Origin of the sequence: Tropicibacter alexandrii (genome assembly GCF_003667315.2) — a bacterium.
Lineage (GTDB): Bacteria > Pseudomonadota > Alphaproteobacteria > Rhodobacterales > Rhodobacteraceae > Tropicibacter > Tropicibacter alexandrii.
In genome coordinates, this window is the sequence record NZ_RCTZ02000003.1 from 218292 (window position 1) to 326283 (window position 107992).

The 107992-nt window shown below is 65.0% G+C and carries 122 protein-coding genes, 1 tRNA gene, 1 pseudogene and 1 riboswitch (2 of these 125 only partly in view); of the genes and pseudogenes, 65 read left to right on the forward strand and 59 right to left on the reverse strand.

The features are described from left to right. The 4 genes from D8Z78_RS05475 to D8Z78_RS05490 form a co-directional block, all read right to left on the reverse strand. Positions 1-279, reverse strand: the 5' portion of a protein-coding gene (locus D8Z78_RS05475; protein WP_121631745.1) for a phosphate/phosphite/phosphonate ABC transporter substrate-binding protein. 462 nt of this gene lie to the left of the window's left edge; only the first 279 of its 741 coding nucleotides appear in the window; it begins with the start codon at positions 277-279; its stop codon lies beyond the left edge, outside the window. After that, the gene (locus D8Z78_RS05480) at positions 276-716 is read right to left on the reverse strand and encodes a tellurite resistance TerB family protein (protein WP_121631746.1); all 441 of its coding nucleotides are present in this window, start codon (positions 714-716) and stop codon (positions 276-278) included. Before D8Z78_RS05480 ends, D8Z78_RS05475 begins: the two co-directional genes overlap by 4 nt. Before the next feature lie 39 nt (positions 717-755). Beyond that, positions 756-1199, reverse strand: coding sequence for a tellurite resistance TerB family protein (locus tag D8Z78_RS05485; RefSeq protein WP_121631747.1), 444 nt, complete (start codon positions 1197-1199; stop codon positions 756-758). Between the two features lie 63 nt (positions 1200-1262). Beyond that, positions 1263-2045 carry a 23S rRNA (adenine(2030)-N(6))-methyltransferase RlmJ gene (locus D8Z78_RS05490; RefSeq protein WP_121631748.1) on the reverse strand — a complete coding sequence of 261 codons (783 nt, stop codon included), beginning with the start codon at positions 2043-2045 and terminating at the stop codon, positions 1263-1265. Between the two features lie 118 nt (positions 2046-2163). Here D8Z78_RS05490 and D8Z78_RS05495 point away from each other — a divergent pair, with 118 nt between their 5' ends. Then, a complete protein-coding gene (locus D8Z78_RS05495; protein ID WP_121631749.1) occupies positions 2164-2631 on the forward strand; it encodes a hypothetical protein in 468 nt (155 codons plus the stop codon). A 145-nt stretch (positions 2632-2776) separates the two neighbouring features. Here D8Z78_RS05495 and D8Z78_RS05500 read toward each other — a convergent pair whose 3' ends face one another. The 4 genes from D8Z78_RS05500 to D8Z78_RS05515 form a co-directional block, all read right to left on the reverse strand. Beyond that, complete coding sequence (locus D8Z78_RS05500) at positions 2777-3583, reverse strand: hypothetical protein (RefSeq protein WP_206169636.1); 807 nt, start codon at positions 3581-3583, stop codon at positions 2777-2779. A 122-nt stretch (positions 3584-3705) separates the two neighbouring features. After that, positions 3706-5349: a CTP synthase gene (locus tag D8Z78_RS05505; protein WP_121631752.1), complete on the reverse strand. Its 1644-nt coding sequence runs from the start codon at positions 5347-5349 to the stop codon at positions 3706-3708. A gap of 194 nt (positions 5350-5543) precedes the next feature. Further along, positions 5544-5909, reverse strand: a complete 366-nt coding sequence (gene secG / locus D8Z78_RS05510; RefSeq protein WP_121631753.1) for a preprotein translocase subunit SecG — start codon at positions 5907-5909, stop codon at positions 5544-5546. A 179-nt stretch (positions 5910-6088) separates the two neighbouring features. Continuing rightward, positions 6089-6484, reverse strand: coding sequence for a DUF6524 family protein (locus D8Z78_RS05515; protein ID WP_121631754.1), 396 nt, complete (start codon positions 6482-6484; stop codon positions 6089-6091). A gap of 213 nt (positions 6485-6697) precedes the next feature. On the opposite strand from D8Z78_RS05515, the gene D8Z78_RS05520 reads away from it, so the two are divergent. Further along, entirely contained in the window at positions 6698-7993 is a 1296-nt protein-coding gene (locus D8Z78_RS05520) for an adenylosuccinate synthase (RefSeq protein WP_121631755.1), read from the forward strand. Positions 7994-8039: 46 nt separating this feature from the next. Continuing rightward, positions 8040-8273 carry a DUF2842 domain-containing protein gene (locus D8Z78_RS05525; protein WP_121631756.1) on the forward strand — a complete coding sequence of 78 codons (234 nt, stop codon included), beginning with the start codon at positions 8040-8042 and terminating at the stop codon, positions 8271-8273. Between the two features lie 47 nt (positions 8274-8320). On the opposite strand, the gene D8Z78_RS05530 is transcribed toward D8Z78_RS05525, so the two are convergent. Next, positions 8321-10732 (reverse strand): hypothetical protein, encoded by a 2412-nt coding sequence (locus tag D8Z78_RS05530; protein WP_121631757.1) that lies wholly within the window; start codon positions 10730-10732, stop codon positions 8321-8323. 138 nt (positions 10733-10870) lie between these two features. On the opposite strand from D8Z78_RS05530, the gene D8Z78_RS05535 reads away from it, so the two are divergent. After that, complete coding sequence (locus tag D8Z78_RS05535) at positions 10871-11557, forward strand: thiamine diphosphokinase (protein WP_121631758.1); 687 nt, start codon at positions 10871-10873, stop codon at positions 11555-11557. Here the strand turns inward: D8Z78_RS05535 and D8Z78_RS05540 are convergent. The 10 genes from D8Z78_RS05540 to ctaD form a co-directional block, all read right to left on the reverse strand. Then, entirely contained in the window at positions 11478-12404 is a 927-nt protein-coding gene (locus tag D8Z78_RS05540) for a DMT family transporter (protein ID WP_121631759.1), read from the reverse strand. The genes D8Z78_RS05535 and D8Z78_RS05540 overlap by 80 nt on opposite strands. A gap of 89 nt (positions 12405-12493) precedes the next feature. Next, on the reverse strand, positions 12494-13411 hold the full coding sequence (locus tag D8Z78_RS05545) for a DMT family transporter (RefSeq protein ID WP_240671998.1): 918 nt from the start codon (positions 13409-13411) through the stop codon (positions 12494-12496). A gap of 123 nt (positions 13412-13534) precedes the next feature. Beyond that, positions 13535-14464: an AEC family transporter gene (locus tag D8Z78_RS05550; RefSeq protein ID WP_121631760.1), complete on the reverse strand. Its 930-nt coding sequence runs from the start codon at positions 14462-14464 to the stop codon at positions 13535-13537. Positions 14465-14560: 96 nt separating this feature from the next. After that, positions 14561-15361 (reverse strand): MBL fold metallo-hydrolase, encoded by an 801-nt coding sequence (locus tag D8Z78_RS05555; protein WP_121631761.1) that lies wholly within the window; start codon positions 15359-15361, stop codon positions 14561-14563. Beyond that, positions 15354-16151, reverse strand: coding sequence for a TatD family hydrolase (locus D8Z78_RS05560; RefSeq protein WP_121631762.1), 798 nt, complete (start codon positions 16149-16151; stop codon positions 15354-15356). The genes D8Z78_RS05555 and D8Z78_RS05560 overlap by 8 nt, the downstream gene beginning before the upstream one ends. A 183-nt stretch (positions 16152-16334) precedes the next feature. Beyond that, positions 16335-17252 carry a hypothetical protein gene (locus D8Z78_RS05565; protein WP_121631763.1) on the reverse strand — a complete coding sequence of 306 codons (918 nt, stop codon included), beginning with the start codon at positions 17250-17252 and terminating at the stop codon, positions 16335-16337. Between the two features lies 1 nt (position 17253). After that, positions 17254-17760 carry a DUF2244 domain-containing protein gene (locus D8Z78_RS05570; RefSeq protein ID WP_121631764.1) on the reverse strand — a complete coding sequence of 169 codons (507 nt, stop codon included), beginning with the start codon at positions 17758-17760 and terminating at the stop codon, positions 17254-17256. A gap of 93 nt (positions 17761-17853) precedes the next feature. Beyond that, positions 17854-18990: a calcium-binding protein gene (locus D8Z78_RS05575; protein ID WP_121631765.1), complete on the reverse strand. Its 1137-nt coding sequence runs from the start codon at positions 18988-18990 to the stop codon at positions 17854-17856. A gap of 121 nt (positions 18991-19111) precedes the next feature. Continuing rightward, positions 19112-20260 carry a calcium-binding protein gene (locus D8Z78_RS05580; RefSeq protein ID WP_121631766.1) on the reverse strand — a complete coding sequence of 383 codons (1149 nt, stop codon included), beginning with the start codon at positions 20258-20260 and terminating at the stop codon, positions 19112-19114. Between the two features lie 168 nt (positions 20261-20428). Further along, entirely contained in the window at positions 20429-22102 is a 1674-nt protein-coding gene (gene ctaD / locus D8Z78_RS05585) for a cytochrome c oxidase subunit I (protein WP_121631767.1), read from the reverse strand. 300 nt (positions 22103-22402) lie between these two features. Between ctaD and D8Z78_RS05590 the strand changes: the two genes are divergently transcribed. Further along, positions 22403-22612: a hypothetical protein gene (locus D8Z78_RS05590; protein WP_121631768.1), complete on the forward strand. Its 210-nt coding sequence runs from the start codon at positions 22403-22405 to the stop codon at positions 22610-22612. Between the two features lie 83 nt (positions 22613-22695). Here the strand turns inward: D8Z78_RS05590 and lipB are convergent, their stop codons facing one another. Together lipB and D8Z78_RS05600 are read right to left on the reverse strand one after the other, a co-directional pair. Then, a complete protein-coding gene (lipB, locus tag D8Z78_RS05595) occupies positions 22696-23364 on the reverse strand; it encodes a lipoyl(octanoyl) transferase LipB (RefSeq protein ID WP_121631769.1) in 669 nt (222 codons plus the stop codon). 3 nt (positions 23365-23367) lie between these two features. Continuing rightward, positions 23368-24150, reverse strand: coding sequence for a LytTR family DNA-binding domain-containing protein (locus D8Z78_RS05600; RefSeq protein ID WP_164932890.1), 783 nt, complete (start codon positions 24148-24150; stop codon positions 23368-23370). A 99-nt stretch (positions 24151-24249) separates the two neighbouring features. On the opposite strand from D8Z78_RS05600, the gene D8Z78_RS05605 reads away from it, so the two are divergent. From D8Z78_RS05605 to D8Z78_RS05620, 4 genes are all read left to right on the forward strand, one after another. Then, complete coding sequence (locus D8Z78_RS05605; RefSeq protein ID WP_164932891.1) at positions 24250-24741, forward strand: DUF2306 domain-containing protein; 492 nt, start codon at positions 24250-24252, stop codon at positions 24739-24741. A gap of 207 nt (positions 24742-24948) precedes the next feature. Further along, positions 24949-26598: a peptidoglycan-binding domain-containing protein gene (locus tag D8Z78_RS05610; RefSeq protein ID WP_240672000.1), complete on the forward strand. Its 1650-nt coding sequence runs from the start codon at positions 24949-24951 to the stop codon at positions 26596-26598. 138 nt (positions 26599-26736) lie between these two features. After that, a tRNA-Leu gene (locus D8Z78_RS05615) sits at positions 26737-26823 on the forward strand. 152 nt (positions 26824-26975) lie between these two features. Then, complete coding sequence (locus tag D8Z78_RS05620) at positions 26976-27536, forward strand: XRE family transcriptional regulator (protein WP_128910609.1); 561 nt, start codon at positions 26976-26978, stop codon at positions 27534-27536. Positions 27537-27569: 33 nt separating this feature from the next. Here D8Z78_RS05620 and D8Z78_RS05625 read toward each other — a convergent pair whose 3' ends face one another. Beyond that, positions 27570-28943: an L-serine ammonia-lyase gene (locus D8Z78_RS05625; RefSeq protein WP_128910610.1), complete on the reverse strand. Its 1374-nt coding sequence runs from the start codon at positions 28941-28943 to the stop codon at positions 27570-27572. Positions 28944-29030: 87 nt separating this feature from the next. After that, positions 29031-29729: a glutathione S-transferase family protein gene (locus tag D8Z78_RS05630; RefSeq protein WP_128910611.1), complete on the reverse strand. Its 699-nt coding sequence runs from the start codon at positions 29727-29729 to the stop codon at positions 29031-29033. 139 nt (positions 29730-29868) lie between these two features. On the opposite strand from D8Z78_RS05630, the gene D8Z78_RS05635 reads away from it, so the two are divergent. Both D8Z78_RS05635 and D8Z78_RS05640 read left to right on the forward strand, forming a co-directional pair. Next, positions 29869-30735, forward strand: coding sequence for an alpha/beta fold hydrolase (locus D8Z78_RS05635; protein ID WP_128910612.1), 867 nt, complete (start codon positions 29869-29871; stop codon positions 30733-30735). Positions 30736-30895: 160 nt separating this feature from the next. Then, positions 30896-31540: a L,D-transpeptidase gene (locus D8Z78_RS05640; protein WP_128910613.1), complete on the forward strand. Its 645-nt coding sequence runs from the start codon at positions 30896-30898 to the stop codon at positions 31538-31540. A gap of 7 nt (positions 31541-31547) precedes the next feature. Here the strand turns inward: D8Z78_RS05640 and D8Z78_RS05645 are convergent, their stop codons facing one another. Next, positions 31548-31778 (reverse strand): hypothetical protein, encoded by a 231-nt coding sequence (locus D8Z78_RS05645; RefSeq protein WP_240672012.1) that lies wholly within the window; start codon positions 31776-31778, stop codon positions 31548-31550. 355 nt (positions 31779-32133) lie between these two features. Here D8Z78_RS05645 and D8Z78_RS25305 point away from each other — a divergent pair, with 355 nt between their 5' ends. From D8Z78_RS25305 to D8Z78_RS05670, 5 genes are all read left to right on the forward strand, one after another. Next, positions 32134-36153: a M10 family metallopeptidase C-terminal domain-containing protein gene (locus tag D8Z78_RS25305; protein WP_128910615.1), complete on the forward strand. Its 4020-nt coding sequence runs from the start codon at positions 32134-32136 to the stop codon at positions 36151-36153. Positions 36154-36435: 282 nt separating this feature from the next. After that, positions 36436-38337, forward strand: coding sequence for a methyl-accepting chemotaxis protein (locus D8Z78_RS05655; RefSeq protein ID WP_128910616.1), 1902 nt, complete (start codon positions 36436-36438; stop codon positions 38335-38337). A gap of 2 nt (positions 38338-38339) precedes the next feature. Then, positions 38340-39209: a CheR family methyltransferase gene (locus tag D8Z78_RS05660; protein WP_240672001.1), complete on the forward strand. Its 870-nt coding sequence runs from the start codon at positions 38340-38342 to the stop codon at positions 39207-39209. Further along, complete coding sequence (locus D8Z78_RS05665) at positions 39206-39685, forward strand: chemotaxis protein CheD (RefSeq protein ID WP_128910617.1); 480 nt, start codon at positions 39206-39208, stop codon at positions 39683-39685. Before D8Z78_RS05660 ends, D8Z78_RS05665 begins: the two co-directional genes overlap by 4 nt. Before the next feature lie 8 nt (positions 39686-39693). Beyond that, positions 39694-41277, forward strand: a complete 1584-nt coding sequence (locus D8Z78_RS05670) for a chemotaxis protein CheW (protein WP_164932892.1) — start codon at positions 39694-39696, stop codon at positions 41275-41277. 57 nt (positions 41278-41334) lie between these two features. Here D8Z78_RS05670 and D8Z78_RS05675 read toward each other — a convergent pair whose 3' ends face one another. From D8Z78_RS05675 to D8Z78_RS05730, 12 genes are all read right to left on the reverse strand, one after another. Next, positions 41335-41769: a c-type cytochrome gene (locus D8Z78_RS05675; protein WP_128910619.1), complete on the reverse strand. Its 435-nt coding sequence runs from the start codon at positions 41767-41769 to the stop codon at positions 41335-41337. 29 nt (positions 41770-41798) lie between these two features. After that, positions 41799-43178 carry a multicopper oxidase family protein gene (locus D8Z78_RS05680; protein WP_128910620.1) on the reverse strand — a complete coding sequence of 460 codons (1380 nt, stop codon included), beginning with the start codon at positions 43176-43178 and terminating at the stop codon, positions 41799-41801. Between the two features lie 359 nt (positions 43179-43537). Then, on the reverse strand, positions 43538-44503 hold the full coding sequence (gene cobA / locus D8Z78_RS05685; protein ID WP_128910621.1) for a uroporphyrinogen-III C-methyltransferase: 966 nt from the start codon (positions 44501-44503) through the stop codon (positions 43538-43540). Between the two features lie 14 nt (positions 44504-44517). Beyond that, positions 44518-45453 (reverse strand): glycosyl transferase family protein, encoded by a 936-nt coding sequence (locus tag D8Z78_RS05690; RefSeq protein WP_128910622.1) that lies wholly within the window; start codon positions 45451-45453, stop codon positions 44518-44520. Beyond that, positions 45450-48080 (reverse strand): nitrate reductase, encoded by a 2631-nt coding sequence (locus D8Z78_RS05695; RefSeq protein WP_128910732.1) that lies wholly within the window; start codon positions 48078-48080, stop codon positions 45450-45452. The genes D8Z78_RS05690 and D8Z78_RS05695 overlap by 4 nt, the downstream gene beginning before the upstream one ends. Then, positions 48080-48409, reverse strand: a complete 330-nt coding sequence (gene nirD, locus D8Z78_RS05700; RefSeq protein ID WP_128910623.1) for a nitrite reductase small subunit NirD — start codon at positions 48407-48409, stop codon at positions 48080-48082. Before nirD ends, D8Z78_RS05695 begins: the two co-directional genes overlap by 1 nt. 124 nt (positions 48410-48533) lie before the next feature. Beyond that, positions 48534-50963 carry a nitrite reductase large subunit NirB gene (nirB, locus tag D8Z78_RS05705; RefSeq protein ID WP_128910624.1) on the reverse strand — a complete coding sequence of 810 codons (2430 nt, stop codon included), beginning with the start codon at positions 50961-50963 and terminating at the stop codon, positions 48534-48536. Between the two features lie 5 nt (positions 50964-50968). Then, the gene (locus D8Z78_RS05710) at positions 50969-52675 is read right to left on the reverse strand and encodes an ABC transporter ATP-binding protein (protein WP_128910625.1); all 1707 of its coding nucleotides are present in this window, start codon (positions 52673-52675) and stop codon (positions 50969-50971) included. Positions 52676-52719: 44 nt separating this feature from the next. After that, complete coding sequence (locus tag D8Z78_RS05715) at positions 52720-53805, reverse strand: ABC transporter permease (RefSeq protein ID WP_128910626.1); 1086 nt, start codon at positions 53803-53805, stop codon at positions 52720-52722. Positions 53806-53907: 102 nt separating this feature from the next. Next, positions 53908-55269, reverse strand: coding sequence for a CmpA/NrtA family ABC transporter substrate-binding protein (locus D8Z78_RS05720; RefSeq protein ID WP_128910627.1), 1362 nt, complete (start codon positions 55267-55269; stop codon positions 53908-53910). 253 nt (positions 55270-55522) lie between these two features. Beyond that, positions 55523-56695: a CmpA/NrtA family ABC transporter substrate-binding protein gene (locus tag D8Z78_RS05725; protein ID WP_128910628.1), complete on the reverse strand. Its 1173-nt coding sequence runs from the start codon at positions 56693-56695 to the stop codon at positions 55523-55525. After that, entirely contained in the window at positions 56692-57276 is a 585-nt protein-coding gene (locus tag D8Z78_RS05730; RefSeq protein ID WP_128910629.1) for an ANTAR domain-containing response regulator, read from the reverse strand. The genes D8Z78_RS05725 and D8Z78_RS05730 overlap by 4 nt, the downstream gene beginning before the upstream one ends. A 242-nt stretch (positions 57277-57518) precedes the next feature. On the opposite strand from D8Z78_RS05730, the gene D8Z78_RS05735 reads away from it, so the two are divergent. Both D8Z78_RS05735 and msrB read left to right on the forward strand, forming a co-directional pair. Next, positions 57519-58043, forward strand: a complete 525-nt coding sequence (locus tag D8Z78_RS05735) for a fasciclin domain-containing protein (RefSeq protein WP_240672002.1) — start codon at positions 57519-57521, stop codon at positions 58041-58043. A 107-nt stretch (positions 58044-58150) separates the two neighbouring features. Next, the gene (msrB, locus tag D8Z78_RS05740; protein ID WP_128910631.1) at positions 58151-58597 is read left to right on the forward strand and encodes a peptide-methionine (R)-S-oxide reductase MsrB; all 447 of its coding nucleotides are present in this window, start codon (positions 58151-58153) and stop codon (positions 58595-58597) included. 222 nt (positions 58598-58819) lie between these two features. On the opposite strand, the gene D8Z78_RS05745 is transcribed toward msrB, so the two are convergent. The 3 genes from D8Z78_RS05745 to D8Z78_RS05755 all read right to left on the reverse strand — a co-directional run bounded on the left by D8Z78_RS05745 (position 58820) and on the right by D8Z78_RS05755 (position 62076). Continuing rightward, positions 58820-59446 carry a DnaJ domain-containing protein gene (locus tag D8Z78_RS05745; protein ID WP_128910632.1) on the reverse strand — a complete coding sequence of 209 codons (627 nt, stop codon included), beginning with the start codon at positions 59444-59446 and terminating at the stop codon, positions 58820-58822. Between the two features lie 416 nt (positions 59447-59862). Continuing rightward, on the reverse strand, positions 59863-61044 hold the full coding sequence (locus D8Z78_RS05750; RefSeq protein WP_128910633.1) for a calcium-binding protein: 1182 nt from the start codon (positions 61042-61044) through the stop codon (positions 59863-59865). A gap of 123 nt (positions 61045-61167) precedes the next feature. Next, positions 61168-62076 (reverse strand): DMT family transporter, encoded by a 909-nt coding sequence (locus D8Z78_RS05755; RefSeq protein WP_128910634.1) that lies wholly within the window; start codon positions 62074-62076, stop codon positions 61168-61170. Between the two features lie 116 nt (positions 62077-62192). Between D8Z78_RS05755 and D8Z78_RS24520 the strand changes: the two genes are divergently transcribed. Next, complete coding sequence (locus D8Z78_RS24520; RefSeq protein WP_164932893.1) at positions 62193-62363, forward strand: hypothetical protein; 171 nt, start codon at positions 62193-62195, stop codon at positions 62361-62363. A gap of 114 nt (positions 62364-62477) precedes the next feature. Here the strand turns inward: D8Z78_RS24520 and D8Z78_RS05760 are convergent, their stop codons facing one another. Beyond that, a complete protein-coding gene (locus tag D8Z78_RS05760) occupies positions 62478-62840 on the reverse strand; it encodes a hypothetical protein (protein ID WP_128910635.1) in 363 nt (120 codons plus the stop codon). Positions 62841-63027: 187 nt separating this feature from the next. Here D8Z78_RS05760 and D8Z78_RS05765 point away from each other — a divergent pair, with 187 nt between their 5' ends. Beyond that, positions 63028-63570 (forward strand): hypothetical protein, encoded by a 543-nt coding sequence (locus D8Z78_RS05765; RefSeq protein ID WP_128910636.1) that lies wholly within the window; start codon positions 63028-63030, stop codon positions 63568-63570. A gap of 27 nt (positions 63571-63597) precedes the next feature. Continuing rightward, positions 63598-64890, forward strand: coding sequence for a hypothetical protein (locus D8Z78_RS05770; protein ID WP_128910637.1), 1293 nt, complete (start codon positions 63598-63600; stop codon positions 64888-64890). A gap of 64 nt (positions 64891-64954) precedes the next feature. Here the strand turns inward: D8Z78_RS05770 and ilvC are convergent, their stop codons facing one another. Continuing rightward, positions 64955-65977 carry a ketol-acid reductoisomerase gene (gene ilvC / locus D8Z78_RS05775; protein ID WP_128910638.1) on the reverse strand — a complete coding sequence of 341 codons (1023 nt, stop codon included), beginning with the start codon at positions 65975-65977 and terminating at the stop codon, positions 64955-64957. A gap of 152 nt (positions 65978-66129) precedes the next feature. Here ilvC and D8Z78_RS05780 point away from each other — a divergent pair, with 152 nt between their 5' ends. Together D8Z78_RS05780 and D8Z78_RS05785 are read left to right on the forward strand one after the other, a co-directional pair. Beyond that, on the forward strand, positions 66130-66585 hold the full coding sequence (locus D8Z78_RS05780; RefSeq protein WP_128910639.1) for an Lrp/AsnC family transcriptional regulator: 456 nt from the start codon (positions 66130-66132) through the stop codon (positions 66583-66585). Beyond that, positions 66582-67040 carry an Lrp/AsnC family transcriptional regulator gene (locus D8Z78_RS05785; RefSeq protein WP_128910640.1) on the forward strand — a complete coding sequence of 153 codons (459 nt, stop codon included), beginning with the start codon at positions 66582-66584 and terminating at the stop codon, positions 67038-67040. The genes D8Z78_RS05780 and D8Z78_RS05785 overlap by 4 nt, the downstream gene beginning before the upstream one ends. Here the strand turns inward: D8Z78_RS05785 and D8Z78_RS05790 are convergent. Further along, positions 67037-68140, reverse strand: a complete 1104-nt coding sequence (locus tag D8Z78_RS05790) for a Hint domain-containing protein (protein ID WP_128910641.1) — start codon at positions 68138-68140, stop codon at positions 67037-67039. The genes D8Z78_RS05785 and D8Z78_RS05790 overlap by 4 nt on opposite strands. Positions 68141-68361: 221 nt before the next feature. Between D8Z78_RS05790 and D8Z78_RS05795 the strand changes: the two genes are divergently transcribed. Further along, on the forward strand, positions 68362-69489 hold the full coding sequence (locus tag D8Z78_RS05795; RefSeq protein ID WP_128910642.1) for an aminotransferase class V-fold PLP-dependent enzyme: 1128 nt from the start codon (positions 68362-68364) through the stop codon (positions 69487-69489). 108 nt (positions 69490-69597) lie between these two features. Here the strand turns inward: D8Z78_RS05795 and D8Z78_RS05800 are convergent, their stop codons facing one another. The 3 genes from D8Z78_RS05800 to D8Z78_RS05810 all read right to left on the reverse strand — a co-directional run bounded on the left by D8Z78_RS05800 (position 69598) and on the right by D8Z78_RS05810 (position 71817). Then, a complete protein-coding gene (locus tag D8Z78_RS05800) occupies positions 69598-70791 on the reverse strand; it encodes a UbiH/UbiF family hydroxylase (RefSeq protein WP_128910643.1) in 1194 nt (397 codons plus the stop codon). A gap of 54 nt (positions 70792-70845) precedes the next feature. Continuing rightward, positions 70846-71067, reverse strand: a complete 222-nt coding sequence (locus D8Z78_RS05805; RefSeq protein WP_128910644.1) for a hypothetical protein — start codon at positions 71065-71067, stop codon at positions 70846-70848. Positions 71068-71169: 102 nt separating this feature from the next. Then, positions 71170-71817 carry a pyrimidine 5'-nucleotidase gene (locus D8Z78_RS05810; RefSeq protein WP_128910645.1) on the reverse strand — a complete coding sequence of 216 codons (648 nt, stop codon included), beginning with the start codon at positions 71815-71817 and terminating at the stop codon, positions 71170-71172. A 105-nt stretch (positions 71818-71922) separates the two neighbouring features. Between D8Z78_RS05810 and D8Z78_RS05815 the strand changes: the two genes are divergently transcribed. Next, entirely contained in the window at positions 71923-72567 is a 645-nt protein-coding gene (locus D8Z78_RS05815) for a GntR family transcriptional regulator (protein WP_128910646.1), read from the forward strand. Here the strand turns inward: D8Z78_RS05815 and D8Z78_RS05820 are convergent. Together D8Z78_RS05820 and carA are read right to left on the reverse strand one after the other, a co-directional pair. After that, entirely contained in the window at positions 72564-74447 is a 1884-nt protein-coding gene (locus D8Z78_RS05820; RefSeq protein ID WP_240672003.1) for a glycosyltransferase, read from the reverse strand. The genes D8Z78_RS05815 and D8Z78_RS05820 overlap by 4 nt on opposite strands. Before the next feature lie 234 nt (positions 74448-74681). Beyond that, positions 74682-75833, reverse strand: coding sequence for a glutamine-hydrolyzing carbamoyl-phosphate synthase small subunit (gene carA, locus D8Z78_RS05825; RefSeq protein ID WP_128910647.1), 1152 nt, complete (start codon positions 75831-75833; stop codon positions 74682-74684). A 185-nt stretch (positions 75834-76018) separates the two neighbouring features. Between carA and D8Z78_RS05830 the strand changes: the two genes are divergently transcribed. Continuing rightward, entirely contained in the window at positions 76019-76480 is a 462-nt protein-coding gene (locus D8Z78_RS05830; RefSeq protein ID WP_128910648.1) for a GatB/YqeY domain-containing protein, read from the forward strand. A gap of 63 nt (positions 76481-76543) precedes the next feature. Here D8Z78_RS05830 and D8Z78_RS05835 read toward each other — a convergent pair whose 3' ends face one another. From D8Z78_RS05835 to D8Z78_RS25350, 10 genes and pseudogenes are all read right to left on the reverse strand, one after another. Further along, the gene (locus D8Z78_RS05835; protein WP_128910649.1) at positions 76544-77596 is read right to left on the reverse strand and encodes an energy transducer TonB family protein; all 1053 of its coding nucleotides are present in this window, start codon (positions 77594-77596) and stop codon (positions 76544-76546) included. Further along, complete coding sequence (locus tag D8Z78_RS05840) at positions 77593-77979, reverse strand: ExbD/TolR family protein (protein ID WP_240672004.1); 387 nt, start codon at positions 77977-77979, stop codon at positions 77593-77595. Before D8Z78_RS05840 ends, D8Z78_RS05835 begins: the two co-directional genes overlap by 4 nt. A gap of 4 nt (positions 77980-77983) precedes the next feature. Then, positions 77984-78361 (reverse strand): ExbD/TolR family protein, encoded by a 378-nt coding sequence (locus D8Z78_RS05845; RefSeq protein ID WP_128910650.1) that lies wholly within the window; start codon positions 78359-78361, stop codon positions 77984-77986. A gap of 91 nt (positions 78362-78452) precedes the next feature. After that, complete coding sequence (locus D8Z78_RS05850) at positions 78453-79088, reverse strand: MotA/TolQ/ExbB proton channel family protein (protein WP_128910651.1); 636 nt, start codon at positions 79086-79088, stop codon at positions 78453-78455. Next, on the reverse strand, positions 79082-79861 hold the full coding sequence (locus tag D8Z78_RS05855) for a cobalamin-binding protein (RefSeq protein WP_128910652.1): 780 nt from the start codon (positions 79859-79861) through the stop codon (positions 79082-79084). The genes D8Z78_RS05850 and D8Z78_RS05855 overlap by 7 nt, the downstream gene beginning before the upstream one ends. Continuing rightward, positions 79858-80607 (reverse strand): ABC transporter ATP-binding protein, encoded by a 750-nt coding sequence (locus D8Z78_RS05860; protein WP_128910653.1) that lies wholly within the window; start codon positions 80605-80607, stop codon positions 79858-79860. The genes D8Z78_RS05855 and D8Z78_RS05860 overlap by 4 nt, the downstream gene beginning before the upstream one ends. Further along, positions 80604-81578, reverse strand: coding sequence for a FecCD family ABC transporter permease (locus D8Z78_RS05865; protein ID WP_128910654.1), 975 nt, complete (start codon positions 81576-81578; stop codon positions 80604-80606). Before D8Z78_RS05865 ends, D8Z78_RS05860 begins: the two co-directional genes overlap by 4 nt. Before the next feature lie 121 nt (positions 81579-81699). Beyond that, on the reverse strand, positions 81700-82557 hold the full coding sequence (locus tag D8Z78_RS05870; RefSeq protein WP_128910655.1) for an ABC transporter substrate-binding protein: 858 nt from the start codon (positions 82555-82557) through the stop codon (positions 81700-81702). After that, entirely contained in the window at positions 82544-83815 is a 1272-nt protein-coding gene (locus tag D8Z78_RS05875) for a TonB-dependent receptor plug domain-containing protein (RefSeq protein WP_420824304.1), read from the reverse strand. The genes D8Z78_RS05870 and D8Z78_RS05875 overlap by 14 nt, the downstream gene beginning before the upstream one ends. 138 nt (positions 83816-83953) lie before the next feature. Continuing rightward, positions 83954-84382, reverse strand: a pseudogene (locus tag D8Z78_RS25350) (TonB-dependent receptor plug domain-containing protein); the annotation flags it as partial. 146 nt (positions 84383-84528) lie between these two features. Beyond that, positions 84529-84718: riboswitch (cobalamin riboswitch) on the reverse strand. A gap of 185 nt (positions 84719-84903) precedes the next feature. Here D8Z78_RS25350 and D8Z78_RS05880 point away from each other — a divergent pair. From D8Z78_RS05880 to D8Z78_RS05890, 3 genes are all read left to right on the forward strand, one after another. After that, positions 84904-85371, forward strand: a complete 468-nt coding sequence (locus tag D8Z78_RS05880) for a DUF1643 domain-containing protein (protein WP_206169637.1) — start codon at positions 84904-84906, stop codon at positions 85369-85371. A gap of 465 nt (positions 85372-85836) precedes the next feature. After that, positions 85837-86142, forward strand: a complete 306-nt coding sequence (locus D8Z78_RS05885) for a hypothetical protein (RefSeq protein WP_128910658.1) — start codon at positions 85837-85839, stop codon at positions 86140-86142. Continuing rightward, the gene (locus D8Z78_RS05890; RefSeq protein ID WP_206169638.1) at positions 86139-86639 is read left to right on the forward strand and encodes a DUF1643 domain-containing protein; all 501 of its coding nucleotides are present in this window, start codon (positions 86139-86141) and stop codon (positions 86637-86639) included. Before D8Z78_RS05885 ends, D8Z78_RS05890 begins: the two co-directional genes overlap by 4 nt. On the opposite strand, the gene D8Z78_RS05895 is transcribed toward D8Z78_RS05890, so the two are convergent. Both D8Z78_RS05895 and D8Z78_RS05900 read right to left on the reverse strand, forming a co-directional pair. Beyond that, a complete protein-coding gene (locus tag D8Z78_RS05895) occupies positions 86604-87122 on the reverse strand; it encodes a phage minor head protein (protein WP_206169639.1) in 519 nt (172 codons plus the stop codon). The two genes, D8Z78_RS05890 and D8Z78_RS05895, sit on opposite strands and share 36 nt — an antisense overlap. A 27-nt stretch (positions 87123-87149) precedes the next feature. Then, entirely contained in the window at positions 87150-87818 is a 669-nt protein-coding gene (locus D8Z78_RS05900; protein ID WP_128910660.1) for a hypothetical protein, read from the reverse strand. A gap of 465 nt (positions 87819-88283) precedes the next feature. Here D8Z78_RS05900 and D8Z78_RS05910 point away from each other — a divergent pair, with 465 nt between their 5' ends. The 36 genes from D8Z78_RS05910 to D8Z78_RS06070 form a co-directional block, all read left to right on the forward strand. Beyond that, entirely contained in the window at positions 88284-88721 is a 438-nt protein-coding gene (locus D8Z78_RS05910; RefSeq protein ID WP_128910661.1) for a hypothetical protein, read from the forward strand. Beyond that, complete coding sequence (locus D8Z78_RS24830) at positions 88721-89059, forward strand: hypothetical protein (protein WP_206169640.1); 339 nt, start codon at positions 88721-88723, stop codon at positions 89057-89059. Before D8Z78_RS05910 ends, D8Z78_RS24830 begins: the two co-directional genes overlap by 1 nt. Positions 89060-89133: 74 nt before the next feature. Beyond that, positions 89134-89304: a hypothetical protein gene (locus D8Z78_RS24525; protein WP_164932894.1), complete on the forward strand. Its 171-nt coding sequence runs from the start codon at positions 89134-89136 to the stop codon at positions 89302-89304. Further along, positions 89304-89492: a hypothetical protein gene (locus D8Z78_RS05915; protein ID WP_128910662.1), complete on the forward strand. Its 189-nt coding sequence runs from the start codon at positions 89304-89306 to the stop codon at positions 89490-89492. Before D8Z78_RS24525 ends, D8Z78_RS05915 begins: the two co-directional genes overlap by 1 nt. After that, a complete protein-coding gene (locus tag D8Z78_RS05920) occupies positions 89492-89773 on the forward strand; it encodes a hypothetical protein (protein WP_128910663.1) in 282 nt (93 codons plus the stop codon). Before D8Z78_RS05915 ends, D8Z78_RS05920 begins: the two co-directional genes overlap by 1 nt. Before the next feature lie 11 nt (positions 89774-89784). Continuing rightward, the gene (locus tag D8Z78_RS05925; protein WP_128910664.1) at positions 89785-90084 is read left to right on the forward strand and encodes a hypothetical protein; all 300 of its coding nucleotides are present in this window, start codon (positions 89785-89787) and stop codon (positions 90082-90084) included. Further along, positions 90077-90367: a hypothetical protein gene (locus D8Z78_RS05930; protein ID WP_128910665.1), complete on the forward strand. Its 291-nt coding sequence runs from the start codon at positions 90077-90079 to the stop codon at positions 90365-90367. Before D8Z78_RS05925 ends, D8Z78_RS05930 begins: the two co-directional genes overlap by 8 nt. A gap of 1 nt (position 90368) precedes the next feature. After that, positions 90369-90602 carry a hypothetical protein gene (locus D8Z78_RS05935; protein WP_128910666.1) on the forward strand — a complete coding sequence of 78 codons (234 nt, stop codon included), beginning with the start codon at positions 90369-90371 and terminating at the stop codon, positions 90600-90602. Next, the gene (locus D8Z78_RS05940; protein ID WP_128910667.1) at positions 90595-91470 is read left to right on the forward strand and encodes a ParB N-terminal domain-containing protein; all 876 of its coding nucleotides are present in this window, start codon (positions 90595-90597) and stop codon (positions 91468-91470) included. Before D8Z78_RS05935 ends, D8Z78_RS05940 begins: the two co-directional genes overlap by 8 nt. Next, positions 91463-92017: a hypothetical protein gene (locus tag D8Z78_RS05945; RefSeq protein WP_128910668.1), complete on the forward strand. Its 555-nt coding sequence runs from the start codon at positions 91463-91465 to the stop codon at positions 92015-92017. Before D8Z78_RS05940 ends, D8Z78_RS05945 begins: the two co-directional genes overlap by 8 nt. Beyond that, positions 92014-94116: a transposase domain-containing protein gene (locus D8Z78_RS05950; RefSeq protein WP_128910669.1), complete on the forward strand. Its 2103-nt coding sequence runs from the start codon at positions 92014-92016 to the stop codon at positions 94114-94116. The genes D8Z78_RS05945 and D8Z78_RS05950 overlap by 4 nt, the downstream gene beginning before the upstream one ends. Before the next feature lie 10 nt (positions 94117-94126). Continuing rightward, positions 94127-94873, forward strand: a complete 747-nt coding sequence (locus D8Z78_RS05955) for an AAA family ATPase (RefSeq protein WP_128910670.1) — start codon at positions 94127-94129, stop codon at positions 94871-94873. Further along, the gene (locus tag D8Z78_RS05960; protein WP_128910671.1) at positions 94870-95418 is read left to right on the forward strand and encodes a hypothetical protein; all 549 of its coding nucleotides are present in this window, start codon (positions 94870-94872) and stop codon (positions 95416-95418) included. The genes D8Z78_RS05955 and D8Z78_RS05960 overlap by 4 nt, the downstream gene beginning before the upstream one ends. Then, positions 95418-95810 carry a hypothetical protein gene (locus D8Z78_RS05965; RefSeq protein WP_128910672.1) on the forward strand — a complete coding sequence of 131 codons (393 nt, stop codon included), beginning with the start codon at positions 95418-95420 and terminating at the stop codon, positions 95808-95810. The genes D8Z78_RS05960 and D8Z78_RS05965 overlap by 1 nt, the downstream gene beginning before the upstream one ends. Beyond that, a complete protein-coding gene (locus D8Z78_RS05970) occupies positions 95803-96450 on the forward strand; it encodes a DUF3164 family protein (protein ID WP_128910673.1) in 648 nt (215 codons plus the stop codon). The genes D8Z78_RS05965 and D8Z78_RS05970 overlap by 8 nt, the downstream gene beginning before the upstream one ends. Positions 96451-96454: 4 nt before the next feature. Next, positions 96455-96637, forward strand: a complete 183-nt coding sequence (locus tag D8Z78_RS05975) for a hypothetical protein (RefSeq protein WP_128910674.1) — start codon at positions 96455-96457, stop codon at positions 96635-96637. Continuing rightward, positions 96634-97086, forward strand: a complete 453-nt coding sequence (locus D8Z78_RS05980; RefSeq protein ID WP_128910675.1) for a gp16 family protein — start codon at positions 96634-96636, stop codon at positions 97084-97086. The genes D8Z78_RS05975 and D8Z78_RS05980 overlap by 4 nt, the downstream gene beginning before the upstream one ends. Beyond that, a complete protein-coding gene (locus tag D8Z78_RS05985; RefSeq protein ID WP_128910676.1) occupies positions 97083-97346 on the forward strand; it encodes a hypothetical protein in 264 nt (87 codons plus the stop codon). Before D8Z78_RS05980 ends, D8Z78_RS05985 begins: the two co-directional genes overlap by 4 nt. Then, a complete protein-coding gene (locus D8Z78_RS05990) occupies positions 97343-97717 on the forward strand; it encodes a helix-turn-helix domain-containing protein (protein ID WP_128910677.1) in 375 nt (124 codons plus the stop codon). Before D8Z78_RS05985 ends, D8Z78_RS05990 begins: the two co-directional genes overlap by 4 nt. Before the next feature lie 39 nt (positions 97718-97756). Then, on the forward strand, positions 97757-98635 hold the full coding sequence (locus D8Z78_RS05995; RefSeq protein WP_240672007.1) for a DUF5131 family protein: 879 nt from the start codon (positions 97757-97759) through the stop codon (positions 98633-98635). Positions 98636-98664: 29 nt separating this feature from the next. Next, positions 98665-99798, forward strand: coding sequence for a three-Cys-motif partner protein TcmP (gene tcmP, locus D8Z78_RS06000; RefSeq protein ID WP_164932895.1), 1134 nt, complete (start codon positions 98665-98667; stop codon positions 99796-99798). A gap of 82 nt (positions 99799-99880) precedes the next feature. Continuing rightward, entirely contained in the window at positions 99881-100495 is a 615-nt protein-coding gene (locus D8Z78_RS06005) for a holin-associated N-acetylmuramidase (RefSeq protein ID WP_128910679.1), read from the forward strand. After that, a complete protein-coding gene (locus tag D8Z78_RS06010) occupies positions 100486-101049 on the forward strand; it encodes a 3TM-type holin (RefSeq protein ID WP_128910680.1) in 564 nt (187 codons plus the stop codon). The genes D8Z78_RS06005 and D8Z78_RS06010 overlap by 10 nt, the downstream gene beginning before the upstream one ends. 3 nt (positions 101050-101052) lie before the next feature. Next, the gene (locus tag D8Z78_RS06015) at positions 101053-101364 is read left to right on the forward strand and encodes a hypothetical protein (RefSeq protein ID WP_128910681.1); all 312 of its coding nucleotides are present in this window, start codon (positions 101053-101055) and stop codon (positions 101362-101364) included. After that, a complete protein-coding gene (locus D8Z78_RS06020) occupies positions 101361-101726 on the forward strand; it encodes a DUF2730 family protein (protein WP_128910682.1) in 366 nt (121 codons plus the stop codon). The genes D8Z78_RS06015 and D8Z78_RS06020 overlap by 4 nt, the downstream gene beginning before the upstream one ends. A 4-nt stretch (positions 101727-101730) precedes the next feature. Continuing rightward, positions 101731-102027 carry a VpaChn25_0724 family phage protein gene (locus D8Z78_RS06025; RefSeq protein WP_128910683.1) on the forward strand — a complete coding sequence of 99 codons (297 nt, stop codon included), beginning with the start codon at positions 101731-101733 and terminating at the stop codon, positions 102025-102027. 4 nt (positions 102028-102031) lie between these two features. Then, entirely contained in the window at positions 102032-102598 is a 567-nt protein-coding gene (locus D8Z78_RS06030) for a phage protein Gp27 family protein (RefSeq protein ID WP_128910684.1), read from the forward strand. Next, the gene (locus tag D8Z78_RS06035; protein WP_164932896.1) at positions 102595-102819 is read left to right on the forward strand and encodes a hypothetical protein; all 225 of its coding nucleotides are present in this window, start codon (positions 102595-102597) and stop codon (positions 102817-102819) included. Before D8Z78_RS06030 ends, D8Z78_RS06035 begins: the two co-directional genes overlap by 4 nt. Next, positions 102816-103262, forward strand: a complete 447-nt coding sequence (locus D8Z78_RS06040; RefSeq protein ID WP_128910686.1) for a ubiquitination-like system serine protease family protein — start codon at positions 102816-102818, stop codon at positions 103260-103262. Before D8Z78_RS06035 ends, D8Z78_RS06040 begins: the two co-directional genes overlap by 4 nt. Next, positions 103262-103408: a hypothetical protein gene (locus D8Z78_RS24530; protein ID WP_164932897.1), complete on the forward strand. Its 147-nt coding sequence runs from the start codon at positions 103262-103264 to the stop codon at positions 103406-103408. Before D8Z78_RS06040 ends, D8Z78_RS24530 begins: the two co-directional genes overlap by 1 nt. Next, positions 103408-103683: a hypothetical protein gene (locus tag D8Z78_RS06045; protein ID WP_128910687.1), complete on the forward strand. Its 276-nt coding sequence runs from the start codon at positions 103408-103410 to the stop codon at positions 103681-103683. The genes D8Z78_RS24530 and D8Z78_RS06045 overlap by 1 nt, the downstream gene beginning before the upstream one ends. Beyond that, positions 103680-105314, forward strand: a complete 1635-nt coding sequence (locus D8Z78_RS06050) for a hypothetical protein (RefSeq protein WP_240672008.1) — start codon at positions 103680-103682, stop codon at positions 105312-105314. The genes D8Z78_RS06045 and D8Z78_RS06050 overlap by 4 nt, the downstream gene beginning before the upstream one ends. A gap of 10 nt (positions 105315-105324) precedes the next feature. After that, positions 105325-106950, forward strand: a complete 1626-nt coding sequence (locus D8Z78_RS06055; protein ID WP_128910688.1) for a DUF935 domain-containing protein — start codon at positions 105325-105327, stop codon at positions 106948-106950. Next, complete coding sequence (locus D8Z78_RS06060) at positions 106943-107194, forward strand: hypothetical protein (RefSeq protein WP_128910689.1); 252 nt, start codon at positions 106943-106945, stop codon at positions 107192-107194. The genes D8Z78_RS06055 and D8Z78_RS06060 overlap by 8 nt, the downstream gene beginning before the upstream one ends. After that, on the forward strand, positions 107194-107982 hold the full coding sequence (locus tag D8Z78_RS06065; protein WP_128910690.1) for a phage head morphogenesis protein: 789 nt from the start codon (positions 107194-107196) through the stop codon (positions 107980-107982). Before D8Z78_RS06060 ends, D8Z78_RS06065 begins: the two co-directional genes overlap by 1 nt. After that, positions 107979-107992, forward strand: the 5' portion of a protein-coding gene (locus tag D8Z78_RS06070; RefSeq protein ID WP_128910691.1) for a phage virion morphogenesis protein. It continues 478 nt past the right edge of the window; the window shows 14 of its 492 coding nt (coding positions 1-14); it begins with the start codon at positions 107979-107981; the stop codon falls past the right edge of the window. Before D8Z78_RS06065 ends, D8Z78_RS06070 begins: the two co-directional genes overlap by 4 nt.

The following is a 107992-nucleotide window of genomic DNA, read 5'->3' on the forward strand; positions in this document are numbered from 1 at the left end:
ACGCGCCACCAAGACGCTGTTGTAATAGCCCGGCGGACAGCCGGGCAGGCGGTAATCCGGGCTGCCCAGCAGGTGAACCTTGCCATGCAGCCGCATCCGGTAGGGCAGGTTGCAGGTCTGCGCCAGCACAAGATCCGGTGACAGCCAAAGATCCCAAGTGTCGATATCGCGCGTCAAGGCAACGGGGCCAAAGCCCAACTCGTCGCGGATCAGCGCCCAGAACGCCTCATTCGCCTCGGTGGTGCCGGGGCGGTCATACATCGGCAGACCGGCGATCATGACGCCTTTTCGACCCGCTGACGGGCCAGCGCGCTGTCCCGGTCGCTGATGCCGAGCAGGTTCGAGACAAGGCGCAGCAGCGCATCTTCGGACGCGTCGCGCACCCCGTCTGCCAGCACGACCTGCCACAGCGCCTCGATCACGCCGATCCGGTCCTCGTAGGCCACCGCGTCCTTGATGGCGCGGGTAAAGCGGACCGTATCGGGGGCCTCGGCTTCCAGCGCCTCGGCCTCGCCGCGCAGTTTCGACGCCTCGAAGGGCAACAGGCCAAAGCGCGTCGCGGCGATGCGGTCGATGCGCTGCCGCTCTTCGTCGTCGTAGGATTCGTCGGATCGGGCGACCCGCACCAGTAACGCGGTCAGCGCAAGCCGGGCGTCTTCGTCGGGCAGGGGGGCGGGTTGCGGCGCGGTCAGGCGCTTGAGGAAATCAGCAAACATGACTGGGATATAGCCAGCCGCGTATCGCGCGGCAATGGGTCAGGGGATCACGGCGGCGGCACGGGCCGCCTCGTTGTCGGCGCGGGCGACGCCCAACATGTCCTCGACCAGCCGGACCAGTTCGGCCTCGCGTTCGACCACCAGACCATCGGAATGCGCGACCTCCCACAGGGCCTGCGTCTTTTCCAGACGGTGGGTGTAGTCGACCGAATCGCGGATCAGCGCCGCCATATGCGCGTCATCCTCGATGCCATGGGCCAGCTTTTCGCAGACCGCCCGCATCTTGGCGGCCTCGATCGGGTTCAGGCCGTAAGCCTTGGCAAGGATACGATCGATCGACTCGATTTCCTCGAAGAGATAAGCGTTGTCCGCCTGCGCCACCCGCACCAGCAGCGCCCCCAGCGCATAGCGCGCATCCAGCGGCGGCAGGGGTGCTTCGGGTGCGCTCTTGCGGTGAAAGAACTGTGTCAGACGTTCGAACATGCGGGCCCTCGTTTTTCGGGAAACCTAACATGGGTCCGCGCCCCCGCCACGGGGAAAATCGCGTTACCGTTGCAAGGTTTGAAACAGGTTGGTCAGCCGCGCGGCCTCATCCGATAGGCCCCAAGGCGGGTTCACGATGAACATGCCGGAGCCCACCATCCGATGCCCCTCGCGCGCCGGGGGGAAGCTGACCTCGTGGCGCAGCGCCTCCGGGTGCTGGGCTTCGAGCGCGCGCAGCATGGGTGCGTGGGGCGCGTCGGTCAGGATCGGATACCACAGCGCGATGATGCCGACATTCCATTTCCTCGCAAGCGTCGCGGTGAATTTCGGAACGGTCGCGTAGTCGGTTTTGACCTCCCAACTGGGGTCGATCAGGATCATCCCCCGGCGGGGATCGGGCGGGCAGAGGCTTTGCGCGCATGCAAAGCCATCTTGTTGATACGTCTTGGTGTTCGGCGCTTTGACGGTGCTGCGCAGGGCGGCGTATTCCTGCGGATGCAGCTCTGCGAGGTGCAGCGTATCGCAGGGGCGCAAAAGCGTTTGCGCGATGATCGGTGAGCCGGGATAGGCGGCGGGGCCGTGCTGGTTCTGGATGGCGTGCAGCGCTTTGGTGTAGGGATGATCCGCCGCAAAAGCCTGCGCCAGCCTGCTGATCCCCTGCTGCGCCTCGCCGGTCTTGGTCGCCTCGGGCGCGGTCAAGTCATACAGGCCCCGGCCCGAATGGGTTTCGAGATACGAGACCGGCTTGTCCTTGCGCGTCAGGTAATCGAGCGCGCTGGCGAGCAGCGCGTGTTTGTGGACATCGGCCAGATTTCCGGCGTGGTAGGCGTGTTGATAAGAGAGCATCGCAGGGCCGCTTGTCTTGGTGTTTGTGCCTTACTAGGCCAGTTGCGCAACGGGTGCGAGGGTCTTGCAGGGCGCGTGGCATGTCGTAAGGTCTGGTCCGATTGCACGGAGAGGTTTGATGAAGGCATTGGCCGAGCACGAGGCCCGCGACAAGGAGTTGCTGGAATACCTGCGGGTTTACGTGATGATCTGGCAAAAGATCGACTTCATCTGGGGGATGTTCATCACCTCCTACATTCCGCTGTTCGGGTTCCTGCATTTCTATCCGGGGGAAATGGGCTTTGCCTTTGCGGCACTGTTTGCGCTGGCCATCGCGGCCTTTACCTATGTGAACGCGCAGGCGCTGCGGCAGCATTACGACATCGCCGTGACCATGAGCCGGGAATTCCGGCGGTACAACAAGGGGTTCCCGGATCTGAACGGCGCATTGCTGCGCACGGCACATGACGGGCGGGCGCGGATGGTGCTGTTTACCCACTGGTTCGCGTTTTCGGGGTTCTTGTACCTGATGGGCGAGCGGGTCGGCCATTCGGTCTGTTCCGAAGCAAGCGGCTGGGTGTGTTTGTGGCTGGCTGTGATGGGGTGAAACCCGGTTCGCGCTACGCGCGATGAACCGTCCGGGGGACGGTTCAAGGGTTTCACGCGCTCAGCGCCGGGGGCGGTTGGTCTGGGCGGATTGGGTATGAGGTCCCGGGTCAAGCCCGGGACGAGAGGCGCGGGAAATGAATTTGTCAATAATCAATAAAGCGCTCGTTTAAGTATCCGAATTGTCCCTTGCAACTTCCGGCCAACGGTGTAACCCCCACTAATCTAGTGCCTAGGTAGTCTACGGCCAAGTCCGAAGTTTCTAACGGCACGCTCCCGCGAATTTGGCATATCCTTGGTTTGGAGCAATCGATGTTGTTCAGGTCGACCCCCCGAAAAGCATCTTTGGCTTGCGCTCCGGTCAATCCTACCCAGGTAGCGATGACCTCTGGAGTAATCGAGCCACCTGTCAAAAGACTGCCAAGCTGAAGCTGCATTTGAATGTCAGGCCGTTCACAAATTATTCCAAGTGTGATCTCTGTTTGCTCAGGTGTAAGGTAAATCTCACCGTAGTTGCCATTCCGCGCGTTAAAGCGTGCGTCGACCAGAGTGCTCTTCAAGGCATCAGCAAGCTTGAGAATGCACTCACGACCTTTTTCAAGAAATTTCAGCCGCTCGTTGTCGGGCAGCGTTTCTAAGAGATCGGGGCTTACCTCAACAGAGCTTCCCCCGAAATTATCCAGTAGTTGTCCCGCCCCTTCTTTTCTAAGCTCTCGATCATACTTGTCTATCTTGCCGTACAAACAAGCGGCAATGTAATCTCGGCGCTCTTCTGAACTTAGTTCAAGTTTTTCCGCTAAAGCGCTCCCTGCTCCAACGGTAAAGCAAGCCATGCACAGCAAAAAGCATAAATTTTTCATGTACTTTAATCCTTGAACACATCCGACGATAGGAACCCAAAGAACGCCCCAATCAGTCCGATAACAAAATCCTTCGAGATCGGATAATACCATTGCCGAAAATTAGGGCCTACAAGCTCAGCAAGAGCACCGATCACAATTACCAGTATAAGAGCCGCTGAATAGAAATAAAGTCCGTAGCGCTTATTCATACAGGCTTCCTCTGCTTCTACAGTTCACACCAACCGCGACACCTCTTTCGCCGCTCTCACAAAATCCCTGAACAAGGGATGCGGGTCAAAGGGTTTTGACTTCAGTTCGGGGTGGAATTGTACGCCGATGAACCACGGGTGGTCGGGCCATTCGACGATCTCGGGCAGTTTGCCGTCGGGGGACATGCCAGAGAAGCACAGGCCAGCCTCTTCGAGGCGGTCCTTGTAGGTGATGTCGACCTCGTAGCGGTGGCGGTGGCGTTCGTCGATGGCGGTGGTGCCGTAGATCTCGGCGACCTTGGAGCCTTCGGTCAGGACCGCGTCATAGGCGCCAAGGCGCATGGTGCCGCCCTTGTCGTCACCGACCGAGCGGTTGACTTTCTCGTTGCCCTGCACCCATTCCTTGAGGTGGTAAACCACGGGCTCGAAACGCTTTTCACCCTTTTCATGGTCGAATTCCTCGGAGCCCGCGCGGGTCACGCCGGCGACGTTGCGGGCGGCTTCGATCACCGCCATTTGCATGCCGAGGCAGATGCCCAGATAGGGGATCTTGTTCTCGCGGGCGTATTGCGCGGCCTTGATCTTGCCTTCCGTGCCGCGTTCGCCAAAGCCGCCGGGCACGAGGATCGCGTCATAGGGTTCGAGATGGGGGGCGGCGTCCTCGCGGTCGAACAGCTCGGCATCGACCCATTCGATCTTGACCTTCACCCGGTTGGCCATGCCGCCATGGGTCAGGGCCTCGGCGATGGATTTGTAGGCGTCTTCGAGCTGGGTGTATTTGCCGACGATGGCCACGGTGACCTCGCCCTCGGGGTTGTGGACGCGGTCGGTGACGTCCTCCCACTTGTCGAGATTGGGCTTGGGCGCGGGATGGATGCCGAAGGCGTCGAGCACGGCCTGATCCAGACCCTCGCGGTGATAGGCGATGGGCGCCTCGTAGATCGAGCGCAGATCTTGCGCGGCGATCACGGCATCGGGGCGGACGTTGCAGAAGAGGCCCAGCTTCTCGCGTTCCTTCTGGGGAATCGGCCCCTCGGAGCGGCAGACGAGGATGTCGGGGGCGAGGCCGATGGAGCGGAGTTCCTTGACGGAGTGCTGGGTCGGCTTGGTCTTGAGCTCGCCGCTGGCCTTGATGAAGGGCAGAAGCGTCAGGTGCATAAAGATGCACTGGCCGCGGGGCTTGTCCTGCGAGAACTGGCGGATCGCCTCGAAGAACGGCAGGCCCTCGATATCGCCGACCGTGCCGCCGATCTCGCACAGCATGAAATCGACCTCATCCTCGCCGATCGAGATGAAGTCCTTGATTTCATTGGTGACGTGGGGGATCACTTGGATGGTCTTGCCAAGGTAGTCGCCGCGTCGTTCCTTTTCGAGGACGTTGGTGTAGACGCGGCCCGACGAGATGGAATCGCTCTTGCGCGCGGGCACACCGGTGAAGCGTTCGTAATGGCCGAGGTCGAGATCGGTTTCCGCGCCATCGTCGGTGACGAAGACCTCGCCATGCTCAAAGGGCGACATGGTGCCGGGGTCGACGTTCAGATAGGGGTCGAGTTTGCGCAGGCGGACGGAGTAGCCGCGCGCTTGCAGCAGGGCGCCGAGGGCGGCGGAGGCCAGCCCCTTGCCAAGACTGGAGACCACACCGCCGGTGATGAAGATGAAGCGAGCCATATGGGCAACCCCGTGATTTTGCCTGTCGTTTCGGTCCCGTCAGGCAGGCTGACTTGGGCCAATGAAATGCTCTCCCGCCGCCTTGCGGGCGGCAGCATCACGGGATTTGAGCCATAGAGGATTCGTCTGGATTTGTCCAGTGCGCCGCAAGATGCTGTTGCGGGGGATGGCCTTGGGGGCCATCCGTTGTGGTCTTAGTCTGCGCGCGGCACCAGTGGTGCGTCCGCGTCGCCCGAGGGCGGCGGCAGCAGGGAGTCGGTGTCGATGTCGGCGGGGGCGGTTTCTTCGGCTGCCGCCGGCGCGTCGCCGAGGCGGTCAAGGATCGACGAGCCGGAGGCGTTTTGTGCAGCGATCACGGTGAGCGTGATCGAGGTTATGATGAAACCGATGGCGAGAAGCCATGTGACTTTGCCCAAGGCCGTGGCCGCCGAGCGCGCACTCATCGCGCCGCCTCCGCCGCCGCCCATACCGAGGCCGCCGCCTTCGGAGCGTTGCAGCAGGACGACGCCGATCAGGCCAAGGGCCAGGAGGAGGTGGATGATGAGGATGACGTTTTCCATGGGACCTGCGTGCGCTTGTCGTTTCGGCGGGTATGTAAGGGAAGGGGGGCCGGGGTGCAAGCGATTGTCGGGCTGGCGGGTGGCTCTGTTCCGGCTGCGCCGAAAAGCGCCCACCCGCCAGCCCATCGGTGCGGTGTGTGAGAGCGGGTAGGATGGGTGATCACCCATCCTACTTTCGGTCACTCCTCGACATCGTCCATGTCGACCTGTCCGGACAGGCGCTTGCGGATGATCGACCAGCTCAGGCCGATGCCCAGCACCAGCGACCCGGCGAGGATCGCCAGCCACGTGGCAAAGCCGGGATCGGCGAGGCTGATCAGTCCGAAATCCGTCGCCACCCAGATCAGCGCGCCGAAGAGCGCGAGGATCAGGATCATTCCGAACGCCCCGATCGAGCGCAGCGTGGCGCGCAGGTAGATGATGTAGCCAACCAACAGCAGCAGGCCGAAGAGCACGGTCAGTGACAGGTTGGTTTCCCAATTGGCCAGCGCCCAGCGTGTGAAGTTCCATCGCGTCGGGTTGTAGGTCGCGGCGAGCAGCAGAAAGGCAAAGAGCCAGCGCAGGAAGAAGGACATGGGGCGGGCGCTCCTGTCTGGGGTGAGCCGTGCCCCGGGCCTGACCCGGGGCCTCCCAGATGTCCCACCGGCGAGGCGCCGGGTCAAGCCCGGCGCGGGGTTGCGGCGTTACGCCCCTGCGCGCTCGACCGTCTCAGTGATTTTCCGGTTTCGCTGGCGCGTGGGGTTCATTATACGGGCGCGGGTTTGGGATCACCGAAAGGACTCACCGAGATGGCGAATGTTGTGGTCGTGGGCGCCCAGTGGGGCGACGAGGGCAAGGGCAAGATCGTGGACTGGCTGTCGAGCCGGGCCGACGTGATCTGCCGCTTTCAGGGCGGGCACAATGCGGGCCATACGCTGGTCGTGGACGGCAAGGTCTACAAGCTGCACGCGTTGCCGTCCGGTGTTGTGCGCAAAGGCAAACTGTCGGTGATCGGCAATGGCGTGGTGCTGGACCCTTGGCATCTGATCAAGGAAATCGAGACGGTGCGCGCGCAGGGGGTCGAGATTTCGCCCGAGACGCTGATGATCGCCGAGAACACGCCGCTGATCCTGCCCATCCATGGCGAGCTGGACCGGGCGCGCGAGGAGGCAGCCTCGAAAGGGACCAAGATCGGGACCACCGGGCGCGGGATCGGGCCGGCCTACGAGGACAAGGTCGGTCGTCGCGCGATCCGCGTGGCGGATCTGGCGGATGACGCAACGCTGGAGGCGCGGGTGGACCGGGCGCTTCAGCATCACGACCCGCTGCGCAAGGGGCTTGGGATCGAGCCTGTGGACCGGGCGGCGCTGGTGGCGCAGCTGAAGGACATCGCGGCGCAGATCCTGCCCTATGCCGGGCCGGTCTGGAAAGTGCTGAACGAAAAGCGCCGCGCGGGCGACCGCATCCTGTTCGAGGGCGCACAAGGCGCGCTGCTGGACATCGATTTCGGCACCTATCCCTTTGTCACCTCGTCGAACGTGATCGCCGGTCAGGCCGCCACCGGCACCGGCATCGGGCCGGGCGCGATCGATTTCGTTCTGGGCATCGTCAAGGCCTACACGACCCGCGTGGGCGAGGGGCCTTTCCCGTCGGAGCTGTTCGACGCGGATGGTGACCGTCTCGGCGAGCGGGGGCATGAATTCGGCACGACCACCGGGCGAAAGCGCCGCTGTGGCTGGTTCGACGCGGTGCTGGTGCGCCAAACCTGCGCGACGTCGGGCGTGAACGGGATTTCGTTGACCAAGCTGGACGTGCTCGACGGGTTCGAAACGCTGAAGATCTGCGTGGGCTACGAGCTGGACGGCAAGACGCTGGACTACCTCCCCTTCGCCTCGGAAGAGCAGGCGCGCTGCAAGCCGATCTACGAAGAGATGGAAGGCTGGTCGGAATCGACCGAAGGTGCGCGCAGCTGGGCGGACCTGCCGGGGGCGGCGGTGAAATACGTGCGCCGGGTCGAGGAGTTGATCGGGTGCCCGGTCGCGCTACTGTCCACCTCGCCGGAACGCGACGACACGATCCTCGTGACCGATCCGTTCGCGGACTGACCATCTTCGGGATCGGGTCGACCCCATCCCGCCCAAGGAGGCGCGCATGGCACTGAGTTACAAGGCACGACGCCGCTGGTCTCTGGTGATCCTGCTGATCGGGTTGCCGCTCTACATCGCGGCGGCGCTCTACGTGGTCAGCCTGTTCGAGCGGCCGTCGATCCTTGCGGAACTGGGCGTCTATGTCGGGCTGGGCATCCTGTGGGCGCTGCCGTTCAAGTTCGTGTTCCGCGGGGTCGGGCAAGCCGATCCGGAAGCCGGGGCGCCTGACGAAAAGTAGGATGGGTCCAGACCCATCCTACCCCATGAAACCCGGTTTCGATCGTGTCACCCGGCCGCGCGGTCCGGCTTGAAGGCGATCCGCTCGGAGGCGGTGAACCGCCCGCCGCTGGTCTTCTCGATCTTGCCCTCGCGCAAGAGCTGGCCGAAACTCCGCAGACGGTCCTCGCGCGAGCTTTCGCTTTGCTCGGCCTGCCGCACCGTGGTCATCAGCTGCGGGCGCGAGAACTGTTCGCGGCCCTCGACGAAGGACATGTAGGCCGCAGCCGCTTCCAGCAATTCGGGCAGGTCGACCGCCCCGACAGATGCGGCGTAATCCGCGAAGCCACCTTCTGCCGCGGGCTCCTCGAGGGCGGCCTCGGCACGGGCGGCGGCGTCGCGGCGGATGCGGCGCGGGCGGACCGGGCTCACCTGCGCTGGGGCTGCCTCGGGCTGACGGTCACCGACGCGCTGCTCGGCCACCAGCTTGAGGGGCGCGGGGCGCGTGGCCGGTTCGGCCGGGCGCTCGGACCGGGTGACGGGCGCGGTCTGCGGGCGGCGCGGACGCACCACGTTGGCCAAATCCTCGCGATAGGGTTGTGCCTCGCGGTCGGCATCGGCCTTGCGACCCAGAAGCTTGTCGGCGCGGGTCGCGGCCACGGCGGCGCGCAGATGCGCGATCGCGGTGCGGCGGCGGCTGCCCTCGGGCTCGTCCAGTTCCTTGTTCGTCTCGTCGAGGATTCGCGAGGTGTCACCATCCTCGACCGTCGATTCGGTGAGCATGGCGCGGGCCGGGCTGGCCATCTTGACGGCTTTGCGGGCACTGTCGCGCACCAGCGCCTCCAGCGAGGCATCCTCGTCGTCATCGTCCTCGTCCAACTCATCCGAATGGCGCGAGGAGGGCACGCGGTCGGCGGCACGCGCGGCGATGGTGTCCACGTCCTCCTCCCAGGCGTGGGCGGCGGGGCGGTTCACGGGGTTGTCGAGACGGAACGGCGCGGGCGCGTCTTCCTCGTCATCCTCATCAAGCTCGTCCTCGAAGTCGTCGAAGTCCTCTGCCGCCGGGGCAGCCGCCTCTTCGTCGTCGAGGAAATCGTCCTCGTCGTCCTCGTCCCAACCCTGATCCAGCTCGGCGGTCACCGCAGCCAGTTCGCGGGCGAGTTCGTCCTCCTCCTGCGGCGAGAGCGAGCTTTCGCCAGGGACCGGGGCCGCGTCATCCTCGATTTCCTCAAGCTGGCCGGATTTCACGGCCTCTTCGAAGACCGTGCGCTTGACCTTGACCACGCGGGCGCGGATGGCCGGTTTCGGCGCGGCAGGCGGCGGGGGCGGGGGCGTCTGGATGGCACCCTCGGCGGCATCGTCCTCGTCTTCGTCGAGGAAGCTTTCCTCGGCCTCGGGCGCCGTGTCGTCATGGCCGAATTGATCGTCCTCGGCATCGTCATCCCATGCGGCGAACACCTCGCTGCCCCCGGCGAGCTGGCCGGCTGCGGTGTCCTCGTCGGCGAAAACGTCGTCCTCCTCGTCCTCCTCGGCGTCGTCATAGGCAAAGGCGGCGTCCATGTCGGGCAATTCAAGCGCGGCCTCGGGCGCGGTGTCGCGCGCCTCTTGGTCGGCCATCAGGCTGGCGAGCGTGTCTGCGAACAGGTTGTCATCGGCCCCGGTCGGCGCGACCGTGGCAAGACCGTCTTCGAGATCGTCTTCAAGCGCGTCTTCGGCCTCGACCGCTGCCTCGGGCTCGAAATCGTCGGCGGTCTGGTCCTCGTATTCGCTCAGCAGCGCCGCGAGCGCGTCGTCGTCGACACCGTCGCCGCTGTCCTCTCCGGTCGTCTCGGGCAGGTCGAAATCGGTCTCTTCGGGCTCGTTCAAGCTGGTCTGACCAGCGACCACAGCGCGAATCCGGTCAAGCTTGGCCGCCACGTCCGAGGGCGCGGCTGCGGCAGCCAGCGGCTGATCGGCAAGCGCACCGATGTCGAAATCTTCGATATCGGTATCGTCCATGTCATGCGCGGCAAGGCTAGGCGCGTCCGTATCGTCATCACTGGCTTCGGGGGCGGTCAGCGCCTCGGGCGCGTCGGGCAGATCGGTGTCGGCGGTGATCGGACGCTCCGTCAGGACGGCGGTCGCCTCGATCGTGTCATCGTCGGGCAGGCTGTCCTGCGCGGGCGCAGGCGCAGCAGCGCGCGACGGGCCTGCCCCGAGCGCCGAGGCCAGCGCCCCGGACGAGGTGGCCCCCGCCGCCATCGCCTGTCCAAGGCTCAGCGTGCCGCTGCCCATCTCGGGCGAGAGCCGTTCGCGCATCATCTCGGTGGCGAGGTCGGCATCGAATTGCGGTGGCTCCGCGCCAAAGAACCGGTCCTCTCCGACGACACCGCGGAAGAAATGGGTGGTTTCCTTGACGACGGCAAGCGGATCCTCGAACCCTTCGGCCGTACAGGAAAACGTCCCGTAGGAGACGGTCAGAATCTTGCTGGAACTCACCATAGCCTGCTCACTTTCATACGTTCTGCAACAGTGTGTTTACCATGAGGACCGAGACGTAAGTTTATCGAATCTGTGCCGAAGACCGTATCATTTCGTGTCCGGATTGTGATCTGTTTCGCAAAGGGCCATTAATCGGCCATGAAAAATCAAATTGTAGATAGTTCGGCCCCGGTTCTGTTGGTCGGTGGCGGCGAATGTCCGCGCGCGGCGTTGATTGACGCGCTGGCGGTGACAAAGACGGTCGTGGCGGCGGATGGCGGCGCGGCGCACTGCCTTGAACTGGGGCGGGTGCCCGACGCGGTGATCGGCGACATGGATTCGCTCGACCCGGATCTGGCGGCGCGTTTGCCGGAGGGAGTTCTGCATCGCATCACCGAACAAGATAGCACGGATTTCGACAAATGTCTGCGCATGGTCCAAGCACCGCTGGTGCTGGGGCACGGCTTTCTGGGGGCGCGGCTGGACCATCAACTGGCGGCGATGACCGTGCTGGTCAGGCGCGCGGACCGGTTGTGTGTTCTGGTCGGGGCCGAGGATGTGGTCTGCGTGGCGCCGCCACGGCTGGCGCTGGATCTGCCCTTGGGCGCGCGCGTGTCGCTTTTCCCGATGGCGCCGGTCACGGGGCGCAGCACCGGGCTGCGCTGGCCGATCGACGGGATCGGCTTTGCGCCGGGCGGACGGGTCGGGACCTCGAACGAGGTTTCGGGGCCGGTTACGCTGGAGATGGACGGCCCATCCATGCTGCTCATCCTGCCGGTGGCGTGCCTGAATGCGTTGCTTGCGGGGCTGGCGGAGGCCCCCCGCTGGCCTGCTCGCGCCATATGACGTAGAGCCCCGCGCCCATGGTCACGGCGATGCCGAGTGTGGCGAGCGGGCCGGGCAGGTCAGAGAAGATCAGCCAGCCGACAAAGGTGGCGACGGGGATTTCGAGGTATTGCATGGGTGCAAGCGTCGCCGAGGGCGCGTATTTCAGCGCCCATGTCATCAGCAGATGGGCAAAGGTGCCCGCCAGACCCATCAGCGCGATCAGCCCCCAGCCGGTGGTCGTGGGCGCGCGCCAGTCGAGCTGCGCATGTGGGATCAGCGCCATGGCCGGGATCAGGACCACCAGCGCCATCAGGGCGGACGTGGCCTGCATGGCGATGGGATCGGCGGCGCACATCATGCGGGTGACCAGCATGAACAGCGCAAAGACCAGCGCCACGCCGAAGGGCAGCAGCGCAGGCCAGCCGACATCCTGAAAGGCGGGCTGGACGACCATGAGCGTGCCTGCAAAACCCACGGCGCAGGCGGTGAGACGGCGGGGGCCGACCTCTTCGTTTAGGACGAGTTTGCCGAGCAGCAGCGCGATGAAGGGCATCACGTAGGCGATGGCGATGGCATCGGCGAGCGGCAGGTACAAGAGCGAGGTAAAGACCAGCGCGATGCCCGCGATGTGCAGCAGCGTGCGCGCGACGACCAGCAGGGTGGTGCGGCGATCCATGCGCCAACTGCGCCCGGTGGCCAGCGTCAGCGGGACGAGGATGGCGGCTTGGATGGCAAAGCGCAGGGTCAGCAATTGGCCGGTGGCCATTTCGGGGCCCAGCAGCTTGGCCAGCGCGTCGGCAAAGGGGGCCAACACGCAAAAACCAAGCATGAGCGCGATGCCAAGGAGGGGACGATCGGGTTGCATTTGGTCAGGCTACGGCGCTGGCGGGCGCGCGTCCAGAGGGGGCACAGGGCTTGCGCTGTGTCGCGCGTGCGGTTGGTGTCCCGATCGGGTCAGACCGGTGGCAGGGGCTTGCGCGCGCGCCGCTCTTGCTGGTGCTCGCGCGCAAACACATACAGCCCCGCGCCGACGATGATCGCGATGCCCAGCCACGCCAGCGGTTCGGGGAAATCGTCGAAGACGAAATACCCGATCACCGTCGCGCCGACGATTTCGAGATATTGCAGCGGTGCCACCGTCGCGGCGGGGGCAAAGCGCAGCGCAAAGGTCAGGAACAGGTGCGAGACGGTCGCAATGATGCCCACCCCTGCCAGCGTCCAGACCGCCTTGCCCTCGGGCCAGACCGGGTCCCACAGCACCGCGCCGCTGCCCTCCATCAGCACCAGCGGCGGCACGATCAGCAGGCAGGCGGCCAAGGCCGTGTGGCCTTGGAGCGGGATCGGGGCGAGGCGCTGCGACATGGCGCGCGTCATCAGCATGTAGATCGCAAACAGGAAGGCGGTGCCCAGCGGCAGAAGGCTGACCGGCCCGAGATCGACGAAGCTGGGGCGGATCACGAGCATCGCCCCGCCGAACCCCACGAGGCAGGCGGTCAGACGCCGCCAGCCGATCGCTTCCTTGAGGACGAGGGCGCCCATCAAGGTCAGGATGAACGGCTCGACGAAGAAGATCGAGATCGCGTCGGCAATCGGCATGTATCGCAGCGCCGTGAAAAAGCACCCCGTCGCCGCCAGCAGCGCCGCCGCCCGGCCTAGATGCAAGCCCGCATCGCGCGCGCTCATGCGCAGGCTGTAGCCCATGACCAGCGCAACCGGCAGCAGCACGATGACCTGTACCGCAAAGCGCGCGGCAAGGATCTGCGTGACCGGCACGTCGGTCGGGGTGGCCTTGGCCATCGCGTCCATCATCGGCGCAAAGATGCAGAAGGCCAGCATGAAGAGGATGCCGAGGGTCGGTTTGCTGTTGTCCATGCTGGGCCTCGATGACTTGGGGTAGGGTCGGGTTAACCCCGCCCTACACTCGGATGCAAGGGGCAGGCGGGCTGCGCCGGATGCGACGGGCGGTGTCGCGTCCGGGCCAACCGACCGGGGGCGTCACGGCAGGGCGGTGAGCCAGAGCCAGACGGTGAGGATCGACAGCGAGGTCGACAACAGGATCGAGGTCGCGGCGACGCGCTTGGCCCGGCCATACATATTGGCAAACACATAGGCGTTGATCCCCGGCGCCATCGCCGCCGTCAGCACAGCCGAGCGGAACGCCTCGGTCGAGATGCCGGTGAGCTTGCCCATGGTCCATGCGATGGCCGGGTGCAGCAGCAGCGTCACCGCGCAGACAAAGGCGATCACCCGGCCGTCGCCCTCGGGACGGTAGCGGAAGAGCACGCCGCCCATGGCAAACAGCGCCGCCGGAAGGGTGGTGCGCGCCAGCATCGCCACCGCGTCCGAGGCTGGTTTCGGCAGCGGCAGGCCCGACAGGTTGACCAGCGCGCCCAGCACGATGCCGATCACCAGCGCATTGCGGAACATCGCCCGCAAGACCTTGAACGGCAGATGGCGGGCGGGCGTGCCCTTGGCGCGGACGATTTCCATCGCCGTGATGCCGATGCCGTAGCAGATCGGCGAATGCAGGGCGATGATCAGGTAATTGGCCTGAAGGGCGTCAACGCCATAGGCGCGCTCGGTGATCGAGAGGCCAAGCAGCAGGGAATTGGCAAACAGGCAGGTAAACCCGATGGCGACGGAATCTTCCCAGTCGCGGTGAAAGACGTGATGCGCGGTTAGCAAACCGACGACGAAACAGGTGATCGACCCGGTATAGAAACTGACCAGAACCCACGGATCGAAGTGCGCCTCGAGATGCAGGGTCGAGATCGCGAGAAACAGCAGGGCCGGTGCCGCGACGGTCTGGGTGAAGGCCATCACCCCGTCGATGGCGGCCTCGGACATCCAGCCGCGCCACGCCACGCCGTAGCCTGCGGCGATGACCAGAAAGACTGGCAGGATGACGTCGATCAGGGCCTGCATGGGGGCGTGCTACACCTTGTCGGGCCGCAGCGCCCGAGGCTGGCCTCGGAGCCTCCGGCGGGGGTATTGGGGCCAAGAAGAAACAAGGGCGCGGTGCTAGACCTCATAGCGGATGACCATGCCGTCATAGGCGGGCGTGACATGCGGCGCGGTCTCGGCCTCGACCGTGTCGTAGTCGAGGTCGATATGCATGTTGGTCAGGACGGCGCGTTTCGGGTCGGCGCGCGCGATCCAGTCCAGTGCGAGGGCCAAGTGGGCATGGGTCGGATGCGGGTCGCGGCGCAGCGCATCCAGCACCCAGCAGTCGAGGTTTTCCAGCATGGGCCACGCGGCGTCGTTCATCTTGGCCACGTCGGGCAGGTAGGCGAGATCGCCGATCCGGAAGCCTAGCGCATCGATGCTGCCGTGATTGACCTTGAACGGGGTGAAGGTGATGTCGCCCCCGGCGCCCGAAACGCTGAACGGCGCGTCGGCAATGCTGTGCAGGTTCAGGATCGGCGGGTAGGGCGAGCCTTCGGGCTGCACGAAGGCATAGCCAAAGCGCGCGATCAGGTCGTTCTGGGTGTCGCCATCGGCCCAGACATCGATCCGCGACCGCATGTTGAAGACCACCTGCCGCAGGTCGTCCAGCCCATGTGTATGGTCCGCATGGGCATGGGTCCAGACTACCCCGTCGAGCCGCCCGACACCGGCCGAGATCAGCTGTTCGCGCAGGTCGGGGCCGGTATCGATCAGCACCGTGGTGGTCCCGGCCTCGGTCTCGCGCTCGACCAGCATCGAGCAGCGACGGCGGCGGTTCTTGGGGTTCGACGGGTCGCAATCGCCCCAATGGCCGCCGATGCGGGGGACACCGCCGGAGGACCCGCAGCCGAGAATGGTGAAGCGCAGCTCAGCCATGCGCGGACCACGCGGCGGCCTTGGCAAAGAGCCGGTCGAAATTCGCTTCGGTCGCGGCGGCGAACGCCTCATAGCTGACGCCGAACACCTCAGCCCCCACCTTGGCCGTGTTCACCACATAGGCCGGTTCGTTGCGCCGCCCGCGATGCGGCGGCGGGGCTAGATACGGGCTGTCGGTCTCGACCAAAATGCGGTCCAAGGGCGCGCTGGCAAAAATCTCGCGCAGCTCGGTCGAGCGGGGAAAGGCGGCGATGCCCGACATCGACAGGTAGAACCCCAGATCCAGCGCGGCCCGCCCCAGCGCGGCGCTGGAGGAAAAGCAATGCATGACGCAGTCATAGGGTTTTTCCCGGTAGCCGTCGGTCAACATCCGGGCCATGTCGTCATCCGCATCTCGCGCATGGATGATCAGCGGCAGGCCGGTCTCCTGCGCCGCCGCGATATGTACGCGCAAGGATTGCTTCTGCACCTCCGCCGTCTCGGCGGTGTAGTGGTAATCCAGACCGGTCTCGCCGATTCCCACCATCTTGGGGTGCTGCGCCACCTCGACCAGATGATCGACATCGACCACCGGCTGCTGATGCGCGCTCATCGGGTGAACGCCATAGGCGTAGAACACCGGATCATGCGCCTCTGCGATGGCCCGAACCTGAGGCTCGTTCCCGGGCTTCGTGCAGATCGTGACCATGCGCGCCACGCCGGCCTCGACCGCGCGGGCGATCACATCCGGGCGCTCGTCGTCGAAATCGGCAAAATCCAGATGGCAATGGCTGTCGGTGATCAGGGTCATGTCGGCTCCTTTGCCGGTGGTATCTCGCAGCCGACCGGCAGGGTCAAGCGCACAGCGTCAAGGCATCTTCTGGCCAAAAATCCCGCGGGGTGAGCGCGGCCCGCGCGAGGGGCGGAGCCCCTATATCGGGGGTCTGGGGTATGACCCCCAGAGGAAAGAGGGCGGCGCAGCCGCGCCGGCAGGTCACGCGCCGCCGGGATCGGGGAAACCGGCGGCCAGTTCGGCCAGCACGGCGGGGTCGTCGATGCGAAACCGCTCGACGAAGCGGGTCTTGTAGCCAACCCGACCGCGCCGCGCGCCGAAATTCTCGCCATGGTTCAACACGTACAGCACGGACGGCCGCGACAGTGGCGCCAGCGCCTGACCGGACAGCGCCGCGAGATACGGAAACATCCGGTGCTCGTGCTGCAACATGTGGTACAGGAACTCGGCGCTTTGCGGCAGTTCCGGGTCATGGGCCAGCGCCGCGCAGGAGCCGCAGAGCTTCCAGAAGGGTTTGCGCAGCGGCTGCGACAGCGTCGGCCGGTCCGCAAGCGCGATGCGCCCCGTCGCATCGTCCATGACGTAGCCCGATTCGACGAGATACCCGCCCGGGGCCTGCCGCCGCAGCATCTCGGACACGACCCCCTGCCGCAGCAAATCATCGGCATCGAAGCTCATGACATAGCCCGGTGGCAGCGGCAGCCGCGCCAGCCGGTTCACCAGCGCGCCCAGCTTGCGCCACTTGTCATTGCCCGGCGTCGGATCGTCGAAGGGCAGCCACGAAATCCGCTCATCCTCCGGCAGGGGCGGGCGCTCTTGGCAGCAGATCATCGCATGCCAATGCGGATCGTCCTGCGCGATCATGCAGTGCAGCGTCGCGTTCAGCCGTTCGGTCACGGCGGTCCAGTCGGTGACATGCGCGGGAGAGACCAGCGGGATGAGAAAGGAAACCTGCTTGCGTCGCGGCGTCACCTTACCGGATAGCGCCTCGCGCAGGGCCAGCGCCGCGCGTTCGGAGGTGACCGGCCCGAGACGGTCGATCACGCCCGGCCGTTCGAGACGCGCCGCAAGGCGCAGCGCCGCGCGGTGCGGCTTGGAGGTGGCGGGCTCCTGTGCCATCTCAGCCCCCGTCCGGCGCCGCGGCGCGGGCCAGACGGCTTTGCAATTCGCCATGCAGTGCCTTGCGCTCGTCCTCCGAGAGGAATGCGCCGATCTCGACTTCGCGCCCGTTGCCCTTGAGCGTCACGTAATAGGGCACGGGGCCGCCCTTGAGGTGCAGCTGCGGCGCAACCCAATAGGTATGGGCCTGCCATTCCTGCGTGTCGCCCTTGGGATTGGTGCGACACAGGTGGGTGTCGGCGGCGGTGATGGTCAGCACTTCGAGGATCTCGCGGTCACGGGCATTGCGTCTGAGGCCGTACCAGAGACCCGCGAGGGCGACCAGCAGGAAGGGCAGCAGCCCCCAGAACAGCCGGGTGCCGATCAGCCCATACAGCGGGATCGTCGCGAATAGGTAAAAGCCCAGGATCATCACCGCAAAGCCATGAGGTGACAGCGAGTTATGCGGCCAGGCGCGCAGTTCCTGGCGGGGGGTGGGGTGATGAGTCTCGGTCCATGTGTATGGCATGCCGGGGAAAATATCGCGCCCGCCGAAAAAGGACAGTGGGAAAGCGTCGGATTTTCGACACTTGCCGGGACGCTGGGGCCCGGGCGGCCATGGTCAGAGAATGAAGTCGTCGGCAGAGACGCCTTGCGCGCAGCACAACAGCAACTCGCCATCGGGGATGCGGTCGCCATCCGTGTCGATCCGGATCAGCGTGTTGCCGCTGCCCAGTTCCCTTGCCTGGACCTCCATCCCGGCACCGCTGAAATGTGTGGCGCCGATGAAGGTGAAGGTGCCAGTATAGCCGGACAAGTCGACCCGGTCGATGCCGGTTTCGAAATCGCGGATCACGTCGCGGTCGGCGCCGGTGCCGAGATTGCCGGAAAAGAAGCGGAACGTGTCCGCGTCGCCATCGGCGGCGTTGCGATCGCCGCCATACATCACGTCGCGCCCGTCGCCGCCATAGAGGATGTCGGTGCCATCGCCGCCCACCAGCAGATCGTCACCCGAGCCGCCGAACATCAGGTCGGTGCCGTCGCCGCCATCCATGTAATCGTTGCCGTCGCGGCCGTTCATGGCATCGTCGCCATGACCACCCATCAAGGTGTCGTTGCCGCCCCAGCTATACAGAATGTCGTCGCCACCAAAGCCGTACATGCGGGTATCGACATCCGAGGTCACGGTCAGCTCGTCCCGGGCGCCGGGCCGGCCCAGCAGGGTCACGCCGGACAGATGCCCGCTTCCGTTGACCTCGATCCCCTCGATCGAGGTGAAGCTGATCGAGCCGTTGGCATGCGCGATGCTGCTGTCGCGCCACAGGTTGAAGACGAAGCGGCCACCGGGGGTCTCGGCCGACAGGTCGATCTCGATCCTGTCGTCGCCGTCGCCGCCATGCACGACGTCGAACCCGTCGCCGACGATGAAGGTGTCGCGGCCAGCGCCACCATAGGCAGTGTCGTTGCCGCTACGCGCCCCGCCATCGGACAGTTCGACGCCCATGAAGAACGTGTCGCGCCCGTCATTGCCGAACAGCAGGTCATTGCCGGTATTGCCGAACAGGTAGTCATTGTTGACGCTGCCGTTCAGCGTATCGTGTCCGCCGCCGCCATGCAGTTCCATCGGCATGAAGCCGAACGGGTCATAGCCCACGCCGGACGCGTTCAGGCTGTCATCGCCGTCATGGCCATGCAGCGTATCCTCGTGCGTGGAGGCGGTCAGGGTCTCGGCAATGTTGGTTCCGAAGATCAAGGGCATTCCGGGCCTCGCTCTGTCTGTGGCCCGGTCAGTCGTAAGACAAAGTTATGAACAAGGTCTTTATCACGATTGAAATCCTGTAACCGCCTCGAACCGGGGGCAAAAACAAGGCCCGGAACCGTCACAGCGCGAAATCGGCGGCGGTCAGCATGTGCGCGCCCATCAGCAGAATCTCCCCATCCGGGATCTGGTCGCCGTCGGTGTCGATGCGGATCAGGGTGTTGCCGCTGCCCAGCTGACCGGCCTGAATCTCCATCCCGGCGCCGGTGAAGCGGGTTGCGCCGATGAAGGTAAAGGTGCCGGAGAAGCCGGACAGATCGAGACGATCGATCCCGCTTTCGAAATCGCGGATCACGTCGCGGCTTGCCCCGGTTCCCACATCGCTGCTGTAGAAGCGGAATTCGTCCGCCTCGCCATCGGGCGTAGCGATCTCGCCGCCATACATCACGTCCCGGCCCGCGCCGCCCCGCAAGGTATCCACACCGGCCCCGCCGATCAGCAGATCGTCGCCACCATCGCCAAGCATGAAGTCGGCCCCCGCGCCGCCATTCAGAACGTCGTTTCCGTCCCGTGCTGCCAATGCGTCATCACCGGTCCCGCCAAACAGGGTGTCGTTTCCGGTCCAACTGTAGAGGAAGTCATTGCCGCCAAACCCGTACATGGCGGTGTCGACATCCGTGACGGTGTAGAAATAGTCGGAAACCTCGGCGGGCACGCCCAGCAGTGTCACCGATGCCAGATGCGCCGCGCCCTGAATCTCGATCCCCTCGATGCCGTCAAAAGCGACCGTTCCATTGGTGTGAACAAGGCTGCCGTCGCGCCAGAGGTCGAAGGTGAAGGTGCTTGCACCCGCCTCGGCGGTCAGGTCGATTTCGAGGATGTCGTCGCCGTCGCCGCCGGAAATGACATCATCCCCATCCCCCGCGACAAAGGTATCGTCACCCGCGCCGCCATAGGCGGTGTCATTGCCGCTGGGCGCGCCGCCATCGGAGCCGTCGATGCCAAGGTCGATCGTGTCCCTGCCATCATTGCCACGGATCAGGTCGTTTCCGGTATTGCCGATCAATTGGTCGTCGTTGACGCTGCCATCAAGGGTGTCGTTGCCGGCCCCGCCGCTCATCTCCAGTGGCATGAGCATGAAATCGAAGGGATCGTTGGCGGGCAATCCGGTCGCGGTCAGGCTGTCATCGCCGTCCAGCCCGAACAGGCGGTCCTCTGCATCGGTCGCAGTCAGGGTATCGGCGTTGTTGGTGCCTGTAATGGTGGGCATGGGAATCCTCGTGTCGTCAACGGTTCCCGCTGGTCTAACGCCTTGGATTTAATGGGCCGCTCAGGAAACATGCTCAATTCGAGCCACCTGGCTCAAACTGCATGCACCCGCCCAAGCAAAAGGCCCCGCACATGGCGGGGCCTTTCGGTATTTCAGGATACAGGTGCCTTAGTGGGCGGGCTGCTTGTCCCAGTCCTCACGCTTCGGCAGCTGCTCGAAGGTGTGCTCCGGCGGCGGCGAAGGCAGGGTCCATTCCAGCGTGTCCGCATATTCGTTCCACGGGTTCTTGCGGGTCTCGCGGGCACCGGCGAAGACGGTGTAGATCACGATGCCGAAGAACAGCAGGAACGATGCGAAGGACAGCATGGCGCCCCAGGACGACACGTAGTTCCAGGTTGCGAAGGCTTCCGGGTAGTCGATGTAACGACGCGGCATGCCCTGACGACCCAAGAAGTGCTGCGGGAAGAAGGTGATGTTCACACCGATGAAGAACATCCAGAAGTGCAGCTTGCCCAGCGTCTCGGAATACATGCGGCCGGTCATCTTGGGCAGGTAGAAGTAGACCCCTGCAAAGATGGTGAAGGCCGCGCCCATCGACATGGTGTAGTGGAAGTGCGCCACGACGTAGTAGGTGTCATGGTACGCCCGGTCGATGGCTGCCTGGCTCAGCACGATGCCGGTCACGCCGCCAACGGTGAACAGGAAGACGAAGCCCATGGCGAAAAGCATCGGCGTCTTGAACTCGATCGAGCCGCCCCACATGGTCGCGATCCACGAGAAGATCTTGACCCCGGTGGGCACCGCGATGACCATCGTCGCCAGCATGAAGTAACTCTGCTGGGTCAGCGACATGCCGACGGTGTACATGTGGTGCGCCCACACGACAAAGCCCAGAGCACCAATCGCGATCAGCGCCCAGACCATCGGCAGGTAGCCGAAGACCGGCTTGCGCGAGAAGGTGGCGATGACGTGGCTGGCGATACCAAAGCCCGGCAGGACCACGATATACACCTCGGGGTGACCGAAGAACCACAGGATGTGCTGGTACAGGATCGGGTCACCGCCGCCCGACGGATCGAAGAACGTCGTGCCGAAGTTACGGTCGGTCAGCAGCATGGTGATGGCACCGGCCAGAACCGGCAGCGACAGCAGGATCAGCCATGCGGTGATGAAGATCGACCATGCGAACAGCGGCACCTTGAACAGGGTCATGCCGGGGGCACGCATGTTCAGGAAGGTGGTGATGATGTTGATCGCACCAAGGATCGACGAGGCACCGGATACGTGCACGGCGAAGATCGCGAGGTCCATCGAGTAACCGCCTTCGGTCGTCGACAGCGGCGGGTACAGGACCCAGCCCACACCGGACCCCAGCTGACCGTTGCCGCCCGGCGAGAAGACCGAGGCGATGGCCAGCGACGTACCTGCGACATACAGCCAGAAGGACAGGTTGTTCATCCGCGGGAACGCCATGTCCGGCGCGCCGATCTGCAGCGGCATGAAGTAGTTGCCGAAGCCGCCGAACAGGGCCGGGATGACGACGAAGAACATCATCAGGATGCCGTGGCCGGTGATCAGCACGTTCCACAGATGGCCGTTGGGCGTACAGTTTGCGACCTCGGTCGCGAACAGGCGCGCGCCCTCGGCGCACATGTATTGAACGCCGGGCTCCATGAGCTCCAAACGCATGTAAACGGTGAACATGACCGAAACGAGACCGACGAGAGCCGAGACGATCAGGTACAGAATCCCGATGTCCTTGTGGTTCGTCGACATGAACCAACGGGTAAAGAACCCGCGGTTGTCTTCGTGCTCGTGGCCATGAATGGCGGCGTCTGCCATTTCAATGCCTCCTGCTGAGTGTCCTTTATGCTCACGCCAAGGGGAATCCCCAGACGCGCGCGTTGATCCTTTGGCGTTTTAGAATGTGAGACCTGATGCGGCAATGGAGGAATTTGACGCAGATCAAACACTTTTGTCGCACCCGGCGCGCGGGCCTTGGAAGCGTGCGGGGTCCGGAATACCCGACCCGGCGAGCGCGGCGGGGTCGGGCATACCTGACTGGAGGGAACTTTTGTTGCGTTCTAGGGTTTTGGCAATGCTGCACAGGACGAAACAAGACACATCCCGGGGGGACCCAACATGGCATATTTTGACAACAGCTACGAGACCCGAACCACCCTGCGCGACCGCGTGGCGCGCCTGTTCGAGACACCGCATGACCGTAAGGTGCGCGCCCGCGCCGCCCGGATCGAGGCACTGCGCGCGCTGTCAGATGCAGAACTGGCGGCCCGTGGCATCGCGCGCGACAACATCGTCATGCATGTCTTTTCACAGCGCCCGGCGCGCTGACGGCCCGGTCCGGGGACGCTTACCAAAGTATGTCACATCGCATTGCAAGGGGCCCGCGCGGCCCCTTTGGCGTTTCCGGTGGGTCAGGAGGCTTCGGGTAGGGGGGCTTGGCCCATGACCCGGTCGAACTGGCGGCGCAGCGCCACGTCGACATCCTCCATCGTCACAGGCAGGCCCAGATCGACCAGCGAGGTGACGCCGTATTCGGTGATCCCGCAGGGCACGATGCCTGCGAAATGGCTCAGATCCGGTTCGACATTGATCGAGATGCCGTGAAAGCTGACCCATTTGCGCAGCCGGATGCCGATGGCGGCGATCTTGTCCTCGGCGGTCAGGCCGCTCGGGGTCAGGGGCCGGTCGGGGCGTTCGATCCAGACGCCGACGCGGCCCTCGCGGATGTGACCGGTCAGGCCGAATTCGCCTAGCGTGGCGATCACCCATTCCTCAAGCATCTGAACAAAGCGGCGCACATCCTTGCCGCGCGTGTTGAGGTCGAGCATGACATAGACGACGCGCTGGCCGGGGCCGTGATAGGTATACTGGCCGCCGCGCTTCGTCGTGTAGACGGGAAAGCGGTCGGGCTCCTTCAGGTCCTCGATCCGGGCCGAGGTCCCGGCGGTGTAAAGCGGCGGGTGCTCCAGCAGCCAGACACATTCTTCGGCCTCGCCACGGGCGATGGCCTCGGCGCGGGCCTCCATAAATGTCAGGGCCTCCTCATAGGGGGTCAGGCCGTCGCTGATCTTCCATTCCATGGCTTACCGGGGCAGAAGCCCCGCCTCCTTGATCTTGGGCAGGTTGGCGCGGCTGACCGGAATCTCGGCGCCATGAGTCAGGGTGAGGATGGCGCGATCGCCCTCTCGGCGGGCCTGTGTGACCTGATCGAAGGCCACCCAATGGGAACGATGCACCTGAGCGCCAGGGATCGCGCCGACCTCGCGGATCGCATCCGACAGGCGCATGAGCAACAGTTCCTCACCGCGCGTGGTGCGCACGCGGGTATAGTGATCCTCGACCGACAAGGCCACCAGTGCGCCGCGCTTGTCCAGCGGCAGACGGGCCAGTAGGGCGGGGGCTTCGGGCGCAGGGGCGGCGGGCGCAGGCGGGACCGAGGCTGCGTGCCTTTGGGCAAAGGCGATCACCGTGGTCACGATGATCGAGATCGCAAACAAGGTCCCCAGAAAGACCGGCAGTTCCGACAGGTCGGGCCACCAGCCAAAGCTCACGAGATTGATCCCCAGAACGACCAGCGACACGGCCAGCCCGGTCGCGATCCCCATCGCGCCAATCCGCAGCGCCGGGCTTTGCCCGCCGAGCCATCCGCGCATCAGTTCCGATGACAGGCTCGCCGCGCCATAGGTCGCAAACGCTGTGACCAGCCAGTAGGCGATGCGCGGCACGATGGGCAGCAGGTCGACGGTGCCGAAGGGTCCGGCGATTCCCAATGCCGCCCCTGCGCCAGCGAGCGCAAGACCGGTGACCGGGTGGCGCATATGCCGCCGCCATTCACGAAGCGCCGATTGCGGATCACCGTCACTCACGCGCAACTCCCTTATTTTCACGCATGTCGCATGGCACGGGCCGGGGTGTCTTGTCCAGAACCGGGTCAGACATTCACACCCCAGACCGGGAGACACGACATGACCTCGACCCCTTTCCTGACCGCATCCCTGCTCGTGCAACTGCATGCCTTTGGCGCGATGATCGCCCTGATCCTCGGGCCGGTGCTGATTGCGCGACGCCGCCGCGACCGCCTGCACAAGGTGCTTGGCTATGTCTGGGTTTTGGCCATGGGCGGCGCGGCGCTGTCGTCATTCGGCATCACCGATTTCGCGATGATCGGCCCGTTCAGCCCGATCCACCTGTTGTCCGTGCTGGCGCTCTGGTCGATCTGGACCGGCATGAGCCGCATCTGGAAAGGCGATGTGGCCGGGCATCGCGACGCGATGCGCAGCCTCTACTGGCGCGGGCTGCTGGTTGCGGCGGCGTTCAACTTCCTGCCGGGGCGGGTCATCAACCGGACGTTCTTCGACGAGACGCGCGAGCTGGGCTATGTGCCGTTGGCGCTGATCCTGACGTTGATCCTGTGGGATGTGTGGCGCCAGCGCCGGGGGCAGATGCGACCGGCCTGAGGACCGGCGCGCCGGGCGGACCCATCAAGGCGACCGCTGCGCAGCCCGCAGTGTCGGCGGTGATCTGCCGACGAAAGGCGCTCTGACAACCAATGGTGGCGCGTTTACCACGTTGATACCGTCGCTTGTGCCGAATCGTTTCGCATGCTTGTATTTTCCATAATTCACCTTGTCGGAGTGCGATTTATGAAAAAACACATATTAATGATGGCTTTGATGACCGCCGTTGCCGCACCGCCCGCGCCCGTGCTGGCCAATGACCTCGTGCAAGGCATCGTGGGCGGAATGATCGGCGCCGCGATTGTCAATGGTTCCAAGCAAAAGCCCAAGCGCAGTGCCAGCCCGCAACGCAGCTACTCGGCCAACAGCGCGCAGCGCACGGCCAATCGCGAGACCCAGACCGCGCTGAACTATTTCGGCTTCAATGCCGGGGGGGCGGATGGCGTGCTCGGGGCGAAATCGCGCGCCGCGATTTCCGCGTATCAGGCGCATCTGGGCTATCCCGCAACCGGGCAGCTGACCCAGTTCGAGCGGGATTTCCTCGTCGGGTCCTACCACCGCGCCCAATCCGGCGGCCCCGCCACGGCGGCCCTGATCGCGCAGAACCCGCAAGGGGTGCGCGGCCTGTTGATCACCTATCGCGATGAACAGATGAACGGCACGGGCGGCGGCGGCGCAATCGCTGGGCATTACGGGCTACCCGCGGTCGTGGCGGCCTCGGTCAACGAGATCGCGAAATCCTCGGACCCCTCGGCCGAGCAACTGGTCAGCCGGGCTGGCTTTGTCCAGCTCTCGGACATGAACGGCGATGGGCAGACCGACTATATCCTCGACACCTCGGTGACGGGTTCGGCCTTCTGGTGCTCGGCACAGTCCTGCGCGGTTCGGGTCTTCGTCTCGACACCGACCGGGTACGAGCGCAACGATTTCCAGGCGTTCAATGTGACCCCGGCGATGTTCGAGTGCCAGCGCGGCCTGTGCAACAAGGTGAATGACGGCGCGCCTGTGATGGCGGCGGCCCCGGTGCCAGCCGCGCCGCAGCCTGTCCCGCAGGCGCCCGGTGCGCAGATGGCAGCAGCGCCGGTGCCCTCGGCAATGCCGGCGGTCAAGGCGCCGGCTCAGATGGCCGCAGCCGCGCCGCAGGTGCCGCAATTCTTCGGCAATGCCGCGCCCGCGCCGTCGCTGGCCTCGCAATGCAACATGATCAACCTGATGACCTCGACCAACGGTTACACCACCGTGGCCAACATGCAGGACCCTTCGCGGGTGCTGGCCGAGCAGCTCTGCTTTACGCGGGGCTATGCCATCGCGCGCGGAGACCAGTTGATGGAGGGCATGGCCGGCGTGCCGGTGGCGCAGGTCGATCAGCAATGCGCTGGCTTCGGTGACTTGCTGAAGACCCATGTCAGTGCCGCTGCGCTGCAACCGCGGGCGCAGGTCCTGCAACAGGTGGGCGGCTTTGCGCTGGGGCTGGGCATGGCGCCGCAGCAGCTGGAGCAGACGGCGCTGGTCTGCCTTGCTTCGGGCTATCGCACCGATGACATGAACACGGCGGTCGGGTCCGCGCTGCTGCTGGTGGCGCTGGGCAAGGCACCCTATGCGGAGCTGCTGGGTCACCATCTGAGCCAAGGCTTCGGGATGCCCGAACGCGCCGATCTGGCGCTGGACTGGTACGGCGTGGCGACAGAGGCGCTGGCCTCGGGAACCGAGCCGGTCTTTGCTCCGGCGCAGGCGGATCGCCCGGCGCTGTTGCAGGCGGCTGTGTCGGCCCTGCCCGGGGGCGGTGGCGCTGCGTTGGCCGCGCCGGTTCCGGCGGCGCAGGTCGACGGTGTGCCGGTGTTCAACTTTTCGGATTGAGGCCTGTGGACCTTGGGTAGGATGGGTTTGAACCCGTCCTACCCGGGGCAACCACAAGAAAGCGGTTATCGGCGTGATTTTCCTCTTGGCAAGGCGGGTCCCCTTCGATAATGAGCGCCTCACCAAGTCACAGACTGTGCGGTCGTGGCGGAATTGGTAGACGCGCAGCGTTGAGGTCGCTGTGGGGTAACTCCCGTGAAGGTTCGAGTCCTTTCGACCGCACCACCCCCTCTGAGGGATACGACAACCGGGCCATTGGCCCGGTTTTGTCGTTTCCGGGCCGTGGGAATTCCCGCGCAGGGCCTTGAATCTGTTTGCCTTCCGGGGGCAAAGCCGCTTACTCTCGGATCAGAGAAAGATTTCCCGGGGGGGATGTCATGAAGAGCGACCTGACGGTCCGGCTGGCCAAACGGCTGGCGGGGCTGCGCGCTGCCAAGGGCTGGACTCTGGATCAGTTGGCCGGGGCCAGCGGGGTAAGCCGTGCCGCACTGTCACGTCTGGAAAACGCCGAGGTGTCACCGTCGGCGGATGTGCTGGACAAGCTGGCGCATGCGCACAACATGTCGCTGTCGCGCCTGTTGGCGCTGGTCGAGGATGGCATCGTCGCCCATATCCGGCGCGACGATCAGGCGACGTGGCGCGACGGCGAGGGCGGCTTGTCCCGGCGGGTGGTCTCGCCCGGTGCGGGCGCGCTGGCGGGCGAGGTCTTGGAATGCAAGCTGACGCCCGGCAGCGATGTGTTCGAAGATGCCGGTCAGGTCGACGGGCTGGAGCATCACCTCGTGATGATCTCGGGCTTTATGCGGGTTGAACTGGAAACCGAGGGCCATTCGCTGGGCCCGGGCGACGTGCTGCGCTTTCGCAGGCATGGCCAGTTGCGCTTCCTGACCGCAAAGGGGCAGGGGTCGAAGTTCTTTCTGTTCACCGTGATGGCCTGAGCGAAGCCGGGGCAGAGCCCCGGCCCGACCGTGTCAGCAGTTCGGCACGTTCACCGCGAGGCCGCCCAGAGACGTTTCCTTGTAGTGTTCGTGCATGTCGCGCCCGGTCTGGCGCATGGTTTCGATCGCCGCATCGAGCGGCACGAAATGCGTGCCGTCGCCGCGCAGGGCCAGAGAGGCCGCCGAGACGGCCTTGATCGCGCCCAGACCGTTGCGCTCGATGCAGGGGACCTGCACCAGCCCCTTGACCGGGTCGCAGGTCATCCCGAGGTGGTGTTCCAGCGCGATCTCGGCGGCGTTCTCGATCTGCTCGGGGGTGCCGCCCATCACGGCGCACAGACCGGCCGCCGCCATGGCCGCCGCGCTGCCGACCTCGGCCTGGCAGCCCGCCTCGGCGCCCGAGATCGACGCGTTGTATTTCACCAGCCCGCCGATGGCGGCGGCGGTCAGCAGAAAGTCCGGAATGCGCGCGCGCGTGGCACCCGGTACATGATCCAGCCAGTAGCGGATGACCGCGGGCACCACGCCCGCCGCGCCATTCGTGGGCGCGGTCACGACCTGCCCACCGGCGGCGTTTTCCTCGTTCACGGCCATGGCATAGACGCTCATCCAGTCGTTGATCGTGTGCGGGGCCTGCTGGTTCATGCCGCGCTCGGCCTGCAACTGGTCGTGGATGTTCTTGGCGCGGCGCTTGACCGACAGACCGCCGGGCAGGATGCCGTCGGTGGTCAGGCCGCGCTCGATGCAGCCTTCCATCACGTCCCACAGCCGGGCGACACCCTTGTCGAGATTGGCCGCACCGCCGCGTGACACCTCGTTGGCGCGCTTCATCTCGGCGATGGACAGGCCCGAGGCCTTGGCCATGTCCAACATCTCGGCAGCGGATTTGAACGGGTAGGGGACGGCGGGGCCATCATCGGTGTCCTTGCCAGCGGCCAGTTCCCCTTCGGTCAGGACGAAGCCACCGCCGACGGAATAGTAGACCTCTTGCAGGATCACGTCGCCCTGCGCGTCGGTCGCCATCAGGATCATGCCATTGGCATGGCCGGGCAGCGCGCGCTCGAAATCGAAGCGCAGGTCGGTTGTCGGATCAAAAGCAAGCGGGGGCAGGCCCTCGGGCGTGACCTGCTTGCTCTCGGCGATGGCGGCCAGCGTGGTCTCTGCTGCCTCGGCGTCGTAGGTGTCGGGGCGAAAGCCCGCCAGACCCAGCACCGTGGCCCGGTCGGTGGCGTGGCCGACGCCGGTGAAGGCAAGCGAGCCATGCAAGGATGCCCGCAGCCCGTGCGCCTTAAAAGGCGCGGCGCGCAAGGCATCGAGGAAACGCGCCCCGGCGACCATCGGCCCCATCGTGTGGGACGATGACGGGCCGACGCCCACCTTGAACATGTCGAAGACGGATAAGAACATGATGGCTCCTTCGAAGCTTTGCCCGTCGCATACGCCTTTTGCGCGCGCTTGCCCGTTTCAAAAGCGACCGCCGCCGCGAGGGTTGCGTCAGGTGGCGCTGCCTTCGGGGGGATTGGCGTGGATCGGGGCGGTAAAGGGCGCGGGGCCCAAGCCTTCGGCGCGTTGCGCGGCATGGGTGGCGGGGCGCTGTTCCAGCGCGTGGACCATGCGCGCCAGACGGGGGTATCGGGCGAGGTCGAACCAGCCGGTCTGCCCGTCGGGATAAAGCGCGCACCAGCGCAACAGCGGCGCGAGGTAGAGGTCGAGCAGGCAGGGCGTGTCACCGATGAAGAAGGGCGCCTCAGCGCCGTAGGCCGCATCGATCAGGCCAAGATCGCCGGTCAGGCGTGTCTGGACCGTGGTGCGCAGCGCGGCCTGTGCCTGAGTGTCGGGGCCTGCATATTTCTCGGGATAGAAGGTCATCCGCAAGCCAGTGTGCAGCGTGTTCGACGTAAAGAACAGCCATGTCAGAAAGGCGCCGCGCCGCGCGTCGCCGGGGGCGGGCGCAAGGCCGGGGGCCTGTTCGGACAGCCACAGCAGGATCGCCCCGGTCTCGAAGATCGGGCCTTGGGGCGTTTCCAGCACCGGGATCAGCCCGGCGGGGTTCAGGGCGCGATAGGCCGGGCCGTCCTGCGCGCGGGTCTTTCGGTCGACCAGAACGGTGCGATAGGGCAGGTTCGCCTCTTCGAGGGCAAGCCGCACGATCAGCGAGGCATTGTCGGGCGCGTAGTGCAAGGTCAGGGTCATGTCGTGTCCCGGTGTGGTGATCCGCGCCTATCGGTATCAGGTTGCGGCCCGGTGCCAAGCGGTGATCAGAGCGCCGCCGCTTTCCTTTGGGGACGGTGCCGGGTATTCGGTCAGGTAGGGATGACGGAGGGATCGCGGAATGACGGCAACGGAACAGGTCTGGGAGATCGACGGGCTGCGGCTGGCCGGGCTGGCTTGGGGGCCGGCGGATGGCACGCCGGTTCTGGCGCTGCATGGCTGGATGGACCATGCCGACAGCTTTGCCGTGCTCGCCCCGCTGCTGGAAGGCTGCCGCGTCGTGGCGCTGGACCTGAGCGGGCAGGGGCAAAGCGCGCATCGCGCGGCGCATGCGACCTACAACATCTGGGATGACCTGCCGCAGATCGCAGGCGTGCTGGACCAGTTGGGCTGGGCCGATTGCGTGCTGCTGGGGCATTCGCGCGGGGCCAATATCTCGGCGCTGTTCGCGGCTGCCTTGCCGGAACGGGTGCGGGCGATGGTGTCGCTTGATGCGCTGGTGCCTGCGCCGAATGAAAAGACGGCGGTCGAGACCCTGCGCGCGTTCCTGCTGGACACGCGGAGCCAGACCACCCGTCCGCCCCGCGCCTTCGACAGCGTTGCGGCCTATGTCGAGCGCCGCCGCGCGCAGGGCAATTCGCAACCGGTGTCCGAGGCGCTGGCCCGGCGCGCGCTGACCAAAGGCCCGGATGGCTATGTCATGCATGCCGACCGCCGCCTGTTCGCCAGTTCCGCGATGAAGCTGGATGCGGCGGATATCGAGGCGGTCCTGCGCGCCATCTCCTGCCCGGTCCTGAACATCTGGGCCAGCGACGGGCTGAAGGTCAGCCGCCCGGCCTTTGCGCTGGGCGAGCTCGGTGCGCGGCTGATCGCCCGGTACGAGACGCTGGATTTGGAGGGCGACCATCACTTTCACCTCGACCCGGAGGTGGCGGGTGTGATGGCGGGCCACATCCTGGACTTTCTCGACCGGCACGGGCTGCGCTGAGCAGCCCGCGGCGCGGCGCAGGTGCCGCAGCGTGACCAAAATAGCGCGGTTGCCGCAGAATGCGTTTGAACCTTTGACCGTTTTGGCCGTTTCATGAAGGAAAGGCGCGGCTTTGCGCCCTTTGTCAATGTCTGCCCGTATCATGTCTGAAAGGTCCAAGATGCTCACGAGACGCACCATGATTGCCGGTCTCTCGGCCCTGGCGGCGCCCGCGCTGGTCAGCCCCGCCCTTGCTGCCCCCGGCAGCTGGGAGGCGTGGGATGCGCAGGTCACGCCCGAGAACTTCACACTGGAAAATTCGAACCCGTGGGGGCTGCATCCCCGCCTGTTGCCGCGCCAGGTCTCGGCCAATCCCGGGCTGAAGGCCGGGGACATCCATGTCGATGCGGTGGCGCGCTACCTGTACCACATTCAGGATGACGGCAGCGCGATGCGCTACGGCGTGGCCATTGGCCGCGACGGGCTGTACACGCCGGGCGTCTACACCATCAAGCGCAAGGCCAAGTGGCCGAGCTGGACGCCCACCGCGACCATGATCCGGCGCGAGCCCGACAAGTATACGCGTTGGGCCGGTGGCATGCCTCCGGGGCCGGAAAACGCGCTGGGGTCGCGGGCGCTGTATCTCTACAAGGGCGGGCGCGACACCTATCTGCGCATCCACGGCACGCCTGCGCCGCGCTCCATCGGCACGCGCGCCAGTTCTGGCTGCGTGCGCATGGTGATGGCGCATATCAACGCGCTCTACGACGAGGTCGATACGGGCGTGACCGCCTATCTGTATCCGACGGATGGCAGCAGGCTGTAAGGCCTGCTCAGCTTTGGGGGCGGGTGCAGATCGGGTTCCCGCCCGGGGTGCGCAGGGGCAGTTCGGTGGTTTCGACCGGGCCTTCATGCGTGTACCAGTAGCAGCCATCCGACATGCGGATGCGCGCCGTGCTCAGGTCCTGGTTGGGCGCGGCGATCGACGAGACGGACTCGGGCACCGCGACGGGCGTGCCGGCCTCGGTCGCGCCGGGCATGGGCTCGCAGGCGGCCAGCCCCATCAAGCACAGGGCACCGGTGAGAAATGTAATGGGTCTGGTCATGCGAACCTGCCTTGATCTGACATTGTTTCCCGCAAGTTGGCATTGTGCCGCGCCCGCCGCAAGCCCACCGCGACGCAGGCCGCCCGATACGGGCGTTCGGGTCACACAGGGCCAGCGCGGCGCGGGCGACCATCGGCCAAATCACCAAAATGAAGACAGTTTTCCAGTGACACCCAGACCGGGATGCGCTTGGCTATAGGCACGTTTCGAATCCTTAGCCATTCCCCGGCGCCGACGATCTGCAAGTCTCGTCCGGGTCGCGCCTCGCCTGACTTGGCGATGGGAAGGGCTGCTCGCGTGAGAGGTGCAGGTCATGCCAACCCATCCCGACAGCCAGACCCCGGACCCGCACGCACCAGACGATGCGGCCTCTGACGCAGCGACAGGCGGCGGGATCGACACCTTTGCCACGGTGTCGGCAGGCACCGATTACACGCTGGACCCGTCGAGCCCGGAATCGGGCGAGGTCGGAACGATTGCGGACAATGGCCTGCCGATCTGGTCCGCCTACGAGACGGCGGCGCATCTTGTCCGACCCGGCGGCACTTGGGCCGATCACGCCTATGACCAGAGCGGCGGGATCACCATCAGCTACAGCTTCGACGCGGCCTATTTCACAGCCGAGGGCGAGGCGCTGGATGCGGCCAACCAGCAGGCCGTGCGCGACGTGCTCGCCTATCTCGAATCGCTGGTCAATATCAGCTTCGTCGAGGTCACGAGCGCCGATCTCGCCCCCGGCGAGGCCCCCGACATCACCTATCAGTTCGAGATCGGCACCACCAATGGCGGCGGCTGGGCGAATTACCCTTCGGCGGGGGGCGGGATCGTCAATCTCGGCCATACCAGCTGGGCGCCCGTTGCGGCGCCGGGCAATTACGCGTGGAACCTGATCCTGCACGAAACCGGCCACGCGCTGGGCATCGCGCATCCCGGCGACTATAACGGCACGCCCAACAATGGCTATGCGGGCGAGGCCGATCACTGGAACGACAGCGGCCAGTTCACGCTGATGTCCTATTGGGACGCGTCCAATACCGGCGGGGTGATCGGTCAGGAAAGTACCATGCTGCTGCATGACATCCTCGCGCTCCAGATCGAGTACGGGGCCAACCTGACGACCCATGCCGGTGACACGGTCTATGGCTTCAACACCACGGCGGGGGCGCAATACGACCTCGGCATGACCGAGGCGCTGGCCTTTGCGATCTGGGACGGTGCGGGCATCGACACGCTGGACATGTCCGGTTCGAGCGGCGCGATCCGGGTCGACCTGCGCGAGGGCGGGTTCAGCTCTTCGGCGGGGCATGTCAACAACATCGCCGTCGCCTATGGCGCGCAGATCGAGAATGCCATCGGCGGCAATTACGGCGACGCCCTGCGCGGCAACGGGCTGGACAACGAAATCCACGGCGGCTGGGGCGCAGACCTGATCGTGGGCAGCTACGAGACTGCCTTGCCCGATACCGCCGTGTCCTTTACCGGGATCACCCTCAACGCGGACCCGCAGGAGCGCGACCAGTACCTGAGCGTTGCGGGCTTTGACGGCTTGTCCCGTGCCGATGGCTTCACACTGGAATTCATGGTCGAGGTGATCCGCATCCCGGCCGACACGGTGGCCTTTGCCTCTTATGCGTCCTCGGTCAGCAGCAATGATGTGCTGATCGAGGGGCATCGCGACGGCACCGTGTTGATCCATATCGGTGGGCAGGTGCTGGATACCGGGGTGCTGACCCGGACGCTGGTGGATGGCGATGCGCATCGCCTGTCGCTGTCATGGGATCGCGACACGGGGGCCGTCGGGTTCTACGTGGACGGGGCGCTGGCGGCGAGCGGCACGCTGAATGCCGGTCATGCGATCGGCACCGGCGGCACGCTGGTCTTCGGACAGGAACAGGACACTGTGGGCGGCTGGTTCGACGACCGGCAGGTCTTGCAGGGGACCATCGGCGACATCCGCGTCTTCGACAGCGCGCTGGACGGCGCCGACATCGCCGCCAACGCCCTTGACGTGCAGACCGGAAGCGAGCCGGGGCTGATCCACAACTGGATCACCGATAGCCTTGTGGACGGGGCCGCGCCGCTTGTCGTGGCCGATCAGGGAAGCGCCGCGCAGACAGCCGACCTTGTGGTGCAGGGCGGGGCGCTGGCGCATGACACGCGCGACGCGGTCCTGCCGGGCACCGATTCCGACAGCCTGTACGGTGGCGAGGGCGATGACACGATCTATGGCGGGGTGGGTAACGACCTGCTGGTGGGCGACGGGGAGGACACCCGCGCCGCGCCCGAAATCTTCGATCTGGTCGGCGTCGCGGGCAGCAGTCAAGTCGAGGTCACCACCACGGATGTGTTTCCCACCGGCTCCTTCACCATCGAGTTCCTCTGGCAGCAGACGGCCTTGGTGAATCAGGCCTACAGCTTTCGTTTTCCGGGCTTCGCGATCTACCGCTACGACGATGGCGCGCTGGGTGTGAACTTCTGGGACGCGACCGAGGAGAACTGGCTTTACGGCGTGATCCCGACGACCATGACCGATGGTGACCTGCACCGGATTTCGATTACCTATGACGACACCACCGGGGCCTTCCGGGTCTATGTCGATGGCATTGCCGTCGATGCCGAGGACCTGACCCCCGGCACCCGTGGCGGCGCGGCGACCGGCGGGGCGCTGCCTGCCGATGGCACGGTGCGCTTTGCCGACGAGGGGCTGGTCGGCGATGTGCGGATCTACGATTACGCGCTGGACGCTTCGCAGATCGAGGCGGGTTGGGGCACTGCATTGACCGACCCGCAAGGCGAGGCCGGGCTGGTGCAATACTGGACCGCGCAGGGCGGCACGCTGGTTTCGCAATTGCCCGGCGGCACCGACATGACGGCCAGCGGCGGGGTGACGACCGGGCAGGGCACCCTGTGGCAGGTCAGCTATGACGACGACCTGTTCGGCGGGCTGGGGGCCGACACGCTCGATGGCGGGCAGGGCGATGACAGCCTGAACGGCGGCGATGGCAACGACCTGATCGACGGAGGTCTGGGGGACGACACGGTTGAAGCCGGCGAGGGCGACGACACGATCCTCAGCGCCGCCGGGCTGGACAGCATCGAGGGCGGCGGCGGCACGGATCACGTCCTGTTTGCGGGCCTGTTCGCGGATTTCAGCCTGACGCAGTTGGTCGGCGGGGAATGGTCGGTGCTGTCGGGCTTGGCCGATGCGGTGGTCTCGGGGGTCGAATATCTCGGCTTCGACGATGTGCATGTTGCGGTCGCGGCGCTGACCTCGAACGGGCCATCGGCCTTGGACGACTGGATCACGCTGACCGCTGCCGGGGCGCTGTCGGCGCTGTCCGGTGACGACCTCGTGGATGGCAGTTCCTCGGCGGACCTTGTCCATGGCGACGGCGGCAATGACACGATCCGGGGCGATTTCGGGGCCGATACCCTGCATGGCGGGGCCGATGACGACCTGCTCGATGGTGGGCTGCTGGCGGATTCGCTGTATGGCGAGGCGGGCGAGGATACCTTGATCGGTGGCTATGGCGACGACCTGCTGGACGGTGGCACGGGGTTCGACGTGGCGGTCTATTCCGGCTTTGGCGGGAATATCTCGGTCAATCTGAACCTTGCCGCGGCGCAATATACCGGGGGCGCGGGGACCGATCGGCTGATCGGCATCGAGGGGCTGATCGGTGGCGACCACGCAGACCGCTTTGTCGGGCGCACCGACGGGAACAGCCTGCTCGGAGGGGACTCCGCGGATACGCTGGTTGGCCTTGGCGGGGATGACACCATCGACGGGCAGGACGGCAATGACAACCTGATCGGCGGCGCCGGGTTCGACAGCCTGACCGGCGGTGCCGGGCGCGACGCGATGCTGGGCGGCGACGATGACGATACGCTGGACGGCGGGGGGGGCAACGACCAGCTGCGCGGTGGCTCCGGCGAGGATGTGCTAACCGGGGGGCTCGGACGGGATATCCTTGTCGGGGGCGACTATGTCGGCGGGGCCTTCGTCGGCGACGGCGCGGCGGATGTGTTCGTCTATGCCGACGTGGCCGAGTCGCGGCTGGGCGGCGACGGGCGTGACATCATCATGGCCTTCGAAGAGGGTCTGGACCGGATCGACCTGTCGGCCATCGACGCGGATACCACGCAGACGGGCGATCAGGGCTTTGTCTTTGTCGGCGGCGCGGCGTTCAGCGGGCAGGCGGGCGAGCTGCGCATCACCTCGACCGCAGTCAGCGAGCTGGTGCAGGCGGATATCGATGGCGACGGCATGTCGGATTTCGACCTCGTGGTGCGCGGTGCAACGGCGCTGGCGGAGACCGATTTCATCCTGTGACGATGGGCCGAGCGTTCGGCCCGCCCGTACCGGCAGCGGCGCGTGCGGCAGGCCCGTGCCGTCCACGACGATGCCACCTTGGGGCCCTAAGCAAGCCTTGGGGGGCACCGGTCTTTGCGACCGCGCCGCTATTCGGGCAGGGGGCAGGGCACGCGATCCGCTGTTTTCAGCTTGAGGAAAATCGCAAGCAATTTCCGGGTGCTGCGGCGTCGGGTGTAAAAACCGCGTTAAAGTTTGTGCGCCAAGGTGGTCGCGGGAACGGGGCTAGCTTGGGGTGGTACCATGAGTGGTAAAGAAAACGCAGTCGCAACTGAAACAACCGAAGACGAGGCCGCGCGCCTGTCCGCTGTCGCCGAGGTGATCGATCAGGCCATGGCGGTGATCGAGTTCGATCTCGATGGCGGGGTGCTTTCGGCGAACGAGACGTTCGCGCAGATGCTGGACCGCAAACCGCACGAAATCGGGGGGCGGCCATTCCGCACCCTCTTCGATCCGGAGGTCGTCGCATCGGATTCCTTCCGCGACTTCTGGATGCAACTGGCGATGGGCCAGCCGACGCATCAGGACTTCCAGCTGTTCGGCAAGAACGGCAAACAGGTCCGGGTGAGCCTGTCATGCCACCCGGTCAAGGGCGCCGACGGCCAGCTGTCCAAGGTCATCGCCTTTGCCGCCGACATCACCGACCGGCACGCGCGCGATGCGGTGCTGCTGCGCAAGACATCCGCGTTCGAGAACACCGCCGCGGCGATGATGATGGTCGACCGCAATCTCATCGTGACCGAGGTCAATGCCGCCACGCGGGACCTGCTGACCAAGAACGCCGAGGTTTTTGCCAAGGTCTGGCCGTCCTTCGATCCCAAACGGATCGTCGGCACCTGCATTGACCAGTTTCACCAGAACCCGGCCCATCAGCGCCGGCTGCTGGCCGATCCCTCGAATCTGCCGTTCAAGACCGAGATCACGATTGGCGATTTCAAGTTCGCGCTGAATGTCGGGGCAATCTTCGACGATGGCGGCGCTTACGTGGGCAACAGCCTCGAATGGTCCGATGTCACCGAGGCGCGGCGCAATTCCGGGGTCCTCGCCGCGCTCGACCGCGCGCAGGCGCTGATCGAATTCAATCTCGACGGCACGATCCTCGACGCGAACGAGAATTTCCTTGCCGTCACCGGCTACGCGCTGGACGAGATTCGCGGCAAGCATCATCGCATGTTCTGCGATCCGGCCTATACGCAAAGCCCCGAATACAGAGCTTTCTGGTCGGACCTCGCCGCCGGCGAAGTCGTCGCCGCCCAGTTCCAGCGCTTTGGCAAGAACGGCAAGGAGGTGTGGATCAATGCCTCCTACAACCCGATCTTCGACGCCCGGGGCAAGGCCTTCAAGGTGGTCAAGTTCGCGACCGACATCACCGGCCAGAAGGAGATCGAGAAGAACGTCTCGCGCATTGCCGACGAATTCCAGCGCCAGTCGCAGGACATCGCCGAGCAGGCGCACCGGGTTGCGGAGGGCGCCCAGACGCTGGGCTGCACCACCGAAGAGATCAGCGCCTCGGTCGAGGAATTGAGCGCGTCGATCGATTCCATCGCGCAGAACAGCACGCTGTCGGATCAGGTCGCCAAGCGCACCAAGGACGAGGCCGATATCGGCGCCAAGGCCATCGAGCGGTCGATCGAGGCGATGGACCGGATCAATGCGTCGTCCGAAGAGATCAACGAGATCGTCAAGGTGATCAGCGAGATCGCCAGCCAGACCAACCTGTTGGCCTTCAACGCGGCGATCGAGGCGGCGCGCGCGGGCGAGCACGGGCTGGGTTTCTCTGTCGTCGCCGACGAGGTCCGCAAACTGGCCGAACGGTCCTCGCAGGCAACGAAGGAGATTTCCAAGCTGATCTCGGAAACCGTCAAGCGGGTCTCGCAGGGCAGCGATGTCTCGCGCGAGGCGGGCGCGGCGTTTTCAAAGATCCTTGCGGGCATCCTAGAGACCACCGATTCCATCGCGCAGATTTCGGTCGCGGCGAATGAACAGCAGACCGCCGCGCGCGACGTGGCCGAGGCGATCCAAGCCATCGCCAACGCGTCCGAGCAATCCGTTGTGGCCTCCGACTCGATCGCGGCGGCGACCGACGGGCTGCGGCAGGGGGCGGTGGGCCTGAACGCCGAAATCGCCAAGCTGGACAAGGGATGACCATGGAACCGGCACGACAGTTGGGGGCGACCATGCTGGACGTCTCCACCCCCATGAGCGAGGCCGAATTCGCCAAGCTGCGCGCCCTCATCTACGACCAGACCGGGATCACCATCGGGCCGACGCGTCAGTCGATGCTGGTGTCGCGGCTGAACAAACGGCTGCGCGAACTGGGGATCGACAGCTACAAGGCCTATATCGACCGCGTCCGGTCGGATCCGTCCGAACGGCAGGAATTGACCAATCGGGTCACCACGAACGAGACGTATTTCTATCGCACCCCGCGCATCTGGACGCATTTCCGCGACGAGGTCGTGCGGCGCTTTGCAGACAAGGCCATGGGGCGTTCCCTGCGCGTCTGGTCCGCCGCCGCATCCACCGGCGAAGAGGCGCATACCGCTGGCGTCTTCCTCGAGGAGGCCCGGCAGGGCGTCTCGGCGTTCGATTACTCGGTGCTGGGCACTGACATCTCCTCGCGCGTGCTCGATATCGCGACCGAGGGGCACTACAAGGGGCGCCCCGTTGCGCGGTTTCAGGCCGCGCAGCCGGACCTCTTTGCGCGTTTCATGGTCGGCTCGGATGTGGAGGGCTGGAAGGTGCGCCCCGCGATCAAAACCCGCATCCGCTTTCAAAAGCACAACCTGCTGGGCCCGTTGCGCGATACCGCGCCCTTCGACGTGATCTTCTTGCGCAATGTGCTGATCTATTTCGCCCCGCCGGACCAGGAACGGATCCTGCGCCATGTGCGGCAGGCGCTGCATCCCGAGGGCGTGCTTTACATAGGGGAAAGCGAGTCGCTCAAGCATATCGCGACCGAATTCGAACAGGTCGCGCCGATCATCTATCGCCCGGCCAGCGGGGCCGCGCGATGAGCACGGTGACGAAGATCCATGTCCAGATCGGGCAGGTCAAGACCGGCAAGCCGGGCGAGGTGCTGACCGCCATCCTCGGCTCGTGCATCGGGTTGGGCCTGCTCTATCCGCATCGGCAGAGCTATGGACTTGCGCATTGCCTGCTGGCGGACTCGGGCGCGGCCAGCGACGAGATCAGCGGGCGCTACGTGGATCAGGCCCTGCACTCGCTGGTGTCGCTGATGCAAATCGGGCCTGCGGACCTGCGCAAGGTCAGGACCATCGTCGTCGGCGGCGCCAACATGACCATGCCCGTCGATACCGACCCCTCGCGCCTTGTCGGCACGATCAACGCCAACAGTGCCTACAAGGCCGTGCGCAAGCTGGGCCTGCGCAACATCCACATGGATACGGGCGGCGCGCTGGGGCGACAGGTGACCATCGATTGCACCTCCGGTGAGGTTGACGTCATTCAAATTCCACGAGTCGGGGGATAGCCATGTCCGTGCAGCCAACAGACCAGATGCAGGGGACCACGATCGAGCGCCAGCCCGAAGCCCCCACCGATGCAGCGGGCACGCCGCCCGCGAGGGACAGGATGCCCGCCATATTCGGCTCGTTCTGGCTGGACGGGACGGAATTCGCGCTCGACGCCTCGGTCATCCTAGAAGTGGTCGGCCTGCCGGAGCAGCTTGCGTCGATGCCGCTTGCCCCCGACTATATGCTCGGGCTGTTCAACCTGCGCGGCACGATCGTTCCGATCATCGACCTGCGGCGCCTTCTAGGCCTGCCGGACCGCGAGGTGACGGATCGCAAGGTGGCGATCGTCGAGGATGGCGATGTCTGCATCGGCCTGACGATCGACCGCACCGGCGAGGTTCTGAACATTCAGGGCGCTGCCCATGTCGATTTTCGCCCGCGCGATGGCGAGCTCAAGGATATCGTCGTTCAGGGCCTGCTGAAGCTCGACGACGGGCGACGCATCGTGCAGATCCTCGATCCGCATCTTCTGTTGAACCTCAAGAAGGTGCCGCGCGCCGGGGCGTTGGCCCGTCGCAACCATCTGCTTGGCACCGCCCATCGCGGCCAGCGTTTCAACTGCATCACCTTCCAGTTCGGCCATACGACCTGCGCCATCGATCTGCGCCACGTCGAAGAGGTGATGGATGCGCCCGAAATCAATGACTCGATGCTGGTGCATGACTGTTTCATCGGCGTCACCAACCTGCGCGGGCAGATCATCCCGGTGGCGGATGCGCGCAACTTCATGGGGGACCGCGCCAGCATCAAGTCGAGCGAGGTTTACCCGCCCTCCAGAAAGATGCTGGTCATCAGCACCGAGGGCGGCCTTGTCGGCGTGCTGGTCTATTCCATCGACAGCATCATGAGCTGTTTCGAGGACGAGATCCTGCAATTCACCAAGCTCGCGCTGCCACGCGCCGACCTGATCCGGGGTTGTCTCGTGAACAAGAGCGACGAGATCATCCTGATGCTCGACCACGAGGTGTTGAAGCGCGACCGGATGCTGGTCGACACGGCGCTGCGCTGCCGCGAGGTGCATCCGGGCGAATGCAAATCCAAGGCCGCGCGGTTCGAGGGGGCAACAGGCGCCCGTATGACCTTCATCGTCTTCATGATCGAGACACGCTCGGCGTTGAACTCGCAGACCGTGAGCGAGATCATTTCCTACCCCAAGAGCCTGCTGCGGCCACCCTATGCGCTCGACTTCGTCGATGGCATCATCAACCTCCGGGGGGAACTCATCACCCTGATAAACCCCCGCAAGGTTTACGGTTTGCCGGATATCGACCGCACCGGGGCGAAGGTCCTGATCTTTCTTCACGACGGTCGCAAATACGGCATACTCGTCGATTCCGTGGACGAGATCGTCAACACGACGGCGAACCGGGTGTCCGACAAGATGACGATCAAGCAAGGCGGAACCCAGTTGCAAATCGTCGAGGATGATGGCGGATGCATCCAAAGCCCGGCGCATGGCCCGGTCATGGTTCTGGACACGGACAGTTTCCTGAAGCGTTGCTTCAAGAAGGCGGGCGGGATGTCGCTGGATGCAAAGCCGGTGGCCTAGCATCAGCCGGTCGGTGGCGCCGTGACGGCGCGCCACAGTGAACTGGGCGCGGCTGGGTTACTTGCGGTATTTCGAATGGCAGGCCTTGCAGGTTCCGCCCAATTTCCCCAATGCCGGGCCAAGATCGACTTGCGCCGAAACCGTTCCAATCAACCCTTCGGCCGTGGTTTCCGTGGCCGAGGCGAGCTGCACAAAGTCCTCCCAATCCTGCCAGATCGCGGGCAGCGCCTCGGATTTGGGATCGTCGGCGCGGGTCTCGAACGACGGTTCGATCTGCGCCGATTGCGCGGCGATCTTGGTCAGGGCGTCGTTGGCGGCGACGGCGTCGAACGCCGCTTCGCCCTTGGCCATCGCGCCGATGATCTTCATCTGGTCGCCGATCGCCTTCATGACCTCCATGCGCGCCAGCACGTCCTCGTTCCTGACCCCGCCATGCGCCAGCGCGGCGCTGCCGAGGGCCACCAATGCCACGACGAAGACTGTCTTTTTCAATGTCCCGTTCTCCTTTGTCTTGAAAACCGTCATGCCACCTCGATCCACGTGTTCATGCCGGATGCGGCATGGGCCAGCATGTGGCAATGCATCAGCCACTTGCCGGGATTGTCGGCGGTAAAGGCAATGTCGAGCGGCGCGTCCGGGACGGACAGGATGGTGTCGCGCAGCGGGCCCATGGTGCCATCGGCGCGGACCTCGCGGAAATGCATGCCGTGCAGGTGCATGGCGTGCGGAAACGCCGTGCGGTTGGTCAAGGTGATCCGCGCCACCTCGCCGCGTTTCAGGGCGGCAAAGGGCGTGTCGGACAGGCCCGCCTGACCGGACAGCGCCCAGAACTGGCCTTTTTCGATCAGCGCGCGGAAATCCAGTTGCTCGCCTTGGTAGGTGGCGCCGTCCATGCCCGCCATTGCGCCGCCCTCCATCACCATGTCGAAACGGCGCGCGTTCGACAGGTCCGGCAAAGCGGTGTTCGGATTGGCGGGCAGCGGCGCGGGGGCGGTGTTGCGCGGGGCGCGCGCACCGGTCACGGCGATCTCCACCAGCGCCTCCCAGCTGTCGCCGTCCAGTGACATCAGCAGCCCGGCGGGGCCGTCGCTGGTGGTCACATCCACGATCAGGTCGACGCGCTGCGCCGGGGCAAGAACGATCTCTCCACTCACCTCCTCGGGCGCGTCCAGCGGCATCCCATCGAGCGCGACGGTCCAGCCGGTCATGCCCTCCAGCTTCAGGCCAAAGATCCGGGCATTGGCGGCGTTGATCAGCCGCAGGCGCAGGCGTTCGCCGGTCTCGGCCTGCATCGCATAGGCATATTGCCCGTTCACCCCGATCAGGTTGCCGGTCCGCCCGCCATGGCTCATCATCATCGGGTGGGCGAAGGGTTCGGCGAACGCGCCGGTCTCGGGGTCGAGCAGCCAGTCATCCAGCATAAGCACCTCGTCACGGTCGACGTCCGGCGGGGTGGCCTCATCCACGATCAGCACGCCGGACAGGCCGCGCGCGACCTGCTCCATCGAGTTCTTATGCGCGTGATACCAATAGGTTCCGGCATCGGGCACGGCAAAGTCATAGTCGAAGGTCTCGCCCGGCGCGGCGGGGTCCTGCGTCAGGCCCGCGACCCCGTCCATCGCATTGTCGATGCGGATGCCATGCCAATGGATCGAGGTCGGCACGTCCAGGTCGTTCACCAGTTGCCGGGTCACGCGCCCGCCCTGCGGCACGCGGATCAACGGCCCGGGAATGGTCCCGTCATAGGACCAGACCTCGGTCGCGGGATACCCTTCGGGAGCCAGTTGCACGGTTGCCTTGCGCGCGGTCAGCGCCTCGGGGGCGGCCAAGGCGGGGCGGGCCAGCGCCATCCCGGCGACACCGGCCATCCCGGCGCAAAAGCTCCTGCGGGTCAGTTTCATGCGCATCTCCTCGTTTGTGCCATTGGTGCGCCGAAGCGCTTATCGGGTGCGATCCCGGCGATATCGGCTTTGGTCAGTCCCGGCTGTGCGGACAGGCCACCATGGTGCCCACGCCCTTTTATAGGGTGCATCCGCGTCAGGGCGACCCCCATATTTCCGGCCACATGTCGATCCTTGGCGGGATGCCGTGCAGCGTTGGTCATCCAACGCTGGTCTCGGACAGGAGAGGGGGATGATGCGGACCGCGCAACGCGTGTCCGCTTCTTTGCGCGCCTCGACGGCGGGCAACCAAGCCAATCGCTGCGGGGCGGCATGGCCCGAGCGCCCATGGCCGATCTGTCGGGTGGGCCTGACGCCGGTCAGGCCTCCATCAGGGCTGGATGGCGCTCAATGGGCAGGTGGCTTGGTAGCGGCGCGCGCGCTTCGGGCCAGGTCAACAGCAGGATCGCGCAGCCGGTGACGGATTCGCGGGCCATCATGTCAGTCAGCTGCGCGACCGGTGCCGAAAACTGGCGCTGCCCCGGTTTCGAGGCATCGACGACCACGTCGATCCGGGCGTCGGGCGGCAGCCCCCGCGCCATCAACGCGCGGGCGATCCGATCGGCCTGACGCGCGGCCATGTAAAAGGCCGTGGTCGTGCCCGGCCCGGCCAGCCGGGTGCAATCGGGCAGGGGGTCCTCGGCGCTGCCGGTGCCGGTGGCCAGCACCAGCGTGTTGGACACGCCGCGTTCGGTCAGCGACCGCCCCAAGGCGGCGCCCGCCGCTGAAACGGCGGTGACCCCGGGGACCAGCTCTATCGCGATGCCGGCGGCGCGGGCGGCGTCGATTTCCTCTCCGGCGCGGCCAAAGATCCCCGGATCGCCGGATTTGAGCCGCACCACGCGCCGCCCCCTGAGGGCCTCGGCGACGATCACGCGATTGATCCGCGCCTGCGGCCACGCATGTGCGCCGACATGCTTGCCGACAAAGACTTTTTCGGCCCCGGGCCGCGCAAGGTCCAGCACGTCGTCATCCACCAGCCGGTCGTAAAAGATCACGTCGGCGGCCTGAATGCGCTCGACCGCGCGCAGGGTCAGCAGGTCGCGCGCACCGGGACCGGCCCCGACGAGGGCGATCTCGCCGCGGCGGTTGGCGGGGCAGGTTGCCTCGGCAGACCGGGGCGTGGACCGGTCGCGGTCCTGCTGCCAAAGCGCTTGCGGATCACGCTGGAACGCGCGGGCAAAGGCGGCGTGCAGGCGCGGGGCCAGATCGCGGCCCAGCCGGTCGCGCAAGGCGGCAAACCCGGCAAGGGTCACGGGGCGGGCAGACGGGGCGAGGGCTTTCATCGTGCGGGGTCCTTTTAGGCGGCGTGGGGCCGGGCGCCACGCGCCCAAAGCTCGGAGGCAAGGCCTCGGGGCTGGGTCCGGCCCAACGTGTCCAAGGCAAGCTCGGCGGTGCCGAGCACGGTTTCGACGTCAAAGGCCGTGGCGGTCTGGCGGTCCAGCGGCAGCGCGGCGGTATCGGACAGGCGGCGCGCCTCATCGATCCGGGCGGGCAGGGTGGTCTCCCACGGGGTGCCGTCGCGCAGGCCGAAGGCGGCGATGGCCTTGGCGGGGTAGCGTTCGAATTCGCCGCCGCCGCCCTTGATCACCGACAGGTCCTGCCAGCCCATCAGCCGCGCGGCTTCCGCCTGCAGCAGCCGGTAGGACGGGTGAAAGACGCCCTGCACGCTGGCCGCCGCGCGGCCCGGGTTCAGCATGCGGCAGACCGTGTTGATGCAGGACCGCAGGCCCAGCACATCGCGCAGGGACAACAGGGCGAACAGCGCCGGGTGCAGGGCTTCGAGCGGCATGTAGGCAATGCGGTCGCGGTCGAGCAGATCGGCGGCCTCCGCCGGGGTGCGGGCCACGGCGATCCCCGCCGCCGCGAGGCCCGCGCGCACCTTCGGGTCGGTGCCGTTCCAGCCATGGATCAGCACGCGATGACCGGCCTGCGCCACCAGCCGCGCCGACAGCAGGAACCACGGCTGGCCGCGCGTCCGGCCCGCCGCGTAGCTGGGCCAATCGAGGTCGACCGGCGGCATCTGCGGCAGCGCCGCGCAGGCCGCACCGGCAAGGCCCGCGATCTCTGCGGCGGTCTCGCCCTTCATGCGCAGCAGCATCAACAGCGCGCCTGTCGCCTCGGGCGCGGCGCCGTCCAGCATCAGGCGCATGGCGTCCTGCGCCTCGTCCTGCGTCAGCGACCGCGACCGGCCCGGGCCGCGCCCCAGCGTGCGCACATGGTCAGACAGGCTCATTCCGCCGCCTCCCTGACCTGCGCCGCGCGCAGAAGCGCCGCGATTTCCGGCTTGCACGATCCGCAATTCGTCCCGGCCTGAAGCGCCGCGCCCACGGCGTCGACGCTGAGCAACCCGTCGCCTTCGATCGCGCGCAGCAGCGTGCCCACGCCCACGTTGAAGCAGGCGCACAGCACCGGACCGGGATCGGGCATGTCGGCGGGCGGGCGGCCTGACAGGACGCCATGGGCCTCCTGTCCGGGCAGCGTCGCGAGGTGGTCGCGCATCACCGCCACCGGCTCTGGCGCGACAAACAGCGCGCCCTGCAAGCGCCCGCCTGCAAAGACCGCGACGCGGGCGATGCCACGCGCCGCGTCGAGGATCACCGCCGTTTCACCCTGCGGCAGGCCGAACAAGCGCAGCGCCTCGGCCTCCCAGTCGGCGACCGGCGCCTCCCCCGCCAGTTCCGCCCGCCAGCCCGCCTGCGTGCGCATCCGCGCCCAATAGGCGCAGTCCGGCACCATGTCCGTGCGCGAGACCGCGAAGCCGTACCATGCGGCGGCAAAGGGCTGGACGGCGACCACGCTGGCCTTGCTTTCGGGTTGTCCCGAAACCGGGTCGGTGACCGGGGCCACAAGCGCATCGATCCGGGCCGAGGGCGCGGTCTCGCCCGTCCAGTGCATCGGCGCAAAGACCTGCCCGGGCTGCACCGCATCGGTGATCCGGGCCCGAAGGATGGCGCGCCCCTGCGGGCTGGTGACGCGGACGAGGTCGGCCGGGACGATGCCCTGCGCGCGGGCGTCGTCGGGATGGATGTCAAGGAATGGTTCGGCCAGATGCGCCGACAGGCGCGGGCTGAGCCCGGTGCGGGTCATGGTGTGCCACTGGTCGCGCACCCGGCCGGTGTTCAGCCGAAACGGGTAGCGCGGCGCGGTCTTTGCCGCAGGTGCGCGGTGGCTGACGGGCAATAGGCGCGCCTTGCCATCGGCGTGGAAAAACGCCCCATCCCCGAAAAAGCGCCCGCCCTGCCGGGCCTCGGTCACCGGCCAGCGGGTCGGCGTCAGCCGGTCGTAGCCCGCATCGGTCAGCCCCTTCAGCCCGGAAATGTCGAAATCGCGCCCAAGGCGCCCGGCGATGCCCGACAGGGCCGCGTATTCGCGAAAGATCTCTGCGGGCGTGGCATAGTCGAAGGCCTTGGCAAACCCCATGCGCGCGCCCACCTCGGCGAGGATCGCCCAGTCGGGGCGCGCTTGGCCCGTCGCGGGCAACACGGCGCGCTGTCGGCTGATGGTGCGGTCGGAATTGGTGACGGTGCCCTCCTTTTCGGCCCATGCGGTCGCGGGCAGCAGCACATCGGCCAGCCGCGCGGTATCGGTCTGGGCGGTGATGTCGCTGACCACGGTGAAGTCGCAGCCCTTGATCGCGGTGCGCACGGCGTCGGCATCGGGCATCGAGACGGCGGGGTTGGTGTGGATGATCCACAGCGCCTTGATCCGCCCATCGCCCACCGCGCGGAACATGTCGACGGCCTTCAACCCCGGAGCCTCGGGCATGGCGGGGGCCTGCCAGAAGTCGCGCACCGCGGCGCGGTGATCGGGGTTCTCGATATCGAGGTGACAGGCGAGCATATTGGCCAGGCCGCCAACCTCGCGCCCGCCCATGGCGTTGGGCTGGCCGGTGACGGAAAGCGGCCCCATGCCGGGCTGGCCGATGCGCCCCGTCGCAAGGTGGCAGTTGAGGATCGCGTTGACCTTGTCGCTGCCGGAGGAGGACTGGTTCACCCCTTGGCTGAAGACGGTCACGACCTTCTCGGTCCGCATCCACAGCTGGCAGAAGGCGTCGATCTGGGCGTCGGACAGGCCGGTGACGGCGGTCTTGTCGTTGAACGCCGCGTCCAGCGCCGCGTCGAAGCCCTGTGTGTGCCGCAGATAGGCATTGTCCAGCGCGCCGCCTTCATACAGCGTCACCAGCAGGCGGTTGAACAGCGCCACGTCGCTGCCAGGTTGCAGCGGCAGGTGCATGTCTGCCCCATCGCAGGTCGCGGTGCGGCGCGGGTCGATCACGACGATCTTGGTGCCGCGCGCCTGTTTCGCGGCCAGCACGCGCTGGTGCAACACCGGGTGACACCATGCGAGGTTGGAGCCCACCAGCACGACCAGATCGGCCTCGTCGAGGTCCTCATAGGTGCCGGGCACGGTGTCGGTGCCGAATGCGCGGCGGTGCCCCGCCACGGTCGACGCCATGCACAGCCTTGAATTCGTGTCGATATTGGCCGAGCCGATGAAGCCCTTCATCAGCTTGTTGGCGATGTAATAGTCCTCGGTCAGCAACTGCCCCGAGACGTAGAAGGCGACGCTGTCCGGCCCGTGCGTGTCGATGGCGGCGCGGAATTTGTCGGCCACCAAGGTCAGCGCATCATCCCATGTTGCATCCTGCCCGTCGATGCGTGGCGCCAGCAGGCGGCCCTCCAGCCCCACGGTTTCGGCCAGCGCCGAGCCCTTGGAACACAGCCGTCCGCGGTTCGCCGGGTGGTCCGGGTCGCCGCGCACGTCAAGCCCGCCTTGGCCATCGGCGCGCAGCAACACGCCGCAACCCACCCCGCAATAGGGGCAGGTCGAGCGGGTCTCGGGGAAGCCCGCACCGTCCATCACGCGGCGCTCCGTTTGCCGACGGCCATGCCGTCGAGCAGCACGCGGCCCGCCTCGATCCGCACCGGGTAGGTGGCGATGCGGGCATCCTCGCCCACCGCCTGCCCGGTGTTGAGGTCAAAGACCCAGTTGTGCAGCGGGCAGGTGACCTTTTGCCCGTGGACGATCCCGTCGGCCAGAGGCCCGCCCTTGTGCGGGCAGGTGTTGGACGCGGCAAAGACCTCGGCCACGGCAGTCCGGAACAGCGCGATGCAACCCACCGGCGTCTTGACCACGCGCGCGCCGCGCTCGGGGATGTCGTCAATGGCGGCGATGTCGATCCAGCTCATGGCGTCGGCTCCTTGCAGACCGTACAGTCTTGCCCCACCCGTCCCGGGCTTGACCCGGGACCTTTGGGTCGGGGCGCGTTGAGGGGGAGGCCCCCGGTCAAGCCCGGGGCGGGTGTCGCGCCGTTCATTCCGCAGCCTCCAAGGTGAGGTCGGCAAGGGGGGCGTAGGCGCGGGGGCGCGCGGCATGTTCGGCCCACGGGTCCTTGCGGTAGATGGATTGGGACAGTTCAAAGGCGTCGACCAAGCGTTGCCTTTCGGCAGGATCAAGGATGCGCTCTCGCACCCAGTCCAGCCCGACCTTGCCCAGCCATTTATAGGGCCGGTCGAGATACTTGGCGTTCTCGCGGTACAGCTGGACAAAGGCCACGGTGACGGCAATCGCCTCTGCCTCGGTTGCGACGTCGATCAGCCGCTCGGTTTCCTTGACATCCATGCCCGCCGCCCCGCCGACGCCGACCTGATAGCCACTGTCGACGCAGACGATGCCCACATCCTTGCAGGTCGCCTCGGCGCAGTTGCGGGGGCAGCCGGACACTGCCAGCTTGACCTTGTGCGGGGTCCACGACCCCCACAGCGCCTGTTCGAGCTTGATCCCCAGACCCGTCGAGTCTTGTGTGCCAAAGCGGCAATGATCGGTGCCGACACAGGTTTTCACCGTGCGTAGCCCCTTGGAATAGGCGTGTCCAGACACCAGCCCCGCGCGGTTCAGATCGGCCCAGATATGCGGCAGGTCCTCGCCTTTGACGCCCAGCAGGTCGATGCGCTGACCGCCGGTGACCTTGACGGTCGGCACGGCGTATTTGTCCGCCGCATCGGCGATGGCGCGCAGCTCGTCCGGGGTGGTGATCCCGCCCCACATGCGCGGCACGACGCTGAAGGTGCCGTCCTTCTGGATGTTGGCGTGTTTGCGTTCGTTGACGAAGCGGCTTTGCGGATCGTCGCGATACTCCAACGGCCAGTCCGCCAGCAGGTAGAAGTTCACCGCCGGGCGGCAGACATGGCAGCCGTTCGGCGTCTTCCACCCCAGTTCCTGCCAGACGGCGGGTTGGGATTTCAGCGCCTTGGCCTTGATCAGCCGCCGCACGTCCTCGTGGCTGAGGTCGCAACAGCCGCAGATCGGCTGGGCGGTGGGCATCTGGAAGGCGTCGCCCAGCGAGACCTGCAACACCTGTTCCACCAGCCCTGTGCAGGTGCCGCAGGACGCGCTGGCCTTTGTCGTGGACCTGACCGCCGCCAGATCATGCGCGCCGCCCGCGATGGCTTCGGTGATGGTGCCCTTGCAAATGCCGTTGCAGCCACAGATTTCCGCCTCAGGCGGCAAGGCTGCAACGGCTGACAGAGGGTCCGCTTGGGCACCTCCCTGAAAGGCCGGGCCGAAGATCAGCGTCTCGCGCATGTCGTCGATGGGCGTACCGTCCTTGATGAGGCCAAAGAACCATGCCCCGTCGGCGGTGTCGCCATACATGACGGCACCGATCAGGCGGTCTTTCTCGATGACCAGCCGCTTGTAGACGCCGCGCGACGGGTCGCGAAAGACGATGTCCTCGCGGCCCGGCGCATCGGCAAAGTCGCCCGCGCTGAACAGGTCGCAGCCGGTGACCTTCAGCTTGGTCGACAGGGATTTCTGAACAAAAGCCGCCTCTTGCCCCAACAGAGTCTGGGCCGCGACCTTTGCCTGTTCGTAAAGCGGCGCGACAAGGCCGAAGACCGCGCCCTGATGTTCGACACATTCGCCGACCGACAGGATATCGGGGTCGGAGGTGACCATCTGGTTATCCACATGGATGCCCCGGCCCACGGCCAGACCGGCCTCCTTGCCAAGCGCCACGTTCGGGCGGATGCCCACCGCCATCACCAGCAGGTCGCAGGGCAGTTCGGTGCCGTCGTCCAGCATCAGCGCCTTCACATGGCCGTTTTCGCCGAGGATCTCCTTGGAGTTCGACTGCAGGCGGACGGTGATGCCTTTGTCCTCCAGCGATGTCTTCAGCAGATAACCCGCCGCCTCGTCCAGTTGCCGTTCCATCAGGTGGCCCATGATGTGCACCACGGTGACGTCGGCACCGCGCGCGGCCATGCCTGCCGCGGCCTCCAGCCCCAGAAGGCCACCGCCGATCACAACGACGCGGCGACCAGCGCCCATGGCCATCATGCGCTGCGTGTCTTCGAGGTCGCGATAGGCGATCACGCCGTCCAGATCGTGCCCCGGCAGCGGGATGATGAAGGGCAGCGAGCCTGTGCCGATGACCAGCTTGTCATAGGCGACCGGGCCATGCGTGCCGGTGACGACCTTGGCGGCGCGGTCGATACCGGTGACCCACTCGCCAAAGCGGCAGGTCACGCCATGGGCGTCGTAGAACGCCTCGTCATGGGTGACGATCTCGTCATAGGTTTTTTCGCCCGACAGCACCGGCGACAGCATCAGCCGGTTGTAGTTGCCGCGCGGCTCGGCGTTGAACAGGGTGATGTCGTAGGCGTCGGGGGCCGTCTCGACCAGCGTCTCGATCAGGCGGCCCGAGGCCATGCCCGCGCCGATGATGACCAGTTTCTGTTTCATGTCCCTCACTCCGCGGCCAAGGCTTGGGGTTTCGGTTTGGATTTGGGTGTCCCGCCAGAGGCGGGCTTTGGCGTGCGGCCGTGTTCGTATTCCTCAAGGAAATCAAGCACGTCCTGCCGGTAGGCGTAGTAATCGGGGTGTTCGAGCAGCGCCTTGCGGGTGCGCGGGCGCGGCAGGTCGACCTTTGTGATCTTGCCGATGGTGGCCTGCGGGCCGTTGGTCATCATCACCACGCGGTCGGCCAGCAAGATCGCCTCGTCGACGTCATGGGTGACGCAGATCGCGGTGACCCTAGTGCGGGACCAGACCTCCATCAGGACCTCTTGCAGCTCCCACCGGGTCAGGCTGTCGAGCATGCCAAAGGGTTCATCCAGCAGCAGCAGTTTCGGCGACAGGGCAAAGGCGCGGGCGATGCCGACGCGCTGTTGCATGCCGTTCGACATGTCGCAGGCGGGCTTGTCCATCGCATCGGCAAGGCCCACCCGTTCGAGGTAATAGTCCACCACGTCCTGCCGTTCGGCCTGAGATGCGCGGGGATAGACCTTGTCGACGCCAATCGCGCAGTTCTCGCGCGCCGACAGCCACGGGAACAGGTTCGGCGACTGGAAGACCACGGCGCGCTCGGGATCGGCGCCCTCGACATGGCGGCCATCCAGCTTGATCGCGCCCTTGGAAATGCCATTCAGACCGGCGGCCATGGTCAGGACGGTGGATTTGCCACAGCCGGAATGGCCGATCAGGCTGATGAACTCGCCCCGGTCGATTTTCAGGTTGAAGTCCTCGACCACGGTCAGCCGGCCCTTGGGCGTCGGGTAGATCTTGTGCAACTGGCTGAAATCCAGAAAGCGGTCGTCGATCAGGCCCTCTTGGGCGTCCTTCACCGCCGCCGGAACGCCATGGATCGGGGTGACGTCGGGCAGTTGGCGCGCGCCTTCGATGCGGGCCTCGATGCCCACATCCATCAGGTAGCCGGTGACCTCGGCGCGCAGCCGCTTGAAGGTCTCGTTGGTGTTCATCGCAACACGGTCGCGGGGGCGGGGGAGGGTGACCGTGAACTCGGCCCCCAGCGTGCCATCCGGGTTCAGCGCGATGATCCGGTCGGCAAGGATGATCGCCTCGTCCACGTCGTTGGTGATCAGCACGCAGGTCTTCTTGTCCGCGTCCCAGATCGCTTCGATCTCGTCCGCGAGGTTGGCGCGGGTCAGCGCGTCGAGCGCGCTGAGCGGTTCGTCCAGCAGCAGCACCTCGGGGTTCATGGCCAGCGCACGGGCGACGTTGACCCGCTGGCGCATCCCGCCGGACAATTCGGCGGGACGGCGCGTGGCCGCGTGGCCAAGGCCCACCATGTCGACGTAATGCGCGACCTTCTTCGCGCGTTCGGCCCGCGACAGTCCGGGAAAGACGGTGTCGACCGCCAGCCCCACATTGCCCGCCACGGTCAGCCACGGCATCAGCGAATAGCTTTGAAAGATCACGCCGCGTTCCGGGCCGGGGCCGGTGATCGGTGCGCCTTTGAAGGTGACGCTGCCCTTGGTCGGGGTCTCAAGCCCCGCCATCAGGTTGATCAGCGTCGTCTTGCCGGTGCCTGAGAAGCCGAGGATGACGAGGAATTCGCCTTCCTGAACGTCGAGGTCGATGTCGTTCAGCACATGGGTTGCATGAACACCGGAGCCGAAGCTTTTGGAAACGCTTTTGAATTCGAGAATACTCATGAGTAACTCCTTTTTGCGCTATCGCGTCGCTACTTGAGCGCGAGTCACCGGTTGTTCGTGAAGGTGAACAGGGATTGCAGCGCGAACATCACCCGATCCAGCAAGAAGCCGATGATCCCGATGGTGAAGACCGCGACCATAATCTTGGCGAGCGACGAGGAGGACCCGTTCTGGAATTCGTCCCAGACGAATTTCCCAAGGCCGGGGTTCTGCGCCAGCATCTCTGCCGCGATCAGCACCATCCAGCCCACGCCCAAGGACAGACGCAGCCCGGTAAAGATCAGCGGCAGCGCCGAGGGCAGCACCAGCTTGGTGATCTTGACCCGGGTGTTCATCTTGAGGACCTTCGAGACGTTGACCAGATCCTTGTCGATGCTGGCCACCCCCAGCGCGGTGTTGATCAGCGTCGGCCAGAGCGAGCACAGCGTCACGGTGATGGCCGAGATCAGGAAGGACTTGGCAAACAGCCCGTCATTCGTCGCATAGACCGCGCTGACGATCATCGTGACGATGGGCAGCCATGCCAAAGGCGAGACCGGTTTGAAGATCTGCACCAGTGGGTTGATCGCGGCGTTTGCGGTCGGCGACAGGCCCGCCGCGATGCCCAGCGGCACGGCGATCACCGTGGCCAGCAAAAAGCCGAAGAACACCGTCTTGATCGAGGTCCAGATCTGTTCGTAGTAAGAGGGCGCGCCGGTATAGGCGATGGTCTTGACCTCGTCGGCCTTGCCCGCCTCGATCAGCTTTTGGTTGCGCTTCTCGACCATCGTTTCGAATTTCTCGCGCTTTTCGGCTTTGGCGCGGGCATCTTGATGGAGGTTCACCACCTCTTCCCAGACCTGAGCGGGGCCGGGCACGGCGCCAAGGCTGGTCTGCACCTTGGGGGCCAGCGTGCCCCACATCAGCAGAAAGGCGCAGATGGCCAGCAAGGGCACGACCAGCAGACGCCAGATTTCTTTGCCTTGCGCGCGGGGATTGTCGCCAGCGGCGGCGCGCAGGATCGGGGTGATCCACGCCAGTCCCAGCACCTGAAACCACTTGTCGGCGGTGGTGATGCGGCTGAACAGGCGCGCGCGGCGGGCCTCGCGGTCGGGATCGGTGGCGGTGAAGTTCGGATCGACGGTTGTCATGTCATGGTCCTCTTTCGGAGGGAGAGGCCCCGGTCAGATGCCCGGGCTGCGGTGTCAGGGAGTGAAACACGCCCCGGGCCGTGACCCGGGGCCTCTTGGTCGTCAGCCCTTCACGTCGGTGCCGACGACGGTCTGTTCGCCCTTCAGGCCGATCGGCAGGCTGTCGAGATAGGCGTTCGGGAAACGGCCGTCATAGGCGATGCCGTCGATGATGTCCTCGGCCGGGGTCGGCGCCTTGTAGCCGTCGCTGTCCCACGGGAAGTCCGCCTCGTTCGCCAGCCCCTCGTCGACCAGCATCCGCGCGGCCTGAAGGTAGATGTCGGGCTTGTAGACGGATTTGGCGACCTCGTCGTACCAACTGTCGGGCTTGGCCTCGGCGATCTGGCCCCAGCGGCGCATCTGGGTCAGGTACCAGATCGCGTCCGAGTAGAACGGGTAGGTCGCATTGTGCCGGAAGAACACGTTGAAGTCGGGTATGTCGCGCTTGTCGCCCTTCTCGAATTCAAAGAAACCGGTCATCGAATTGGCGATCACCTCGGCATCGGCACCGACATATTCCGGGCGCGACAGGATCTCGACAGCCTCTGGACGGTTGGCGTTGTCGTTCTCATCCAGCCAGATCGCGGCGCGGATCAGCGCCTTGGTCACGGCGAGCGTGGTGTTGGGGTACTCTTCGGCGAATTCGGCGGTGATGCCGAACACCTTTTCGGGGTTGTTCTTCCACAGTTGGTAGTCGGTGATGACCGGCACGCCGATCCCCTTGAAGACCGCCTGCTGGTTCCACGGCTCGCCCACGCAATAGCCGTAGATCGTGCCGGCCTCCAACGTGGCGGGCATCTGCGGCGGGGGCGTCACCGACAGGAAGACATCCGCGCCGATCTGGCCGGTGACATTCTCGGGCGAATAATAGCCCGGATGCAGCCCACCGGCGGCCAGCCAGTAGCGCAATTCGTAATTGTGGGTCGAGACGGGAAAGACCATGCCCATGTTGAACGGCTTGCCCTCGGCGCGGAATTCCTCGACCACCGGGGCCAAGGCCTCGGCGCTGATCGGGTGCTGCGGGCGGCCATCGTCCATCTTGGGGATATGCGGCAGCATCTTTTCCCAGACCTCGTTGCTGACGGTGATGCCGTTGCCGTTCAGGTCCATGGAAAAGGGCGTGATGATATGCGCCTCGGTGCCAAAGCCGATGGTCGCAGCCAGCGGTTGACCGGCCAGCATATGCGCGCCGTCCAACTGCCCGCCGATCACGCCATCCAGCAGCACCTTCCAGTTGGCCTGTGCTTCGAGCGTGACGAACAGCCCCTCGTCCAGAAAATAGCCCTGCTCGTAGGCCACGGCCAAGGGGGCCATGTCAGTCAGCTTGATGAAGCCGAAGGTCAGTTCGTCTTTTTCCAGATCCAGCGCCATGGCGGGGCTGATCAGTGCGGTCGTGGCTGCAAGGCCGAGGAGGAGAGTCTTCATCATCTGTCCTTTCTTGGGCATCACGCCCTGCGAAACGAAAAAAAGGCCGCTCACCGTCCGTGGGTTGGGAGGAACCAACGGAAAGCGAGCGGCCTTGCTCGGGATATCCCTGCCATAGGGAGAAATTTCGTGTCGAACCGCGCCATTGCGGCCCGACAAGATCAGCTTTGATGCAAAGGTGACAAAATTCCAGATATTTTCGCTGCGATGCGGCGTCCTGCCGGGCGGGTCGAAAAATCCGCCTGAAATTTAGTCAGTCCGGCAGGTCGGGATCAAAAATCGCGCCGTCAAAGAACGAATCCGCCAGCAAGGTCAGGTGACCTTTCTGCGAGGCGACGGCGGTGTCGTGGGGAATCGCCCCTTCGAGTTTCTCGGACGCGCCGGGCAGATCGGCCTCGATCGGCATGTGGGCGCGGAACAGGTCGCTGCGATAGACCTCGGAGCCGCGCGCCATCGTCTCGGCCACCGGCAGGCCGTGGCGCAGGGCAAGCCGCCGGGCCACCCATTTGGCCTGACTGCGCCACGGGAAATTGGCGGCACCATCGTGGAATTCGAGGAACCGCGGAACCTCGCGTTGCTCCGCCTGACCCGAGATGGTGAAACGCCCGTTGAGCGCGCGGTCGATCAATTCCGGCGGCACGTCGAGATAGGCCTTGCGCGACAGGATCTCGGCGGCGGTGGTGCGGGTATCGGGGCGGGCCAGCCATTGCGCCGCGCGCCAGACCGCGCGCATCAGCCGCCGCAACAGATGGGGTTCGGTCTCGGCCCAGTCGGTGCGCACCGCCAGCACCTTTTCCGGTGCGAAGGACCAGATCGCCTTGCCCGGCAACAACAGCGCCCCGGACCCCTGATCGACCGCGACCGAGCCCCAGGGCTCGCCCACGCAGAAGGCGTCGATATCGCCTGCGGCCAGCGCCTCGGCCATCAGCGGGGGCGGGACGGTGCGGATGGTGACCTTGGTTCCGCCCAGATCGGTGCCGTCGAACCAGTAATGCAGCAGTTCCACATGCATGGAAAACGGGAAGGGCACGCCAAAGACCAGCGGCCCGTCGGTGACCTGCGCCAAGGCCCGCGCCGCCGCACGCGGGTCGGCGAAATCGAAGCCGAAGCCGGTCGCGCGCAACCGGGCCTCCAGCGCGCGGCCCACGCCGATCACGTCGCCATTGACCGATGTCACCATGACCGCCGAGACGGGCGTCGCCACGCCGCCCAGCCCCAGCGCCATGGCGACGGGCACGGGCGACAGCATATGCGCCGCATCGACCCGGCCAAAGGCCAGCATGTCGCGCACCGACGACCACGAGGGCGCGGCGATCAGGTCCAGCGCGATGCCCTCGGTCTGGGCAAAGCCCATTTCCTGCGCGACGATCAGCGGTGCCGCATCCACCAAAGGCATGTAGGCGACGGGCAGGGTGACGGTCTTCATCTGAGCAGCTCCGATGCGGTGACCAGCGCCTCGGCCACATCGGCGACGCGGCGGCCCTGATCCATCGCGGTCTTGCGCAACAGCGCATAGGCCGCGTCCTCGTCGATCTGCTTGGCCTTCATCAAAAGGCCCTTGGCGCGGTCGATGACCTTGCGTTCTTCCAGTGCGCGACGGGTCTCGGCCAGTTCGGTGCGCATCTGGCGGACCATGCGAAAGCGGGCGATGGCGGTGTCGATCACCGGCTTGATCCGTTGCGGCGCCAGCCCGTCGACCACGTAGGCAGACACGCCCGCCTCGACCGCCGCCTGTGCGAGCCCGCCCGCCGAGTTCGAGACGAACATCGCGACGGGCCGTTCCAGCGGGCCGGAGGCCAGCGTCAGTTCCTCAAGCATGTCGCGGGTGGGGCTGTCGATGTCGATCAGAACGATGTCGGGCTCATGCGCCGCGATGCGCCGGGCCAGCGCGCTGCTGTTGCCGATCACGACCACCTCGCAATCGGTCGCGGCCTTCAATGCGTCGACGATCGCGATGGCACGATCGCGATCCTCTTCGACGACGACGACTGTCAGTTTGGCACCCATGAGGAGGAGATGCGCCATCGTCAGGGCGACATCAAGCGGTTCTCGGCGAAATCGGCCCTGCGGCACGCGCAGGCCCGCGTGGGCCGATTGAAATTTGGGCACGTGTTGGGCGCGCCGCAGGGAAATTTTCGCAAAGCCTGAAACTTTGTCCCCGTGGCTGCGTGACTTGAGGGACAGGCCGGCCAGACGGACCGGCGAATACACAGGGAAAGGACACGACAATGAAGACGTTTGCCACTTTCATGACCGCAGCCGCACTGACCGCCGGTGCCGCGCTGGCGCAAAACCCGATGGTGGGGGGCGCGGCGATGTTTGCCGACCGGACCATCGTCGAGAATGCCGTGAATTCGGCCGATCACGAGACGCTGGTGGCCGCCGTTCAGACCGCAGGCCTTGTCGACACGCTGAACTCCGAAGGCCCGTTCACCGTGTTTGCCCCGACCGATGCGGCCTTCGACCGGATTTCGGACGCAAGCCTGAACGCCTTGATGCAGCCGCAGGCGCGCGCGCAGTTGCAGCAGATCCTGACCTGTCATGTCGTCGCCGCCGAGGCGATGTCCGGCGCGATTGCCGGCATGATCGCCGATGATGGCGGCGTGCATGCGGTTCCGACCGTCGGCGGCTGCACCCTGCAGGCCAGCATGCGCGGCGGCAACATCATCCTGACCGACGAGAACGGGCGCGAGGCGACCGTGACGATCGCCGATGTGGATCAGTCCAATGGTGTGATCCACGTCATCGACCGCGTGCTGTTGCCGGCGCAATAAAGCCACCAGACATTGCGCGAGCGTCCCCGAATTTGCTCGCGCAATCGTGCGCGCCCCCGGCTTGTCCCGGTTCCGCCGGGGGCGCATCTTCCTGAAAGGAGGACCCCATGATCCGACGTACATTTCTGACATCCATCCTGGCGGCGGCGGCCTTGCCCGCCGGCGCTGTCGAGGTCACCCGGACCGAAGCCGAATGGCGCGCCATGCTCACCGATCTCGAATTCAAGGTGATGCGGGAAGAGGGCACGGAACGTGCCTTTACCTCGCCGCTGAACGACGAGACGCGGAAGGGCACCTTTCACTGCAAGGGCTGCGACCTGCCGCTTTACTCATCCGAGACCAAGTTCAAGAGCGGCACGGGCTGGCCGTCCTTTACCGAGGCGCTGCCCAACGCCATCGAGACAAAGCCCGATCGCATCTTTCTGGTGGTGCGCACCGAATGCCATTGCCGCCGTTGCGCCAGCCATCTTGGGCATATCTTCGATGACGGTCCGCCGCCCACGGGCAAGCGCCACTGCATCAACGGCGTCTCGCTGACATTCCAGCCAGCCTGATACGGCGCACAGCCAGACCCGACACGGACCAAAGAAAAACGGGCATTCGGAGATGTGGTCCGAATGCCCGCTGTTCGCGTGAGCGTGGTAACCGTGCCTTAGGTTCATTTCATATGTATCAACTTTCGCGGGTGGGTCCAGTGATAACCTTCCGTCACCGCGAAATCTGCACAGACTTGCCGATCCTTCGGGCAGTCCGGCGGTTTCCCGCCGGGCTCGTGCCTATTTGAAGCTGCGCGAATCCTTGATCTGATCCCAAGCCCAGACGACCTCTTGCAACTGGTCTTCCTGAGAGCGGTCGCCACCGTTCATGTCCGGGTGAAGCACCTTGATGAGCTTCTTGTAGGCCTTGCGGATATCCGCCTTGGTCTCGGCGGTCTCGGCCTCGAGGATTTCGAGCGCACGCTTTTCGGTGGGCGGCAGACGACGACCGCCGCCGGGCTTGGCCCGACCGGGATTGCGCGTGGCATTGTTGCCCAGCACCTGATGCGGGTCCTCGATGCCAAGCCGCGCCCAAGCCTTGGCCTCGGGGTCGCGCCAGTCCTTGGTCTTGCGTTCCCAGACCTTGTCGGCACTGGTCTGCGCGTTCATCTCGGCTTCGGTCTTGCCGTCGAAGAACGACCATTTGGCGTTGTATTCACGGACATGGTCCTTGCAGAACCAGTAGAAATCATCCAGCACGTCGGGCGCCTTGGGGGCACGGAACTTGCCGGGCTCATTGCATCCCTCATGCTCGCAGACCCGCTGCGAGAATTCCTGCTCACCGGTCATGCCCCTCCGCCCACGTGGGTTTTTCTTCTTGGCGGACTTCACGGACATGTCGAAACCGAAGGGATCGGATTTGCTCATTTGGCACCTCTATTCGACTCGGACGCCAGAGTTTAGACATTTCGCGGTAAACTTACAGGGGGCGGCGCATAAAATTCTCGGCATCGTGTGAATGCATGCCATCCCGGTCACAGGAAAAAGGGGCGATCCGAAGACCGCCCCGATATCAGGTAAAGAAAAGGGATCAAGCCCCCCGACTGAAAGCATGTGTGGTCAATCCAATGGTCGTGCCCCGAACTTTGCTGAGGCGTCCGGCCAATACGCCGCCGGTAAGGCTTTCTTAACACATTCGCGTGACGTAGGGGCAGTCAGGATTTCCTGACTTTGGGGTGGAACGCGCATCTTTGGTTAACGCTGCCCGGGAAAGAGGCGCTTTCGCGGCCCCATGCAAAAGGCCCGCACGGAGCGCGCGGGCCTTTCAGGTCTCGGACAGGGCGTCAGAGGATGGGTGGTTCGACCACGATCGAATCCACCAGTCCGTCGGTCGTGACCAGCCCCTCAAGCAGCAAGGTGTTGGTGCCCACGGTGATCAGCACGCCCTGCGCGGTGACCGTCGCGCCATCGACCAACTGCTGCGCGGTCATGCCATCGGCTGCCGGGTTGGCAAAGGTCAACTGATCCACGCCGACATGGAAATCGTCGATGGTGTCGTTGCCGAATTCCTGATCGACATGGCCGAACGAGAATTCGTCCGCGCCAGAGCCGCCATGCATCAGGTCGTTGCCCAGACCGCCGATCAGAACATCGTCATCCCCGCCGCCGTTGAGATAGTCATTGTCCGCGCCGCCGTTCAGCGTGTCGTTGTGGCGGTTGCCGAACAGGAAATCGTCCCCGGTGCTGCCGAGGATTTGGTCGTTCCACGTGCCGCCGATGACCGTGTCATTGCCATACCCGGCATGCAGGTAATCGCCGCCGCCGCCGCCCTTGATGAAGTCATCGCCATTGCCGGCCCAGACCCAGTCCTGATTGCGGCCCGCATCGATGCTGTCATTACCGTCACCGGTGGTGATGCTGTCCGCGCCGGTGCCGCCCATGATGGTGTTGTCACCGTGGCCCGCGTCGATCGTGTCATCGCCGTCGCCACCGTCGATGGAGTCGGGATTGACCAGATCGCCGGGGATGCTGTCGTCACCGCTGGTTCCGATGACCGGCACGACCTGAAACGGCGGCGTGAAGGGCGAACCGTTCAGCATATCGACATCCGCCATCATGTCGTCGAAGCGATAGCCGCCGTCGAGCACCTCTTGCAGGGTCGGGCCTTCGCCTTGGGTATAGGATGTGCGCACCACCAACTGGCTGCCATCGGGCTGTTCGAAGGTATAGACCAGCAAGGCCACGGGCTGGTTCAGGTCGATCACCGGGTCCGATGTCGGTGCCTGTGCCTGCGTTGCTGTGACCGTCCCCTCGAGTCCGCTGGCCGAAATGGCGACGACGATACCGCCGAGGTGGTCTAGGAACTGTCCGGGGTTGAAGGGATCGGGGACCGGAAAGGGCGACGAAGGGTTGACCTGTTCCACGCTTCCCGGTTGCCCGACAATCAGGAAAAGTTGTGCGCTTGCCGGATCGATCGGTGTAACCGTACCGCCGTTGACGAGTGTTGCGTCCGTAATGACTGCCATCGAGTGACTCCAGTGAAATATGTCGAAAAAATGACGGCATATTTCTCAGTTGGTCAAGATGGGAAATCCACTACATGCTGACCGCGCGCGCCCCTGTGGCACGAGATTTTGGTCGCTCCGCGCTCACGCGCGCCCGGTGAACAGGCGGCGCAGGGCAGCGCCTTGGCTCAGGCCCACGCCGCACAGGATCAGCACGAGCGCGACCAGCAGCGACGGGCGGAAGGTTTCGCCCAGAACGACGATCCCGAGGACGACGGACCAGAGCGGAACCTGATAGTTGGTCAGGCTCATGAAGACCGGCCCGGCGCTGCGGATCACCAGCACGCGCAGCAGGTTGGCGCCGGCGGTCGGGATCAGGCCAAGGACCGCGACCACCAGCAGGGTCTGGCTGTCGGGCATGACGGGGGCACCTTCGCGCAGCCAAGCCATCGGGATGACGAAGGCGCTGCCGACGATCAGCGGCACGGCGGCCAGCCCGATCGGATCGACCGGAGGCAAGCGGCGCATGGCGACGGAACTGACCGCATAGCAGGCCGCTGCCGCGAGGCAGGCCAGACGCCCCACCGGCTCCAACGCGTCGCCGGTTGCGGCGAACGCCTCCGGGCCGATCAGGATCGCCACCCCGACAAAGCCGATCCCGAACCCGGCGGTGCGGCGCAGGCTCATCTGCTCGCCCGGGACAAGGTAGTGCGACAGCGGCAGCACCATCAGGGCGACGCTGGCCATGGACACCCCGGCAAAGCCGGAGGTGACATATTGCAGCCCCCATGACAGCAGCATGAAGGGCAGGGCGGTCGAGCCGATCCCGATCAGGATCATCGGCCCCCATGCGCGGTCCTCCGTCAGGAACAGCTTGCCACCCACGGCCAGCCAGATCGCGACGGTCAGCAGGGTCGCGAAACCGATCCGTCCAGCGGCCAGCCAGAACGGGGTCATGCCGCGCAGGGCGATTTCCATGAACAGGAAGGTCGCGCCCCAGACGAGCCCGAGTGCAGTAACCATGAGCCAACTGCGCGTGGTGATTTCGGGCATTATCCGGAGGTCCTGTTTGCTGGCCCGTGGATCAAGAACACGGCAGGTTGTCGCACACCGGGAACGTCGGGCGTGCCGTCGGTGTTCAGTAAGCTAATGGAATAGGAGGAACTCAAATGGGTGCTTCAGATATCGTCGTAATTCTCTTTCTCGTCACGCTTGGTGCAGTAGCGGTCTTTGCTCTTGTCAGCAAGAAAAGGATCGAAGACCGGCGCCACGATCCTGACGCCACGAAATCAACGTTGTCCGAAGACAAGTCTTCGACCGGAAAGCCAGCCGACGTATGATTCAGGCGCTTACGCAAGGGGCGGCGCCATACTTGATGCCGCCCCTTTTGTTGGCGCCGATGTTGGCGCGATCAGGTTCTGGACATATCGACCACCTTGCTGGCGGCATGTGCCTCAGGCCGACAAGATTTGTGCGGTCAGGCCCAGCGCGGTCGCTGCGTTCAGAAGGGTCAGAAGAACGGCTGGGAGTTTCCACCACGTCCAGCCACCGCCCTTCGGGCTGGCGAGGGCGACCGCTGTGGTCAGCGCCAGCAGGAACAGGCCGTACAGGCCCAGCAGCGCGGCGCCCAGCGGGATCAGTGGCGGGATGACCAGCAGAATGACGATCAAAGGCACGACAACCAGCGCGGACAGGTAATTGCCCGTCCAGAACGTCTCGCCCAGCGTCTCGCGGCCCGCCCAGACGCCGCGCCACCAGCGCAGGGTCGCGTATTTGCGGCGCTCGGCCTGAATGTCTGCATCGGTCTGGTTTGGCATCTGTGGCTCCTTCATGGCGGGGGACCCTAGGCCCGCTGGCCGACTCTGTCGATCCGCAAAAGGCAGAAGCCCGGGGCACACGGATGACAGGCGCCTCGATTCGTGGTAAACTTATGCGCGTATTTCGCGATATGGCTTGCAATCAATGACTGTTTTCCGCTCTCTCATTTCCGGGTTTTCCGCCCTGATGGTTTTCGCTCTTGGCGGGCTTGCCCAAAGCCCGGCGCAGGCCCAGTCCACCGATCTGCTCAATGATTACCTTGCGGATGGGAATTGGGAGGTCGTCTATGGTGTCGACACCCCCATTGGCGAAGAAACGCGCGTCAATTCGCTCAAGAAACAGGCGGTTGCCTGCATCCAGACGGATGATCCGGCCTGCTTTGCCGGGCTTGGGCAGTCCGTCGATACGCTGATCGGGTTCCCGCTTCGGGCCGGGGGCACCGGCAGCGCGCCGGTCACCCTGACCGAGGAACAGATCGGGCGTGCCTTCGCCAATACCCTGTTCGGGGATGAACCGATGCGGATCGACGGTCTGGAGATCGAGCTGGGTGTCGTCCCGGTCCAGGATTTCACCGATTACAGTTTCGAACGCCCGGTGCTGGAAAGCTATGACTGCTCGAACGCGCTGATCGCGGCCAAATGTGTCGACACGCGGGACAAGACCGTGTCGGGCTTTGTGACCGATGAACCGGTGCTGCGCAGCTACATTCGAACCAGAGAATTTGAATGACCCTGATATTCTGAAAGGAAGGCGTTCATGGCCGAGTTCGACGATCAGGTGGCCGGAGCCATCGGCGAGTCGCCGCATGTGCAAAACACGATGGTCAGTGCGTTGCGCGAGTCCTCTGCATTCTCAGAGCTCTACCGGGACCGGTTCGACAAGGTTCTCGACGACCCCGAGATGCGCAAGGAGTTGATCAAGGCGCTGACCGAGGGCGAAGATTTTGCCGCGGTGTTTGCCGATCGGCACGAAAAACTGCTGAAGGCACAGGCCGAGGCGCGCCCGAAATGGAACACCGCCGCCTATTGGAAGCGCATCCCGGTTCTGGGGACCACTGTCACCGCCGTGCTGGCGGTTGGCGCCGTGTTGGGGATCGAGTTTTTCACCGAGGATCAGCTTGTCGGCTACGCCCACGCGGCTTTGGGGACGGAAAACCTGATCTCGACGCGCGTCGTCGATCCGGACAGCGCCATCTCGGAAAAGGTGCGCGGCGTGATCTTTGACGAGGTGACGGTGCGCCATCGCAAGACCGCGCAGGAATTGTCCAAGTTCATGGGGGACGAGTACAAGCAACCCGACACGCCGGTCGTCATAGGCTTGCAGGAATACCTGACAGCGACTTTGGTCGAGCCGGACAAAGCGCCGGAAATCCGCAAGGGCATTCACGGCATCATGCGCGAACGCCCCGTTCTGATTTCCCACGGCATGCAAAGCTTTGACCTCAGCCCGCCGGAGGACCGGTTCGGCGTTGCGTGCAGGCAGGCCCTTGAGGAATTCACCGCCGCCGGGACCAAGCTGGACATGGAGCGCGGCCAGCTGGAAGTTCAGGTGAGCAAGGAGACAACGGAATTCGGCCGCGCGACCCGCCCGCTTCTGGCGCAGCTTGAGCTGGTGAAGCAGAAGCAGACCGACCTGCTGGACGCGCAAAAGGCGCGGCGTGCGGCCTGTCTGCAAGAGCTGGGGCCGCCCAAGCTGACATTCACATTCTATGCCGACCTGCCGCGTGACGAAGTCCGCGCCCGTTTGCGGATTTTCGTGGTGGATGCGGAAAACCTGCACGGCTATCCGACGCCCGCCAATCCCGATGACATCGCGCCGCTGACGGTCAAGCTGGCCTCGGTGTCGAACGGTGACGAGACGGCGCATCCCATCACTCTGCGGCCACGCGACCATGGGCTGGTCGAGATCGAGTCGATCAACTACGACGACCAGTCCTTTGGCCGTTCGGACAAGATCCACAAGCTGATCGTCGAGCTGGACCGTACCGCAATCGATGAGACCAAGGTCGCCAATTACGTCATCGCGGCCGCCTTTGTCGTGAACGGTTGACGGGCCGCAGACAGAAAAGGGGGCCGAGCGGCCCCCTTTTGAATGACTGCGCTGCGCTGTGCGATCAGTTGCGCGACTTGTCGACCATCTTGCCGGCAGAGATCCACGGCATCATGTCGCGGAGCTTGGTGCCGACCTGCTCGATCTGGTGCTCGTCATTGGCGCGGCGCGACGCTTTGATCGTCGGCTGGCCCACGGCGTTTTCCAGCATGAAGTCACGCACGAACTTGCCGGCCTGAATGTCGTTCAGGACTTCTTTCATGCGGGCCTTGGTCTCGGCATAGGGCAGGATGCGCGGGCCGGTGACGTACTGGCCGTATTCTGCGGTGTTGGAGATCGAGTAATCCATGTTGGCGATGCCGCCTTCGTAGATCAGGTCGACGATCAGCTTCACCTCGTGCAGGCACTCGAAATAGGCCATTTCCGGTGCGTAACCGGCTTCGACCAGCGTCTCGAAGCCCATGCGGATCAGTTCGACCAGACCGCCACACAGCACGACCTGCTCACCGAAGAGGTCGGTTTCGCATTCCTCGCGGAAGTTGGTCTCGATGATGCCCGAACGACCGCCACCGATGGCCGAGCAGTAGGACAGGCCGATATCCAGCGCCTTGCCGGTTGCGTCCTGATGCACGGCCACGAGGCAGGGCACGCCGCCGCCTTTGGTGTATTCGCCGCGCACGGTGTGGCCCGGACCCTTGGGCGCCATCATGATGACGTCGACGCCTTCGGGCGCTTCGATCAGGCCGAAATGCACGTTCAGGCCGTGGGCGAAGGCGATGGCGGCACCGGGCTTGAGGTTGTCCTTGACGTATTTCTTGTAGGTCTCTGCCTGAAGCTCGTCGGGCATGGTGAACATGATGACGTCGCACCATGCTGCGGCTTCGGCGATGCCCATGACCTTCAGGCCCTCGGCTTCGCACTTCTTCGCCGAGGCAGAGCCTTCGCGCAGGGCGATGACGACGTTCTTGGCACCGCTGTCGCGCAGGTTCAGCGCGTGGGCGTGGCCTTGGCTGCCGTAGCCGAGGATGGCAACATTCATGTCCTTGATCAGGTTCACATCGCAATCGCGATCATAGTAGACGCGCATGGCGTTCTCCTCTCTCTGGTTCCGCCCTTTATGGGCATCGTTGTTCTGGGGCGCACCATAGCGGTGCGACCGAGAGGGAGTTTGCGTTTTTCGGATGAATTTGCGATAAGGCGGGGATGTCATTCGCCCTGATGGTAAAATCCGGAATATTCATGCTTGACGACACCGATAGACGCATCCTGCGCCACTATCAGGCCGACCCTGACATGGCGATGAGCGACCTTGCCGACCGGGCCGGGGTCACCGGCTCGACCCTTGCGCGCAGGCTGGACCGGCTGCGCGAGACGGGGGTGCTGCGGGGCGTGCGTGCGGTCGTCAACTGGCCTGCCTTGGGGTATGAGGTCGAGGTCAGCCTGCGGATCACGCTGGACAAGACCGCGCCGCGCGCCTTTGACGAATTCACCGCCGCCGCGCGCGAAGTGCCCGAAGTGTTGGAGATCCAGACCTTTCTGGGTCAGGTCGATGTGCGCCTGTCGGTCATCGCGCGGGACATGGCGCATTACCAAATGCTCTATCGCGAACGTCTGCTGACCTTGCCGCATATCCTCGACATCGAGGGGTTGATGCATGTGGCCCGCCTGAAATCCGAGGAGACGCTGCCGCTATGATCGACCTCGACGAAACCGACCGCGCGCTTCTGCGCGCGCTGGCGCAAGATGCCACGGCCAGCGCTGGGGCGCTGGGGCGCGCGCTGGGCCTGTCGCAACCGGCCTGCTGGCGGCGGATCAAGCGACTGCGTGAGGCAGGCGTGTTTCGCGGTGCACAACTGGATATGGATGCGCAGGCGCTGGGCTTTGGCGTGACGGTGTTTCTGGGGGTCAAGCTGGCCGCCAAGGGGCGGTCCAGCGTCGAGGATTTCGAGCGCGCCGTGCAGGCCATCCCCGAGGTGCAGACGGTCGAACACGTGCTGGGCGCCTACGATTACCGCCTGCGGGTCGTGGCGCGCGACATTTCGGATTTCGAGCGCGTCCTGCGGCGGCGGATCATGACGCTGCCGGGGGTGGGCAATCTCGACGCCAACGTGCTGCTGTCGGAAGAGCGCAGGCTCGGCCCCTTGGGTTAGGCCACGCGGACCAGCGCCTCGGCCTCGTATTTGCGCAAGGTCAGGCGCGAGGTCGGCTGGCCCGCATCGTGCAGGGCCAAGTCCGGAAATTGCGCGATGATCTCGTCGCGCGCGGCGTCATCGACATTTTGCAGGGTCTGCGGACCGGGGAACAGCGATTCAGACGCGCAACATTCTGCAAAGACGATTTCGTGCGCGTCGAACAGGAAGTGGTAATAGTCCACGCTCGATTGCGGTGTGATGGCGATGGAGCCGCCATTGAGCAGGTGTTTGGCCGCGACGAGGACCTCTGACTGGCCGAACATCAACTCGGCCCGCGCGCCGCGCAGCAGCAGACGGTGGTTCTGCGACACCTTCAGGTCTCGGACATTGTCGAGCGCGCCGGCCTTGATCCGCACGGGCGCATAGACACCGGTGCCCGGAAAGCGCCGGGCCCCGATCCAGCGGATCGGCTGTGGCCCGTTGTCCAGCGTCGTGACCAGATCGCCCACGCGCAGCGTTTCGATGAAACGCGGCCCGTCCGGGGTTTCGATCAAGGTGCCGCGTGCGAAACAGATCGGGAGGATCTGGTTGATCTCGCTGGAAAAGGCGCCATCGGCGGCTTCGGTCCCGGTGATCTGGCCGTCACCGTCATAGTCGATGTCCTGATAGGTCGGGACTTCTATCGGGTTGATGCCCTGCTCGACGAGACTGACAAGATCGACCCCTGCGACCACCACGAGGTTCGACAGCGCGGGCGCGCCAGCATCGGTCGAGACCATATCCTCGGCATCGACCCGCAGATAGGTATCGCCCATGCCCCTGCGGCCATCGGGGATTTCGACCCCGTCGCCAGAGCCGGTATAGTCATAGGTGTATAGCGGGGTGCCGGCGTAGTAGTCGGACGCGTTGTCATAGACGATGACCTGCACGATGACCGAGTCATCGGTCAGGATTCCATTCGCGTCGACATTGTCCACCACGAAGGCGACGATGTCGTCATCCTCGAAGACGGCTTCGCCGCGATGGATCATCAGCTCGCCCCCGTTGGACGCGTTCGTGTTGGAACGCGCCTCGTTGACGATGCTGAACCCGTTCAGAAGAAGGGTCGTCGTTGCCATGCCTGCCCGGTCAAGCGGGTCTTGCGCCCGCGTTTTGCCTCATTTTCGACAATTTCTGACCGAATTTCCGGGTCTTGGGAAGAGTTTACGAAGGTTAACCCGCGGTTAATTCGCGCAACGGTTGCGCATTTGACACGCCTTGCACAAGGATGCGGCAAATCGGGTTTTGCTTTCGGGGCGGCGGAGGGCTACGCCTTTGACAAACGCCAAGGGAGGGTTTCATGGCTGCACTACTCGACAATGTCGATCCCAACGGGCTCGAGGAATTCTCGGTCGTGTTTACGGATCGGTCGCTGAACCACATGTCGGCCGCATTCCAACAGGTGATGCGCGACATCTCGGGGATGCTGAAGGATGTCTACAAGGCGGATGCGGTGGCGGTGGTGCCGGGGGGCGGCACTTACGGGATGGAGGCCGTCGCGCGACAGTTCGGACGTGGTGCCAAGGTGCTGGTGGTGCGCAATGGCTGGTTCTCGTTCCGCTGGTCGCAGATTTTCGACGCTGGCGGTTTCGCGGACGAGACGACTGTGATGAAGGCGCGGCAGACCGGCAACGACCCGCGCGCGCCCTTTGCGCCCGCGCCGATCGAAGAGGTCGAGGCGAAGATCGCCGAGGTGCGACCGGATCTGGTCTTCGCGCCGCATGTGGAAACCTCGGCGGGGGTGATCCTGCCCGACGATTACATCACGCGCATGGCGGCGGCTGCGCATGACGTGGGCGCCTTGATGGTGCTGGACTGCATCGCCTCGGGCTGCGTCTGGGTCGATATGCGGGCCTTGGGCGTGGACGTGCTGATCTCGGCCCCGCAAAAGGGTTGGTCGGCCACGCCTTGCGCCGGGCTGGTCATGCTGTCCGAGCGCGCGGTTGCGCGGATGGAAGAGACGAGTTCGGACAGTTTCGCGGTGGATCTGAAGAAGTGGCACCAGATCATGCTCGCCTATGAGAACGGTGGCCATGCCTATCACGCGACGATGCCGACCGATGGCTTGCGGTCGTTCCGCGACACCATGGCGGAGACGCGGGATTACGGGTTCCAGCGCCTGAAGGAAGCCCAGTGGCAGCTGGGCAACGCAGTGCGCGAGATGTTCGCGGCCAAGGGGATTGCGTCTGTGGCGGCTGACGGGTTTGGCGCGCCCGGTGTCGTGGTGTGCTATGCGCCATCTGCCGAGGTTCAGACGGGCAAGGCCTTTGCCGAGCGCGGTATGCAGATCGCGGCGGGTGTGCCGTTGGCGGTGGATGAGCCGGAGGGGTTCTCGACCTTCCGGATCGGCTTGTTCGGGTTGGACAAGCTATATGATGTCGATGGCACCGTGGCGCGGTTGCGCCGGGTGGTCGACGAGGTGCTGTGATCCAGCCGAGCGGCTGCGCCGCGCAGGTTGATTTGCGCGTGACCGCGCGTGTCCCGGGGGCGCTGCCCCCGGACCCCCGAGGTATTTCAGGACCAAAGAAGCGGCGGGTCAGTTGCCCGTGCCGAGCCCGAGGCGCATCAGGTTGGTGCGCACGGGTTTGAGGCTGTAGAGCGCGTCCAAGCCCTTGGCCCGCAGGTCGCGCAGGGCGGGGGTGCCGACCATCGAGATCCGGTTGAGCGTGGCGATGCCCGCGACGCGGGCGCGGATGTCGGTGATGCGTTTGGCGTGGTAGGCGTCCAGCATCTGTTGGCTGCCCATTTGCTCGGGATTGGTCATGGCGAGGTCGCGCAGGACGGCGATGTCCCTGAGGCTCATGTTCAGGCCCTGTGCGCCGATGGGCGGGACCACATGGGCGGCCTCGGCCACGAGGGCGAGGCGCTGGCCCGCGAGGCGGTCGGCTTCTTGCGCGATGATCGGCCAGAGGGTGCGCTGCGAGGCGAGTTTCAGCGGGCCGAACAGGTGGCAGGCGCGTTCGGACATGGCCTCTTCGAGGGCGCTGTCGGAGAGGTTGAACAGGGCCTCGGCCTTGGGGCCTTCTTCCATCCAGACGACGGCGGAGGAGGGGCGGCCATCGTGATCGGGCAGCGGGACCAGCGTGAACGGCCCGCCGGTGCGGTGGATTTCCGTCGAGACATTGCCATGCGGGATCGGGTGGGTGACGGCGAAGGCCAGCGCCTTTTGCCCGAAGCGGATGGTTTTGACGCCGATGCCCGCGGCCTCGCGCATGGGCGAGTTGCGGCCATCGGCGGCGATCACCAGACGGGTGCGGATGCGTGCGCCGTCCGACAGGGTGACGCGGGCCTCGCCTTCGCGGGTGAACAGGCTGGTGGTGGCGGTGCCGGGGCGGAAATCGACATTGGCCAGATCGTTCAGGCGGGCGGACATCTCGCGCCGCAAGAGCCAGTTGGGCAGGTTCCAGCCAAAGGGTCTGTCCGAGAGATCAGCGCTTTCGAAATCCTTGATGACGCGCGGTTCGGGGTGTTCGCCGCCCGCATCGACGATGCGCATCACCTCCAGCGGCATGGCGTGATCGGCAAGACGCGGCCACAGCCCGGTTTCCTCGAGAAAGGCCTGCGCCGGCTGCAAGAAGGCGGTGGTGCGCAGGTCGGCGCCCGCTGCCTCGCGGTCGGTCACAGGCGGGGACGGGTCGACGCACAGCACGCGGAACCCGGCGGATGCAAAGGCGGCGGTTGCGGTCAGTCCCGCGATGCCGCCGCCCGAAATGACGATGTCGTAATCCATGGTCGTTCTCCTTGGCCCAGATCTAGGCCGGGTGCGGGGGAAAGACCATGCGGCTTACTTGCCGACCGTGATCAGCATCAGCACCGTGAACATGATCGGGGTCATGATCACGCCGGTCATGGCCAGCGCCACGACGCCCCAAGTGTTCACCGCCAGCACCAATGCCGTCAGCACGATCAGCAGGAAGTAGTAGATATTGCCGTGAAAGTCGCGGAACAAGTCACCGATGAAGGGCAACTTGTGGGTCAGTGGCGGCGTCTGGGTGATGTCGGACATGCGGGTCTCCTGGTGTCATGTGACAAGGAGATAGGGACGGGGCGCGCAATCGGTATGGACCGGATTGTCGCATCCCGCCTGTATCTTTGACGCGGGGGCGTCTCAGGGCAGGAGCTTGCGCAGGAAGGCCCCGAGATCGGTGGTGTGATGCTGGATATGGTCGGCCTCGTGCGGCTCTGGCCCGACCAGTACGGTCCGCATCCCCATCCGGTGCGGCGCGGCGAGGTTGCGCGGGTCATCCTCGAACATCGCGGCCTCGGACGGGTCGATCCCGGCGCTGGTAAAGACGCGCTCGAAGGCGCTGCGCTCTGGTTTGGGGGTGTAATCTGCGTGTTCGACGCCGTAGATCGCGTCGAAGGCGGCTTCGAGCCCACGGGCTTGCAAGACCTGCGCCGCGTATGGCGCGCTGCCATTGGTGTAGACGATCTTGCGGCCCGGCAGGCTGGCAATCAACTCGGCCAGATGCGGATCGGGCGTCAGCGCGTCGAAGGAGATGTCGTGCACGTCCTCAAGGTAGATGTCGGGGTCGACCTTGTGATGCTTCATCAACCCGGCCAGCGTGGTGCCGTGATCGGCCCACCATGTCTTGCGCAGAAGGTCGGCATGGTCCTGCGTCGCGCCGGTGGCGCGCATGACGAAGGCGGTCATGCGTTTCTCGATCTGGTCGAACAGGCGCATGGCCGGTGGATACAGCGTGTTGTCGAGGTCAAAGACCCAGGCGCGGACATGGCTGAAATGTTCTTTGGGCATGGTGGCTCCGGGTGCGACCATTGGACAGGGGGCGGCGACGCCAGCGCACTTGCGAGGACGTTGCCGCTAACGCTATCGTATTGCGATGCAAGGAGGAAGCACGCAATGGCCCAGGTCAAGACCCAGAACACGGATGCCTATTCGCTGATCCTGGAGGCCATCGACAGCGGCGTGTACCGTCCCGGCGACCGGCTGGTGGAAAGCGAGCTTGCGGAACGCTTTGGCGTGTCGCGCACCCCCATCCGCGAGGCCTTGCAACGGCTTGAGACGCAATCGCTGCTGTCGCGGGACGGGCGATCGCTGATCGTGTCCTCGCTCGATCACAACCAGATGGCCGAACTGTATGCCGTGCGCACCGAGTTGGAGGGGCTGGCCGCACGGCTGGCCGCCCGCCACGCCACCGAGGAAGAGGTGCAGGTGCTGCAGGAGATGGTCGAGGATGACAAGGCGCTGCTGGGTGATCCGGCGGCGCTGGCGCGGGCCAACCGGCGGTTTCACAAGATGATCCACCTTGCCTCGCACAATCGGTTTCTCGTGCAGCAACTGGACCTTGTGCATCGGTCCATGGCGCTGATGGCGACGACATCTCTGGCGGCGCAGGGGCGGGGCGAGGTCGCGTTGGGCGAACATCAGGCCATCGTCGATGCGGTTGCGCGGCGGGATGAGGATGCCGCCTACAAGGCGTTGCGCGACCATATCTCGGTGGCGTTCGTCACACGGCTCAAGCTGGACGCGCAGGGGCAGGGCTAGTCCTCGGGCAGGTCGGCGCCGGGGCTGTCCGGCGCGGAATGGCCATGCTCGGTCTTGTCCCAGTAAAAGGGCCGCGTCACGGTTTCCCACAGCGCCTTGTACATGGCGAAGGTTCCCAGCGGGAAATAGGCGAAGAGCGTCGGCACCCACGGAAAAAGCATCCGGTGCGGGCTGCGCGCGACGGCGGCGAGGCCCACGAGGATCGACACCGCCTCGGCGCTGAGGAACACGGCGGTCAGGTATTTCACCACGTCGCGGGTCAGCCATGGGTCGAGCGGGTGGGGAAGGCCCGCCAGCACCAGCCAGAACGACCACAGCACCGGGGCCAGTGCGAATTGCAGGATCGTCGTCAGGAACAGGGCTTGCATCCCGATGAACCGGCGCGGCCCCAGATCATGGAACAGTTTCAACGGCCTGCGAGAATGCACCCACCAAGTCAACGCATAGCCTTTCAACCAGCGTGAGCGTTGCTTGATCCAAGGCCAGATGCGGTTGTTCGCCTCTTCGCGGGTCACTGTGGCGACCAGTTCGGTGCGAAAGCCGTGCCGCGCAAGGCGGATGCCCAGATCGGCATCCTCGGTCACGTTGTGGGCGTCCCAGCCATGCACGGCCTCGATGGCATTGCGGCGAAAGAACACGGTCGTGCCGCCCAAGGGGACAGCAAGGCCGAGCCGCGCGAGGCCGGGCAAGAGGACGCGGAACCAGCTGGCATATTCCACCGCGAAACACCGCGACAGCCAGTTGGCGCGCGGGTTGTAGAAATCTAGGATGCCCTGAACGCAGCCGACCTCGGGGGGGGCGCGGGTGAAATGGGCGACGACACGCTCGATCTGGTCGGGGGCTGGGGCGTCTTCGGCATCGTAGATGCCGACGATCTCGCCACGGGTGAAGTGGAACGCGTAGTTCAGCGCGCGCGGCTTGGTCATGATCTCGCCGGGCGGGACGGTGATGACTCGCATCCAAGGTGGTAGTTGCGTGCGTGCCAACGTCTCGCGCGTCGTGTCATCCAGCGCCTCAAGCACCAGCACCACGTCGAGCCGCGATTTCGGATAGGTCAGGCGCGCAAGGCGGCGGACCAGCGTCTGTGCGATGTCCTCTTCGCGGTACAGCGGCACGAGGATCGACACCTCTGGCGGGCGGGCGTGCAGGCCCGAGAGGTCGGGCTTGGCCTGCCTGCGCGAGGCCAGCAGCGCCGCCACCTTCATCATCTGCGCCAGCAGCAGCGAGCCGAGTGCCAGCACCAGCGCCATGGCGAAGAACAGCGACGGTGCGAGCGCCAGCGCCGACACGCAGAGCACTGCGGCGAGCAGACCCATGCGGCGCGTCAACGGGGTGGTGCGGTTCAGGTCACGGCAGCTTTGCTCGGACGGAACCCAAGTCTCGGCCGACCGCGCCAGCGCCGCGCCGTACCGCTCGGCGATTTCCTGATGAATGTCGGCTTCCAGCGTGACGGCCATGGTGACCGGACCGATCGCGGGCGGCAGAAGGGTCAACAGCTCTGCATAGTGATCCGGTCGCGCGGTGGCCAGAAGCAGCGTATCGCCCAGCCGCATCCACGGCAGAACGCTGTGCTGCAAACAGAATTCCGGCGTTAGCACGTCATGCAGACCGGGGTCCGGGGGCGTCTCCGCCCGGCGCAGGATCAGGGCGCCGTAGTGGCGGGCTTGCGCATCCAAGATCGCCTCGCGCGTGGCCAGCGCCTCGGCCTCGATCACGCGACCGACGGGCACACCGACGCGCGCGGATTCGGCCAGCGCCCCGACCATGGACCGAGGCGAGACTTGCCCGCCCTCGATCAGCAACTGGCTGATCGGCTGGCCCCGGTCGGTATCCACCTGGGCAAGAAGCGTATCCGTTTCTGTCAGTCGATGATGTGACATGGTCAGCCCTGCATTGCTGCCATCTCGCACCGAGAAGGTTAAAAAGTGGTAAATATCTGATTTTGAATGATTTTGTTAACGAAGATTAAGAGAAAATTAATCGCCTTGATAAAGCTTGGAACAGCAGTTCCCGAGGCGTTCCGCTTGCGTTCCTTCCGCACACCAAAAAGGCCGCGCTCGCACGCGGCGAACACGGCCTCTGGTTGTGTGGTGCGTCACGCCTCGTAACGAGGGTCAGGCCGCTGCCATCGATGCGGCAAAGCGCTCGAACAGGTAAAAGCTGTCTTGCGGACCCGGGCTCGCCTCTGGGTGGTGCTGGACCGAGAAAACCGGGCGATCGGCCATGCGAATCCCACAATTTGAACCATCGAACAGCGAGACATGGGTTTCGAGGACGCCGGACGGCAAGGTCTGGCTGTCGACGGCAAAGCCATGGTTCATCGAAGTGATCTCGACCTTGCCGGTCTCGACCTCCTTGACCGGGTGGTTGGCGCCGTGATGGCCGTGGTTCATCTTGATCGTCTTGGCGCCAAGCGCCAGCGCCAGCATCTGGTGGCCAAGGCAGATGCCAAAGACCGGCAGCTGCGTCTTGTCCAGCAGGTCGCGGATCATCGGCACCGCATAGGCACCGGTCGCGGCCGGGTCGCCGGGGCCGTTCGACAGGAAGACGCCGTCAGGCGCGTGCGCCATGACCTCGTCATAGCTGGCCGAGGCGGGCAGCACGGTGACATCGCAGCCCGCCGAGGCGAGGCAGCGCAGGATGTTGCGCTTGGCGCCGTAATCGACGGCGACGACCTTGTGCTTGGCATCGGTCTGGCGCTGATAGCCATCGGGCCAGGCCCACCGCATCTCATCCCAGCGATAGGATTGCGCGCAGGTCACGTCCTTGGCCAGATCGAGCCCGGTCAGGCCAGAGAAGCCGCGCGCGGCGGCGACCAGCGCCTCCAGATCGAACTTGCCTTCGGGGTCATGGGCCAGTGCCACATGCGGCGCGCCCTGCTGGCGGATCGCGCGGGTCAGGCGGCGGGTATCGACGCCGCCGATGGCGATGCGCCCGCGCGCCTTCAGCCAGTCGCCCAGTTCCTGCGCGGCGCGCCAGTTGGACGATTGCGTCGGCATCCACTTGACGACCATGCCCGCCGCAACCGGGTCCTGCGTCTCGTCATCCTCGGGCGTGACGCCGGTATTGCCGATATGCGGGAAGGTGAAGGTCACGATCTGGCCCGCATAGGACGGGTCGGTCATGATTTCCTGATAGCCGGTCATGGCCGTGTTGAAGCACAGTTCGGCCGTCGTCTGGCCGGTGGCGCCAAAACCCTGACCGTAGAAGATCGTGCCGTCGGCAAGGGCAAGGCATGCGGTGGGCGTGGTCTGGGCAGCAGACATGGGGCGACTCCGGATGTGGGCAAATTTCGCGGAAAATAGGGCCGGGGTCGCATGGGGTCAAGGGGGCTTGGAAATTGCGGAATCCCCATATTTCAAGGGCTTGTCGCCACGCATTGCAGAGTTGCGCGACGGGCACGGATCGGATACGGTCTGCGCTCGGTTGAGATTGGGGATCGAGACGACTTATGGAACTGCGGACACGCATCAACAACGCCGTGAAACAGGCGATGAAGGACAAGGAGGCCGAGCGCCTCTCGACGTTGCGCCTGATCAATGCGGCGATCAAGGATCGCGACATCGCGGCCCGGGCCACGGGCAATGACAACGGTGTCGACGATGCCGAGGTGCTGGCCATCCTCGGCAAGATGGTCAAGCAGCGCAAGGAAAGCGCCAAGACCTATGAAGAGGCCGGGCGTCTGGATCTGGCCGCGCGCGAAGAGGCCGAAGTCGAGATCATCGAGGAATTCCTGCCCAAGCCGCTCAACGACAAGGAAATCGACGCGGCGATCGATGCGGCGGTGTCCGAGGTCGGCGCCGAGTCGATCCGCGACATGGGCCGGGTGATGGGCGCGCTGAAAGCGCGATACACCGGCCAGATGGATTTCGGCGCCGTGGGCGCACAGGTCAAGACGCGCCTGTCGGCCTGATTGATCGGGATGGTTTGGGACAGGGCGGGGGTGAACCCCGCCCTGTTTCGTTTCGGTGGGCCGTCACCGGAATTCCGCCGAAATTGCACCTGACCACGATTGGCCGCCCAACTCTGCCGGGGCTTTGGGGAAGCGCGCGCGCCGGATATTTTGAAGCGCGGCGCGGTCCAATACGCCATTGCCCGAAGACCGGGCGACCGAAGCCGAGATCAGCCGACCATTTGCCGCCACAGAGATCTGCAGCACGACCACGCCGCGCGCCGATGTGCCGCGCGCCGGACGGTGGGCGCGTTGCGCCGCACGGGCGATCCCGGCTTGCCACTTGGCCTTGGCATTGGCGACTTGTCCAGCCGACGGCCCTGCGGCTTTGGCTTTCGGCTGGGCGGGTGCCGCCTGCGCGCCGCCGCCTGTTCCAGCCGCCTTGCGCGCCTGTTGCGGGGCGCTGGCGGCGGGTTTCGCCTTGGGCTGTGGTTGCGGCGCAGGGGCCGCCTTGGCGACGGGCGGTGCGAGGTCGTCAGGCCGTGTCACCGGGCGCCGCGAGGTCGCGGGGGCCTGAGGCGAGGTGTCCTCGGCGAATGTCGGTGCGGGCGGCGGTGGCGCGGTGGTGTCGGCCTGCGGCAGGGCTTCGGTGCGGGGGCGGACCAACGAGGGCGCGGGCCTTTGCGGTGTCGGCATTGCCAGCGGCGCGGCGCGGCGCGGGGCGGTCTCGACCGAGGGCATCGGCATCGTTGGCGCGTCGGGCGATGCCGGGGCCAGCCCCGGCGGGGCGGGCAGGCGGCTGTCGAGTTGCGGCAAGGCGTCGGTTGGGGTTGCGTCCAAGGGCTGCGCGTTGCGCCGCGTCGGGGCGGCATCGGTCGCAGGCTGCGGCAGATCGGGCACATCGGCGCCCTCGGGTGCCGCCAGCGCCACGGCGTCCGGGGCAGCTTCGGGCGGGCGATCCCAGCTGTCGGCCAGCGATTGCAGGTCGGGGCTGGCCTGCAGGCTGATCTCGGACGTGCCACCCTCGCCCCCCGACGCCCCGCCTCCGGGCAGGTCCAGCAGGGTCAACGCCGCCAGATGCGCTGTGCCCGCCAGCAGCAGGAAGGCGGGCAGTTCGAAAGCGCGCAGCCGGATCATGGCGCAACTTCCGTGACCAGCGTGACCTCGGTCGCGCCAAGGGCCGTCAACCGCGCCAGCACCGACGCCAGCGCGGTGGCCGGGGCCTGTGCATCGGCGTGCAGGGTGATCGGACCGGCTTGATGCGCCTCGGACAGGGCGGCCTCGCCCCGTGTCTGGCCAAAGGCGATCTCGCCCGTTGCGGACAGGTAAAGCCCCTGCATCTCGGAGGCCGGATCACCGCCCTCGGCGGTGGGCAGGGTCATCTCGAACGGGTCCGGGGGCGCGATGCGCGCGGTCATCAGGAAGAAGATCAGCAGCAGGAACACGACATTGATCATCGGCACGACCGGCTCTGCCTGTCGGCGTCGCGGTTTGTCGGGGATCAGGGGCGCGCGGGTCACGGAATCACTCCACGATGGCGAGGCCGGTCAGGCCCGCTGCGCGAAGCGCGGTCAGCACGTCCAACAGCGCTTGCGTCGATGTGCCCTCGGTGGCGCGCAGCAGCACCGTATCGGTCGGACCTGCCATCAACCGCGACAGGGCTGCGGGCAAGTCATCGACGGGCACACCGTTCAACAGCGCGCCCTGCGGGGTGACGGTGACAAGGCGGGGTGGGCCTTGATAGGGTGCCTCGCCGCCGGGGGCGGCCAGCCGGATCGGCTGTGACAGGGGCAGGCCGAACCGGGCCGCCAGCATGAAGAACACGAGCAGCAGGAACACCACGTCGATCATCGGCGTCAGCGACGGGCGCCTGCGCGTGGGTCGGGCGGGCAAGTCTAACATGGCGCCCCCCCGTCCCGGGCTTGACCCGGGACCTCTGGTTTGGCTTCGGTTGGAGGCCCCGGGTCAAGCCCGGGGCAGGGGGGCGTTTGTATCATGCGGCGTCCTGCATCTGCGGCAGAGGCGCGGTGAAAAGCCGGGTTGCGAGGTCGTTCAGGTCGTCCGACAGCTTTTCCACGGAACTGTCGAAGGCCGACAGCGCGACGGAGGCGGGGATGGCCACGCCCATCCCGGCAGCGGTGGTCAAGAGCGCTTCCCAGATGCCGCCCGCCAGCGCGGCCGGGTCGGCTTGGTTGCCGGTCTCCTGCAACGCCTGAAATGCCTCGATCATGCCCAGAACCGTGCCCAGCAGGCCGACCAGCGGCGCGATGGTCACGATCAGGTCGAGCGCGCGCGTGCCGGTGCGCGCCTCGGCCAGCAGGCGGCGGGCGTGGCGCGTCGCCTCTTCGCGGGCGTCATCCTCGGGCAGGGTCAGGCGGGCGGTCATGGCGGCGTGCAGGAACCGCGCGCGGGCCGAGCGGCCCCTTGTCAGCCGCGCCAGCGCGGCCTCGGGCTGGCCCGCCTGCCAGTCGGTCAGCGCAGCCTCGGCCCGCGACGCCCGCCAGAAGCCGGACTTCGCCTGCCGCCAGAGCTTCCACAGGATCAGGGCGAGGGTCACCACCGACAGGCCCGCGATCACCCAAAGCGCCGGGCCGCCGGTGTTCAAAGTCTCGGTGAGCTGGGTCAGCATGGCGTGGCCTCCTCGATGATCTGCACCAGCGCGTCCAGCCCGTCGGTCAGGGCGGCGGGGCCGGGGGCAAGGATCAGTGGCGATTTGATCTCATGAATCCGGCCATTTTGCACGGCCTTGATGGCGTCCCAGCCGGGTCGGGCGGCGATCCGCGCAGGGTTCAGTTTCTTGCCGCACCACGAGCCGATGATGATGTCGGGATTGGCGGCGATCACCTGCTCGAGCGTGACGATCCGGTCGGTCGCGGCTTGCTGGTGGGAGAGATGGGCAAAGATGTCCTCGCCGCCCGCGATCCCGATCAGGTCGGAAGCCCAGCCGATGGAGGCAATCATGGGGTCATCCCATTCCTCGAAATAGACCTTTGGCCGGGGGGAGGCGGGGCGCAGCCCCGCCCTACGATCTGTAAAGGCGTCGATCAGCCGTTGCGCGCGGTCCTCGGCGCCGGTCAGGCGGCCCAGCGTGGCGATCATGTCGAGGATGCCCTTGACGCGGCGTTGGTTGAAGGCGAGCACCGTGATCCCCTTGCGGATCAGCTCGGCAGCGATGTCGGCTTGCAGGTCCGAGAAGGTCAGGACGAGATCGGGCTTGTGCGACAGGATCTTGGGGATGTCGGCGCTGGTAAAGGCACCCACGCGGGGCTTTTCGCGGCGCACCCGGGCAGGGCGGACGGCATAGCCCGTCACCGCCACGATGCGATGATCCTGCCCCAGCAGGTAGAGCGTTTCGACCGTCTCTTCGGTCAGGCAGATGATGCGTTCGGGGTATCGGCTCATGGTATGCGGTGCAGCGGTTGGACAAGCGGGCCGTGATCGGTTTCGATCAGGCGGGCGCTGAGGTGGAAGACGCGGGCGAGGTTGGCTTCGGTCAGGACGTCGCGGGGGGCGCCGTCGGCTTCGATCCGGCCCTGGCCCATCATGATGAGCCTTGTGCAGAAGCGCGCGGCCAGCGACAGGTCGTGCAGCGAGGTCAGGACGGTGTGGCCTTCGGCGGCGAGGTCGGCAAAGACCTGAAGCGTGTCGATCTGCGCGGCTGGGTCGAGCCCGGCGATGGGTTCGTCCGCGATCAGCAGCGGCGTGTCCTGCGCCAGCGCGCGGGCGATCAACACGCGGGCTTGCTCGCCGCCCGAAAGCTCGGTTGCGGGGCGCAGGCGGAAGGCGTCCAGCCCCATTCGGGTCAGTGCGCTGTCGATGGCGGTCTGGTCGGCGGGGCCGGGTCGGCGGCCATGGGGCAGGCGGCCAAGCGCCACGAGGCGTTCGACCGGGACAGGCCATGCGATCTCGCGCGATTGCGGCATCCAAGCGGCGTGTTTGGCGCGCTGGCGGGCGGGAAGCTGGGCGAGGGAACTGGTGCCCTCGTGGGGCAGCAGACCGAGCGCAGCGCGCAGAAGGGTCGTCTTGCCCGCGCCATTGGGGCCGATCAGCCCGACGCATTCTCCGGTGCCGATGGACAGGGAGGCCGCATCGACGACCGGGCATTCGCCGCGCCTCACGGTCAGCTTGTCGAGCGTGAGCAGGGTCATGCGCCCTCCCTCCGGGTCTTGTAGATCAGGTGGAGGAAAAGCGGCGCACCGATCAGCGCCATCAGCACGCCCAGCTTCAGATCCTTGTCCGGCAGGATCAGCCGCGTGGCGATGTCGGCGGCGGTCAGAAGGGCGGCGCCTCCCAAAGCGGATGCCCACAGCAACCGCGCCGGGCTGTGGCCGATCAGGGGGCGCAGCAGATGGGGCACGACCAGCCCGACAAAGCCGATGGCCCCGGCCACGGCGGTCGCGGCCCCCACGGCGGCGGCGGTGCCGATCAGCAGGCGCAGGCGCAGGGCGGTCAGGTTGATGCCAAGGCTTTGCGCCGCATCCTCGCCCAGCGTCAGCGCATCGAGACCGCGCCCGGTGGTCAGCAGCAGCACCGCGCCCACGGCCATGACCGGGGCGGCGAGGGTGACGTGCTCCATCGACCGATCCGCGACCGATCCCATCATCCAGAACACCATTTCATAGGTCGCATAGGGGTTGGGCGAGAGGTTGAGCGCCAGCGAGGTCAGCGCGCCCGCGAGCGCCGAGATCGCGATGCCCGCAAGGATCAGCGTCAGCGATCCGCCGCGCGGGCCCGACAGCGCCAGCAGGATGGCGATGGCAACCAGCGCGAAGGCCAGCGCGGACAGCGGCAGGGCGAGGGTGAAGGCCCCGGCGAAGCCGGTTTGCAGGGCGATCACCGCGCCGAGCGCCGAGGCACCGGACACGCCGATTAAGCCGGGCTCGGCCAGCGGGTTGCGCAGGTAGCCCTGCATCGCGGCGCCGGACAGGCCAAGCGCCGCGCCCACCATGGCTGAGAGCAAAGCGCGCGGCAGGCGGATTTGCTGCATGACGGTGGTGGTCAGATCATCGCCTTGGCCAAAGAGCGCCAGCAGCGCATCCGTGACGGGCAGCGGCGCGTAGCCGATGAAGAGCGACGTGGCAAAGAGCGCGAGCGTGGCGAGGACGAGGAGGGCTTTCATGCGGGCGACCTGTGCTGCGCGCCTGTCTTGAGGCAGGTCTGTGCGGAGGGTGCGGGTGCCTCCGGCGGGGATATTTGAGGCCCAAAGAACTCGGGGGTCGGGTCTGCGATCCTGAGCCGGGTCATTGTGTGGTTTCCCAAGTCTGGCGAAGGGAGACGAGGCTTTCCAGCGCGTCCAGAAGGCGCGGCGTTTCGCAGGTCATGGGGGCGCCTTCGGGCAGAATGTGCAGCTTGCCAGACTTGGCGAGCGCCGGGTGGGACAGCAATTCGGTCGCATTGGCGTGGCCGCCATAGGGCGCGCCGATCAGGATCAGGTCGGGATCGGCCATCACGAGGGCTTCGAGCGGCATGGCGCCACCGAAATCAAGGCCGCGCTCGGTGGCGATATTGGTCAGGCCTGCGGCGGTCAGCAGGTTGCCCGACAGGCTGTTTGCCCCGGCGACATAGCCGCGGGCCTGATAGATCAGGGCGCGGGGGCTGTTGGCATCCGGCGTGGTTTCCAGCGCGGCGCGGCGGGCGTCGAAGTCTTGCAGGAGCGCGTCTGCCTGTTCGGCGCGGCCCAGCAAAGCGCCCATGCGGGCGATATTGGCACGGGCCTCGTCCAGCGTGGTGACGGGGCTGAAGATCTCGACCCGGTAGCCGAGGCGTTCGAGCATCTGCACGGTGGCGCGCGTGGTCCACGTGCCCGCCAAAACGAGGTCCGGGTCGATCAGGACGATCTCTTCGGCGCTGCCGCGGTTGTGGGGCAGGTCGCGGGCCATTTCGGCATAGGCCGAGCTGCGCGGGTCAGAGGCCAGTTGTGAGACCGAGACCAACTGCCCCGGCGCGGCCAGCAGCATGGCCATTTGGTCGGTGCACAGGTTCAGCGACACGACGCGGTCGGGCGTTTCGGCCCGGCCCGGGCTTGCCGGGCCGGTGAGGCTTGCCACGCCGATGAGGGCCAGCGCGGCAAGCGATGGGAGGCGATCAGAAATCGGCATTGATCCCGAAATACACCGAGCGCCCTGCGGTCTGGTAGTCGGGGATCACCTGATAGTCGGTGTCAAACAGGTTCTCGATGCGGGCATAGCCTTCGATGCCCGGGGCGAACTCATAGCCGATGCGGGCATTCACAAGGGTATAGTTGTCCCCGGCCTCGAAGGAGGTCGCGCCAAAGGTATCCGCCCAGCCACCCTTGTACTGTGCGGTAAGGGCGCCGCTGAGACGGTTGTTCAGATCACCGGACAGGGTGAGCGCCAGATCGTGTTCGGGCACGCGCTGCAGCTGGTTGCCGTTGCGGTCCTGCGCGTCGGTGTAGGTATAGTTGCCCTCGATCTGGGCCATCTGACCAAGCGGGAAGAGGGCGCTGATTTCGACCCCCTTCGTGACCGAGGTTCCCGACATCTGCGCATAGCCGCCCGGGATCGGGCCGAGCCAGCCATCGGGGTCGAAGTAATCGATCAGGTCTTCGATTTCCGTGTAGAACAGCGTCCCGCCGATGCTGGCACCGCTGGAGAACACATGGTCGACGCCCAATTCGAAACTCTTGCTGGTTTCGGGGTCCAGTGTGGCATTGCCATACAGGGGATCGAACAATTCGTACAGGGAGGGCGCCCGAAAGCCGTTGGCGGCCACGGCGCGGATCGTTGTGTCGCCGATGCCGTAGCTGACCGAAGCGCGACCTGACCAGAACTCGCCAAAGGACGAATGGTCGTCGCGGCGGATCGACAGCGCAAGATCCAGCCCCGGCTGCGGCGCCCAGAGCGCCTCGACGAATTGGCCGGCAATCGTCACATCGTTCGGGGCCGCGGACGATCCTTCCTGCTTTTCGTCGAGTCCAAAAGACAGCGTGTAGGCTTCGGACGGCGTGTAGGTGCCGCGATAGGACCAGCCGTGGCGGTCGCCCTCGCTGGTGCCGCTCGGTGCGCCAGAAACGATGCGGTCACGGGTGATCTCGAAACTGGTGGCGTCGAACACATGCGAGAAGTTGCCGTAGCTGAGTTCGACATAGCCGCGCAGACCCTGCGAGGCGTTCTCGGTCCGGCAGTCCTGCGTATAGGGCCACGGACCGCAGCTGTCGTATTCCGAGGTGCCTTCGTGACGGAAGCCGGTCAGGCCGACGCGCAGGCTGTCGGTAATGTCGACATAGCTGTCAAAGGACAGCTGCTCGCCTTCATATCCATCCGTGTCGTCCATCGCCGGGTCGCCCTTGATCGCCGAGAAACCGCCGCTGCCGAACTTGCCAAAAGAAATGGCCACGCCAGCGCGCTCGGTCGCAAAGCCGAGGCCAAGGTTGAACAGCGTGGAATCGTAGCTGCCGATCTCGGCCTTGACGCTGGCCTGCTGGCCGGGCGCCTGAGGCGCGCGAGTGCCGTCGAGCGCGATCGCCCCGGCGATAGCGTTCGCCCCAAAGCGCGCCGATTGCGAGCCACGGATGACTTCAGCACGGGACACGGTGCCGGGCAGGATGTTTTCCCAATACAGTTCGACCCGTGTGGCCGAGGTGTCGGTGATGTCGATTCCATTGAACAATACGGGCACATACGCGCCGGACAGGCCGCGCAGCCGCAGGTTCGTGACGCCGCCAAAAGGGCCTGCCTGCGTGACCGAGACGCCGGGCAGGCTGTCAAGCTTGGCCGCAGTCGACGCCTCTGGCAGGTCTTCGATCTGGTCCTCGTCCAGAACATCGACCGTGGCGCCGACCGCATCGAGACCGACGGCGGTCTGGTAGGTGTAGATCGAGATCGTGCCGTCCTGTGCGAGCGCGGGCGCGCCCAGCACGAGGGCAAAAGCGGAAACGGAGGCGGCGAGCCTTGTTTGGGTCATGGAACTGTCCTTCCGGTCTGACCTGCGGTGGGTGCCTGCCCGCCGTGGCCATTGTCTGTCTTATCCGGAAGACGCGCTGGTCTCCGGATGGTGAATGAAGTGTCACCGCGCCGGAGAGCCGTTCCCGTGTGCGCGCCCCGCGCCCGGGATGGGTGATCGTCTCGGCAGGTCTCCTGACTTGCGGGTCAAGGCGTGGGCCGGGCCTTCCCGGGGTTTGGATCCCCAGTGGCATCTGCCGGTCACGCTCGCCGCTTACAGTTGCGGGGGCAGTCGCGGGTTCACACCGCGTTCCCTATTATCCGGGTGTATGCCCGGACCGAGATTGAGGAACTGATAGGTGCCGCGCGTGCGAGTCGCAAGGGCGCGACCGGCACAGTGGCGGGCGGTTGCGACACTGTTGCGGTTTTGCCGAAATTCTGGGAGGCAGGCGGGGCATAGCCCCGCGCCACGGCTTGAGCGGTCCGGTGGCGCGGGCGGAACAGACGGGGGCGGAGATGCAGGGAGAACCCACAGGAATGTGCGTGGCCGACGCGGTCCTGTCCGACTGCGGGACCTATCGCTACCGGCTGACCCGGAGCTGGGGGGCAGGGCGGCAGGCGCTGTTCATCCTGCTCAATCCCAGTACGGCGGATGCCCGGGTGGACGATCCCACCTTGCGGCGCTGCATGGGATTTGCCCGGCGCGAAGGCTGTGACGGGCTCGAGGTGGTCAACCTCATGGCATGGCGGGCGACCCGGCCCGCGGATCTCCCATCCGATCCCATTCGGGCCTGCGGACCGGACAATGCCGGTCATATTCGCGCGGCGGTCATGGCGACCGACGGTCCGATCATCGCCGGATGGGGGGCGCACCCCCTTGCGGCCCCGCTGGGCACCGCGTTGCTGGCCGAGATCGCCGCCATGGGCCGGACCGTCCACGCGTTGAAACTGACCCGGGCCGGCGCGCCCGGTCATCCGCTTTACATCCGCCGTGACGCGGATGTTAGGTGACACAGTCTTTTACAGTGGATGCCGGAAGAGGGTCGATGAAGGCGGGAGACCCCGGATGGCAACGAAACCAAGGGGTTGAAGAAAAGTTGGGGAGCCGTAGCGCGGCGGGCCGATGTTTTGCAGTCGGGGCCAAAACAGGCGGTTTTGGGGGTCAAACCGGGAAGTGAGGGGTTTGACCAGGTCGAAGGGCGTGATGTGCCGAAAGCCCTTTCAAATATGGTTCAACGGGCTGTGCGCGGGGTGTTGATTGGGGCAATTACGACCGGCAAGAGGCTTCGGAACTGCGAAATGGTTTGCGCAGTTTAAGGTGCGTTTCGCAGAACCGCATTCCCACTATGAAAAACAGTGACTTAGGCCACAACACACCACTGGAGCGCCATGGTCGAACTGCGAAACGATTTTCGGGGTTGCGGCACGTCTGATCGAGGTCGAACATTGGTGTGTTCTGATCAGAGGATTTTGACAATGACATATCTGAAATATGCCGCTTTCGCGATTTTCGCACTCTCCGCGATCAACATCATCTTTGCGATTGGCGAGGGAGAACCGCTGTTCTTCGTCGTCGGGTTCGCTGCCGCGTTTACCGGCATTGGTTTCTTGGGCGCGTCGGAGGCGCTGGGGTATCTGAAGGACATCCGCGATGCCTTGGCACCTGCGAAGGAGTTTGTGGAAACGCCGGCCGCGTCCGCTGTTTCAGATCAAGACATCAAGTCCCCACGCAGCGCGGAAGAGATCGCGGCAGATATCGCGCGGATGAAGGCGCGCCAATGATCTCAAGCGCCGTTGTCTCTGACTGCGGGCGCTATCGATATGCCTTGACCCGCAGATGGGCGTCGGGGCCGATGGCGCTGTTCATCATGCTGAACCCGAGCACGGCAGACGCCGAGGTCGATGACCCGACGATCCGCCGTTGCATCGGGTTTGCGAAGCGGGAAGGCTGCGGCGCGCTGAGGGTCGAGAACCTGTTCGCCTGGCGCGCCACGAAACCCGACGAGATGTTCGCCCAAGCGGACAATGCCATCTGCGCGACCGACACTGCGATCCACGAGGCGGCACTGGCGGCGGATGGGCCGATCATCGCCGCCTGGGGCGGGGATCGAAGGGCCGAGGGTCGCGCGAGAGAGGTGACCGAGCTGCTCGACAAGTTGGGCGTCGAGGTTCTTTGTCTGGGCGCAACCAATTCGGGCGCACCCAGGCATCCGCTGTATGTGCGAGGGGATGCGAGGCTTCAGCTACACATCCGCAACGTCTTTCCCCGAGACGTGTAGCAGGGCATCCGTCAATGACGGAATGTGGTTCGCTTGGAACCTTCGCGCCGGTTGAAAATCGGAAATCGGTTTCTCCGGATCGCCACCCAGCCTAGCCGCGCCACTAATAGAGCGCGCGCCGCTTACGTCGCAATCGCAATCCCAGTCATTCGGTGGCAAGGCATCCTTCCAGAAATTGTGATCTGCCGGTACCACAACCCCATCGAGTTCGGCGTGCCCTTCGCAAGGGCAGTTCCCTGACCGATAGACGTAGCAACCCTTTTCGAAGGCGGCAAGCTGTGTCCGGTGGTTCGTCTGATACGATGCTTGCACAAAGTGCCTATACAAAAAGAGACTGCGCCGAGCGAATTCCTTCTTGTCGGAAACGCCCAGCAGTTCGTTCCAATCATGTTCGTCGGCAAACGCCCTCATTTCTTTCCGAAGTCGATCAATGCCGTGGTTATGCCATTGGGCCAGCAGTTCTTCGAAGGCTTCGATATCCATTGGCGAAATATCGTGTGAAGCCATCTTTCAACGCCCCTTCAACAGCCCGTCTGCAACCTCGTGCAGGCGGTGGCTTTCTTCGATGCTCAGACGTGGTGCGGGGCGGGTGTCGAAGCGGCCCACGATGCGACCCAGAAACTCGGCCGTCGCACCCTTTTTCGCCTGGTGAACAAGCGGCGGCGTAAATGCGCGCGCGTAGAACTGCACCCATGCGCCCGCCTTTGGGAGGATCACCCAGCCGATGCGCAGGCGCCCTGCCTCTGATACGGCGCAGAGCGTCGGGGATGGCTCGGGTGTGAAGGTGGTGTCGAGTAGCAGCACCTCGTCGGGTTGGATCTGTGGGGCCATGGCGTCGTCTGGCATCGAGATCGCGAAAAGATTGTCGAGGTCGAGCTCCTGCTCTTCGATCCAGGCGGCGGCGATGGCGAGGTGAGACAGGTCGCGATGCCGCAGGTCGGCGCGATGCCAGGGGATCGGCAGATATCCCTGATGAAGCGCCTCTGTCTGGCCATCCAGCGTGGGGCGGATCAGTGGCTCTGCGGCCTCGGCAAATCCGCGCGGGCCGGGCTGTTGGCGGCGGGGGCCAATGTAGAAGTCGAGACCCAGAAGTTCGCATAAAGCCTCGATCTTTTCGGGGCTTGGCAAGCGACCTGCCTTTATGTCGCGGATCAAGCCGTCATGACCGACTACGGCCATAGATGCTTGGCGTCCGGACATCTCAGATCGATCCAGCGCAGCGGTAACTGTCGCCAGAAAGCGCTCTTTGAACCTGTCCGTTCGCTCTTTCGTAAGCATGCTCATGCTCCCCAGTAAGCACGAACATTAAGATAAATAAATCTGATTCCATAAAGTAAGGAATATCTATCTTGCAATGGTAAGATAGATATGTATGATCCTGCGTATGAGCAGTGATCCATATACCTCCCTCATCACATTGTGTGATGCATACTCGGCCCACCATGGGATCACCCATTGGCGCACGGCCTTTCTTGTCCGGGGTGACGGTCAGTTCTTTGACCGCCTTCGGAAAGGAGCGGGGTGCCATGCTAAGACCGAGAGAAAGGTCATGGCTTGGTTCTCCGAGAACTGGCCCGAGGACCTCGAATGGCCCTCGGACATCCCGCGCCCTGTCGCGGCTGACCCCAAGCGGGGGGCGGCGTGATGGCGGTTCCCTTCTGCAAGATGCGCCCCGAATTGCGCGACCTTTTGGCGGGTACCAGATCCGAGATTGCCGCCTTGAACATGGCCGTGAGGGCGTATGCGCCGGTGCGGCCACGTCCGCAGAGCGACAAGACGCGCGAAGCAGCACAGGCCGTGCGCGCCCTGGATCAGGCCTATACAGCAGCGACCGGTCAGGCGGTGCCAACGTGTGGCGAGCTTTGGCCTTACAATGGCCCGATGTATCAGTGGCGGTGGAGCCGGGAGGCCATCGCCCGCCGTGTTGCCTCCGCTATTGATCGTTCGCGGCGCGGCTCGGTCGGGATGCACCCGCTGACGGCTATGATCGTGCGCGAGTTCTTCTCCGCCATCTGGCCCGAGGACCTCGCCTGGCCAATCTCCACCCCCCGTCCCAATCCCCAGACACAGGAGCAGAACTGATGTCGGATATCACGAAGGCGGCGGTGGTCGATGTGCCGTCACGGGTTCCTCATTCAGAGGCAGCGCCCGCACCCAGACCATGGGCAAGGATTGAAAGTCCAGAAGGCATTCGAGCCTTTGTCGCAGGCGCATCGGAAGAAGAACTGCGTGAGATGGCAGAATTGCTCCTGACGGATGCCAATCTGGACCCGGCTTGGGCAGCGGTCCAAGCGCGGATTGGCACTGCCGTAAACGCCGCCGAAGGGCTTGTGCGCAAGGTGATGGCGGCAGCTGGTCCCACCGGACGTCGGACACGGTCAGCGCCGCGGGCGGAATTCTGGAAAGGAAGCCGTCCATGAACGCGAGCCAGTCGTCTTCGTCCGTCGTGTCCTCCGGTGCTGTTTGCGCCGGGGCTGCAAACAGTCTGTCTTCGATGTCGCAGACTTCGGAGTATAGCGCGGACCGCCAGATCATCATCAGCGGCGGCTCCATGCTGTCCGGGTTGCGGTTCGACAGGAATGTCGTCTGCATCGCGGCCTCCCTTGGCGAGTCGCCGTCATCCTACAGCTCCGGTGCCAAGACCGGCAACGCGGAGGCGCTGTGATGCTGGGCTGGTATCTGCTGGGCGGCATCGTGACCGCCGCGCTGATCGTTCTGGCCGAGGACCTGCGCCGGGTGCTGCGCAGCTGGCCGCTGATCGTGCTTTTCGTGATCGTCACGCTTGGATGCTGGCCGGTGGTTCTGCCCTGCTGGCTGGCAGGCGTGATCCTGTTCCCGGAGGTCGACGAGTGATGCGCGACGAGGCCCCCTTCATCCATATCGAAAATTTCGACTTCCCGGGCGAGTTGGCAGGCAAGGCCACCACTCACGAGCAGCTCTCGCCCGGTTCCCCTGCGCTGCAGGGGCGCCCGCGCCGCCCTCTCTCCTCCTCCCTGAGGGCGGCGTGGGACTGGATCACGACCTTCGAGGAGCGCCACGACACGGGCCTTTATGGCGACGTGATCGGGGCGGCCTGCCTCGTCCTCTGGATGATCGGTTCGGTCATCTTCTTCCCCCTGTTCTTCTTGTCTTGAAGGAGCGTTCAATGCCCATTCCCAACGCCATTTCCGATGCCAGCACGGTTCGTCGCACCCGCGATCGCTTGCAGCAGTTGCGCGAGCGTGAAGCCATGCTGCGCTGTGCCGACCGTCACGGCGATGACGACGAGGCGCACTGTCACGGTCGGGTCATCGACCAGCTGACCGACGGGGTCATGGCCGATCTGCAGCGCCTCGACCTGGACGGCCATCTGGGTCGGTTGGAACGGCTGCTGGCGGCGGACGTGGTCACAACTCGTGCGCCGGAGTGGCTTGGCAACTTCGCGGCGGGGCAGTGCAATGGCTGAGCGATATCGCATCGTTCAGGAGGGCGGTCACTACCGTGTGATCGATCACCGTGGGCAACCCAAGAGCGGACTGGTCAACATCAAGGCTCTGGCCGAGATCAAGGTTGATGAGCTGACCCGGAAGGACGCGCAAAAGACCCGCGTGTGCCTCGCCCATGGCTGCACCGCCACGTTCGAGAGCGAAGGGCCGCACCACCGTATGTGCAATCGCCATCGCGCCATGGTCGACGATTGCGGCATTCACCAGAGCACCGGGCGCCGCGTCCGGTTCCGGAGCAGCTGACATGAACGCGGCATCCGCCCTCAGAAGCGCCCGGTTGCAGCGCGTGTTGAAGGTCCTTTCCGACGGCAAGGAGCATTCGACCTACGAGATCATGCGGCGGGCCAAGGCCCCCGCACCGGGCACCTGCGTGTCCGAACTGCGCCCGAACGGCGCGGTGATCGACTGCACCAAGCGCTTCGTCGATGGCGAGCCGCGCTGGTTCTACAAAATGACGAAGGGACCGCGACGTGATTGAACGTCTTACTACAGTGACGGAACTGCCGGTGGATCAGATCGAGATCACCGCACGCCTGCGGGATGTCTCGCCCGACGGGGTGGAGACCCTGAAAGAGACCATATCGGCCAACGGCTTTGTCGGGCGCATCGTGGTGCGCCGGACGAAGAAGGGGGATTGCGTGCTGGACGGTGCGCATCGTCTGACCGCCATGCGTGAGTTGGGCGAGGCCATGATCCCCTGCGATGTCATCCGCTGCTCGGATGACGAGGCGAGAATGCTGGAGATTGACGGCAACTTGGCTGGTCAAAGGCTGACCGCCATCCAACTTTCCTATTTTCTGGCACGCCGCCGCGAAACTTATCAGCGCCTAAATCCTGAGGCCAAGCAAGGATATGCTGCGGCGTCGGCACGCTGGAATGAGCAACTGACATCCGTGTCACTTGCACAAACCATCGCTGCCGAACGGGGAATCACGCCCCGGCATGTATACCGCCTTATGAGTGCCGGCGAGAAGCTGGGGCCGGATGAATACCGCCGCTTGGCCAACGCGCCTCACCCTGTCCAACTCAACGATCTGTCGGAGCTGTCGAAGATTACCGAGACTGGAGAGCGCTACTACGTGATCGAGGCTTTGGCGCGTGGTGAGGTCAAGAAGGCCAGCGCTGCACGCAAGGCCTACCGCGCAGATCGCGGCGAAGCCCCGGCGCCTCGCAATGCCACCGATGCCGAGTTCTCGCGCCTCGCCGATGCCTGGCTGCGCGCCAGCAAGGCTGCCAAGCGCCGCTTCCTTGAAGAGCACGGCAATCAGGTTGGGTTGCTGCTGGCTGAAATGGAAGAAGAGGAAGTTGCCAAGATGCGCTCCGAAATGGAGGGCGACCATGACTGATCGCCCCATTCTCTTCAGTGATCCAATGATCCGCGCCCTTCTCCACGGTCGCAAAACTCAGACGCGAAGGGTTTTGAAGCCTACTTTGGATGGTTTTCAATCGCCGCTGTATCGACGGGGAGACCGGTTGTGGGTGCGTGAGTGCTTTGGCTTTGACACACCGTCAGGACTTGCCGGCCTGATCAAGGTCAAGTTCCGAGCGACCAATGGGCTTGCTGTTCCTCCCTTCTCGGGGTGGAACCCGTCGATCCATATGCCGCGTAAGCACAGTCGTATCACGCTGACCGTGACAGATGTCCGCGTCCAAAGGGTTCAAGACATCAGCGAAGCGGATGCCGAAGCCGAAGGAGCGCCTGCTCAAGAGCCCGCATTGGACGTTGCCCCGGAACGCGGTCTGCCGACAACCCCTTACCGCGTTGGGTTTCGAAGCCTTTGGAACAGCTTGAATGAGGGGCGCGGCTACGGCTGGGGCAGCAACCCCATGGTCTGTGCGCTGACCTTTTCCGTTGATCACTGCAACATCGATTGGATGGGAGCCGACACGTGACCCATCCTGCCGCCCCTTCCCAGACCTGGTGGAGCGCCTCGGAGATCGCCGAGGCGGGCCTGCCCGACATGCCGACCACCGCGCGCGCCGTGCAGATCATGGCCAAGCGCGAGGGCTGGGCCAGCATGCCGGGCAAGGCGCGCCGCCGGGCGGGCCGGGGCGGCGGGATGGAATACCACGTGAGCCTTTTCCCGATCCGGGCCAAGACGTCCCTGATGCAGTCTCCGAAAGCACCGGACGGCCCGCGCCCGCGCGAGCAGGTCTGGGCCGAGTTCGAGGGGCTGAAAAGCACCGCCAAGGCCAAGGCCGAAACCCGCCTGAACGCCCTGCGCGAGATCGACGATCTGGAAGGGATCGGGCTGACCCGGACCGAGGCAGTGCGCGCGGTCTCGACCCAGATCAACACCAGCGAAAAGACCATCTGGAACTGGCTGGCGTTGGTCGAGGGCGTGGCGCGCGAGGATCGCCTTGCCTATCTCGCCCCGCGTCCTGGTGGGGCCAAGGGCCGCAAGGTCAAGGTCGATGAACGGTTCATGGACCTGGTCAAGGGCAGCTACTTCCAACAGTCGCCCGCGCCCCTGACTGCGGCCTTTGAATGGGCTGAACGGATCGCGCTGAAAGAGGGCATCCCGGTGCCGCAGATCCATCAGGTGCGCCGGATCATCGACGCGACGGTGCCGAAGCATGTGCAGATCTTCCTGAAGAAGGGCGCGCATGCGCTGGCCCGCTACTTCCCGCACCAGACCCGCGACAAGACTTATATGACCGCGCTCGAAGGGGTGCAGGCGGACTATCACAAGTTCGACGTGTTCATCCGCTTCCCAGATGGGCGCGTGGGCCGCATCCAGATGATCGCGATCTCGGACATCTATTCGGGCAAGTTTCTGACCTACCGCCTGTCCGAGACGGCCAACAGCCACACGGTTCAGCTGGCCTTCGGCGACATGGTGCGCCGCTATGGCATCCCGACGCATGTGTTGCTCGATAACGGCCATGAGTTCGTCAACAAGGTGATGACCGGGCAGGTCGAGCATCGCCACCGCTTCAAGATCAAGGATGATGACGTGCTGGGCTTGTTCCCGCTGCTCGGCATTCAGGTGCATTTCGCGACCCCGGGCTGGGGTCAGGCCAAGCCGATCGAGCGCGCCTTCAAGGACCTTTGCCAGCGCGTGGCGATGCATCCGGAATTCGTGGGCGCCTATACCGGGCCGAACACACAGGCCAAGCCCGAGAACTATGAGGATCGCGCGATCCCGCTTGAGCAGTTCAAGAAGGTGCTCGATGTCGAGATCGCGGCGCACAATGCGCGGCGCGGGCGGCGGTCCGAAGTGGCCAACAAGCGATCCTTTGACGAGGTGTTCAACAGCTCTTACTCCAACGCGCCGATCCGCAAACCGACGGCTGAGCAGGCGCGCATCTGGCTGATGCGGGGCGAAGGCGTGAAGGCCGATCGCAAGAACGGCGAGATCAAGATCTACGAGACCCGCTATTGGGCCGAATGGATGTACCAGATCGCGGGCGAGAAAGTCACCGTGCGCTTCGATCCGGATGATCTGCATGCGGGCCTGTTCGTCTATGCCATGGATGGCACCTTTCTCGGCGAAGCTCCGGCACTGGTGAAGGGCAAGTTTTTCGACGTTGCCGCCGCCAAAGAGCACAAGCGCGACAAGCGGGCCTTCGAGCGCGCGACCAAGGAGGCGGCCAAGATCGAACGCAAGATCAGCGCCGCCGAGGTCGCTGCCAAGCTGCGTGCCGCTGGTCAGGACATCCCGGACGATGGGCTGCCCGAGGCCGAAGTGGTCCGCATGCCCAAGATACACCGCGCCGCGCCCAAGGGCGGTCGCCGCAAGGCTGCGCTGCCCTCTGAGGATGCCGAGCGGATCAGCGCAACCATCACCAAGATCGAGGCGCGGCGCGCTGCTGTCGAGCCGGAACGCGACCCGCAGGCGGACTTCGCACGGGCGCTGGAGCTTCAGGAATTGCAGGAGGCGGGACATCCGCTGACCGCAGAACAGGCGGACTGGCTGTCGGAATACACCCAGTCCAGCGAATTCAGGTCGCAGCTCAAGATGCACCGCGCCCTGTCGAGCAAAGAGTGAGGACAAGAGCATGAATATCAGTCGTCTCGCATCGCTGCAGAATGTGGCTTTGCTGATGGATATGGCCGAACAGGTCACCACCCGAGGCCCCGGGATCGGGCTGTTTTTCGGCGAACATGGCGCGGGCAAGACCTCGGCCACGACGCTCGTTGCCAACGTCTACGGCGCGACCGTGGTCGAAGCGAAGGAAACGTGGGTGCTGTCCGACATGCTGACGGAGATCGGCTCGGAACTGGGCATCCGCGACCTGCGCGGCACGCCTTTTGCCAAGATCAAGAAGATCGCTGAGGCGCTTTTGCTGTCTGACGGCATGCTGGTTATCGACGACGCTCAGTATCTGGCAAAGGGCAAGATGATGGGCGCGGCGCGTGACATCTTCAACACCTGCCAGTCGCCGATGATCCTGGTCGGGGAACCCAAGCTCGAAAGCACTCTGACCAAGTATCCAAACATCTATGACCGCGTCCTGGTCAGCACCGAGACGGTGCCCTGCAACCTGTCGGATGCCCGCGCACTCGCGACCATCTACGCGGAGCGGTGCGAGATCCCAGACGACATCCTGTCTGACCTGCTCGAGGCCACCGGCGGATCGGCCCGCAAGATCCGCATCAACTGCGAGCGCATCCAGCAGGCGGCGTTGGCCAAGGGCACGCGGATCGTCGATCGTCAGATGCTGAACAAGGTCAAGCTGCACACTATCGGGCCGGTCAGCGCCCAGGTGCATGGTCTGCGCGGTGACAAGCGGGGGGCGGCATGAACCCGTTCCGTTCACAGATGGAGCGCGAGGCGTGGGACAAGGTCAAAGGCCTTGCCGAGTTCTCGCGTCAGACACTTGTCGCCAAAGGCATCAATGACAACACCGCGCGCGATTTCATCAAGCGCTGGGTGCATGGCGGTCGGATCGACGAGATGCGTGTCGAGGGCACATTGCGTTGGTATGCCCCCAAGGGTGCTTTGCCAGTTGAAAACGACCTTCCGGCTCCTGCCAAGGATCGTTCCCCCGAGGCCAACATGTGGCGGGCGATGCGCCAGCTTCGGACCGACTTCTCAGCGCTCGACATCGCCGAACATGCCATCACGGCGGATGTCACCGTGACCGAGGCGCAGGCGCGCACATACTGCCGCCAGTTGCTCAAGGCCGGGTATCTGGCTGTTCACCAGACCGCCATTCATCGGGTGCGTCCGGCCAAGTATAGGTTGGTTATCAACACTGGCCCTCGCGCCCCGCTCATCAAGCGCGTCGTCGGCGTGCTCGACCAGAACGAGGACAAGTTCCTGCCGCTCGATCCGGGGGTGTCGTGATGGGCCATCTGGACAAGGCGAGAGAGGCTTGGGGATCTGCCCCGGATTGGGTTCTGGCGTTGGGTTCCGAAGCGGACCGCAGCAGCCAGAACAAGGTGGCTGGCCTGTTGGGCGTCAGTGCCTCGCTCGTGTCGGGCGTGCTGTCGGCCAAATACACAGGCGACATGACCCGGATCGAGGACCTCGTGCGCGGGACGCTCATGAAGGAAACGCTGTCCTGCCCGGTGCTGGGCGAGATCGGCAAGCAGACCTGCCGCAAGTGGCGGGCCAAGGCGGGCACCTTCTCGGGTGCCAATTCTCTCAACATCACCATGTTCCGGGCCTGCAAAAAGTGCCCGGTTCACGTCAAGGAAACGACACTTCACACCGAAGAGGACACCCACAATGACTGAGCAGTCTCCTACCATCCCGACCGGGATCATCGAACAGCACGGCAAGGCCTACATGGCCGATGCCATGGGCCGTCTGACGCCCGTCGAGATGGTCAAGCCGCAGGACCAGCTGCAGGACGAACTGGTCCGCAAGATCATCCATTTCGCCGACGGGCTGAGCTCCCAGGTGGCCCGCTTCAAGGGGCATTGCTTCGAGGATGTGCAAGACTTCCTCGCGATCCTTCGTCAGGAATATGACGAGGCGCGCGGCGGTAAGGTCGGCAACATGACCTTCACCAGCTTCGACGGCACCCTGAAGGTCACTGTTCAGGTTGCGAAGCACTATGACTACGGCCCCGAGCTGCAGATTGCCAAGAGCCTTGTCGATGAGTGCCTGACCGAATGGTCCTCGGACGCCCGCCCGGAAATCCGCCGGATCATCGAAAGCGCCTTCAACACTGACAAGGAAGGCAAGATCAACCGCGACGAGCTGCTGGCGTTGAAGAAGCTCGACATCGAGGACGAGCGCTGGCAGCGCGCGATGAAGGCGATCACGGACGCCGAGCGCGCCGTGGGCTCGAAGACCTACATGCGCTTCTACCGCCGGGCCGACGCGCAGGCCGAATGGCAGGCGATCACCGTCGATCTGGCGAAGGCGTAGGGCGATGGTCTGGATCTGGGTCGCTATCTTTAACATCACCTGGGCGGTGCTGGCGGGGGGCTGGTTGCTGTGCCGCTGGCTGCGCCGCCGCTTTGCCGACGAGGCGTTCAAGTTCGAGCTGTTTGAGGCCGAGACCCGGGACGCTGTCGACGCGATCATCAAGCGGAAGGAGGCAGAGGACCAATGACCGCCTCGCTGATCCCCAAGATCATGGTCGGCTGCAAGCAGCTCGGGCTTGACGACGACACGCGCAAGGCACTGCAGCTTCAGGTCGTGGGCAAGGGCAGCCTGAAAGACATGACCGAGGCCGAGCGCCAGTCGGTTCTGGACGAGCTCAAGAAGCGGGGCTTCAAGCCCTCTTCAAAGCGGGGCAAACAGCGCCGGGCCCCGCGCGCCGATATCCGCCTGATCCACGTGCTTTGGGCGGCTCTGGGCAACGCCGGTCAGCTGAACGACCCGACCCGCAGGGGGCTGAACGCCTTCATCCAGAAGCGGTTCGGCAAAGCCTGGGGCTTCGTCCCGGTCGATGTCGACCAGCTGGGCGAGAACAAGCAGATCAACGACGTTCTCAAGGCTCTGAAGGAATGGGTGCGGCGCGACGTGCCCGACTTCGACTGGGACAGGATCGGCCAATGAAGAAGCCCCGCCACACCGTCAGCGATCACGCCCTGCTGCGCTACATGGAACGCGCCATGCAGCTGGACGTCGAGACGTTGCGGCGGGAGCTTGGCCACCGGATCGACCAAGCAACCGGCGATTTGACCGGCATGAATGCTGTGATCGTCGACGGAGTGCGCTTTGCCCTGGGCGACAACGATGTGGTGACGACGGCCTGGCAGCAGAACAATCCGCGCCCCGGGCCGCGCCGCCCGCGGCGTGAGAGGGCGGAGGAATGACCAACTATCCCCGCCATCCTGCACACCTCGATCCCTACATCGAGGTCCTGGGGCACGAGCTGGCGATCTCGTTCCTGATCATGTTCGGCGGCTCGCCCATCTACTTTCCGAATGATCCGGCGGGCAAGTCCGCTGCCGAGCAACTCATTGGCCCGGAGCGCCTGCGCGCTCTGGGCGCCCGCATGCCAGAGAACCGGGTCGAGATCCCGATCCCCAAGCCCTGGTTGATCCGCGCCCTGCATGCCGAGGGTCTGTCCGTGGGCCAAATTTGCCGCGCACTCAAGACGTCGAGCACCAACGTCAAGCGCATCCTGCGCGAGGCCGGCGACATCAAGCCGCCCCCTGATCCTGACCAGCTTTCGTTGTTCTGAGCCGATCAAGGCATCCTAAAACGTGATCCATACGGCCTTTTGAAGCCTGCAGAACTATGCAAGAACACTTATCAACATTGGGAGGCGTCCTTGGGAGCCAATTCAAAAATTGAGTGGACGACGCATACGTTCAATCCTTGGTGGGGATGTACCAAGGTCTCTGAAGCTTGCAAGCATTGTTACGCTGAAACTTGGGCAAAGCGCGTTGGTCAGGATGTCTGGGGACCAAAGCAACAGCGTCGTACCATGAGCGAAGCCCATTGGCGGCAGCCTTTGAAGTGGAACCGGGAGGCGGCTGAACAAGCAACACGTCCGCGGGTTTTTTGCGCATCAATGGCCGATGTCTTTGAAGATAGAGACGAGCTCATTCCGCATCGTGAGCGGCTCTTCGATCTCATTGAAGCAACGCCGAATTTGGACTGGCTTCTACTGACCAAGAGGCCCCAAAATGTGGGTCGTCTAGCAAAGTGGGGCGACGATTGGCCCAAACACGTTTGGTTGGGCACCACAGTTGAACTGCAGAGCCGTGCAGAGGAACTTTTGCCACTCTTGGCGCAAGTTCCGGCCAAGGTTCGGTTCATATCAGCTGAGCCGCTATTGGGTCCTTTGGCCATCGAACCTTGGTTGGGCTCAACTATCAATTGGGTCATTACTGGCGGTGAAAGTGGTCCGAAGGCTCGACCGGCTTGTCCAAAGTGGTTCACCGAACTCCGTGAGCAATGCACGCGCCATGGGGTTGCTTTTCATTTCAAACAGTGGGGAGACTGGGCACCGGGCGACGGACATGATCTTCCCGCCAGAAAAAGGCAGGTCGCTGATGATGGTACAATGATGGTGCGCATCGGGAAAAAAGCGGCAGGTCGATTGCTGGGTGGTATCGAGCACGATGGGTTGCCGAATTTAGGGAATGCATACTAGCCTAACTCATAGGATTCGGAGTTAGGCGATTGAGTATTTATCAGAACCGGGAACAGACAGAAGCAAAGCATGAGATTTTGCGCCGCTACTTGGTCCCGTTTTCGCAAAAAATTCTGCGCGGATACGGATCCTTGGACTTTATCGATGGCTTCAGTGGGCCATGGGACAATCGGGATGAGGACGGGCTTTCCGACACATCCATAGGGATCGCGGTGCAGACTCTTTCGGATGCTGTTGAAGACGTCCAGCTTAGCAATCCGATGGCGCGGGCTCGATGCATCTTTAACGAACTAGACCCTGCAGCTTTTGCAAAACTATCTGATTTTGTGGACAGACGCGCGTCCGACTTTCCTTTGGTGGATGTGAAAATTTTTCAGGGACGTTTCGAGGATAATGCGGAAGCTATCCGCGCAGCTTCGACAAACAAGTTCCGCCTCCTTTTCGTTGATCCAAAAGGCTATACAGGGTTCCCGCCATCGACTCTTGCAACCTTCAAAGGCCGAAGGACCGAGGTGTTCGTAAATGTTATGCGATCATTCCTCACCCGTTTTGTCACAAGCGCCCATGCAGGGAGCGCAGCTGCACTGATCGAATTGCTTGGTGATACTAGGGCATATCGGCTGCTCGAGAAGGGTGTGTCGATTGAAAGGCTTGAAGAGGAATATCTCGAGATGTTGCGGGCCGACCTAGGATACAAATACGCAGGGTTATCTCCGATTCATAATCCTGATCGGAACGAGATCCATTTCAACTTGGCTTACGCGACTAACCACCCACTTGGTATGGAAGTGATGAGAGACGCTGAGTTTGGGGCGCTCTCTGAGCATGACAGGCGCAGGTATCAGAAATCAGTTCACCCGCGCCAGATGGACTTCTTCGGAACGTCGGAAGGCCAGCTAGAGATTATTGGGCCATATTTGACTGCTCGAAGAAGCCACCAAAAGCGAGCAGCTGAAGAGATCATGGCCGTCGTGCAACGCTCACCGGACGGCATCCGTTTTGATGAATTGGTGGCCACCATCCAGCAATCGCTCTTTTTGAGACGCACCGAACTTGGCGATGAAGTCGTCTCTCTCGCTGGAAGAGGTGTTCTTGAGGCACCTTGGAAGGAATTTGGTAAAAAAAAGCCTAGGAAAGAGGATGTAATCCGCTGCCGCAACTAGGATGCGCAGTTTGCGAGACAACCTTCCCCCCGTAACGCCCTGACGATCTCCGGCACCCTGTCCACAAGACAGGAGCCAGAGCATGCAGACCCCCCGCGCCATTGCCAAAGCCATCGTCGACCGTGAGGGCGGCTATGTGAACGACCCGGACGATCCGGGCGGTCCGACCAAATACGGCGTCACGATCCACACGCTGCGCAACATCCCCTGGGGGGACCTCGATCGCGACGGTGACATCGACAAGTTCGACGTCCAGGCGCTGAGCCGCGACCACGCGATCGACATCTTCCTAGAACGCTATTTCTTCGGCCCGCGCATCGACGAGCTGCCCGAGGTGCTGCAGGACACCGTCTTTGACATGCAGGTCAATGCAGGTGCCAACGCGGTCCGCATCCTGCAGCGGCTGCTCGTCGATATGGGCGAGACCGTCTTCATCGATGGCGCGCTTGGCCCTCAGACCATCGGAGCGGCGCGCCGTGCTGCGGCCAAGGCTCCGGATCACATCCGCGACGCCTATGGCATCGCCCGACGCGACTACTACTTCGGCATCGCTGATCGCCGCCCGGCTTCGCGCAAATACGCGCGCAGGCGAGATGGCGGCAAGGGCGGCTGGATCCGGCGCGCCGAGGAGTTCATGTCGCCCAAGTGGCACATGACCGACGCTGAATTCCAGCAGCGGGTGGCGAAATGGGGCTGATCCAGCAGATCCTCGCCACGCTGTTCGGTGGCAATCGCAATGCCGTGGCTGAGGTGGCCGAGGTGTTCCGCGTCAATGCCGAGGCGGCATCGGCGCGGGGGCACGACCTGGACGCCGCCGCGCTGTCGCAGTTCGCGGCCGAGTTTTCCAGCCGCGCCAATCGCACCTTGTGGGACAGCTTTGTCGACGGGCTGAACCGCCTGCCGCGCCCGGCCTTCACGCTGGGTGTCTTCCTGCTGCTGGTTTGGACGGTGCGCGACCCGAGCTTCATGGCCGAGGTGTTCACCGCCTGGGCAATCATCCCGACGCCGGTCTGGGCGCTGATCACCGTGGTCGTGACCTTCTTTTTTGGGGGGCGGGCGCAGGTCAAGGATCTCGACTTTCAGCGCGACATGGCGGGCCTTGTGGCCCGGTCTCGGGCGGTCCTGACGCAACGCGAGGAGTTGCAGGCGCTCGACGCGCCTGAGGATGCTGGACCGGCCCCCCATCCCGATCTGCCCCGATCCACCAACCCGGCGCTGCAGGAGTGGCGCTCGATCACCCAGAAGGAGTGACCCATGCGCCGTCTTTACCTGTCCGCGCTCGCGGCCATCGTCGCGCTCTTTGCCGTTCCGACGATGGCTCAGAACCTCCAGCACTGCGCGCCCCGCGACCAGGTCGTCGCGCGCCTCGCCGACAAATACGGCGAGAGCCGCCAGGCGGTGGGCCTCGGGTCCAACAACGCTGTGATGGAGGTCTTTGCCAACATCGAGGGCGGGTCCTGGACGATCACCGTGACCATGGCGAACGGCATGACATGCCTGATCGCGAGCGGGCAGGCCTATGAGGCGCTGGCCGAGGCGCTGCCGCCGAAAGGGGACGCGCTGTGAATTATGACCTGATCAAGGTGGCTGTCGATGCCACTGCGCTGGTCTTGTCGATCGGCGCGGTGATCACCGCCATCTGGCGGACGCGCCAGTCCGAGTTCGACAAGCGGTTCGAGAAGGGCAGCGCCCGGATGGACGCCCTCGCCGCCGCACTGAACGAGCACGACCGACGCATCGCCCGGACCGAGCAGACCGTCGACGGCATGCCGTCGCGCGAGGATCTGCACCGCATCGACCTGCACATGACCCAGATGGCAGGCACGCTCCAGCGGATGGAGGCCGTCATGGAAGGCAACGCCAAGGTCGTGTCCCGGCTCGAACTGATCGTCAGCCGCCACGAAGACCACCTTTTGAAGAAGGCTTGAACCGATGTCCTACGCCCAGGAACTGCAAGAGCACGCGCGCCTGTCCATCCTGCGCATGCTGGAGGACGCCCCGCGCTACACCTCCAACGTCTCGATCATGACCGACCTGCTGCCGCGCTTCGGGATCAGCTACACCCGTGACCAGGTCGTGGGCGAGCTGCACTGGCTGCGCGATGCAGGCATGCTGACAATCGAGACCATCGCAGGGGTCGTCATCGCCACCGGCACCGTTCGCGGGATCGAAATCGCCCAAGGCATCGCCACCTATCCCGGCATCCAGCGCCCGCGTCCGAAGGTGTGATCCGATGCCGCCCCCCAAGAAGCTGGACCTGATCCCCGAGGACATGCGCCGCTGGCTGGCCGAGACGCTGGCGGCTGAGGGCTTCGGCAACATCCTCGCCGTGACCGATGCCCTGAACTCCCGGCTGGCAGAAGAAGGCGTCGAGATCACCATCGGCAAGACCTCGGTCGGCGACTTCTCCAAGGCGCTGAAAGACCAACGCGAGGCCTTTGCTTTGGCCGAGACGCTGCTGTCCGACATGGACATCGAGGCCGAGGGTGAGCTGCACAAGGTGCTGATGCAAATGATCGCCACCAGCGCCGTCCACATGATCAACAGCGTCCGCGAGGACGGAGGCCATCTGGAACCCAAGGACCTGATGAGCCTGGGCCGGATGCTGAAGGACCTGATGAGCAGCTCGGGCATGCGCGAGAAGCTGCTGGCCGATGAGCGCGCCCGTGTGGCCCGCGAGGCTCGCGAGGCGGCGCTGGTCGAGGCCGAAGAGCGGATCGAGGCCGTCAGCTCCGAGGCGGGCCTATCCCCCGAGGCCGTGGCAACGCTGCGGCGCGAGTTCTTGGGGCTGCGCGCATGATCGCCAATCGCCGCCCTCCCGTCGTGGAAGATGCCGTTTTGCTGGTCGGCGACTGGCGCTGGCGCAAGGGGCCACGCATCGCCGCCTTCCTCGCCTGGGTCTTTGGCCAGCGCGAGGTGTTCCGCACCCATCTCGGTGACGTCGCCGAGGTCGCGTGGTGGCGGGGCGAGCCGTACCTGATCTCGCTCGATGACGAACCCGCTTTGGAGACATCGACATGACCGAAACCTCTGCCGCCCGCGAAATGACCGTTCGCCGCCTGCTGGCGCAGGGTTTCGACCAGGCCGAGACCGCCGATGCCACCGGACTGCCCGAGGGGCAGGTGGCGCAGCTCGTCCAAGAGGCCAAAGCTGGGCCGCTGCGGGCGCTGCTGTACCTCGACCGTCGTGCTCAGCGGGCCGAGGGCCATCCCGGCGCCGTGTTCTTCACCGATCCGGGCGACGGTGGTGTCTCGGCGATGTGGTTCATCTGCCCCTGTGGTTGCGGGCAGGTCAGCCGGATCACCGTGGGCATTGAGCACAAGCCGCACATGGCCGGTCCGAGCTGGAAGTGGAACGGTTCGACCACCGAGCCGACCCTGCACCCATCCGTGAAACAGGCATCCAACGGGGTATGCAAGGGCTGGCACGGCTGGCTGCGCGACGGCTACTGGGAGGTCTGCTGATGCTCTTCGTGCTGCCCTTTTTGCCCGCGCTGAAGCGGCAATTCAAAGCCCATGAACCGGCACCCAAGGCTGCGGACCCGGTCAAGACGGCCCGCCGCAAGGCTCAACGCAAGGCGCGCAAAGCGACCCGGCGAGGGAAGAAGTGATGGCCACCCCAGCCCAGATTGCCAACGACATGGATGCCAGCGCGACCTATTGGACAGGTCGTGACAAGCACATTGCCCGGACCTGCACCGAAGCCGCCGCGCAGATCCGCGCGTTGCTGGCGGGTGAGCGGGTCGATGGCCGGAGCTGGTACGGTCTGCAGCGGCGGTTGATGAACTTCGAGGCGCAGGAAGAACGCCGGGCTTACCAGGGCTTTCCTAAGTTCTGCCGGGCGCGTCTGTGCATCCAAGAGCTGCGCCGGGAGGCTGGCCTGTGACCACCGCCCCGCACCTCGCCCGCGATCCGGCCAAGCTGCCGGACATCCTGCCCACCGGGGCCGACATCCCGGCGGATCTCGATCCGCTGGCCGATGGCGTTCTGATGGAGCATCAGAAGACCTGGCTTGAGGACAGCTCGGACCTGAAGATCTGCGAGAAGGGGAGGCGGACGGGCATCACCTTTGCCGAGGCTCTGGACCAGATGCTGATCGCCTCAGCCAGCCGGTCGGCAGGCGGGCAGAACTGCTTCTACATCGGCGACACAAAGGACAAGGGCCGCGAATTCATCGGCTATGTCGCGCATTTCGCAAAGGTGATCCTCGGCGCGCTGGCCGAGATCGAGGAGTTCATCTTCGAGGATCAGCAGGAGGACGGCTCGACCAAACAGATCACCGCCTACCGTGTGCGCTTTGCCAGCGGCTTTCGGGTCGAGGCGCTGTCGTCCAACCCGGCCAACATCCGCGGCCTTCAGGGGACGGTGGCGATCGACGAGGCGGCGTTTCACCGCGACGTGCGCGAGGTCATCGATGCCGTGAACGCCATGCTGATCTGGGGCGGGCGCGTGCGCGTGATCTCGACCCACAACGGTCACCTCAACCCGTTCAACGAACTGGTCCGCGAGGCCCGGGCGGGCAAGAGCGCCTGGAAGGTCCACCGCTACACCTTCGCTGACGCCGTCTTGAACGGCCTCTTCAAGCGCGTCTGCCTGATGAAGGGCGACGAATGGGATCAGGAGAAACAGGACGCCTGGGAGGCCAATATCCGCGGCTCCTACGGAGCGCGCACCGCCGCGATGCAGCAGGAGCTCGACGCGATCCCGTCCGAAATGGAAGGGGCCGCGCTGACCCGTGTGCAGATCGAGAACTGCATGCAGGACGGCATCCCGTTCATTCGCCTGATCAAGCCGGACGCCTTCAAGAACGCCCCGGCCGAGCGGCGCACCGCCGAGATCCGCACGTGGTGCGAGGCCGAGCTGCTGCCGGTGCTCAAGGCGCTCGATCCCGACCGCCAGCATGTCCTGGGCGAGGACTTCGCCCGCACAGGGGACGCCACCGACATCGTCGTGGCCGAGATCGGGGTCGACCTGCGCCGCCGCTGGAAGCTGGTGGTGGAACTGCGCAACATCCCCTTCGCCCAGCAGAAGGAGATCTTCTTCTTCGTGGGTGACCGTCTGCCGCGCTTCGTCAAGGGCGCCGTCGACCGGACGGGCAACGGCGCGTATCTCGCCGAAGAGGCGGCGATGCGCTACGGCAGCCGGATCGTCGAGGTCGCCTTCAGCCGCGCCTGGTACGAGACCGAGATGCCGCCCTACATCGAGGCCTTTGCCGACGGCACCATCGTCCTGCCGCGCCACGAGGACGTCCTGCGCGACCACCAGGCGCTGCAGTTCGTCGACGGCATCATCCGTGTGCCGCGCGACTTCCGGTTCAAGGGCAGTGATGGCCTCGAACGCCACGGCGACAGCGCCGTGGCCGGCGCGCTGGCGTGGTTCGCCTCGCGGCAGGAGTTTTCCGAATACGACTACCAGTCCGCGCCCGCTCTGCGCCCGGCTCTGGACGATCCCGAAACCGATACCGACCGCCCCTGGTGGCAACCGCCGCTGGGCCGCCACCTGCGCGGCCTGATCTGAGGAGACAGACATGGCCCTGCTCGACCAATATGGCCGCCCCGTGAAGCGCGCCGACCTGACCCGAGACGTGGCGGGGCCCAGCCTCTCCGGCGTGCGCTCGCAGATCTCGGGCTACCCGGGTGACGGGCTGACGCCGGTGCGCTTGGCGAACATCCTGCGCGAGGCCGATGCGGGGGACCCGCTGCGCTACCTGGAACTGGCCGAGACGATCGAGGAGCGCTTCCCGCACTACCTCGGTGTCCTGGGCACGCGCCGCCGGTCGGTCAGCCAGCTGGAGATCACCGTCAAGGACGCCTCGGACGATCCGATCGACAAGGAGGCCGCGCAGTTCGTGCGCGACTGGCTGGACCGGGGCGAGCTGACCGACGAGCTGTTTCACATCCTCGATGCGATCGGCAAGGGCTACAGCCTGACCGAGATCATCTGGGACCATTCTGAAGGGCAGTGGCAGCCCGAGCGGTTGGAGCTGCGCGACCCGCGCTGGTTCGGGTTTCATCACTCGGACCTGAACACGCCGCTGATGTATGGCGATGACGGCCAGCTCGAACCGCTGAAGCCCTACAAGTTCATTGTGGCCCGGATGGCGGCCAAGTCGGGCATCATGACCAGGTCCGGCCTCGCCCGCGTCGTCATGTGGCCCTACCTGTTCAGGATGTTCGTCGAGCGCGACTGGACGATCTTCTGCCAGACCTACGGCCAGCCGCTGCGCCTGGGCAAGTTCGGTCCGGATGCGACCGAGGAGGACCGCGCCACGCTGATGCGCGCCGTCACCAACATCGCGGGCGATTGCGCGGGCATCATCCCGGAAAGCATGATGATCGAGTTCATCCAGTCCGGGAACATCTCCGGCTCGATCGATCTCTATGAGCGCCGTGCCGACAGCCTGAACAAGGACGTATCGAAGGCGGTGCTAGGCCAGACCGCGACCACCGATGCCGAGGTCGGCGGGCTGGGCTCCGGCAAGGAGCACCGCGCCGTCCAGGAAGACATCGAGCGCGCGGATGCAACGGCGCTCGCGGCGATCCTGACGCGCGATCTGGTCGTGCCTATGGTCAACCTGAACTTCGGCGAGCGGCGCAAGTACCCCAAGATCGTCATCGCCCGGCCCGAGGCCGAGGACCTCGCCGCCTGGACAAGCGCCGTGACGCCTTGGGTGGAACTTGGTATGCAAGTGGACGAGGGCGACATTCGCGAGAAGTTCGGCCTGCGCGCGCCTGCCGCCGGGGCGCGGATCTTGGGCAATTCGTCCCAAACCGCCCCGCAGCCGGGGGAGCAGCCGGGCCAATCCGGCGCAATGCCCGCTGAGAGCGCCGTTAAATACCCATTGAATACCCGTCTCGACCCGCAGCGGGACAGTGTGGCCCTGAGCGCCGAAGGCCCCTCAGAGGGCCGCACAGCGTCTCTGGCTCCGGCGGCGGATCGACTGGCGTCCGAGGCCGCGCCTCAGATCGAGGCGATGCTCTTGCAGATCGAGGCCATGCTGGCCCGCGCATCAGACCTCGACGAGGCGCGCGAGATGCTTTTGGCCGCGTATCCAGACCTGCCGACCGATGGCCTGACCCGCGTTCTGGCCGGAGCCTTCGCCGCGACCGCGCTGGGCGGGCGCGCTGCCGTAATGGACGAGGCCGATGGCTGATCTCATTGATCTCGCCATTCCCAAGGACCCGGCTGTCAGGGCGCTGTGCCGTGACCTATCGGACATGATCGAGGGGCTGGGCAATCTCGGCGTCACTGCGCATGCCCTGATCGAAGCGCGCGCAAAGCTGATCGAGCAGGATGCGGCGATTACCCGTTTCAAGTCAGATCGGCTCTACGTCATCGGTCACAATGATGGATGGAACGCGGCGTTTGAAACCGGCGTGCCCGGCGAGGAGGATTGATGGCCGAGACGATCAACGCCACCTTCCGCAAGCCGTTTGCTGAGCAGGTCACCGCATGGCGCTTGCGCCTGGGCAACCTCGTTCCGACGCGCGCCTGGGACGACATCCAGAAGGCGCAGCACGACCGCGCCTTCATGGTGGCGGGCGCGATGAAGGCCGATCTGCTGGCCGATCTGGCCGAGGCCGTCGGCAAGTCGATCGAGCAGGGCACGAGCCTGGAAGAGTTCCGCAAGGACTTTCGGCAGATTGTCGAGAAGAACGGCTGGCACGGCTGGACCGGCGAAGAGACGGCTAAGGGGCGCGCTTGGCGCACCCGCGTCATCTACCAGACCAACATGCTGTCGACCTACGCGGCGGGCCGGTTTGCCCAGCTGCAGGCGGCAGGCTTCACATACTGGGTCTACCGGCACGGCGGGTCGCGCGATCCGCGCATCCAGCATCTGGGCTGGGACGGGCTTATCCTGCCCGCTGACCATCCGTTCTGGCTCACGCACTTCCCACCGAACGGTTGGGGCTGCTCCTGCTATGTCGTGGGCGCGCGGTCGTTGCGCGGGGCGCAGCGGCTGGGAGGCGATCCGTCCAAGACGCTGCCCGACGATTGGGACCTGCGCGATCTGCGCACCGGAGAGCCCGAGGGCATCGGCAAAGGCTGGGGCTATGCGCCCGGGCGCAGCGTGGCCGAGGAGATCAATGCGCTGGTCGCTGCCAAGCGCGCCACGCTGCCGCCCGAGCTGGCGCAGGCGCTTGGCGAGGCTTTGGCGGACCTTTTCGGAGGTGGCGACGGATGATCCGGGTCGA

Bases quoted from the DNA above. Each gene is read 5' to 3' on its own strand.
- D8Z78_RS06035 (WP_164932896.1), top strand. From the start codon at position 102,595: ATGATCGCCAATCGCCGCCCTCCCGTCGTGGAAGATGCCGTTTTGCTG.
- D8Z78_RS05530 (WP_121631757.1), bottom strand. From the start codon at position 10,732: ATGGTGAGTTCCAGCAAGATTCTGACCGTCTCCTACGGGACGTTTTCC.
- D8Z78_RS05655 (WP_128910616.1), top strand. From the start codon at position 36,436: ATGAGTGGTAAAGAAAACGCAGTCGCAACTGAAACAACCGAAGACGAG.
- D8Z78_RS05640 (WP_128910613.1), top strand. From the start codon at position 30,896: ATGCTCACGAGACGCACCATGATTGCCGGTCTCTCGGCCCTGGCGGCG.
- D8Z78_RS05540 (WP_121631759.1), bottom strand. From the start codon at position 12,404: ATGCAACCCGATCGTCCCCTCCTTGGCATCGCGCTCATGCTTGGTTTT.
- D8Z78_RS05785 (WP_128910640.1), top strand. From the start codon at position 66,582: ATGATCGACCTCGACGAAACCGACCGCGCGCTTCTGCGCGCGCTGGCG.
- D8Z78_RS05555 (WP_121631761.1), bottom strand. From the start codon at position 15,361: ATGGCTGAGCTGCGCTTCACCATTCTCGGCTGCGGGTCCTCCGGCGGT.
- D8Z78_RS05635 (WP_128910612.1), top strand. From the start codon at position 29,869: ATGACGGCAACGGAACAGGTCTGGGAGATCGACGGGCTGCGGCTGGCC.
- D8Z78_RS06030 (WP_128910684.1), top strand. From the start codon at position 102,032: ATGCCGCCCCCCAAGAAGCTGGACCTGATCCCCGAGGACATGCGCCGC.
- D8Z78_RS05715 (WP_128910626.1), bottom strand. From the start codon at position 53,805: ATGACAACCGTCGATCCGAACTTCACCGCCACCGATCCCGACCGCGAG.
- D8Z78_RS05960 (WP_128910671.1), top strand. From the start codon at position 94,870: ATGAACCCGTTCCGTTCACAGATGGAGCGCGAGGCGTGGGACAAGGTC.
- D8Z78_RS05830 (WP_128910648.1), top strand. From the start codon at position 76,019: ATGGAACTGCGGACACGCATCAACAACGCCGTGAAACAGGCGATGAAG.
- D8Z78_RS05850 (WP_128910651.1), bottom strand. From the start codon at position 79,088: ATGCTGACCCAGCTCACCGAGACTTTGAACACCGGCGGCCCGGCGCTT.
- D8Z78_RS05920 (WP_128910663.1), top strand. From the start codon at position 89,492: ATGCGCGACGAGGCCCCCTTCATCCATATCGAAAATTTCGACTTCCCG.
- D8Z78_RS05605 (WP_164932891.1), top strand. From the start codon at position 24,250: ATGACCTCGACCCCTTTCCTGACCGCATCCCTGCTCGTGCAACTGCAT.
- D8Z78_RS05480 (WP_121631746.1), bottom strand. From the start codon at position 716: ATGTTTGCTGATTTCCTCAAGCGCCTGACCGCGCCGCAACCCGCCCCC.
- D8Z78_RS05725 (WP_128910628.1), bottom strand. From the start codon at position 56,695: ATGAAGACCGTCACCCTGCCCGTCGCCTACATGCCTTTGGTGGATGCG.
- D8Z78_RS05565 (WP_121631763.1), bottom strand. From the start codon at position 17,252: ATGGCACAGGAGCCCGCCACCTCCAAGCCGCACCGCGCGGCGCTGCGC.
- D8Z78_RS05930 (WP_128910665.1), top strand. From the start codon at position 90,077: ATGGCTGAGCGATATCGCATCGTTCAGGAGGGCGGTCACTACCGTGTG.
- D8Z78_RS05915 (WP_128910662.1), top strand. From the start codon at position 89,304: ATGCTGGGCTGGTATCTGCTGGGCGGCATCGTGACCGCCGCGCTGATC.
- D8Z78_RS05525 (WP_121631756.1), top strand. From the start codon at position 8,040: ATGGCACTGAGTTACAAGGCACGACGCCGCTGGTCTCTGGTGATCCTG.
- D8Z78_RS05630 (WP_128910611.1), bottom strand. From the start codon at position 29,729: ATGACCCTGACCTTGCACTACGCGCCCGACAATGCCTCGCTGATCGTG.
- D8Z78_RS05570 (WP_121631764.1), bottom strand. From the start codon at position 17,760: ATGCCATACACATGGACCGAGACTCATCACCCCACCCCCCGCCAGGAA.
- D8Z78_RS06015 (WP_128910681.1), top strand. From the start codon at position 101,053: ATGCGCCGTCTTTACCTGTCCGCGCTCGCGGCCATCGTCGCGCTCTTT.
- D8Z78_RS05890 (WP_206169638.1), top strand. From the start codon at position 86,139: ATGATCTCAAGCGCCGTTGTCTCTGACTGCGGGCGCTATCGATATGCC.
- D8Z78_RS06055 (WP_128910688.1), top strand. From the start codon at position 105,325: ATGGCCCTGCTCGACCAATATGGCCGCCCCGTGAAGCGCGCCGACCTG.
- D8Z78_RS05745 (WP_128910632.1), bottom strand. From the start codon at position 59,446: ATGAGCAAATCCGATCCCTTCGGTTTCGACATGTCCGTGAAGTCCGCC.
- D8Z78_RS05895 (WP_206169639.1), bottom strand. From the start codon at position 87,122: ATGGATATCGAAGCCTTCGAAGAACTGCTGGCCCAATGGCATAACCAC.
- D8Z78_RS05900 (WP_128910660.1), bottom strand. From the start codon at position 87,818: ATGGCCGTAGTCGGTCATGACGGCTTGATCCGCGACATAAAGGCAGGT.
- D8Z78_RS05485 (WP_121631747.1), bottom strand. From the start codon at position 1,199: ATGTTCGAACGTCTGACACAGTTCTTTCACCGCAAGAGCGCACCCGAA.
- D8Z78_RS05765 (WP_128910636.1), top strand. From the start codon at position 63,028: ATGGTTTTCGCTCTTGGCGGGCTTGCCCAAAGCCCGGCGCAGGCCCAG.
- D8Z78_RS05660 (WP_240672001.1), top strand. From the start codon at position 38,340: ATGGAACCGGCACGACAGTTGGGGGCGACCATGCTGGACGTCTCCACC.
- D8Z78_RS05580 (WP_121631766.1), bottom strand. From the start codon at position 20,260: ATGCCCACCATTACAGGCACCAACAACGCCGATACCCTGACTGCGACC.
- secG (WP_121631753.1), bottom strand. From the start codon at position 5,909: ATGGAAAACGTCATCCTCATCATCCACCTCCTCCTGGCCCTTGGCCTG.
- D8Z78_RS05535 (WP_121631758.1), top strand. From the start codon at position 10,871: ATGAAAAATCAAATTGTAGATAGTTCGGCCCCGGTTCTGTTGGTCGGT.
- D8Z78_RS05965 (WP_128910672.1), top strand. From the start codon at position 95,418: ATGGGCCATCTGGACAAGGCGAGAGAGGCTTGGGGATCTGCCCCGGAT.
- D8Z78_RS06045 (WP_128910687.1), top strand. From the start codon at position 103,408: ATGGCCACCCCAGCCCAGATTGCCAACGACATGGATGCCAGCGCGACC.
- D8Z78_RS05800 (WP_128910643.1), bottom strand. From the start codon at position 70,791: ATGGATTACGACATCGTCATTTCGGGCGGCGGCATCGCGGGACTGACC.
- D8Z78_RS05665 (WP_128910617.1), top strand. From the start codon at position 39,206: ATGAGCACGGTGACGAAGATCCATGTCCAGATCGGGCAGGTCAAGACC.
- D8Z78_RS05645 (WP_240672012.1), bottom strand. From the start codon at position 31,778: ATGGGGCTGGCCGCCTGCGAGCCCATGCCCGGCGCGACCGAGGCCGGC.
- D8Z78_RS06065 (WP_128910690.1), top strand. From the start codon at position 107,194: ATGGCCGAGACGATCAACGCCACCTTCCGCAAGCCGTTTGCTGAGCAG.
- D8Z78_RS05865 (WP_128910654.1), bottom strand. From the start codon at position 81,578: ATGAAAGCCCTCCTCGTCCTCGCCACGCTCGCGCTCTTTGCCACGTCG.
- D8Z78_RS05550 (WP_121631760.1), bottom strand. From the start codon at position 14,464: ATGCAGGCCCTGATCGACGTCATCCTGCCAGTCTTTCTGGTCATCGCC.
- D8Z78_RS05505 (WP_121631752.1), bottom strand. From the start codon at position 5,349: ATGGCTCGCTTCATCTTCATCACCGGCGGTGTGGTCTCCAGTCTTGGC.
- lipB (WP_121631769.1), bottom strand. From the start codon at position 23,364: ATGGAATGGAAGATCAGCGACGGCCTGACCCCCTATGAGGAGGCCCTG.
- D8Z78_RS05990 (WP_128910677.1), top strand. From the start codon at position 97,343: ATGACCAACTATCCCCGCCATCCTGCACACCTCGATCCCTACATCGAG.
- carA (WP_128910647.1), bottom strand. From the start codon at position 75,833: ATGTCTGCTGCCCAGACCACGCCCACCGCATGCCTTGCCCTTGCCGAC.
- D8Z78_RS05985 (WP_128910676.1), top strand. From the start codon at position 97,083: ATGAAGAAGCCCCGCCACACCGTCAGCGATCACGCCCTGCTGCGCTAC.
- D8Z78_RS05790 (WP_128910641.1), bottom strand. From the start codon at position 68,140: ATGGCAACGACGACCCTTCTTCTGAACGGGTTCAGCATCGTCAACGAG.
- D8Z78_RS05760 (WP_128910635.1), bottom strand. From the start codon at position 62,840: ATGCCAAACCAGACCGATGCAGACATTCAGGCCGAGCGCCGCAAATAC.
- D8Z78_RS05780 (WP_128910639.1), top strand. From the start codon at position 66,130: ATGCTTGACGACACCGATAGACGCATCCTGCGCCACTATCAGGCCGAC.
- D8Z78_RS05620 (WP_128910609.1), top strand. From the start codon at position 26,976: ATGAAGAGCGACCTGACGGTCCGGCTGGCCAAACGGCTGGCGGGGCTG.
- D8Z78_RS05945 (WP_128910668.1), top strand. From the start codon at position 91,463: ATGACTGATCGCCCCATTCTCTTCAGTGATCCAATGATCCGCGCCCTT.
- D8Z78_RS05515 (WP_121631754.1), bottom strand. From the start codon at position 6,484: ATGTCCTTCTTCCTGCGCTGGCTCTTTGCCTTTCTGCTGCTCGCCGCG.
- ctaD (WP_121631767.1), bottom strand. From the start codon at position 22,102: ATGGCAGACGCCGCCATTCATGGCCACGAGCACGAAGACAACCGCGGG.
- D8Z78_RS05490 (WP_121631748.1), bottom strand. From the start codon at position 2,045: ATGCTCTCTTATCAACACGCCTACCACGCCGGAAATCTGGCCGATGTC.
- D8Z78_RS06060 (WP_128910689.1), top strand. From the start codon at position 106,943: ATGGCTGATCTCATTGATCTCGCCATTCCCAAGGACCCGGCTGTCAGG.
- D8Z78_RS05815 (WP_128910646.1), top strand. From the start codon at position 71,923: ATGGCCCAGGTCAAGACCCAGAACACGGATGCCTATTCGCTGATCCTG.
- ilvC (WP_128910638.1), bottom strand. From the start codon at position 65,977: ATGCGCGTCTACTATGATCGCGATTGCGATGTGAACCTGATCAAGGAC.
- D8Z78_RS05695 (WP_128910732.1), bottom strand. From the start codon at position 48,080: ATGGACGGTGCGGGCTTCCCCGAGACCCGCTCGACCTGCCCCTATTGC.
- D8Z78_RS05680 (WP_128910620.1), bottom strand. From the start codon at position 43,178: ATGAAACTGACCCGCAGGAGCTTTTGCGCCGGGATGGCCGGTGTCGCC.
- D8Z78_RS05500 (WP_206169636.1), bottom strand. From the start codon at position 3,583: ATGGTATTATCCGATCTCGAAGGATTTTGTTATCGGACTGATTGGGGC.
- cobA (WP_128910621.1), bottom strand. From the start codon at position 44,503: ATGAAAGCCCTCGCCCCGTCTGCCCGCCCCGTGACCCTTGCCGGGTTT.
- D8Z78_RS25305 (WP_128910615.1), top strand. From the start codon at position 32,134: ATGCCAACCCATCCCGACAGCCAGACCCCGGACCCGCACGCACCAGAC.
- D8Z78_RS05870 (WP_128910655.1), bottom strand. From the start codon at position 82,557: ATGCCGATTTCTGATCGCCTCCCATCGCTTGCCGCGCTGGCCCTCATC.
- D8Z78_RS05575 (WP_121631765.1), bottom strand. From the start codon at position 18,990: ATGCCCTTGATCTTCGGAACCAACATTGCCGAGACCCTGACCGCCTCC.
- D8Z78_RS05885 (WP_128910658.1), top strand. From the start codon at position 85,837: ATGACATATCTGAAATATGCCGCTTTCGCGATTTTCGCACTCTCCGCG.
- D8Z78_RS05690 (WP_128910622.1), bottom strand. From the start codon at position 45,453: ATGAGCCTGTCTGACCATGTGCGCACGCTGGGGCGCGGCCCGGGCCGG.
- D8Z78_RS05720 (WP_128910627.1), bottom strand. From the start codon at position 55,269: ATGAAGACTCTCCTCCTCGGCCTTGCAGCCACGACCGCACTGATCAGC.
- D8Z78_RS24530 (WP_164932897.1), top strand. From the start codon at position 103,262: ATGCTCTTCGTGCTGCCCTTTTTGCCCGCGCTGAAGCGGCAATTCAAA.
- nirB (WP_128910624.1), bottom strand. From the start codon at position 50,963: ATGAAACAGAAACTGGTCATCATCGGCGCGGGCATGGCCTCGGGCCGC.
- nirD (WP_128910623.1), bottom strand. From the start codon at position 48,409: ATGAGCTGGATCGACATCGCCGCCATTGACGACATCCCCGAGCGCGGC.
- D8Z78_RS05970 (WP_128910673.1), top strand. From the start codon at position 95,803: ATGACTGAGCAGTCTCCTACCATCCCGACCGGGATCATCGAACAGCAC.
- D8Z78_RS24525 (WP_164932894.1), top strand. From the start codon at position 89,134: ATGTCGCAGACTTCGGAGTATAGCGCGGACCGCCAGATCATCATCAGC.
- D8Z78_RS05495 (WP_121631749.1), top strand. From the start codon at position 2,164: ATGAAGGCATTGGCCGAGCACGAGGCCCGCGACAAGGAGTTGCTGGAA.
- D8Z78_RS05955 (WP_128910670.1), top strand. From the start codon at position 94,127: ATGAATATCAGTCGTCTCGCATCGCTGCAGAATGTGGCTTTGCTGATG.
- D8Z78_RS05735 (WP_240672002.1), top strand. From the start codon at position 57,519: ATGACCGCAGCCGCACTGACCGCCGGTGCCGCGCTGGCGCAAAACCCG.
- D8Z78_RS05925 (WP_128910664.1), top strand. From the start codon at position 89,785: ATGCCCATTCCCAACGCCATTTCCGATGCCAGCACGGTTCGTCGCACC.
- D8Z78_RS05590 (WP_121631768.1), top strand. From the start codon at position 22,403: ATGGCATATTTTGACAACAGCTACGAGACCCGAACCACCCTGCGCGAC.
- D8Z78_RS05730 (WP_128910629.1), bottom strand. From the start codon at position 57,276: ATGGGTGCCAAACTGACAGTCGTCGTCGTCGAAGAGGATCGCGATCGT.
- D8Z78_RS05910 (WP_128910661.1), top strand. From the start codon at position 88,284: ATGGCGGTTCCCTTCTGCAAGATGCGCCCCGAATTGCGCGACCTTTTG.
- D8Z78_RS05750 (WP_128910633.1), bottom strand. From the start codon at position 61,044: ATGGCAGTCATTACGGACGCAACACTCGTCAACGGCGGTACGGTTACA.
- D8Z78_RS05770 (WP_128910637.1), top strand. From the start codon at position 63,598: ATGGCCGAGTTCGACGATCAGGTGGCCGGAGCCATCGGCGAGTCGCCG.
- D8Z78_RS05625 (WP_128910610.1), bottom strand. From the start codon at position 28,943: ATGTTCTTATCCGTCTTCGACATGTTCAAGGTGGGCGTCGGCCCGTCA.
- D8Z78_RS05755 (WP_128910634.1), bottom strand. From the start codon at position 62,076: ATGCCCGAAATCACCACGCGCAGTTGGCTCATGGTTACTGCACTCGGG.
- D8Z78_RS24830 (WP_206169640.1), top strand. From the start codon at position 88,721: ATGTCGGATATCACGAAGGCGGCGGTGGTCGATGTGCCGTCACGGGTT.
- D8Z78_RS05975 (WP_128910674.1), top strand. From the start codon at position 96,455: ATGGTCTGGATCTGGGTCGCTATCTTTAACATCACCTGGGCGGTGCTG.
- D8Z78_RS05795 (WP_128910642.1), top strand. From the start codon at position 68,362: ATGGCTGCACTACTCGACAATGTCGATCCCAACGGGCTCGAGGAATTC.
- D8Z78_RS06005 (WP_128910679.1), top strand. From the start codon at position 99,881: ATGCAGACCCCCCGCGCCATTGCCAAAGCCATCGTCGACCGTGAGGGC.
- D8Z78_RS05805 (WP_128910644.1), bottom strand. From the start codon at position 71,067: ATGTCCGACATCACCCAGACGCCGCCACTGACCCACAAGTTGCCCTTC.
- D8Z78_RS24520 (WP_164932893.1), top strand. From the start codon at position 62,193: ATGGGTGCTTCAGATATCGTCGTAATTCTCTTTCTCGTCACGCTTGGT.
- D8Z78_RS05560 (WP_121631762.1), bottom strand. From the start codon at position 16,151: ATGACCCTGATCACCGACAGCCATTGCCATCTGGATTTTGCCGATTTC.
- D8Z78_RS05810 (WP_128910645.1), bottom strand. From the start codon at position 71,817: ATGCCCAAAGAACATTTCAGCCATGTCCGCGCCTGGGTCTTTGACCTC.
- D8Z78_RS05610 (WP_240672000.1), top strand. From the start codon at position 24,949: ATGGCTTTGATGACCGCCGTTGCCGCACCGCCCGCGCCCGTGCTGGCC.
- D8Z78_RS05855 (WP_128910652.1), bottom strand. From the start codon at position 79,861: ATGAGCCGATACCCCGAACGCATCATCTGCCTGACCGAAGAGACGGTC.
- D8Z78_RS05835 (WP_128910649.1), bottom strand. From the start codon at position 77,596: ATGATCCGGCTGCGCGCTTTCGAACTGCCCGCCTTCCTGCTGCTGGCG.
- D8Z78_RS05935 (WP_128910666.1), top strand. From the start codon at position 90,369: ATGAACGCGGCATCCGCCCTCAGAAGCGCCCGGTTGCAGCGCGTGTTG.
- D8Z78_RS06010 (WP_128910680.1), top strand. From the start codon at position 100,486: ATGGGGCTGATCCAGCAGATCCTCGCCACGCTGTTCGGTGGCAATCGC.
- D8Z78_RS05710 (WP_128910625.1), bottom strand. From the start codon at position 52,675: ATGAGTATTCTCGAATTCAAAAGCGTTTCCAAAAGCTTCGGCTCCGGT.
- msrB (WP_128910631.1), top strand. From the start codon at position 58,151: ATGATCCGACGTACATTTCTGACATCCATCCTGGCGGCGGCGGCCTTG.
- D8Z78_RS05980 (WP_128910675.1), top strand. From the start codon at position 96,634: ATGACCGCCTCGCTGATCCCCAAGATCATGGTCGGCTGCAAGCAGCTC.
- D8Z78_RS05545 (WP_240671998.1), bottom strand. From the start codon at position 13,411: ATGGACAACAGCAAACCGACCCTCGGCATCCTCTTCATGCTGGCCTTC.
- D8Z78_RS05820 (WP_240672003.1), bottom strand. From the start codon at position 74,447: ATGTCACATCATCGACTGACAGAAACGGATACGCTTCTTGCCCAGGTG.
- D8Z78_RS06040 (WP_128910686.1), top strand. From the start codon at position 102,816: ATGACCGAAACCTCTGCCGCCCGCGAAATGACCGTTCGCCGCCTGCTG.
- D8Z78_RS05520 (WP_121631755.1), top strand. From the start codon at position 6,698: ATGGCGAATGTTGTGGTCGTGGGCGCCCAGTGGGGCGACGAGGGCAAG.
- D8Z78_RS06025 (WP_128910683.1), top strand. From the start codon at position 101,731: ATGTCCTACGCCCAGGAACTGCAAGAGCACGCGCGCCTGTCCATCCTG.
- D8Z78_RS05860 (WP_128910653.1), bottom strand. From the start codon at position 80,607: ATGACCCTGCTCACGCTCGACAAGCTGACCGTGAGGCGCGGCGAATGC.
- D8Z78_RS05845 (WP_128910650.1), bottom strand. From the start codon at position 78,361: ATGTTAGACTTGCCCGCCCGACCCACGCGCAGGCGCCCGTCGCTGACG.